Raw genomic sequence first — 115,343 nt, 5'->3', positions numbered from 1 at the left:
AAAGAAATTACATTGTGAAAAATGTCGCAACATGTCATAATATTTAGAATTTAAAGAAAATAAATCGAATGACATATGGTTGTTTGGCAAGAAATAGCAATATATACATAGAAAAGCATCGTACTTTTAAAATTACTAAGCATATCAGGGTGTATATTTAAAAGGACTATATTCCTTTTAAATACTCTCATCATGAAAATTGATTCAAAGGTTCGACTTGAATTTTACTAATTATCTAAAAGATGACTCATTCGCGAAAAAAATAGGTAAAATTCTCCTCATATTAAAACTTTAATTTTATATAAATAATCGGACATTCGTTCTGCTTAATCCTAATTACCCAAATATGAATAGACAAAAAAACAGCTTTCAGTGAAAACTGCTTCATTCATAAAAAAAAGACAAAACCAGTTTGGTTTTGTCTTTTCAATTTAGCCTCTTTTATTTCTGTTCCGTAAAAACGTTGGAATATCAAGAGTATCCTCTGAGGGCTGTGCAGGTCGCTGCTGACCGGTATTTTGCTGTTCCTCACGTTTGGGCTCTCTTTTTTGCGTATTATTTTGTGTAGGTTGTTTTAATCCTTGTGAAAATGGCCTTTGCTGCGGCTTGGTCAAATCTTGCTCTTGTTCGATAAAGCCGGTCGCAATGACCGTCACAACGATTTCATCTTTGAGATTTTCGTTAATGACCGAGCCGAAAATCATATTTACATCCTGATCTGAAGCCGATGCGACGATATCAGCTGCTTCCTGAACCTCGTATAGGCTTAGATTTGTTCCACCTGTAATATTCATGATTACGCCTTGGGCTCCATCAATTGCCGTTTCAAGCAGCGGGCTGGAGATGGCTTTTTTCGCCGCTTCTGCCGCACGACTTTCTCCAGTTGCCACTCCAATTCCCATTAACGCCGATCCTTTATTGGACATAATTGTTTTTACATCGGCAAAATCAAGGTTAATCAGGCCGGGAGTAGCTATAAGGTCAGAAATCCCCTGAACCCCTTGTCGAAGAACCGTATCCGCTTCACGGAATGCCTCAAGCATTGGTGTATTTTTGTCGACGATCTCAAGCAGTCTGTCATTATGAATCACAATCAATGTATCTACCGCTTCTTTCATCGAAGTAATACCGCCTGCTGCCTGCATCTGGCGTTTTCTTCCTTCAAAGGTGAATGGCCTTGTGACTACACCAACTGTCAGTGCGCCAAGATCCTTGGCAACTTGCGCAATGACCGGTGCGGCTCCGGTACCCGTGCCTCCGCCCATACCGGCAGTGACAAACACCATATCTGCACCTCTTAGAGCTTCCTCGATCTGTTCTCTGCTTTCTTCAGCTGCTTTTTTCCCCACGTCTGGATTTGCACCCGCTCCAAGCCCTCTAGTCAGCTTGGCGCCAATTTGCATTTTCGTTTCAGCTTTTGATAGGTTAAGCGCTTGGGCGTCTGTATTGACAGCAATGAAATCGACACCTTGTACTTCATTTTCAATCATTCGATTGACAGCGTTATTGCCGCCTCCCCCTACTCCGATTACTTTAATTGAAGCAAGGCCGTCTATGTTTGTTTCAAACTCCAACATGCTAATCCTCCTAATCCGTCAAAATGAATGGTATCTATTCCCAAAAGAAATTAAATAGTTTTTTCATTTTGCTTTCTTGTTTTTCTTTTTTGGGTTTTTGTTGCCTTTTCTTCGGTGCAGAAAATTCTTCTTGATGGGATGCAGCTACTTCCTGGACAGCCTCTGAAGGCATTTTAAATCCGACTTTTCTCCCTTGAATTTTGGCATTTGAACAAGCAAATTGAATCAAACCAACCGCAGTCATATACTGAGGCTCCCTGACGCCAATATAGTTAGGGCTTGCCAAGCGGACATTGCTGCTGAACATTTCTTTAGCCAGATCCAAGACTCCGGTCAAACCTGCTGTTCCGCCTGTTAATACAAAACCGCCAGGCAAGTCGCGAATCCCCATTCTTACTAATTCCTCTGCCGCAAATTGCAATATTTCTTCTACCCTTGCTTCTATGATAGCTGCGATTTCAGACTGTTTAAAGGTTTGCTTCTGATCCGTTCCGATGACGGAAACTTCAAATTCTTCCTCGGGAGAAGATCCGGCATAATAGGCGTGTCCGTACTGTTTTTTTATTCTTTCGGCTTCCTCCGTTGAGGTCCTAAGTCCGATTGATAGGTCCTTTGTTATATTTTCCCCGCCTAAAGGAACGACTTTGGTAGCTAAGAGATGTCCGTTTTCAAAAACAGCAATCGTACTAGAACCGCCGCCAATATCAATTAATGCGACACCGAGATTTTTTTCATCGGTTGATAAGGCTACAGACCCGGCAGCTAGCGGCTGTAAACAAATATCGGTAATTTCAACTCCAGCCCGTTCGACACAGCGAAGTAAATTATGTAAAATAGTTTTCGATCCAGTAATCAGTGTGCCTTCTACCTCTAGCCTGACACCTAGCATTTTTTTCGGATCAGTAATTTCGTCCCTGCCATCCACTATAAACTGTCTCGGTATGACATCAACGATAATTTGCTCATTTGGTATGGACACTACTTGAGCTGCTTCCATTACCCTGCGGACGTCTTCCGTATGGATTTCTTTGTTCTCACTGGAAACCGCTACGACTCCATTCGTATCCTGTATGTGGATGTAGTTGCCATTCACGCCTACAATCGCTTTTTTTAACGAAAATCCGACCATTCTTTCGGCTTGTTCAAACGCCTTTTTGATTGAACGAACAGTTTGATCTATGTCAACGATTGATCCTTTCTTCAAACCTTCTGAAGGCACGTTTCCAACACCAATTATATTTAAGGAGTCATCTGTCATTTCACCGACAATAACTTTAATGGTGGATGTACCGATGTCAAGACTTACGTAAAGTTCATTGTTGTTCAATCTGGGGCACCTCCTATTCATTCAATCAATTTCTATTCTATTATTTGATGAACAACAATACAATGAATCTGCCGTTACAACTGTGTAACAAACACATCGTTTACTTATGTTTTTTTAAAGGTTATATCAAATATTCGTTATATTCTATCTATTTCCTTTTTTATCACACTATTTTTTCGTTTTTTCTCGGGAGGCTGTCCATTTTGAAAGCAAGATCCTTCGAATGACAGCAATATTTTGAAATAGCCTTACACCAAATGCAAACATTGCAACTATGTATAAGTCTACACCAATATGAACTCCTAGAAAAGCCAAACCTATAGCGAGTATGATGTTAAAAAAGAATCCAGAAACAAAAACCAGCTCATCATAGGAATCTTGTAAATTTGCCCTTATCCCCCCAAGCAAAGTATCCAATGCAGCAAGTATCGCTAAAGAAAGGTAGCTTGAATACTCACTCGGTATCGAAATATTCGTAATAAAACCTATCACAATTCCCAACAGCAACGCTAAAATCGGCAGCCACATTAAGATTTTCCTCCGTCTTCTTCGGTCAATGGTTCAAGGTACCGGACGTTTATGGAATCCTCAAAAGCTTTTATTTCCACCGATTTTTCGGGTTTTTCGACTTGAAGGTCTAGATTTTCACCGGCAAAAAGATCATCAAGATCAGACGCTGTTACTCTGCTATATAATTTATCGGCATTTTTCCCTATTACTTTCATAATTAAGGGATATTCATTGATACTTATTCCATCAATCTTCGTAATGCCGTTAATATCCCGGATGACGGACGTATTGATAATTCTTTGATCATTGATTGAAATTTCTTCCGCCTCATAGGAATTTAGCTCATTGATCAATTTCTTCAACAGGTCTGGCGGCGGACTTGTGACCGCCTCCCCGGTCCATTCGTCTGAAAACAGCGGCGAAATTGTAATGATTATGCCATTTCCAGTAACCTCTGCCATGCCTGACTTCTCTTTCAAATTTTTCAATGTATGCAAAATGGCTTGTTCCTGGCTGGCTTGTTCTTCTTTTTGGTAGGTCGAAAGTAATTCATCATATTTTGATATTTCCGAAAGCATATCAAGCTGGCTTTGCTGCGCCTCATTTAAATCCTGCCGAATTTCCCATTCATCTCTCGTATCACGGACATGTTGTTCTTGCGAGTGATTCAGCCTTAACGAAAGCATAAAGCCAAATACCGCAAAAAGTATACTAAAGCTGATCATCCTGTTTTTGTTTTTCATTTTCCCACCATCTTACCATTCTTCATTCCGCATTTTCCAGCAATGGCTCTATTTTTATGTTGTCTTTTTCCTCTAAGTTAAACGTCACATGATCTTGGTTCAGCTGATCCAGCACTCCTCCGGAAATATTTAATGCAGGAATTAATACATCTGGATCTCCAATTGCAGTGATCGTAAACGGTGCGGGATGCTGGTGCCCGTCCACTGTGACTACAGGGCCATTACAGCGGATGTATGATTGATGTGTGATCCTTTGTCCATTAATAGCAATAGCTTCAGCGCCGGAAATCAGCATTTCATTGATCACATGAAATAAATGGCTTTCGTGTACAATGTAATTGTTCACATTTTCGCCTTCAGGAATATAGGAAGCATCTTCAAGAGTTACTTGGACCCCTTTCCCCTTTACCCCTATTTCTCCAACATACATCCGGTATTTTTCAACATCTTCAAGAAGGTTATAGTATACTTTTTTTTCTGATTTAAGCTTCTCTTCTGCTGCTTGTACCTTTGATTTCTTTTCATTCAGCTCTTTTTCAAGTTCTTTATTTTGTTTTTCCTGGCTGATTAGCTCATTACGCAAAGAGTATTCTTCTCTCCATAATTCAGAGGTTTCGGCCTGTTTGTTTTTCTCTCTAGCAAACTGGTATGAATACGAAATCATTATTCCCAGGATAAGCATTGCCAGTGAAAGAATGACAGTTTTACCTTTCAACGTTCATCGTCCTTTTTCTTTCGTTTCTTCCTTTTTTGGGGGAAATTCCTCAAAGTATGTTGCAACTTCCATATGGATAATCCCTTTGGCTCCGTCATCAATTTCTTTGACAATGTCCGGGTAGCTTTTCATTTTATTTGAGAATGTTTTTAAAGAAGCAGAGACAATAAAACCGTCGTTCATATAAAGCGTCATATGAGATGGATCAGATTCGGACGGTGTATAATAGATTTCTGAAATGGAGCGATTGATTGATTCAGGGAGCTTAATTAGCTGCTCTGCCAGTTGTTTGCGCTTCTCATTATCAGTCCAATCCATTAATATCGGCATTCCTTCTTTCGGAAGCCCTCCCTCAGGTAATACCGTTCCGTTTTCCAGTACCGGGAAATATTGTTCCTCTTTCTCTAAATATGCAATACTCTTATATTCTTCGATCCGAATCTGAATTTTATTAGGTAGAATTTTAGAAACTTCAACTGTTTTTATCAGCTTATTCGTTTCAATATTTTTTTCTGTTTCCGCTTGATTCAGGCTCCAAAATTCAGTGGATCCGTTCTGAATGCTGGATTCAGTCTCAATTGTTTTTGTTGGCACATTTTTATTTCCAGATATCTCAATCGTAGAAACCTTGCTGATTGGGGTTTGGAAATAAACAATAAGCAATACCATCAAAAAAAACAATAGAATAAAAGTAATCAGGCGCCTGTTCGTTTTTTGTTTTCTTTGTTCTTTAATTTTCGGAATTCGTTTATCGATATGAACAACTTTTTCCTGTTCGTTGTCATATTTCATGCCTGTTTCACCTCAAGATTCGTGAGACAATAAAAGAAATAAAACTCGCCTCAAGGCGAGCCTATCATAGGCAAAGCTAAAGGGGTTTTCTCTTAAACCTAATGCCAGTAAAATCGTGCCAAACTGTTTTTCAATTACTTTCAGTATAGCACACGTCTAAGAGATCGAAAGTACTTTTTGTCTTTAAAAGTTTTAAAGGGTCAAGTCCCCCATCTCTAAGCGAAGACGGGAAATTCCAATCAGGTGGAGAAGAGTCTCCACCAGGTTCCCCGAGGTTACAGCTTGCTTAAAAAAGAGTTCAATTATTCGTTCCGATGATTTCTACTTCTGTATGCAGATCGATATTGTACTGATCCTTTATTGTTTTCTTTACGTGATTGATTAAAGAAAGCACGTCTGCGGCAGTTGCTTGACCCGCATTGACGATAAAGTTTCCGTGCATCTCAGAAATTTTGGCACCGCCAATTTGGTAACCTTTCAATCCTGCATTCTCGACCAGCTTGCCGGCATGCTCTGGAAGCGGGTTTCTGAAGATGCTGCCGGCGCAAGGCTGGGACCATGGCTGGGTTTCTTTTCGATACGTTTTGTTATTTTGCATTTGTTGAACGATATCTTCCCGGTTATCTTTTCTCAATTGCAAAACGGCTTCAAGACAGATTCCTGGTCGTTTGTTTTGCAATACGGAAGTTCGGTAGGAAAATTGCATTTCCTCGTTAGAGAGCCACGCATCAGAACCGTCCTCAAATAAGATGTGTGCTTTGCGAAGGATTTTGCTGAAATCTGATCCATGTGCACCAGCATTCATGTAAACCGCACCGCCGACTGAACCCGGAATTCCTGCTGCGAATTCAAGTCCTGACAGACCTTCTTTGCTGATCATTGTCGCCAGCCGAACGACAGAAAAACCTCCGCCAACCGTAATTTGGTCATCATCGATTTCGAGATTATCCATGCCTTCACCCAGTTTAATGACGGCTCCGCGTATTCCTTCATCTCCCACCAAAAGGTTTGAGCCTCTGCCGATCACCGTCCAAGGCACCTGATGTTTCTTTACCATGTCCATCACAGCTTTCAACTGCTTAATCCCGTCAGGTATGATGAGAAGATCAGCAGGACCGCCGATTTTTATCGTCGTATGCTTTGATAATGGCTCCTGTAATAAGAGTTTACCTACTTCAAGTTCATGTAATTCTTTTCTGATGTTTTCCATAGCAGCCTCCCCGTTAATTATTGCTACCTTTTCTTGCCGTGTAATTCATCTAATAGCTGATATAGGCGTAAAGCGGCATCTGGCACCCCAAGTGCTTTCGCTTCATCAGCCATCTTCTTTCTTTTCTGATCATTTTCCATCACCTCATCAAGCGCGCCGATCAAGCTATTCCCATCGAGTTCCGATTCTTTGATCACGATGGCAGCTTGATTGTCAGAGAGCGCTTTGGCATTAACCTCCTGGTGATTTGCCGTCACATAAGGACTCGGTATTAGTATACTCGGGAGCCCAAGCGCAGTTACTTCTGCTATTGTTGTCGCTCCCGCTCTAGAAATGATTAAATCAATTTTCTTTAAGAATTCCGGCATTTTATGTAAGAAAGGGAGAGCAATCATATTGTCTGCTTGTCCTATTTTCTCAAGCTCCGCTTTCACCTTGTCAAAATGAACTTCTCCTGAAACATAAAGCACCTGATAATTTTTCTTTTTTAATTCAGGCTGCATCTCGACAACCGCTTTGTTAATCGCAGCTGCTCCCCTGCTGCCGCCAAAAATAAGCGCCGTTTTTTTTGCGCGCTCAAGCCCCAGGCTTTCAAGAGACTGCCCTTCCTTCACTGAGACGGCTTCAGACCCTCTGGGGTTTCCGGTAAATGCGACTTTTTCTTTTGGAAAGAAGTCCCGTGCTTCCTCAAAGCATATCGCCACTTTGTCAACGTATCTTGATAAAAATTTGTTGGTTAAGCCCGGAAGACTGTTTTGTTCATGGATGATCGTTGGAATACCAAGCTTAGAGGCTGCATAAACAACCGGACCGCATACATAGCCGCCTGTCCCGATCACCGCATCTGGCTTAAACTCCTTCAAATACTTTTTGCTCATTCTTACTCCCTTTAAAAAGCGGATGATCGTTTTCACATTTTCAAAGCTAAGCTTTCTTTTAAAACCGGTAATTTCGATAGATTGGAATGGAATGTTTTCACGCTTTACAATGTTCTTTTCCAAACCGTTTTCTGTTCCTATGTATAAAAACTCAACATCCGGATGCTGTCTTTTTACCTCTTTTATAAAAGCGAGTGCAGGGTAAATGTGCCCCCCTGTTCCTCCTCCGCTGACAACAATTTTCATCATGTTTCCTCCCCACAAAAAATGGCAACCCTGCGAATACAGGGTTGGCTTTTTTCTTAATATCTCGAGTACCTGCTGACGTTTAACAGCACTCCGACAGCCATTAGCATAAGAGTGAGCGATGATCCTCCATAGCTTAAAAAAGGCAGCGTTATTCCTGTTACCGGAATCAAGCCGGTGACAACAGCGATATTAATCATTACTTGAATCGCAACCATGGAGATTATGCCGATGGCGATAAAGCTTCCGTATAAATCCGGAGCGCCTAAAGCGATACGCACACCCCTCCATAAGAGAAGACTGAATAACAGAAGGATAAGCGACCCGCCGATAAAACCCAGTTCTTCTGATAAAATGGCGAAAATAAAATCTGTTTGCGGCTCAGGCAGGTAAAAGAACTTTTGCCTGCTTTGGCCAAGCCCCATACCAAATAATCCACCGGGACCTATTGCATACAATGACTGAATGATTTGAAATCCGCTTTCAAGCGGGTCCTCCCACGGATTGAGGTAGGACGTAATTCGCGCAATACGGTATGGTGCGGATAAAACCAAGGCGGCAAATCCACATAAACCAAGAATGCCAAGATAAACGAAGTGGGCGATGCGCGCACCGGAAACAAAAATCATCACGATGCACGTTCCGACCATAACCGTTCCTGTTCCAAGATCGGGCTGAAGCATGATGAGGGCAAATGCCGAAAAAACAATTCCTAGTGAGGGAAGAAACCCTTTTTTAAAGGAGGTGATCTTCTTTTGATTTTCAGATAAAAACTTAGCTAAAAAGGCAATCATCGCCAGCTTCATAAATTCGGACGGCTGAATGCTGAATGCGCCTACGCCGATCCAGCTTCGCGAACCGTTCCGTTCCATGCCGATCCCCGGAACCAATACAGCCAAAAGCAGAAAAAAACAAATGATCAATAGCAGTTTCGCTCTCGATCTCCATGTCCAATACTCAACATTCATCAGAATAAACATAGCGACAATGCCGATCCCGGCAAACAAGAGCTGCCTCTTGGCAAAAAAGAAGGAATCATCAAATTTGTACGTCGCCCAAACAGCGCTTGCGCTGTATACCATGATTAATCCTATCGTTAATAAGAGCAGAGTAATAATAACCAATAGAAAGTCCGGAGAGGTCTTTTTTGTAGTCAACAACCGAACACCCCAAGCATTTAATTTGGGCTGTCCTAAAGGATAGACAAACCCTTATTTAAGCATATGCACGGCTGATATAAACATGTCTCCCCGATCTTCAAAACTTTTAAACTGGTCCCAGCTTGCACAAGCGGGAGAGAGCAAAATAATATCATTTGCTTCAGAAAGTTTATACGCCTCTAATACTGCTTGTTCAACATTATCGACACGTTTGATCTGATGTATTCCTAATTCTCTCCCAAGCTTTTGAAATTTTCCGGCAGTTTGTCCAAATGTAACAATCGTTTTCACATTGCCCATGTGCTCTTTTAATCCGTCTAGCTCGTTTCCCCGGTCGAGACCGCCTGCTAAAAGGATAACCGGCTGCTTAAAGGCATCAAGTGCTTTGCTTGTCGCCAAAAGATTCGTCGCCTTACTGTCATTGTAAAATTTTCTGCCATTGAATTCTGCCACGTATTGAAGCCGGTGCTTCACTCCGGAAAATGTGGTTAATACCTCTCGGATGGCTTCATTCGAAACGCCAGCTTGTTTTACAGCACAAATGGCGGCAAGAATATTTTCGAGGTTGTGCGCCCCGGGTAGAACGACATCTTTTCGTTCAATAATTGGGTTTTGATTAAAATAGATCGTTTCGTTTTTTATACAAGCTCCGTTTTCGATTTGCTGGGTCAAAGAAAAATAGACTTTTTTGCCCGATGAAGCTTCAGCTAAGCGGCAGACGGTTTCATCGTCTGCATTGATAATAGCAGTATCATCTTTCAGCTGATTTTTATAAACGGCCTGCTTCGCCTGCTCGTAAGACTGACGCGTGTGATGGTAATCAAGGTGCGCATCGACAACATTTAATATAATGCCGATATTTGCCCTGAACGTTTTCGTTCCCATCAGCTGAAAAGATGAAAGCTCAGTCACTATCCAATCGTCTTTCTCCGCATGGGCAGCTACTTCACATGCAACTGTACCGATATTCCCGGCAATTTTCGCTTGTTTATGATCGGCTTTTAACATTTCATATATAAGGGTCGTCGTTGTCGTCTTGCCATTTGACCCGGTAATTCCAATAAACCTGGCCTCGGTTAATAAGTACGCCAGCTCGATTTCCGTCCAAATCGGGATATTTCGTTTTAACGCTTCTTGGACCATTACATTTTCATAAGGAATTCCAGGATTTTTTATTAATAGATCAAAGGAATTCGTGTCAAACAATGAAATTGGATGATCACCGCATATTACTTCAAATCCTGCTTCCTGCAGCTTTTGTGCAGCATAATTCTCCTTAAAAGGCTGCTTATCGTTTACAACGACATTCGCTCCATTCTGATGAAGAAGCTTTGCAGCTGCGAAACCGCTTTTGGCAAGACCAAGAACAAGGATTGTTTTCTTTTCAAACCATTTTTTTGTTTCCACTTATAACCACACCTCAATGTAAATTCCTAAGGCTGCGAAGAGGAGGCCTGTAGCCCAAAAGGTGGTAACGACTCTCCACTCTGACCAGCCGGAAAGCTCATAATGGTGGTGCAGCGGACTCATTTTAAAAACTCTCTTTCCCGTCGTTTTAAAGGAAATGACTTGAATAATAACAGACAGTGTCTCAATCACGAAAATCCCGCCGATGATGACAAGCAGAAATTCTAATTTGGTTAATATGCTGACTGCAACGATTGCTCCTCCTAATGCAAGCGAACCCGTATCTCCCATAAACACTTTCGCCGGATGGGCATTAAATACGAGAAATCCAAGCACCGCTCCCGCTACGGCAACTGAAAAAATGGCAACCTCGAATTGTGACTGATTCCATGCCAAAATAGCAAAGGCTCCAAAAGCGATCGCCGCTGTGCCTGATAACAGCCCGTCGAGTCCGTCAGTCAAATTCACTGCGTTCGACCCTCCGACAAGCATGAATAAAATGAGAAGGATGTAAGCCCACCCTAAATCAAATTCAAAATCTGTTCCAGGAATTCTCAATGCTGTAGAAAGATCCATCTGGAGTAAGAAAATATAGAAAATAACGGCTATAATCACTTGTCCTAAGAGCTTTTGTTTAGATGTTAAGCCAAGATTTCTCTTCATGACAACTTTGATGTAATCATCCAAAAAGCCCAGCAATCCGTAGCCTAATGTCACAAAAAGCAATAAATAGACTTCCAGCCCGATTTCAGAAAACTTCAAGGTCATGGCGATAGTGGTAACCACAATCGAAGCAATGATCATGATACCTCCCATCGTCGGTGTTCCTGTTTTTTTCATATGACTCTGTGGCCCTTCTTCTCTAATGCTTTGGCCAAATTTCAGCCTTCGCAAAAACGGAATAAAAACAGGCGACAATAAAGCACTAATTAAAAAGCCCATTATGATGGTAAACAAAATGACCTGCTCAAGCATAGTTCATTCCACCTCCCATTCGAGAAGCACATTGTTGTATAAGTATTTTTTTTTGCCAAAGTATCGTTCGTACGTTCATTTCCTAACAACTCTTTTCTATCAATCATGTCATATCCTAATGAAGGGAGGTTATTTTTGTTTATTTAACTCCATGATGGCTTTTTCGGCCACCTTTAAATCATCAAATTCATAAACTTTGTCTTGGATCAGCTGATAAGTTTCATGCCCTTTGCCGGCGATAAGGACAGTATCGCCTTTTTTAGCATTCGCAATGGCAAAGAAAATCGCTTTTTCACGATTGCTGATGCTGTGGTAATAAGCGCCGGGAACACCATCCTCCATGTCTTTTAGAATGGCTAACGGATCTTCGCTTCTCGGATTATCCGACGTAAAGATCGCTTCATCAGCAAGTGAAACAGCTATTTGCGCCATTTTTGGGCGCTTCGTTTTATCTCTGTCTCCTCCACAGCCAACGACAACAGAAAGCTTGCTCTCTGTCATACCTTTGCAGGTTTTTAATACATTTTCGAGACTGTCAGGCGTATGGGCGTAATCCACAATGACTGAAAAATCTTGGCCGGCAATGACAGGTTCAAACCTGCCTCTGACTCCCTCAAGCTTTTCAATGCCGCTTACGGTATCATCAAAGGACACACCCGCTGCAAGGCAAGCCGCCGCCGCTGCCAGTACATTGTACACATTAAACCGGCCCAAAAGCGGAATCGTAACGTTTTTTGAGCCTGCATACGTTTTTAAATGAAATGTAGTTCCATTAGGAGAAAATTCAATTTGTTCAGCCATAACGTCTGCCTGCTCATTTAAGCTATACGTCAACAGCCGAGCTGAAGTAATCTTAGAAAAATAGGAAGCTGCCGGATCATCGATGTTTATTACGGCCCACTTCGGCTTATTATAATCAAAAGAATTCCCCAGCTGCGAAAACAGCAGGCCCTTCGCGTGCATGTATTCTGCAATTGTCTTATGGTAGTCAAGATGATCTTGGGTTAAATTTGTAAATACAGCAACGTCATAGTCGCAGCCTCTGACTCTTCCCATATCCAATGCATGAGAGGATACTTCCATAATCGCTGAATCAACTTCAAGATCAACCATTTTTTTAAATGTCTTTTGTAAGGTGATGCTTTCAGGTGTCGTGTTTTTCGTATCGAAGGTTTCATTGTTCATTTTTGTATACATCGTTCCGATTAACCCAGTTTTTTTTCCTGCATTCTCTAAAATTCTCTCAATCATGTGGGTAGTCGATGTCTTCCCGTTTGTACCCGTTACGCCAATCAGCTGCAAATGGTGTGTAGGCTGCCCGTAAAAAGCATCTGAGAGAATCGCCATCGCTCGTTTCGTATCATTAACGACAATTACAGGAACATTAAGTGATAAAGGCTTTTCAGCAAGGATGGCCGCAGCTCCCTTTTCAACTGCGCTTTTTGCAAAGTCATGTCCATCAACTGTAAAACCGTTTATGCAAATAAAAAGACTTCCTTTTTCCACCTCTCTGGAGTCCATCTCCAATGAGGTAATCTCAGGGTTTTCGCTTATGTCTTTTGCTTCATGTTGATTATCCATAAGGAACTTAAGAAGCTCTTTCAATCTCATTCTATCAAACCTCTCAGGCATTTATAAAAAATAAGGAAAAAAGCATTATTTCCAGTGATCCATGATATATTTTAGCGTAAAATGATCGATTCATCCACACCAATAATTATATGTACTAGGGCAGACTGCCTATCACGTTCGCAGACTGCCTGCAAATCCTCGTTTACTCATCACTTAAAAATAAGCGAATCGTAGAACCCTCCTTCACCTTTGTGCCGGGCTTAGGAGATTGCTGTACAACTTTATTTCCGCTTCCGGAAACATCTACTTGAAGATTTACCATAAGCTGTTCAAGCTCTTCTAATGACAACCCTATAACGTTCGGCACTTCTACAAGTTTTGTGTCCAGCCACTTGTATTCTTTTTCAATCTGATTCTTTCTTTGTTTTACTCCCAATTGAGGAAGACTGTCTCTCATGATGTTCCCAACAATCGGAGCTGCAACGGTTCCGCCAAATTGGACTGTGCCCTTAGGATTGTCCACCGCTACATAAACGACAACGGCAGGATCATCCGCGGGAGCAAAGCCTATAAAAGAAACGATATGGTTATTTTTTAAATATTTTCCGTCTTTCACCTTTTGAGCCGTTCCTGTTTTTCCTCCCACCCGGTATCCTTCCACGAATGCGTTTCTTCCAGTTCCTTGGGCAACTACGCTTTCAAGCGCAAAACGGATTTCCTTTGACGTTTCTTCTGAAATTACTTGCTTTTTGGCCATCGGGGCTTGTTTTTTCACCGTTTTTTTCGTTACCGGATCCACCCACTCTTTGGCTATGTACGGCGTATATAAGGTGCCCCCGTTAATTGCTGCGGAAACGGCGGCCACTTGTTGAATTGGGGTGACGGAAACCCCTTGGCCAAAGGCAGTTGTTGCCTGCTCTACAGGTCCGACTCGATCAAGCGGAAAGAGGATCCCTCTTCCTTCCCCCTGCAGATCTATCCCTGTTTTTTTTCCAAATCCAAAACCATTAATATATTTGAACAATTCATTTTTGCCCAGCCGGGTTCCTAGCTCTACAAAGCCTGGGTTACATGAATTTTGCACGACTTCAAGGAACGATTGGTGGCCGTGGCCTCCTTTTTTCCAGCACCTCAGCCTTGCTCCGTCTACCTCAGTATACCCTCTGTCATAAAAATGATCTTTACCTAGATTCACTTTGTTCTCTTCTAATGCTGCTGCAAGAGTAATAATTTTAAACGTAGAACCGGGCTCATATGTGCTCCAAACTGGTAAATTACGATTATAAATTTTCGGATCAACCGTTTTATAGTTAGCAGGATCAAAGTCCGGCCGGCTTGCCATCGCTAAAATTTCACCGTTTTTCGGATTCATGGCCACGGCTACGATCCCATCCGGATTATATTTTGCTTCTGCATTGTCCAATTCTCTTTCAACAATCGTCTGTACCTTCGAATCTATTGTCAGCTTTAGATCAAGTCCGTCTTCTGGAGGAGTAAAATCATCGGCTTCGCCAGGCATTCGCTTTCCTTTAGCATCAGAATAAAATTGCACAGACCCTTTCGTTCCTTTTAAATCATCGTCATAAAAGGCTTCCAGACCAAGCAGTCCCTGGTTGTCGATTCCCGCAAACCCAAGAACGTGGGAAAGGTAACTCCCAAACGGATAGTGACGGATGCTGTCTTCTGCGATATAGACGCCCTTTAACCCTAAATCTCTCACTTCCGTTGCTTTTTCATGGGAAATCTTTCTGCCTTCCGGACTAATTCTTTCTATTGAGATTTTTTTCGTTAGGTGCTTATAGGCCTTTTCTTCGGACATATTTAAAACAGCCGCAAGCTTTTTGCTTGCTTTAACAGGATCCTCAATTTGTCTGGGAACGACTAAAATCGAAGGTGCACTTTGGTTCGTTGCCAATTTTACTCCATTCCGATCCAGGATCTCTCCTCGCTCCGGCTCAAAAGGCAGATTCCGGCTCCAGGAATCCTTCGCTTTATTCGTCAGCTCTTCTCCCATTAGAAATTGGACAAATCCAAGTCTGGCATCAATAATCAAAAACGCTACAAAGCCAAACAGCAAAATCATAAACAAACGCTTTCTGACGGTTACATTAGAGACACGCAAGAGTACGTTCACTCCTTCTTTAGGCTTGTTTCATAGTATGCCTGCAAGAAGTGATATAGAACGCGTTATCCCGCCAGCTCGGTTGTTTAAAAAGAAAGCTTAATGCGAAAGAGCCGCATTAAGCTTTCCCCAGAATCTACTTCGTAAATTCGATTTTCACCGTAGATTTTCCATTAATCTCTTTTCCAGCTTTTACGCTTTGCTTCGTCGCAAATCCCTGCCCGTTCAGCTCAAAATGAATCCCGGACAAACTGGAGTAATTCAACACATCTCTTCGTGACCAGCCTGTCATATCAGGCATTTTAACCGGTCCATCGGATGTCAGAAAAACTTTTTCTTTAGCGATTATGCCGGTTTCCGGACTCGGAGATTGCTTATGAACCGCTGTGCCGTCACCAATTATGACCGGTGTGAATCCTTCATCTTTAACTTGCTTTTCAGCCGTCTGCATTCTCATTCCGGTAAAATCAGTCAAAGCATAGGACTCTTCTTTTTCAACTGGTTTTTCCTGCTCAGCATTTTCTTTCGGTTTAATATTTAAGTAATGGAGGCCGTTCTCCATCACCGGTTTAAAAATGGAAGACACCGGAGCTGATCCTGATTCTGTAGCCTTTAATTTCGGCTGCTGCACTGCCACATAAACGACAAGCTCGGGATCATCCTTTGGCGCCATGCCGAGAAAAGAGAAAATATAGTTTTCATGTCCGGTTAACAGCTTTCCATCATCACCGGCAAGCTGAGCTGTCCCCGTTTTACCCGCGATGTCAAAGCCGTCAATTTTGTATGGTTTTCCAGTTCCGTTTTTAGAAGTGACGACTTTTTCCAATATGTCGCGGACTTGTTTTGCCGTATCAGCAGAGATTGGCTGTCCTGCTGATTTCGGACTGTTTTGCAGGACCGTTTTATCTTTATTGTTGGGATCGGTAATATGATCAATCACATAAGGCTTCATCATCTTACCGTTGTTCGCGATCGCTGTAGCTGCCTGAAGCTGTTGGATAGGGGTGATGGCTGAGCCCTGTCCGAATGAATTTGTCACTTTTTCAATGTCATATTTGAAATTGATCGTGCTCTCAGCCTCACCTGGCATGTCAACCCCTGTTTTATCGTAAAAATGGAACTTGCGCAAATATTGGTTAAAGCGATTGGCACCAAGTTTTTCGTTGGCCAGAATGGCAAATGCCACATTTGACGACCGCTCGACCCCTTCTTGAAAGTTAATTTCGCCCCAGCCTTTACCGTTATTATGGTCACCGATTTCCGACTTTCCTACTTTGTAGGTTCCCGAATGATACTTTTCTGCAGCGTTAAAGACGCCTTCTTCCACTGCAGCGGCCAAGGTGAATATTTTCATCGTGGAACCCGGTTCAAACGGATAAGAAACGATATCATTGTAATAGTTCGTTATATCCCGTTTATTTGGGTCAAAGCTAGGCCTTTGACCGACAGCTAAAATTTCACCTGTTTTCGGATTCATTACGGCTGCCATTATTTTTTTCGGCTCGTATTTTTTTGCAGCCTCTGACATACTGTCTTCAAGAACCGTTTGCAGTTTTTTATCAATCGTTAAATGTACATCTTTTCCATTTTCAGGAGGAGTAATTTTATCCTTGCTGTTCGGAAGCTTCCAGCCGGCTCGATCACTTTCATAAGACACAAATCCATCTTTTTTCACAAGATAATTGTTCAAGTTCTTTTCCAGCCCCATGACGCCTGTCATTTGCTTTAGCTCATTGTTATACGTTGAATAACCGATTAAGCTGCTTGCAAACATTCCATTAGGATAATAGCGTTTAGAATCCCTGGTAAAGGCGATGCCCGGGAGCTCAAGCTTTTCAATTTCTTCTTTTTTTTCAATAGAAATGTCCCGGCCGGCCCTTCCAAACTCCACTTGATCTCTTCCTTCTTTATTCAGGATGTCAAGTATTTCACCCTCATCCATTTCCAAAATAGGGGCGAGCTCCTTAGCGGTCTTTGCTTTATCTTGCACGTGCTTTGGATGATTAATATCCGTCGTCATATCTTTGTCCAAAACCGCTATGATTGTATAGGAAGGGGCGTCTTCAGCGATCGCTTCTCCGTTTCGATCAAGGATTGATCCCCGCTGCCCCGAGATCGTCCGTCCTTTTTCGTATTGTTCGTGAGCTTTTGCAGCCAGTACTTCCCCCTCAACTTTCCCTGTCGCCTGTATATATGCAAATCTAGAAAAAATGACAAAGAAAAAGAGGGCAAAACAAATACTAAGTATTGCAGCTCCTCTGTTCATAAATCGATTTTTAGTTGGCATAAGCATCAATCCCGTACGTTTTTCACTTTTTTATCCTGTAAATTCAATCCGTGCTTTTTGGCGATTTTCATGATCCGTTCAGGCATCATCAAATCCTTTCTTTCCGTTTCTAAATCTTCAATCTCAATGGATTCAGTAGACACCAGTTCTTCAAGCTTTTGAACTTCCAGGTTCGTTTCATATGCCGCAAAGGCTTTGTTAATAATGAAAATAGAGACACTGAGAACGGCCAGCACAAAGAGAACGATTAAGACCTTTTCTCCTAATGTGATGGATGCCCTTCGTTTGATTACAACCGTTTGTTCGTATTGTTGAGAACGTTCTTGCTGTTTCTCTACGTTATAGGCTAAATTACTCATACTCTGTACCTCCTTATTTATAAGCGGCTTGTGAAAGCTGCAACGGTTAACATTTTTCTGCAATTCTGAGCTTGGCAGAACGGGCTCGGTTGTTTTCCTCCAGCTCCTGAATAGATGCAGTAATTGGTTTTCTTGTCACTAGTTTAATTTTCGGCTCGTATCCTTCCGGAATTACGGGAAGCCCATGCGGAAGATCTGGCATAGAGGACAAGTTTTTAAAAGTCGATTTGCATATCCGGTCCTCAAGAGAGTGAAAGGTAATCACTGAGATCCTTCCTCCAGGCTTAAGAACATCGACCGCCTGCTCGAGTGCTTCTTCAAATGCCTTTAACTCATCATTAACGGCAATTCGGATGGCTTGAAAAATCCTCTTAGCCGGATGCCCCCCTTTCCTCCTGGCAGGTGCGGGAATCACATCTTTAATAATCTCAACTAGTTCTCCTGTCGTTTCGATCGTTTTTTGTTCGCGATAGGATTCAATTTTTCTGGCGATTTGCTTGCTGAATTTTTCTTCCCCATATCGAAAGAAAATTTTGGCCAATTGGTCAAAGCTCCACTCATTAACGACATGCTTGGCAGTAAATTCTGCTGATTGATCCATTCTCATATCGAGAGGTGCATCGTAATGATAGCTGAAGCCTCTTTCCGGCGTGTCCAGCTGAGGAGAAGAAACTCCCAGATCAAACAAAATGCCGTCCACGCTATCAATTCCTATTTCGTTTAGTTTTGTTTTTAAATAGCGAAAATTGCTTTTAATCAGCACAACCTCTCCCAACTGATCAGAGAGTACTGCTTTCGCATGCTTAAGTGCCGCGTCATCCTGATCAAAAGCAATCAGTTTCCCCTCTTCCGACAACTGTGACAGGATGTATGTACTATGTCCTGCGCCACCGAGTGTGCAATCTACATATGTGCCGTTTTTCTTTACATTCAAACCGTCTACGGTCTCTTTTAGCAATACTGTTTTATGTTGAAACATGCTGTTTATTACCACCTTTTTCAAATCGATTGGAAACGCGAGTTTTTCACACAAGGATTCATTATATATCAAATCCGATCATATTTTCAGCGATTTCAGCAAATGAATCCTCTTGGTTCTCTATATATTGTTCCCAAACATTTTTACTCCACAATTCAATTCGATTTGAAACGCCGATAACTGTACAATCTTTTTCAAGCTTTGCATAGGACAAAAGCGAGGTTGGTATGTTTATTCTTCCTTGCTTGTCCAATTCACACTCAACGGCACCGGAGAAAAAAAAGCGGGTAAACGCGCGGGCGTCTTTTTTTGTAAGCGGGAGAGCTTTTAATTTTTCTTCAATGACCTTCCATTCATTAAGGGGATAGCCAAATAAGCATTGATCAAGTCCTCTAGTTAAAACGAACTGCTCTCCAAGTCCTTCCCTGAACTTGGCGGGAATGATCATGCGGCCTTTTGTATCAATCGAGTGCTGATATTCCCCCATAAACATGGATGCTCAAACCCCACTTCCTCACCTATACTCCCCACTATCCACCACTTCTCTCCACAACTTTATTTTACACTCTTTTTGCATAAAAAAAAACCCTGAAATAGCAAGGGTTTTTTAAAACTTTATTTCAAAGTTTGACAACGTTATGCTTGTTTTGAAAAGAAAATGGCAGACTTTTGAATCTTTTGATAAAATCTGGCCCGTACTTGTTTAAATAATACATGATGTTCCAAATTCTTTCCTGAAGCGAAGAGTCCGGGCACAAACTCGTTTGGATTCTGTCGAAATCACGCAATACACGATCTTCTCTTCTTTTAACGCTTTTCTTTACGGAATGGTCTAAGAAATCTAGCTGCTGCTGAATGAATGCAGCGTTTTTCTTTACTACTCCTTCCAGGCTGTTGTCAATTTGCAGCGCTTCGTACCGCAGACGCGAATGAATCGATTCTATTTCTGTTTTTGCCTGCAGCAGAGAGGCTTCGAAGTCTTCAGGAATACGATCTGTAAAATAGCGATTCTTCCATCTTTCCACACCATTTTCGATTACATCTGAAAGCTCCAGGTTTCTTTCAAGCAGTTTTGTATCGATATGGCGTTCCAAAATCGATATATTCAACCTAGGAACGAGCGGCGCCATCTTAAAATCCATGATGTGAAATATGCGTTTAAGCTCTGCCCAATAAGACAGTTCACCCGGCCCTGCGATAAATGCGAGTGTAGGCAAAAGAAATTCCTGCATCAACGGGCGAGTTACTACATTATTGCTGAATGCTTCAGGGGTCTCTTTGATTACTTGGATTAATTCATCCTCAGACCATTCTATCCCTAAATCATGAATGGTGTAGTTTCCATTTGATTTTCGAATTAAAAACCTTTCACCATCGAATTCATAAAATAGATTGGCATGCTTCTCTTGATAATCGATGACGTTCGAATATCCCGCTTTAGCAATATCTTCTTGCTGTGCTTCAAGTGCATCTGCAAGGTCATCATTTTTCTCTAGAAGTTCTTGAAAAAATTCTGTCTCTAGCTTTCTAAGCCCGGGATCCCCGGAATTAAGCAGAAGCAAACCATCTTCCTGAAACAAATTTGCGATAATTTGCTCGAAAAATTCAACATACGTATCTGAACAGTCCAAACATCGATATAATTCTTCCATTAGGCTCAATGTATATTCGGTTTCACCATATGTTTTAAATACTTCATCGATCCAGTCTTTGCATTTTCTTTTATCGAGCAATGTCCTCGAAGCACATGATTTCTTTACTTGATTCTGAGAAAGCTTCTTTTTAGATAATCTCCCATTTTCAGCTGTGAACACATGATTTATTTCTTCTATGTCATGATCTTCTCCGGCAACCCAGAATAGAGGAATCACAGGTACTTGCAGTTGTTCTTCCTTCTCTTTTGCCAAAACGATAATGCTTATTACTTTATGTATGGTATAAAGCGGCCCGGTAAGCAATCCTGCCTGCTGGCCACCGACAATCATTACGCTATTTGGATTTCTGATTTTTTCAATGGAGAGGTTCATTTCATCAGATTTGAATTTTTTATGATATTCAAGTAAATAATCAGCCAGTGTATCTCTGGAGAACGTTCGAAAAGAAAGATCATTTAACCTGTCTTCCCATACACGATCATTCGTCATATCATAATCAAAAAAATTCAATACGTCTTTTTTTCCCTCTATGTAGTCTCGTACAAAAGGATTTTTACTTTGTATGGAAAGTGCAGTAAGCTGCATGCGGAACTTCCTTTCTCATAAAAAAATAGTTAGATTTCCGAAATGAGTATAGCACGGAAAATAAAAAATAGAAAAAAGTTTGCTTAAGAAGGTTCAGCTGCTTTTATGCTTGCAAACAGAAATGATAAGTGCGGAACGACTTTCCCCTTCGCATTTGCTTCATTTATCAGGTAACCGAGAATAGCATCGATTTCTGTTTTTCGGCCATTCAGCAAATCCGCCCGCATCGAGGACGTATTTTCTGCTGTTTTTTCACAAACGGCAAGAACCTTCTTCCAAGAGGATTCAACTTCATGCACTTGAAGGACACTCACAGCCTCATTAAATATTTGCTCCATAAACGCTAGATAAGCAGGATTAGCCAAAAGCTCGCAATTCTTTACATTTAGTAATGCTGTCATTGGATTAATGCAAGCATTGATGAGCAATTTCTCAATAAGAATCTGGCGCCAGTTGTCTGAGAAAACAAACGGAAAGCTTTCATGAGTCTTCGCAAGCTCTTTTGCCAGCATGTATTTATCGCAAGCGCTGTAAGCTCCCCACCTCACGCAGCCGTTACCAGTATGTATGATATGGGCTGCATCCATTTTTACCACGCCATGCTCAACGATCCCGACATATACCTCCTTTGATTGTGAAATATTTCCCATAAAGGAGAGATGCCCCATGCCGTTTTGCAAAAATAAAAAACGATCGCAGTTTAAGGTTTCAATCGTATTGCGAACCGAATGCAGCTGATTTTGCTTGACTGTTACCAGACATAAATCAAATGCTTCTTCACTTTTATGAGCAGCATGTACCTTTCTGGTTTCTTCTTTTCCGTCTTTGCTTATAGTAATCCCATGCATGTTTAGGATTTCCGCTTGTTTTTGACTTCTTGTAATAACTGTAATTGTATGTGCCTGCGATAAATAAAATGCAGTAAGAAGACCGACAGCTCCACCGCCCAATACAGCCAGTTTCAATATTTTCACATCCTTATGTTTCGTGTGTATTGGAGTATATTCTACTCATTATACATGATCGGCTTTCATTGAAAAGAAATGAGTCCGCAAGCACGAGGAAAAAGCACATATCTTTTGAACATTTCATAAAAACGCTTACAATAGAAGTAAGTATTACGACAAGGGGGAAATAAAAATGAAGGTTGAACGATTGCTCATCAATTATAAAACGCTGGAGGAATTTAAAAAATTCAGGGAGTACGGAATACAAGAGCTTTCAATGTATGAGGATTTAGAAAACAATATCATTGAAAATGACAGCACGTCTCCTTTTTACGGGATCTATTACGGCAACACATTAGTTGCGCGTATGAGTTTATATCAAGTGGATGGGCGCTATAATGAGTACTTTGAAAACAGACATAATTATTTGGAGCTATGGAAGCTTGAGGTCCTCCCCGGCTATCAAAGTAAAGGATATGGCAGGATGCTAGTGGATTACGCGAAATCATTCGGCCTGCCGATAAAAACCAGCCCTCGCGTCAAATCTGAAGGGTTTTGGGAGAAAATGGACTTCACAAGTGTAAAATACGATCTGTTAAGAGACAAGGGAGAAAACCCTCTCGTCTGGCAGCCAAAGGATGAGACGCAGACTTCAGAATCAGCCTAAATATTGTGATTTTGAGGCACTGCCCAATTAGTCTCCGTACATTACCCCCGCCAAATGCGGGTGAAGCAAGGACACCAGTTCTAACTGACAAAGTGCGGGAATAAATAAAAACCGGTCAATAGTTTGGCCGGTTCTTGCGTTTAAAAGAATGTATTATTTTCTTTCTTCTTGAAAGGAGACAATTTGTCTTGCGCGGTCCATTATTTCTATTAGGGCTTTATAGTCATTTTCCTTCGCCCGCAACTTGTTTTTTAATTCTGAGTTTTCTTCTTTTAATGCGTCCGCCTCTTTTTTTAGTTCTTCCACTCTTTCAGCCAATTGATTTTTTTCTGCCTGAAGATCGCTGTTCAAAGGAGTTTGTTCATATTGCTCCAAAAAACGGATCACATCCTGTATTGAGAGGCTATTCGTTGTTTCCGGCTGATAGGCCGTTAGCTCGTTAGTAAAGTGAGTGGCATGCACACCCAATTTCTTTCTAAGCTCTTTTCGCTGTTTTTTTGCCGCTTCAATCCCTGATTGATATTGTTTTCTAACGTATGAATTCCAGCGAAAGCCGCATGCAGCTGCCGTTCTCGTCAGTTTCCTGCCCACTTCCTCAAATGCCGAAAGCTGTGTGCCGCCTTCTCTGATTGACCTGAGCACGACCTCTGCCAGGAGCAAATCTTCGTCTTGAGTCCACGCATCCTGCCTTGTTATCGTCAAAGAATATCCCTCCATATCGCTTTTTACATCATACATATGCTGATAATAGAGTAGATAGACTAAATGGCTTTTCGAATCAAAAATAAATTCTTTTAAATTAAAAAAAGCATCTGGCTATTTGCCAAATGCTCTTATCATACATTAGTTTGAAGATTTTACTTCTTTGCCTTTATATGAACCACAGTTTTTGCAGACACGATGAGAAATTTTCATCTCTCCGCAGTCCGGGCATTCTACCATACCAGGCACTTGTAATTTAAAATGAGTACGACGCAATCTTTTTCTCGTTTTGGACGTTCTTCTGAAAGGTACAGCCATTATTCCCACCTCCTTATAGAGTTACGATTCGTTATCATTGTTTAACAATTTTTTTAAATCTGCTAACCTCGGATCCACTCGGTTTTCGTGCTCTTCCTCACTGACGACCTGCCAGTCCTGGCCTTTTTGCGGAGCAGCTCCCGGTTTTTCCTTTGAATCAGCAAAAATTTGCATAGGAACTTCAAGAAGAATTTCTTCTTTTATTATCGGAGTCAAGTCAACAATGTCATTTTCAGCAATATGGAAGTCATCGTCATCCAATTCCTCTTCTTCGCCATAGAACGAAAATAGTTCTTTGGTCGTTAGCGTAAATGGATGGATCACGTCAACAAGCGTCCTTGAACACGGTAACGTCATTTCTCCGGATATTGTAAAGTCAAATGCAGCTTGTTTTGAGTCAATGTCAGCTTTGCCCTTCACCCTTATTGGCGAAATCCGGCGTATATCTGTATTCGCTTTCGTCAGTTCATCTAATTCAAGCGTTTCATCAAATTCCAGACCTTTGTGCGCAAGCTGATTTAACTGATAAACTGTCCATTTCATAGGTTATCACCTCGTAAGAGCAACAAACAAGATTATAGCTTTTTTGAACTCGTTTTGTCAATATTTTTTCTTTACACAACATTTACTTACATTGACAAGCTTTCCGCCTGTTATATAAACTAATCGAAAGGCAATAACAAGGGAATCGACCTTTAGGATAGGGTCTTTTGATACTTTAACACAAACATTATTATCAATTCAAGAAGGTGAATCGGATGAAAGCAGCAGGGTTGGTGGTTGAGTACAATCCTTTTCATAATGGGCATGCCTATCATTTGAAGGAAGCGATAGCACAGACTGAAAGCGAAGTGGCAATCGCAACAATGAGCGGATCGTTTTTACAACGGGGGGAACCGGCGATCGTTTCAAAAATTTCCCGTACGCGAATGGCTCTTCAAAACGGAGTAGATATCATCGTCGAACTTCCATATGTGTATGCTGTTCAAAAAGCAGAAACCTTTGCAGAAGGTGCTGTTTCCATCTTATCTTCTCTCGGCTGCGATTCTTTATTTTTCGGCAGCGAAAGCGGTAACATCCGTTCGTTCTTGGAGGCTGCGTCACAATACAACACGAACCGTTCGCACATTGACCAGCTTGCACAATCTTTTCTGAAAGAAGGAAACAGCTATCCGAAGGCAATGTCACTCGCTTTAAAAGGTGCATTCTGTTCCAAACAGCCTCTTGATTTATCAAAGCCAAATAACATTCTGGGCTTTCATTACGTAAAAGCGATAGTTGATAAAAAACTCGGGATGAAACCAGCAACTTCTAAGCGTATATCTGCCGAATTTCATGATCCTTTGCTTCCTTCAAGAAATGCCGGCATCGCCAGTGCAACGAGTATCCGTAAAGAGCTTCTCGGCAGTTTACAAACAAAAAGCAGTGAGCCATATCTCCCGAAAGCGTCTGTCAGCGAGTTGGGTGCCTATTATCATTCCTATCAGATATGGCATACTCTAGAGAGTTATTTTCCATTTTTAAAATATCGCTTGAATTCGATGACAAAGCAGGACCTGCAGAAAATCTATGAAGTTGAGGAAGGGCTTGAAAACAGAATTTTTAAAGCGATCAAGCATGCCCATTCATTTCAAGAGTATATGGAAACCTTGAAGACGAAACGATATACGTGGACCCGTCTGCAGCGAATGACTGTTCATATTTTGACGAATACGACAAAAAAAGACGTGGAGAATGCTCTATTTGAATCAACTGTACCCTGTATCCGTCTGTTAGGTTTTTCATTAAAGGGTAAAGAATATTTATCTGCCATTAAAAAAGATTCGAAATCTACGGTCGTAAGCAAAGCCTCTTCCGTTTCGCATCCTTCGTTGGAACTTGATTTAAAAGCATCAAGAGTTTACGGAGCCGCCATCAACGAGCCGATGCAATCAAGGTTCAGCAAAGAGGAATTTTCCGACCTACCAATTCTTTACGATGAACAGAACAAAACGTTTCTGCGCTAAGAGAAAAGCACCCGAACTCTGGTGCTTTTTGGTTTTAGCTTATTTAAGTAATTTAAAGCGTCATCTAACGTTTTTACAGGGACAATTTTCATTTTTGTTTTAATGTCTTTGGCTGCAACGAGTGCATCATCGTAATTCCCGCCATCGACCGGCGCAAAAAAGATCTCATTACCGGCATCATCTGCCCCGACTACCTTCTGTTTAATGCCGCCGATGGCTCCAACATTGCCTTTAGGATCCATCGTCCCTGTACCAGCAATATGGTAGCCCTTCGTTTCATCTCCTTCTGTCAGCTGATTATAAATCTCGAGCGTCATCATCAGACCTGCGGACGGGCCGCCAATGTGTTCAATCTTCACATTGATTTCCGGGTTTACTTCGACTTTTTGATCAGTCATTAATCCGACACCCATTCCGACTCGCTTCGGATCCTCCTTGAAGGCTTGCAGCTTCATCTCAATCTCTCTCTTTTTATTGTCTCGTTCAACGGTTAGCTTTATCGTGTCACCGTTTTTTTTGTTTCCGACATAGCGGATAAGCTCTTCAGAGGACGTGAATGATTTTCCGTCGATGCTGATTATCTTGTCACCTACTTCAATTTTTCCGGCAGCCGGCATACCTGAAACAATTTGCGAGGCAAATACTCCATTAAACGTTGTCTTTACGTCCTTCCCTGCTTTTTCATAAGCTGCGATAATGGCGCTTTGCTGGGAGCTGTTCATCATTTGCAACTGCCTTTTCATATATTCATCATCAGTTTCGCCTTCTTGCTTAAAATTGGCTTCCGGCATGATTTCGTGATAAGGGCGAATTTTGGCCCACAAAAACGTGAGAGGATTTGCTGGCCCTACCTGGACAGTCATAAGTGAAAATGACCCTGCCTCCTTATCGCCGCCCTCAACTTGAATCAAAGGCTGTAATTCAGTTGCACCTCCGGGCTGTGTGATATAAAAAGGAAGCTTAACAAATGTCAAAGCTATACACAATATAATACCGATTATGACCAGCCTGGCCAGTCTGTTTAAGTTTTTTCTATTCATTATTTGGAACCCCCAAATCTCTTCTTTAAAGCGACAATCGTATGTATGTTCTCTTTCGCTTGCCAGTTTCCTTCTAATCATACCTTTTTGTTTTTTCAATGAAAAGTAATCCGCAAAAAAAGCAGAATAGTCCTCACTACATAAAAGCAATGATCCCTCCACAAAGTTTATGGTCTAAATGGGGCAGCTATGTCCGTATAGTAGTACAAGCAGAAATTTTTTTAGAAATCGGGAGGATAATAATGAAAACAAAAAAATTTACAATTCTTATCTCCTCCATCCTTATTTTTCTCACATTTGCTGTCATTATTAACCCTAAGGAGTCATTTGAAGCTTCCGCAGCGGGGCTCGGCATGTGGTGGGAAATTGTTTTCCCATCGCTCTTGCCTTTTTTCATTTTGTCTGAACTCCTTATCTGCTTTGGCGTTGTGAGCTTTGTCGGGGTATTGCTTGAACCGTTTATGCGGCCTGTTTTTCGGGTTCCCGGCGCCGGTGCCTTTGTACTTGCCATGGGGATGGCTTCAGGTTTTCCATCAGGAGCTAAGCTGACATCCAGGCTGAGAAAAGAAAATCAGCTTACAAAGACGGAGGCGGAGAGGCTCGTTAGTTTTACGAATTCTTCAAACCCTCTTTTTATATTCGGTGCGATTTCAGTTGGATTTTTCCAGCATCCTGCATTGGGTGTAGTTTTAGCTGCCGCCCATTACATCAGCAATCTTGCTGTAGGTTTTACGATGAGGTTTTACGGCAAAAAAGAGTCAAACAGTAAGATGGAGCGTAGAGCAATGTTACCTTCTATCTCATTGGCTTTAGAAAAAATGCACGTGAAACGAATGAAGGAAACGAGGCCATTTGGAAAAATATTAAGTGAAGCGATCGTGTCATCAGTCCAAACGCTGCTCATGATCGGCGGCTTTATCATTATTTTTTCCGTTTTAAACCGAATGCTTTCAGAATTCCACATTCTCCAAGCATTGGCAGTTTTCACTCAATCTATTCTTGCCTTCTTTCATATCTCTACTGAGCTAAGCATTCCGCTATTATCAGGATTCTTTGAAATTACGACGGGAAGCAGATCCGTTAGCGTGACAGAAGCAAATATGCTGCAAAAAGCAATCATCGTCAGTTTTATTCTGGGGTTCGGGGGCTTTTCCGTGCAGGCTCAGGTTGCCGGTATTTTAGCAGAAACGGATATTGCATTTAAACCTTATTTTTTGGCGCGTATTCTACAAGCCTTTTATGCCTCAATCCTTGCTGCACTGCTTTGGAAGCCGCTATATACGTCCTTTTCTTCCCCGAGCGCTCCCGTTTTTTCCAACGATGCACCTACAAATGATTTATTTTTCGTCAGCGTTTGGGAAAAGTTAGTTTCATTTGGGCCAATCATTACAATTGTAATTCTGTTTATCAGCGCTTTTTTGATGTCCTCTCCTTCGAGAGATTCGAAGCGGTAATCTAAAAAAAGACTGCACAAAAATATTTGTGCAGCCTAATTTATTCATCTTCAAATTTTTTCGTTAACGCTTGTACAACTATTTCAGGAACGAGCCCTGAAACAGCCCCTTTGTATTTTGCTACTTCTTTTACAATGCTTGAGCTTAAAAACGAATACTGATTGTTTGTCATCATAAAAAAGGTTTCAATATTTTCTTCTAAAAATCGGTTCATTGACGTAATTTGCATTTCGTATTCAAAATCCGATACTGCCCTCAGCCCTCGCAAAATCACATTCGCTTGTTTGCTTTTCGCATAATCGATTAAAAGACCGTTATTGGATTCAATGCTTATATTTGATAAATCGGAGGTTACTTCCCGCAGCAGCTCGCATCTTTCTTCTACTGAAAAAAGCGGTTTTTTTGTTGAATTATTCAGAACACATATGTAGACATGATCAAAAACCTTTGCCCCTCGTTTGATAATATCCAAATGCCCGTATGTTACAGGATCAAAACTTCCGGGGCATACGGCAACTCTGTTCATTCTGGCTCCCTCTCCTTTTTGTATATGCTGACTCCGGTTACCCCGTAGGCTTCATTTCTTACCTGCTGCAGGTTTCCGATTGTATGAGATAGCGACACTTCCTTCGCATGCTCTGCAACAATAAACCCTTCTGCTGATAAAAGGTTGTGTTTGTCAATGATTAATAAGAGCGCTTCCAATTTTTGTGCTTTATACGGAGGATCAAGAAATATCCCATCAAATACAGATTCTTTCTTTGCAAGTACTTGCAGTGCCCGGGTGGCATCGTTGCGAAAAATCTCGGCTCGGTCTTGAATATTAAATTGTGACACATTCGTTTTAATGGTCTGTATGGCTTTATACTCCCGATCAACAAAAATACAGCGTTCAAATCCCCGTGAAATTGCCTCAATTCCAAGACCTCCGCTTCCAGCAAATAAATCAAGAGCTGTTCCTCCATTGAAAAAAGGTCCAATCATGTTAAAGATGCTCTCTTTTACTTTATCGGTTGTCGGTCTGGTTGACATTCCCGGCACAGCTTTTAACGAACGCCCTTTCAGTGATCCTGCTATAACTCTCATTAAAAAACTCCATCTTTGATTTTTTATGTTATCTTACCATACTCATTCACTTTCGGACAATGAAGCGAATTTTCTGTGTAAGATATGTTTTTATGTATAACCTGATCTATTCCTGGAAATACTTTTTATAACAACATCTGATGTGATGTTGTTGCCAACCGCGGAGAAGACTTACGTTTCCCCATAAGTTCTTCCTCCGGTTTCTCCTCTCCCTTTGCCTTCTCCTTATGTATGTAAGGAATAGAAGGACCCCCGCAAGTTTCTTGCGGGGATTTTTTTGTTTTTCGCTAGACGCTTGTTTTATAATCATACTCTTTAGCTTTATCCTGCTTCGTTTCGAATTCAAGCTTTAGATAAGGTTTATAGGACGGCTCCATTTTTTTCACGAATGAAAAGGATTCCAGCTTTGTCATAATTTTTTGCAGCTCATCTGTATCACAGTACAGAATCGCATATTTTAACCGCTTCGATACATAATGGACATTCCCGAATTTTCTCAAGCTTTTTGCATGCTTTACCGTATGAAGCCAAACGACAAGCCCTTGGCGTTTTTCACGCATTTCCTCACCTGCTTTACACGAATTTACGATTATGTATGAATTTGTTCGTAACAAAACCGAGACAAAAAGCGTCTCGGATTAAGATACTTTACAGCCGCAGCTTCCTCCTGATCCACAACCGCCGCCGCATGAAGATAAGCTGTCGAAATACGGATTGCCAGTCGGCACTTTCACATGCTCTGACACTGCTTGGCCAATTTCGATACTGATTTCATCAAGAACGGCTTGCAGCTCCGTCTCTGCCTTTTTAAATGCAGCAACGGCGTCATTCAGATCCAACTCCCGCTTAACATCCCGCATTTTCTTCGATATTTCTCTATATTCAGGATGGTACTTCCCAAACCTCTGTACATCCTCGTATTGCTCTTTTATTTTTGCAAAATCAGAGATAAGCTTTTGCACTTCTTGATCTTGCCGGAGCCGCGCCTGGCAAATTCTATATTCTTCGGCTATTTCTGACGAAAGAATCATGTTTGACAAATGATTGGCTTCGCTTTGAATTTGCAGTGATTCTAAAGTCGCATACATCTTATGCACCTCCACTGCTTAGTTTACCAGAAAAAAGCCCGCTTGAAAAATATACAAATTTAAGCAGCAAACAGAGCGCATTCTTAGCGCTCTGTTTAATCCTGTTGTCGCATAGAATGAAACATTTGAATCATCATTTGCGCCATCTGAATTCCGTTCGAAAACTGATTTACCCGGTGAGGGATCGTTTTTTCGTAATAATTCATCATGGCCAGCTGAAAAGACGGCAGATCGCCAGGATTGCGCGATAAATACCTGTACCAATAAGGCTGCTCTCGGATAAATCTTCTTCGTTCTTTATCTGACATTATATATTCTTGGACGTCTTTTCTCATAGTAGACTCCTTAATTAATCTTTACGAAAAGAAAAAGGATGTTTGCTTCCGTTGCCTGAACCTTCCTGCTTTGAACCACTCCCAAACTGATTGATCAGACCTTGGAGTGATGAGATGGACTGGCTCATTTTATAAATTTGCTCATTCATTTGATCAGAATCCATATTCTTTATCGCCATCACCATTTTTGACAAAAAGTCATTTTTATCGCTTTCTGCAGACTTTTCTCCTTTAGCTGCATCTGCATCCTTATATTTAACCCACGTATTATCATCTTCACCTAGTAAAACCCAGCTTTCATAAATTTCCTGCCAACCTTTATTCTCCTTGCGAACCTCGGATATCAGCTTAGGATGCCGTTTGACAAATTGTTTAAATTCGCTTAGCTTTGTTTGGATCTTTTCACTCACTGTCTTTTCCCCCTGCTTTCCGATCTTCTGTTATAGTTTACCCAGTGATAAAGCAATGCGTTCGCCCATTTTCCCCAACCAAAACAACGCACTAAGTCTTCCCCTGCTCTTCGATTGATTTCCTTCCATTGCATGTTAAACGCTTTCATAATATGATAATTGGTGAAAGGGAGATTCTAAACATGGGGAGGAAATACGGTGAAATTACAAGAATTCGGGATTGATGGCATGACGATCGAACTGGCGAGGCTGGATGATATCATGGAAACAGAGGGCTTGGTTAAAGCTGAGCACTGGGATTATGAAAGAATAACCTATGATAGAAAATTCTCAATGGTTGAAGGCACATTTTATTTAAGAATTATGGGGTATGCGATCGAAGGTGACGTCGGAGGCAGGCATGCTGTCATAAAGTTAATCACACCCCTCCTTGGTAAGCATTATTATCCTCACGGAGTAGAATATGGCGAAGACGAAGAGTTCCCGATACAGGTAAAGCAAGCGAGCGAAAACATTCTTAAACGTGTGAAGGAAAAGCTGGATCCCCTTCAAGTGTGAAAAAGTACAGCCCTATGCTGTACTTTTTCGTTATGAATGAAGAGTATGTGCAGGATATTCTTGCTCCGCCCGGTCTTTTTCACGTTCTTTCTTCACCCAATCGAAGAAAACAATAGCTAAAAAGGTGCCAAGAATGATTTCTTGAAAAACTTTCATGACAATTGCTCCAAGCCGCTGGTCCTCTAGCGGCGGAAGGGTATTGAACATTTCAGGCCCGCTAAGTGTGATGCCCTGCAGCATATCTGGCGGTACACACAGCTTTAGCGCCTCAGCCCATGCAGCGGAGTCCGTATACGTATGATACAACGGTGCGTCGCTAAACATGATGAGTGCGCATGCCGGAGTCAACAATATTCCATTTGCCATAATATACCCAAGTTTTGTTAACCCGTTAAGCTGTTTCTTGTTTACTGCTTTTGTTACGAGCGGCCACCACATAAAAAATGCCGTGACAAAAATCAAAACCGTTGCCGTAAAATGATAGGCTTCATTCGTTTTAGCCGTATCAAAGAGAAATGGAAGATGATAGAGTGAAAAAAAACCATTAAATAAAAGCAACGGTATGAGCGGCCTTGAAAAGAAACGAAAGAGAGTTCGAATAACAGGCAAACGCATCACTTTTTCCCAGGCCATTGCAGGAATCCCTAAAATAATAAGCGGCGGAATTAGCAGATAAAGAACTGCCATTTGCAGCATATGGGCACTAAAAACGATGTGGCTCAATAAATCCAACGGGCTTCCATTCGTCACATAAAACAAGACCATGGCAGATACAAAAAGAATGTTTTGCAGGCGAGTAGCAGTTTGATTTTCAGGCAAGCGCCTCAGCAAAAGGAAGTATGCAACAATAAATAAAACGATCATGGTCGCTAAATACGGACTCCAAAGAGCGCGGAACCCAAAAATCTCTAAATTACCCACTCAGGCTGCCTCCTCTCATTTTGTAAAAACCGCCCCTTACCACCAAATAATCGTAACAAATGCAAGAATCGTAATAGAGGCGACGAGCACCCCCGCATAGAAAAATAAAGAAGGTGCTTCATGTCCTTTTTGACTCATATGCATGAAATAATATAATTGAAAAACAACTTGGATTACTGCCATCAAAAGCAGAAAGGGTATTGTAAACCACGGACCGACGTCTGATCCAACGGTTAAAAAAGCAACGACCGTCAGTCCGATCATTAATCCGAATGAAATAACCTGATGTTTCATCTCCTCGGCATTTTTCTTTTTCCGGTAAGCAAGATCCGCTTTCGGTATTGTTTTATTATGGTTTGATTCCATCTTATCCCACCATCCCCATTAAGTATACGACAGTAAAGATAAAGACCCAGACGACGTCAATAAAATGCCAGTAAAGGCTCGCAACATAAAACTTCGGGGCATTATAGAGATTCAAGCCGCGCTGCCAATTTCTTGCCATTAAAAGAGCAATCCATGCAAGCCCGAATGTCACGTGGGCCCCATGGGTGCCCACCAGAACATAAAAGGCTGACCCCATGGCAGAGCTTTTGATTGTAAAATGGTATTCATGAGTATAATGAGTAAATTCATAAATTTCCAATGCTAGAAATCCTGCTCCCAACAACACGGTGACAAACAGCCAAAGCTGCATCTTTTTGAATGCAAAATTTTTCATATGATACATCGCGTAAACGCTTGTCAGACTGCTTGTTAAAAGCAGCATCGTTGCGAGAAAAACAAGAGACAGGTCGAACATCTCTGCCATTGTCTTATCCCCCATATTAGAGCCTCTTAATGCAAGAAAGGTAGCAAAAAGCGAGGCAAACAGGACCGTTTCTCCGCCTAAAAATAACCAAAACCCCAAAAACTTATTTTTTCCCTCAAGTGTAGCTTTTTCAGGCGAAGCAGGAAAGGTCTCAGCAGTCATTTTTCCTTCGGCATTCATTAAATCTTCACCCCTTTGTCATCGTCATCAGCCAGGTCTTCTTTGTGAATGTGGTATCCGTGATCGTCAAGAACCGAACGAAGAAGCATACACAAGAAGGTAATTGCAAGGCCGATTAAGATGACCGGCAATCCCCAGCTGACTTCGCTGCGATACATAAACCCAAAGGCAGAAACAAACAGCCCAAACGACATGATGAATGGAAATATGGAACGGTTCGGCATATGAATATCCCCTACTGGCTCTGCCGGAGACAATCCGGGATTGCCCTTCCTTTTTTCAACCCAAAGCGGATCCAGCCCTTTGACCAGCGGCAGCTGTTTAAAATTATATTCCGGAGCCGGTGAAGAAATTGCCCATTCCAGTGTCCTTCCGTCTTCCCAAGGATCATTGCCTGCTTTTGCGCCTCTCATTGTTGTGATGATAATGTTATAGAACAATACAATCGTTCCCGCAGCCATTAAAAAGGCTCCTGTCGTACTAACGAGATTAGCCGTTTCAAACCCTTGCCCAGGAAGAAAGGTAAACACGCGGCGCTGCATTCCCCACAGACCAAGAAAATGCTGAATGAAAAACGTCAAATGAAATCCCGTAAAAAATAATACGAAAGTGATTTTCCCCAAAAAATCATTCAGCATCCTGCCAAACATTTTCGGCCACCAATAATGCAAGCCCGCAAAAAGTCCGAAAATAACGCCGCCGACAATCACGTAATGAAAGTGGGCAACAACAAAATAGGTATCATGATACTGGTAATCGGCTGTTGCCGCAGCAAGCATCACCCCGGTAACTCCACCCATTACGAAGGTGGGGATAAAAGCGATCGACCATAACATCGGGGTAGTGAACCTGATGCTCCCTCCCCAAATAGTCAAGAGCCAGTTGAATACCTTTATGCCTGTCGGTACAGCAATCGCCATCGTGGCAATGGCAAATACGGCGTTTGCAATCGGCCCGAGACCGCTCGTAAACATGTGGTGGGCCCATACCATGAATCCCAAGAAACCGATTAAAACGATAGCAAATACCATCGATGAATAGCCAAACAGCCGTTTCCGGGAGAAAACTGGCAGCACCTCGGAAAAAATTCCAAATGCCGGCAGGATTAAGATATAAACCTCCGGGTGACCGAATATCCAGAAAAGATGCTCCCAAATGACCGTATTCCCTCCTAGTCTCGGAACGAAAAAGGCGGTATCAAAAAGCCTGTCAAACATCATCAACGCAAGTGCCACTGTAAGCGGGGGGAAGGCAAATAAGATGAGAGCGGATGCGACAAACGTCGTCCATGTAAATAGCGGCAGTCTCATATATGTCATTCCAGGCGCTCTCATATTGATGATTGTCACCAAAAAATTTATCCCTGCAATCAGCGTCCCAATCCCGGATATTTGCAGCCCGAGAACATAAAAGTCGATGCCGTGTCCAGGAGACTCAAGACTTACTGATGCATACGATGTCCAACCTGCATCAGGCGCTCCTCCTAAAAACCAGCTCAGATTAAGAAAAATTCCCCCGAAAAAGAATAGCCAAAAGCCAAGCGAATTAAGAAACGGAAACGCTACGTCCCTCGCGCCGATTTGCAGCGGAACCACGGCATTCATAAAAGCGAATAATAGCGGCATCGCTGCTAAAAAAATCATCGTCGTTCCATGCATAGTCATGATCTCGTTATATAGTCCTGCACTGACAAAATCATTTTCAGGCAGCGACAGCTGGATACGTATAAACATGGCTTCCAATCCGCCGATAATGAAGAAAAACCCTCCGCATACTAAGTAAAGCACGGCAATTTTTTTGTGATCGACCGTTGTCAAGTAATCCCACAGCACGGCTCCAAAACCTCGATTTTTAGCAATCGTACTCACATTGCATCCCCCTTTGTTTCCCAAAAAGAACTGGTTACTCCGTCTTTAGCCCCTTTAAATACTCTGCAAGTGCTTGAATTTCGTCGTCTTTTAATTCTCCGTATGATCCAGTCATTTTGTTGCCTGGCTTAATGCTTTCCGGATCCTTAATCCACGCATGCAAATTTTCATCATTAAAATCCTTTACCCCTGCAATCTTTGATCGTTCGCCGAACGTCGCGAGATTTGGCCCTGTACGTGCCTGTTCCGGCCGTTCATCCTTTGGTGTAACCGCATGACAGCTTAAGCAATTTTTTTCTTTAAAGAGCTCCTTCCCCTGCCCGGCTGTTGCTGAGGCTGTGCTTTGTTCATAGTTTTCCATCGACTTAACCCAATCTTGAAATTCTTTCTTTGGCATCGGCTTCACCTTAAAGTCCATTAGAGCATGAGAAGGACCGCAGAGCTCCGCGCATTTTCCATAAAAATATTCACCCGCTTCGGCACTTTTCTTTGAATCAAACATTAGAAAGAAACGATTTTCGTTTTCTGTGTTCGTATCCATTTTCCCTCCAGCAGAAGGAATCCAAAACGAATGCTTCACATCGGAAGCCTTCAACTGAAAATAAACCTTTTCATCAGTTGGCACGATTAGCTCCTGGCTTGTCACTATTCCGTAATCCGGATATTCGAATTCCCACCAATAGAGATTTGCTCTCACATTGACTACCAAAGCATCTTCCGGATTCCGTTTTTCTTTATCCATCACTTTCGTATCGGCCTGGCCAAAAACATGCGTGACAGTAGGCACTCCTAAAATAAGCAGCAAAATAATCGGAATAACGGTCCACAGAATTTCAAGTTTTTTATTTCCTTCTACTTGTTTCGGCAGGGCTTCATCCCCTGATTTTTTCCTACGAAACTTCACTAGCACATAAGTAAAAATAGCCATTACGACAATGACAACAACGACCATGATGAACGTACTGAGAACCATTAGATAAAACTGATCCTCCGCTACTTCCCCGGCCGGGCGCAGGGTGGATACGAACGGTTCCCCGCATCCGCTTAATGTAAGCGTCACCAATAGTAGCAATGACAGCAGACGCCATGTTTTCCACATTTCATCTCATCCCCTTTGTTCAATTCTCCCTTTGAAATGTTTGAATCAAGCCCCTTCTCCTTTCATTTAATCATACCCTTATATTAAAGTGAAGCTTCAATCAGCAGGGTTTATGGGTGGGTAAGCACTTACATTTCTAATTTTTTTAATAATAAGATATCTATGTATGAAGGGAAAGCCGCCAATATTTGGATTAGGCGACTTTCCGCGGCAGCTCTTATTCAGGTTTAAAAAAGGGTGAAAATAACCATAGCGACAAATATGATTGTCAAGTAATTCAGAGAATAGACAAACATTAAAGTTGACCACTTCATAATATCTTTCATTTTGAATCCATATAAGCCTAATATCAGCCAGCCCAAATTTAGCGCAGTTGCCAGAATAACAAAGCCCATTCCCAATTCACTTAAAAAGAATGGAAGAGGCAATAGACAAGCGACCCAGACAATAATTTGCCTTTTTGTCACTTCAAAGCCATAGACCACTGGAAGCATTGGTATATTTGCAGCTCGGTAATCTTCTGTTTTCTTAATGGCAAGTGCTAAAAAATGCGGAATCTGCCAAATAAACATTAATAAGAACAATACCCAGGCTACAGTACCAATTGTACCTTCAACAGCTGTCCAGCCGATTAAAGGCGGTACGGCACCGGAAACGCTGCCGATAATCGTATTGATCGTGTAATTGCGTTTTGACCACATCGTGTAAAGTACAACATACGTAATAACGCCGATCAAACCAATAATCGCAGCAGATATTGTTGTCATAAGCAGCATTATGATTCCGAATGCGACAAGCATAATGCCAAAGCCTAACGCGTGGCCGGGCTGAATTTTCCCTGTAACAGTCGGGCGGACCTTTGTTCTCTCCATCAGTTGATCGATATCCCTGTCATAATAATTGTTAATAACGCACGATCCTGCAATAATCAAGGATGAACCAAGCAATGTAAAGAGTACAATATCTAAATTCCCCAGAAAACTTGTTCCGGAAAAATAAAAAGCAAGCCACATACCGGTAAACGTCGTAATAAGATTGGAATTGACGATCCCGATCTTAATAAGGGAAAGGAAATCCTGCCAAGCAGTCGTTTGAATTTGTCTATCCATAGCTGTATCGTTTGCAACTCTAGTATCAGCCAATTTATTTTAACCTCCCTTACTCTTTCTTTTTCCCATTCATTATAAAGAGCAGGATACGAAAATATCTTCAACTCTATCTTACAGGATTAAAAGTATGAAAAAAACATTCCATTTCATATTACTCAATTAGTTGTGAACTTTTTATGAATTTTGGCTTACTTCGTTCCCCTTACTTAGTTCAGCACTCTCCTCTTATTTTTATCAAACCGTATCTCATTGTGCAAGCTGTAAATATAGTAATTTTGTGAACAAACAAGCTTTTGAATTGTCATCGTTCATATATTTGCTTACACTTGAAAGCGGGAATCGAACAACTACTCTTTATGTATATAGAAATAGGTGATGAAATGAATCGCGCGTTAAAAAGCTTAGGTATATTCACAACCTTTGTTATGCTGCTCGTTTTGATCGGTGGAGCACTGGTTACAAAAACAGGATCAGGAAAGGGCTGCGGAAGCGAGTGGCCATTATGTAATGGAAGGTTTTTGCCTGCTCTAAATCCTGAGTCCATTATTGAATGGAGCCATCGGATGGCAAGCGGGATATCTATAATCGTTGTCCTGTCTCTCGTTATATGGACATGGATAAAGCTACGCCATAAAAGAGAAACGAAGTTTTTAGGAATCACGTCCATTGTGTTTTTATTTCTTCAAGCTGCGCTTGGAGCACTCGCAGTGGTATTTGGATCCCAACCGCTCATTATGGCTCTGCATTTTGGAATCTCTTTGGTTTCGTTTGCGTCTGTCCTCCTATTGACATTTCTCATATTTGAAAATGATCAAACAGGAAGCGAACAGGCATTATCGATCGGAAGATTGATGAAATTCCATATTATCGGTATAACGATTTATTCCTACATTGTCGTTTATACAGGAGCCTATGTCCGGCACACAAAGTCAAGCCTTGCCTGTCCGCAGGTGCCCTTTTGCAGCAGGGCGAACAACGGGCTTCCATCTCAATTCAACGAATGGGTCCAAATGGGTCATCGTACAGTCGCTGTGTTGCTTTTTGTTTGGATTCTGGCTGCAATGATTCATGCGATAAAAAGCTATAAACGCAATTCAATCATGTATTGGGGCTGGATACTCGCGTTCATTCTTGTTTGTCTGCAAGCATTAAGCGGCGCACTAGTTGTCTTAACAGGCATGAGTCTCGTATTTGCGCTGGCACACGGATTTATTATTGCCTGCATCTTTGGAGTACTGTGTTATTTTATTCTCCTTCTCACTAGGCCGTCAAATATTTAAGTATAGAAAAAGGTATGCCTGTCACTTTCAGGCATACCTTTTTTTGAGGAAACGCACTTATTTGTTATTTTTCTACAACTACCAATAAATCTCCCGTCTCAATCGGATCACCATTTTTAATCAGGATTTCTTTGACAACCCCGTCAAATGGAGCTTGAACGGTTGTTTCCATCTTCATTGCTTCGTTAATCATTAGGTGTGCGCCTTTTTCAACTCGTTCTCCTTCTTTCACGAGAAGCTTAATGACCGTACCAGGCATCGATGCGGCGATATGACTCGGATTTGATCTGTCAGCTTTCACTTTTTCCTTGATGGATGATTTAATGCTTTCATCTCTAATCACAATCTCACGCGGCTGTCCGTTGAATTCAAAATAAATGACTCTCGTTCCATCCGCCTGAGGTTCTCCAATACTAACCAGCTTGACAATCAAAGTTTTACCTTTTTCAATCTCGACTTCAATTTCCTCACCAAGTGTCATGCCGTAGAGAAATGTTGGAGTGTCAAGTACTGAAATGTCGCCGAATTTTTCAACGGCTTGTAAATACTCAGAGAATACTTTCGGATAAAGCGAATAAGCAATAACATCCTGCTCTGACGGTTCGATTCCGTGTTTCTCTTGAATTTCTTGTTTTAGTTCATCAAAGGATACATCTTCCATCAATTCGCCTGGACGAACCGTTATTGACTTCTTACCCTTTAGAATAATGGATTGCAGTTTTTCCGGAAAGCCTTGATACGGCTGGCCAAGATATCCTTGAAACAATTCAACGACAGAGTCTGGAAAGTCCAAAGATTCTCCGCGAGTGAATATATCTTCTTCTGTTAATTTATTTTGTACCATGTAGAGGGCCATATCTCCAACTACCTTTGATGATGGCGTCACCTTGACGATGTCACCAAATAGGTCGTTCACTTTTCTGTACATGGCTTTTACTTCATTCCATTTGTCACCTAAGCCGACTCCTTTTGCCTGCTGCTGAAGGTTGCTGTATTGGCCGCCAGGCATTTCATGTTCATAGACCTCAGTGTGCGGGGCATTCATGCCGCTTTCAAACTCATGATAATAGCCTCGTACCGCTTCCCAATATTGAGAAAGAGATTCTACTCCATGTACATTCATTTCCGGCTTGCGATCCGTCCCTTCCAACGCATAATAAAGAGAAGTCGCACTTGGCTGCGAAGTCATACCCGACATTGAGCTGACAGCGACATCGACGATATCAACACCCGCTTCAATCGCTTTAGAATACGTGAAAACTCCATTTCCGCTCGTATCGTGCGTATGTAGATGCACAGGGATATCGACGGTATGTTTTAAGGCAGACACAAGCTCATAGGCAGCCTGTGGCTTTAAGAGACCTGCCATATCTTTGATTCCTAAAATATGAGCACCTGCAGATTCAAGCTCTTTTGCTAATGTCGTGTAATAATCCAAATTGTATTTTGGCCTGGAAGGGTCCATTATGTCTCCGGTGTAGCAGATTGCCGCTTCCGCAATTTTCCCGGTATTGCGCACCGCATCAATTGCAAGCGTCATGCCTTTTACCCAGTTCAAGCTGTCAAAAATTCGGAATACATCGATCCCTGCATGTGCGGATTCAGATACGAAGCGCTCAATCACATTGTCTGGGTAGTTTTTGTACCCAACTGCGTTAGACGACCTGAGAAGCATTTGGAAAAGTGTATTCGGAATTTCTTTGCGTAATTCTCTTAAACGATCCCACGGATTTTCTTTTAAGAACCGATAGGAAACGTCAAATGTGGCTCCTCCCCACATTTCCATACTAAAAAGCTCTGGCCACACAGATGCTGTCGGTGCCGCAATTTTTTTCAGGTCATTCGTTCTTACCCGGGTAGCCAATAGAGATTGATGAGCATCTCTAAAAGTGGTATCAGTTAAAAGCACGGAAGGCTGATCTTTAATCCACTTCACAAGCCCTTCCGCACCTTCGCGATCAAGGATTTGCTTCGTGCCATCAATGATTTGGCCATTTTGCAAAGTTTTTTGCAATTTTGGCTTTTCAAACATCGGTTTTTTGGCTTTGCCTATGCCGGGAAAACCATTGACAGTAACATTACCAATATAGTTCAGCATTTTCGTTCCACGGTCTTTTTGAACAGGGAATTCGAATAATTCTGGAGTCATGTCAATAAATGATGTATCGTATTGTCCGCTCAAAAACATTTCATGTTTTACAACATTTTGAAGAAACGGGATATTTGTTTTGATTCCCCTGATACGAAACTCTTTTAAGTTACGTACCATCTTCTGCGCTGCTTGTTCAAAGGTCAGTGCCCACGTGGATACTTTTACAAGTAGTGAATCATAGTACGGTGTAATAACCGCTCCTTGAAAACTGTTTCCTGTATCAAGCCGGACTCCAAATCCTCCTCCGGATCGATAGGCCATAATTTTGCCTGTATCCGGCATAAACCCATTCAGCGGATCTTCTGTTGTTACCCTTGATTGAATCGCGTATCCATGAGTAAACACTTTACTTTGGTCAGGAATGCCAATTCTCTTACCATGCAACTCTAAACCTTCAGCCACTAGAATTTGAGTTTGCACTATGTCTACACCTGTAATCATTTCTGTAATTGTATGCTCTACTTGAACTCGCGGATTCACTTCAATGAAATAGAAGCTATCGCCTGACACTAAAAACTCTACAGTACCCGCATTGATATAATTTACGTTTTTCGCTAGGTCCACAGCTGCTTGGCAAATTTCATCTCTTAGATTTTCTGAAATCGAAAGACTCGGAGCCACCTCAATTACTTTTTGGTGCCGCCTCTGCACAGAACAGTCACGTTCATACAAATGGACAACGTTACCTTTTTCATCACCGATGACTTGAACCTCAATATGCTTTGGATTTTCGATGAGCTTCTCTACGTAAACCTCATCATTTCCAAAAGCGGCTTTTGCCTCGGATTTAGCTCTGTCATAAGATTCTTCAAGCTCTTCTTTTGTTCTGACGATTCTCATACCTCGTCCGCCGCCTCCGAGGGAAGCTTTGATAATGAATGGATAACCATGTGAATCGGCAAACTGCAACACATCATCAATTGAATCAACAGGACCGTCGCTGCCTGGAATAACAGGAATACCGGCATTCTCAGCTTGTGTCCTGGCCTTTACTTTATCACCGAACATATCCAAATGGCTTGAAGAAGGACCAATAAATTTAATACCCTCTTCCTCACATCGTCTAGCAAATTGGACATTTTCAGATAAAAAACCGTAGCCAGGATGGATCGCATCGACATGATTTCGTTTGGCAATTTCGATAATTCCCTCTATATCAAGATAAGCATCGATCGGTTTTTTTCCTTCACCTACCAGGTACGCCTCATCTGCCTTATAGCGATGATAAGAACCGGAGTCTTCTTTCGAATAAATGGCAACTGTCCGAATATTCAGCTCGGTACAAGCCCGAAATACACGGATGGCAATTTCGCCTCTGTTTGCAACTAATACTTTTTTAATTTTTTGTTGTGACATTTTCATCTCCCCTTGCGAAGCAATTTCGATATGTACTTTATTCTAAATGAAGATCGATTTTCTGTACACAACATATTATGGCAGATTTTCTGATCAAGAAAAGTCCCTTGACATATAAGGGACTTTTGATCGAAAAAAATAATTATTGTGCATTTTCATATCGAAATCGATCTCTTGATTGTTTTTTTTCAATCATTTCCTTATGAATCGGTGCCTTTTTCTTATTCTTCTCAAAGTATTGCGTAAACATACTGATATTAACAAGAATACCAGAACTAATTAAAAGGAGCAAAAGCGAGCTGCCGCCGTAGCTGATAAAGGGAAGCGTGACTCCGGTAACAGGAATCAGGCCGCAGACTCCTCCCAGATTTATAAAAGATTGAATCGCGATCATGCTTGAAATTCCGATCGCGAGCAGGCTGCCAAACGGATCCTGGCATTTTCTAGCGATATAAAACCCTTTTAAAACAACAAAAGCAAGCAGAAAAATGACAAATAGAACGCCAAATATCCCAAGCTCCTCAGCAATGATTGCCATGATAAAGTCTGTATGTGCTTCGGGAAGAAATCCATATTTTTGGACACTTTCTCCAAGACCTAGACCAAACAATCCTCCAGAACCAATCGCTAAATAGGAATTAACGACCTGAAGTCCAGACGAATCAGCATAGCGAAACGGATTTTGAAAGCTTTCAATCCTGCTTAGCCGATACCCGGTTAAAATATTATCCAAGTTAAAAAATATAACCGGACTAATAAGAAGAATGACAAGTCCACTAAGCATGACAAGCTTAAACAGACCTTTACCGCTTAATCCTGAGCAAAGGATCATAGACATTGCGATCGTGCCGATAATTACGGCTGTACCGAAATCGGGTTGAACCGCAACAAGCGTACAAATCACAACTGTTACGATCGCCGGAGGGGCGATGCCTGTACCAAGCTGATCAATGTATGACTGTTTTTTGCTGTACACGTAAGACAAGTAAATAATGAGCGAGAGCTTAACAAATTCTCCCGGCTGCACTTGAAAACCAAACAATTGAAACCAGCTTTTTGCCCCGCCGGCTGTGTGGCCGAAAACGAACAAAAGAAATAAAAACATGATCGATCCAAGCAGCAAAAACTTTTGAAATGCCTTATTAGCAAGCGCTTTGTAAGGAAATATCGCCATAATTGTAAACAGGAAAAAACCGGCGGCAAGAAATATTGCCTGACGTTTAAAGAAAAAATCACTCTCAAAGTTAAAACGCGACACAGCCGATATCATACTGGAGCTATATACCATGATCAGCCCAAAACCGCACAGCAGTATAATCGCAAATATTAACGGATAATCAAACGATTTAAACATTTTTTTCAGCATTGCAATCCTCATCCTTATGAAAAAGTAGAACCTAAACATTTTTTTAATCGTAGCCAATACGTCCTATTGTACTACACTTTCTTCATTTCCTCTAAGAATCCTCTACATTTTTAATGAAATTAAAATGTTCAGAAATAAAAAAAAACCCAAACATGACTTTTGTTTGAGTTTACCCATTATTTTTTACAAATGCTTCGTGCAATGTTGACAGCTCTCGTTCCAGTTTGCCAAGCAGCTCTTTTCCTTCAGCTTCAGCGACAAGACCGAGCCTGACGGCAAAGTCGATTTCTCTTGATAGTCCAAACATTTGTGTATCTAAAACCTCTTCGTAAAGAGGACACTGAGGCATTGTTAAGTTGTCCATTTGTACTTGAATGAGTTTTAATATTTTATCAGCATCAATCTTTAACAGAGCAAGTGCCTTTTCTTGATGATTAACCAATATTTCCGACACCAAATTGATCCCTCCGTTCCCGAACGATTACCTTTATCCTTCTCCTTATGATAAGGGTTATCTCGTAAAATTGCAAGATTTTTTGTGGCTCAGGAAACCTATCAGAGATTGATTTCTATTGAAAAAGAAACGAATTATCCAGGCTGACAATGTGACAATCTTCCGAATCGATATTATAATTTTACGTGAGAAGGGGAGTGTTTACTTGAGTGTTATCAGTATGAAGGGAAATATTAAGTATGCGATTACATTAGATCCAGGGGTTTGGATCTTTGATGATCGCAAGTTTTTATTCAACCAGGATCTCGTCACTAAAAAACCGGCAATAGACTCTGAGATTGAGGCAATTGATCAGGAAAGACAGATTCGCGAAGGAAACATTTTGCCTCCTACACTTCAGAGTGAAAAAAAATATAAAAAACAAAAAATGCTGGAAGGAACATTCGCGATTTATTTTGAACCCTTTTTAAACAATGCGGAGCCAAATCCTACAGCGACCACGTGTATTTTTCATTCAGTGGACGGCAAACATTCGTTTTCGCTTGAAGAGGCGGGAAAGCTTCTCTTTTGCTTTTGCAAAAACGGAAAACCGCTTAGAAAAGGCGGACCGATTCATGTTTATTCTGCAGATGGGATAGAACCAATTACAAACGTTACTGAAATCGTTATCATTTAAAGTCAAAAACCGGCCGCAAAAAATAATGCAGCCGGTTTTCCAATATATCAGAGCAAATCGGCTGCCAATCGGGCAAGGCCAGATCTCTCTCCTTTTATCAATTTCACATTTCCTGATATTTTTTGGTCTTTAAACTTCTCAACCACATAGGTTAACCCATTATTTTGAGCATCGAGGTACGGATGGTCAATTTGGTCAGGATCTCCCATTAAAACAATTTTGCTTCCTTCTCCGACTCTAGTCAAAATCGTTTTCACTTCATGTTTTGTCAGGTTTTGCGCTTCATCAATGATAATCATTTGATCAGGGATGCTTCTGCCCCTGATATAGGTAAGCGCTTCTACCTGTATCGACCCCATTCCGGCCAGAATCGCATCAAGTTCACCTGGTTTCTTAGTGTTAAACAAATATTCAAGATTATCGAATATTGGCTGAATCCAAGGTCTAAGCTTTTCTTCTTTTTCTCCCGGCAAATAACCGATATCCTTGCCGACAGGAACAATCGGCCTGGCAACAAGAAGTTTCTTAAACTGGCCAAGATCCTCTGTTTGAAGCAGTCCTGCAGCTAGAGCAAGCAGGGTTTTCCCGGTTCCTGCCTTCCCTATAAGCGTAACTAACGGCAAATCCTTTCGAAGCAGAAGTTCCAACGCCATTTTTTGCTGCACATTTCTTGGTTTAATCCCCCACACATGCTCACCGTCAAAAACGAGCCGCTTGATTGAATTTACATCCTTATCTACAATGCCCACAGCGGATGCCGAACTTCCAAGCGAGTCCTTCATTATTACAAATTGGTTTGGAAATAATTGCGGGCTGTTTATTTCTTTCAGCGGGAGCTCGTTTTTTTCATAAAATACGTTTAATTGTTCGGGGTTTATGTAAAAATCTGAAAATCCTTTATATAATTCATCATTATCTACCACACGATCATTTAAGAAATCCTCAGCAATTAATCCAATAGCGTCAGCCTTAACTCTCACAAGCACATCCTTGCTGACGAGAATAACGGGGCGCCCTTCTTTCTTTGTCTGTTCTTCCAGGCTTAAATTTTTAGCAACCGCCAGAATTCGATTGTCGTTTGTTTTTTCAACAAATATTGCTTGAAGCTGATGAAATGACCGATGATTTAATTCGATTCTCAATGTTCCCTTGTTATCCAAGGGCACTCCTTCATGAAGTTTGCCATTCAATCTGAGATTGTCGATCATTTTAGATACTTGTCTTGCATTCCTCCCAATTTCGTCCATGTACCGCTTTTTCGAATCTACTTCTTCTAGAACAACAGCTGGAATGACTACTTCATTTTCTTCAAAAGAAAAGATCGAATTTGGATCCTGCAAAAGCACATTTGTATCTAACACATAAATTTTACTCAGGTCTGTTCCCTCCTGCTCCAATAGACTGGTTCATACTGGCACTCATAACTTAAAAAGCGAATTAACCATGCTAAAATATATGTTTTCCTGAATAAAGATAGAAGGTTAACTCAACAATAATATAACGAAAGGAATTTAAGGAGGCAAATAATATCATGCGTTTTTCACTATATTTTTTACTTTCCGCGTTGTTTTGTCTGACATCCTGCGGCTATCAGCCAAATGTTGAAAACGAATCGATCCGCGATGATGATTCAAAACCCATCAAAGTAGAAAATTCTTCTCCGGATCAGCCTGACCGTAAAAACGGGGCGGCAATTGCGCAGCATCTTGTAGAAGTGACAGAAAGCATGCCTGATGTAAAAGACGCAACAGCTGTTGTGCTTGGGCCATATGCTGTAGTCGGAATTGACGTTAAGGATGATTTGGAAAGAAGCGAAGCCGAGTCAGTAAAATATACTGTAGCTCAAGGTTTAAAGGACGATCGCTACGGAGCAAATGCAGTGGTTGTTGCTGATCCAGACACGGTCGCCAGGCTGCGGGAAATGTCAAGAGACATTCAAGCCGGCCGTCCCGTCAGTGGAATTATGGACGAGCTTGCGGCAATTGTCGGCAGGGTCCTTCCTGAAGTGCCGAATGATATGATAGACAATCAAGAAGAGGAACCGACAAAAGATAATAACGATCAGCTGAACAACAAACAAGAACAAGAGCTTGATAAAGAACAAAACGATCAATCTAATAAAGCGAAAAATAATTAATGAAATTTATAAAGCTTATTGGGGAAATAAGCTTTTTTTCATGTGCAGTAGCTTGCCCATCAATGAATTACTTGGCAAAACATGATATAATTTTAAAGAGAAATACCTTCTTCTAAAGAGGTGAGTTAATGAGAGTCAAATGTTCATTGTGTGATAAAAATGAACTGATAAATGATGAATCCCCTGTAGCCAAACGCCTTCGCAACCGGCCCATTCATACATATTTATGTCAGGATTGCCATGACAGAATTACAAATAAAACGAAAGAACGTTTGAGCACCGGCCGCTTCTCACTTTATAAGGACAGAGAAGAAAAAGGGCAGTTATAGCTGAGAAAAGAAAAAGCCGTACGCGTAAAAATACGCATACGGCTTTTTAAGATGCTTGCTCCTTTTGGGCGCGGCGCAAGCGGACTTTATAGATAATTAAAATTCCCGCTGCAACAACTAAGCCTTCACCAACCGGAAGGAAGATGCCGAAAAAAGTAAGGACCGTACAGCCTCCTGCCAAAAAGGTGTAGATTACAACCGATTGTAATAACGGGAGCTTTTTTGCAAAGCCAAGCTTATATACCACGACGGACAATGCAAGTATTGTCACATACAATAACCACATGCCTGTTTCCGGAAATTGATCCACTTGATAAAGCGATGCGAAAAAAGATAATCGGTCACTTACTTCATTCGGCAAAAGATCCCCTCCCCTAATTAGGAACTCTTTTTACTTATTTAACCCGTTGTAAAGCAATAAGACCTTCTTCACAGCTTCCAATTCCAAAAAAGTTGTTAGATGCTGATAACTTAGTTCATTGCAACCTTAGGACTTTTCTGCGAGCTTTTTCTTTTTAGCTGCTTTTTCCCGCTCATTTTTCCCGAGAATTTTTTTCCTTAACCGAATGGATTCCGGAGTGACTTCACAATATTCATCGTCATTTAAATACTCCAAAGACTCTTCAAGCGACATAATTCTCGGTTTTTTCATTCCGGTGGTTTGCTCTTTCGTTGCGGAACGAATATTCGTCTGTTGTTTAACTTTCGTTACGTTTACGACTAAATCATTTTCACGATTGTGTTCACCGACTATCATGCCTTCGTATACTTCTGTTGTGGGCTCCACAAAAATTGTTCCGCGATCTTCAATCCCTTGGATCGCATAGGCAGATGCTTTGCCGTGTTCCATACTGACCAAAACGCCCTGTCTGCGTCCGCCGACTTGGCCTGATTGCATCGGCTGGTAGCTGTCAAACGTATGGTTCAGTATGCCGTACCCTCTTGTGAGCGATAAAAATTCCGTTGAATATCCAATTAAACCACGGGATGGCACGAGGAAAATAAGGCGAACCTGGCCGTTTCCGTTATTAATCATATCACTCATTTCGCCTTTTCTTGCCCCGATTGATTCCATAACAGCACCGGTATAATCTTCAGGAACATCAATTTGTACACGTTCCACCGGTTCCGAGCGAACACCATCAATTTCTTTAACAATAACCTCAGGCTTAGAAACTTGAAGCTCATAACCTTCTCGCCTCATGTTTTCAATAAGGATCGATAAATGCAATTCTCCTCTTCCGGAAACGATCCATGCATCTGGAGAAGATGTCGGATCTACTCTTAAGCTGACATCTGTCTGAAGCTGCTGATTCAGGCGTTCTTCGATTTTTCTTGACGTAACATATTTTCCTTCCCGTCCTGCAAACGGGCTGTTATTCACGAGGAATGTCATTTGAAGCGTAGGCTCGTCAATCCGCAAAATCGGCAATGCCTCCTGATGCTCTATCGGGCAGACCGTTTCACCTACGTTAATATCCTCCATACCGGATACCGCGACTAAATCGCCTGCTTTTGCTTCTTCAATCTCTACTCGCTTTAAGCCTTGGAAGCCAAAAATTTTAGTCACGCGAAATGGCTTGGCTGTTCCGTCAAGCTTCATTAAAGCAACCTGCTGGCCGACTTTCATCGTCCCTCTAAAAACACGTCCGATACCGATTCGGCCGACATAATCGTTGTAATCAAGCAATGCAACTTGAAATTGCAGCGGTTCTTCCTGATTGTCGATCGGACAAGGAATGTTTTCAACAATAGATTCAAATAATGACTCCATGTTTTCATCCTGCTGCTTCGGATCTGTGCTTGCTGTTCCGTTTATAGCAGAAGCATAAACGACAGGAAATTCAAGCTGCTCTTCTGTCGCATCCAGCTCAATAAAGAGATCGATGACTTCATCGACAACTTCTTCGGGCCTTGCAAAGTCACGGTCAATTTTATTGACTACTACGATTGGATTTAATTTTTGTTCAAGAGCTTTTTTAAGAACAAACCTGGTTTGCGGCATACAGCCTTCATAGGCATCCACGACTAAAAGGACGCCATCCACCATTTTCATGATCCGTTCGACTTCTCCTCCAAAGTCCGCGTGACCTGGAGTATCCAAAATATTAATACGGGTATCTTTATAATTAATCGCAGTGTTTTTCGCTAATATAGTGATTCCGCGCTCACGTTCCAAGTCATTGGAATCCATTGCACGTTCGGCAACTTGTTCATTCGCTCTGAACGTACCTGCCTGATGCAAAAGCTGGTCAACCAGAGTCGTTTTCCCATGGTCAACGTGAGCAATAATAGCGATATTGCGAAGATCTTTTCGAAGTTTCACTTTTTCATCTCCTAATTTTTAAATAGCCTTTGATATTATATCATATCTCTACTTTAAAAGATGTACGTTTTTATGTAAACTTATCTTATAAAAGCAAAAGGGATGGTTTTATGAAGCAAATCAAATGGAAATTATTATTGTTAGCGCTCGCAGCTGTCATGAGCATGATGATGTGTGGAGTCGCCGTGGGGCTGAAAAGCTCTCTCGGTATTATCGGAAGCCTGGTTCTGCTCTTTTTCGTCATGGGATTCGGGTTTACGTTAAAACGAAAAATGCGGCAGCGGGGAGAATTAGACTGATTTTAGACCCATTCAGCGGAAGTTTTCGAAAAGAAAATTTCATCACGCCTGAACTTAGCCCTATGCCTACCCCTTGTTGGGGGTCATTACAGCTTGGTAAAAGCTCGGCGTATGCCAAGCTTTTTTATTTTTTCTCCGCCAAGTATTCTTCAAGAATGGTTCGGTGTACTGCCGGGTTTCCGGCAAGAACACTATTCGTACTTAAAAAATTTAACGCCTCGCCATCAACTGTTGTATAAATTCCGCCAACCTCATCGAGCAATATGCACCCTCCGGCAAAATCCCACGGCGAGAGCCTCATTGTCACGTAAGCATCCATTCTGCCTGCAGCCACATACGCGAGCTCAAGAGCAGCGGAGCCATATGACCTTGTCCCCCTTACCCTTTTTACCAACGGAGCAAGCACTTCGGGATCGATTCGCCTGTTTTCAGTAATCCATGTCGCATTGATGCCGAGTATTGTTTCTTCAACCGACACAGGCTTTAGCGGATCCAATGGAGTATCATTCATATATGCTCCCTGTCCGCTCGCAGCATGGTAAAGCTCGTCCGATATCACATCATATACCAAACCAATTTTCCCTTTTCCATTCTCCAGTATACCGATCGAGATAGCAAAATTACGATTTTGATGGACAAAATTCACCGTTCCATCAATCGGATCGATTATCCAGACAATGCCCTCAAGTGATTGCAGCTCATCTCCTTGTCCTTCTTCACCTAAAATGGAGTGGGTTGAAAAATCCTTGCGAATCTTTTCAATAAAAAAAAGTTCGGTCTCTTTGTCAATATTCGTAACTAAATCGTTTGGATTTGATTTTGTTTCAATTTTTAATTCATTATTTAATGCATTTCTTACTCTTTGTCCTGCTTCTTTGATCGCTTGTTGTGCATATTGGTAGATCTCAGGCCAATTTGTCATCAGATTTCCTCTTTTCTATGTTACGTTTTCCTTTACATAAGGATACTGATAAAACCTCCCAGGATGCAAGCGATACACATATTACCCGCTGCAAGGAAAAACGAACCCTTTAAAACCGGTTCGCTTTTTTTCCACTTTATGCGTTAAGCCTGATCCATTCTTTTCTTAAACGTTCAAGTTTTCGTTTGCTGTATTCAATTTGCTCTTCATCCTGCTTCTGTAACGCTTCAAAAAGTGTGGCAAGCTCATAGTCTACCTCTAATCTCCAAACGGCTACACGGTTGCTTTTAATTTCTTTTTGGCCATGCTTGACGATTTGTTTCAATGCCTTTCGCCCCTTCCCGAGATTTGACTCATGCACACTGCTGAATTAACCTTATGTTTATTATCCAATTTCTTTATATATTCTATGAATGCGAATTGCAACTGTAACGCCAATCGTAAAATTGTGTGTTCACCTATCTCTTATATACCACTATTTTTAACAATATAAACTCAACAAGTTTTCTCTCATAAATAATGATTAAAAGTTGTGTTACAATAATGCCTGTAAAAGGAGGTAACCAATGTCTCAGCTAAAATTCACGAAAAAAGACTTTGATACATTTAAGATTGATGGCCTCGATGCCCGGATGGATGTTCTGAAAGAAACGGTCCGGCCAAAGCTCGAAAATCTAGGGGAATACTTTGCGCCTATCCTTCAAGGATTAACAAACGATGAAATGTATGTACATGTGGCAAAACACGCAAGAAGATCAGTCAACCCGCCAGAAGACAGCTGGGTGGCGTTTTCGAATAGCAAAAGAGGATATAAAAAGCTTCCTCATTTCCAAATTGGGCTATGGAAAACCCATGTATTTGTTTGGTTTGCACTGATTTACGAATCTCCTCTTAAAAAAGAGTACGGTGGTTTATTTGAAGATCACCTTCAGGATATATCACAGCACATTCCTGAAAACTTCGTCTGGTCGGCTGACCATACGAAACCGGATACCAGCCCTCACAGAGAATTGTCATCCGAACAGCTCAAAACTTTGATGGAAAGGCTCCAAACGATAAAAAAAGCGGAGCTGCTATGCGGCATTACCATCCCAAAAGAAGATGTCATGAAGATGAATAACCGAGAATTTTTATCGGCGATTGAGGAAGCATTCACGGAAGTCTCTTACCTTTACCGCCTGCTGCAAAAAGAAATTCAAAAAACAAGCTGATGTTGTCAGCTTGTTTTTAATTCATCTGAATTCGATTTTCTCTTTCATCAATGGCCTTTTTTACAACATGGTAAGAAGAATAGCCGCTTGATTGTTCAAATTCCTTATATAGTGTTTTTTCTTCAGATTTGCTTGGGACGATTTTTTTAAATTTTTTGTATGCGTCCATGAATGCTTCCCGAGTTATCCCTTTTTCATAAGCCTGTTCAACGCACTGGAAAAATTGGATTACGTCAAGTGTTTCTTCCGTTTTCCAATCATAATTCATCGGATAGGAATAATCCATTTCAGTTCACTCCTTTTACAGCTGTACATTATAAGGTTTCTTTATTTCTCATTTTTTATCCTGCGCTTTGGATTCTGGAGAAGCCAGTGTTAACAGCCTCCGAAAAACAGCAGGATAAATGAATGAAACTTCACCTTTTTAGCGAATATTACATTGCCCCATTATGCTTTTTCATTTAAATGATACGATCATCTTTACATTCTTACAAGAACATAATATAATTCTTTTGTTTTACCCCGCTTTAAAGGAAAGAACAGATAGAGATATACTTCCCCGTAAAAGCTAGGGGCGGTTCGCCTAACAATCAGATAAATGAACGAAAGCTAAACATAAAGGCTATTCTTAATTTAAATCGCAGCTGATTTGAAGGGATACCATACAATATGTAACGAATTCTCCATAGAAATGAAGGTGGGAAAATAAATTGTCGCAACAAGATACGCCCTTGTATGACGGGCTGCTAAAACACGCAAATTCCAATCCGCACCAATTCCATATACCAGGGCACAAAAAAGGAAAAGGAATGGACCCTGCATTTAGATCCTTTATCGGTGAAAATGCGTTATCGATAGATTTAATTAATATTGAACCCTTGGATGACCTGCATGCGCCAAGAGGAATCATTAAAGAAGCTCAAGACCTTGCTGCAGAAGCCTTTGGGGCTGATTATACTTTTTTCTCAGTCCAAGGTACAAGCGGCGCGATAATGACGATGGTGATGACGGTTTGCGGACCGGGGGATAAAATCATTATTCCGCGGAACGTTCATAAATCTGTCATGTCTTCAATCGTATTCTCAGGAGCAATACCTGTGTTTATTCATCCGGAAATCGATAAGAAACTGGGTATCTCTCACGGAATTACTCCCGAAAGCGTAAAAAAAGCACTACAAGAACATCCTGATGCGAAAGGGCTTCTTGTAATTAATCCGACCTATTTTGGCATCGCAGCGGATTTACGTCAAATCGTAAAGCTTGCACATTCTTATTCGATTCCGGTCCTAGTTGATGAAGCACATGGCGTTCATATTCATTTCCATGACGAGCTCCCTCTTTCTGCGATGCAGGCAGGGGCCGATATGGCGGCAACGAGCGTCCATAAGCTTGGAGGATCGCTGACGCAAAGCTCTATATTAAATGTTAGAGAAGGATTGGTATCAAAAAATCGTATACAGACGATTTTAAGCATGCTGACCACCACCTCTACTTCCTATTTGCTGCTTGCCTCATTGGATACGGCAAGAAAGCAGCTTGCCATTGAAGGTGAAAAAATGATCAGCGAAACGATTAAGCTAGCTGAGAAAACCCGCTGCAGAATAAATGAAATTAGCGGAATCAACTGTATCGGAAAAGAAATTGTGCATTCCGGAGCAACCTTCAGCTATGATCCAACGAAGCTGATCATCTCTGTTAAAGATTTGGGACTTTCAGGCTATGAGGTTGAAAGAGCATTGAGAGAGTACAATATTGAGGTCGAGCTTTCTGATTTATACAATATTTTATGTATTGTTACTCCAGGTGATAGCGAAGAAAATTGCGACGCGCTCGTTCATGCCTTAACAGAGATCTCGCGTCATTCCATATCATCTGAATGCCAGCCGCACACCGACGTTATCCTTCCTGAGATCCCGGTTCTAGCTTTATCTCCGCGTGAAGCTTTTTACGCTAATACGGAAGTTATCCCTTTTAGAGAGGCCGTCGGCAGGATTATCGCAGAATTTGTAATGGTTTATCCGCCGGGAATCCCTATTTTTATTCCAGGAGAAGTCATTTCAGAGGAAAACATTTCGTATATTTACAAAAACCAAGAAGCTGGATTGCCTGTTCAAGGTCCTGAGGACAACACACTTCAGCAAATTCGTGTCATAAAAGAGCAAAAAGCTATTCTTTAAGGAGAAATAACCGCCAGACCACATGTGGTCTGGCGGTTATTCTTCATATTTTGTCGCTGTCTTCCTCTTCTACATGGCAAAAGCAATTCTTGCTGCTGGCATAAAGAACTGTCACTTTTTCGTCATCAAAATACTGAATGGTTTCATTACAATCGCTGCAAATAATCGTTCCCAACTTCAGTCCCCCGATCCGATGTTTTTTTGGAAGCGTTTTATTAATTTATCATTAGATTAATATGTTATACTTATACTGTCAATACCTAATTTCGTATAACACATTTAAAATAAATGTGTTATGAAATAATAACCCATACATAGGATGTATGGTTTTATCAATTCATTTTATTCCATATGACATGAAAGTATTTCTTGCTATTTTCGGTTTTACTTTATTTCATTGGGATTAACTAAACGATAACCATTATCTCTTAGCCCGGCTACGATAGATTCAAGCGCATCTTTTGACCAGATTCGGTCATGCATCAATAGATTAGCCCCATCTTTAAGGTAGGGGCTGTTAGTCATCACATCAGCTAATGCATCAGCTGTTTGATAATCGCTTTCCCAATCGTATCCGTAAGTCCAATTCATGAAGATCATTTTTTCATCCGCAGCCAATTTTTTGCTATTCTGCCCTGAAAAAAGCCGGCTTTTCCCCGATGATGCTTTTGATTCGTTCATTCAACTCAATAATTTCTTCCTTTTGCTTTTTTTCGGAAAGCTATTTTAAATTTTTATGCGTCATCGTATGATTGCCGATTGCAAAACCCATCTCATGGATATTCTTGAGCACTTTTTTGCTTTCGTCACTTGATAAAAAATGGACATTAACAAAAAAGACAGCCGGCGCATTCATTTTTTTTAATATTTTCGCCATTTCAAGAGCGTTTTGATCTGGAGCATCATCAATCGTAAGCAGGACGATTTTCGAATCCGCCTCTGTGCCTTTAATTGGCTGAATCGAGTAATCCTTTGAATCTACCACATATTTTTTTTCATGCTTTTTTTGATTTTTTTTACCTGATTCCTTCTCTTTTTTAGTAGCAGTCGCCTGTTACTCTTTGCTTTTTCCGTTTCATTCGATTCTTTTTTAGTTGATTGAACTTCAATTTTTTCTTTGGGGGTATCGTTGCTCTGAGGTTCGGCTGCATTGCATCCGGTAATGAATAATGACAAGAAGATCAAATAAAAAAACATGCTTCAATTTTGAAACCTCCATTGATATTGAATCGTCATTATAAGGAATGATATCAATAATTTGTCATTATGTCATAGGTAAAATTATTTTTTCAAAATCAGAATGCTCCCCATAGAAAACCGAAAAAGATATTTCCTAAGTTTGTCCATTGTTTTTCATTTATAAAGTATGATTTTCATTTTTGTAACAAATACATAACATCGCTCTAGCATTTCTGTCAGCATGCTAAAATGGTGACATTACAATTGACACATCGTTCTAATTACTTATTTTAAATCTTATAAAGAGGTGAATAGATGCCTGCCCGTATAATTTTCACCATGTTCGCACTCGTATTTATTTTGGGCGGCTGCTCAATTACTCAAGGGATACCCAGACAGAATGACAAGATTGATGAATTAGAAAATGAGCAGCTGATATTTTTTTCCGATGAAAAAAATATAGAAGAAGAAGTCGTTTATTATGATGCAATTTTGGACCTTAAGAAGCACTTTCCAGATCAAATTGGAAATATGGAGGTGTTGAAAGAAACCGACGGATGGCAGAATGAAGTGGATACAATCCCGTGCTTGATCCTCGTTAATAATGAAAAAGTTGTAGAGAAGGTAGAAGGAAGCGCAAATGAAAAAGATGAAATCTATAACCGTTTTTATGATGCTCTTGAAGCAGCGGAGTAAACTTTTTCACGAGCTAAAATGTGCGCCACAAGATATTTGTGTGTGAATGAAAAAAGACCCATGAAAATGGGTCTTTTCGTTATTTTACAATATGGACAGGCATTCCGATTGCAACTTCGGCAGCTTCCATAGTAATCTCTCCCAATGTCGGGTGAGCATGAATCGTCATTGCAATATCTTCAGCAGTCATTCCGGCTTCAATTGCAAGACCAAGCTCAGAAATCATATCTGATGCACTTGCACCAGCAACCTGTGCACCAATGACAAGTCCGTCTTCTTTACGAGTGATCAGTTTTAAGAAGCCGTCAGTGCTGTTAAGTGACAACGCACGGCCGTTAGCAGCAAATGGGAATTTGGAAGCATTCACTTCAATTCCTTCTTCTTTAGCCTGTGCTTCAGTATAACCAACTGTAGCAAGTTCAGGCTCAGAGAAGACAACCGCAGGGATTCCTAAGTAATCAATTTCTGCAGCCTCACCTGCAATCGCTTCTGCAGCAATTTTTCCTTCATAAGATGCTTTATGGGCAAGAGGCGGTCCTTCTACAATATCGCCGATTGCGAAAATATTGGAAACGCTTGTGCGCAGCTGCTTATCTGTTTTGACGATGCCTTTTTCTGTTAATTCAACACCGACTTGCTCTAAACCAAGCTCATCAGTATTCGGGCGGCGTCCCACAGTGACAAGCACATAATCTGCTTCAACCGTTTTTTCTTCGCCATTCACTTCGAAGGATACTTTTACTCCGCTTTCCGTTTCTTCAACGCCTTTTGCGAAAGCCTTCGTATGGATATCGACGTTGCCTTTTTTCTTAAGGTTACGTTTGACAAGTGAGCTCATTTGCTTTTCAAAACCTGGCAGAATCTCATCTGCACCTTCTAAAATCGTAACCTCTGTACCGAAGTTCGCATAAGCAGTACCAAGCTCGGTGCCAACGTAGCCTCCGCCGATAACAACAAGTTTTTTCGGAATTTCTTTTAAAGCCAATGCCCCGGTAGAATTAATTACGCGCTCAGAGTATTTAAAGGTCGGAAGCTCGATCGGGCGAGATCCGGTTGCGATAATGGCATTTTTGAATGTATACGTTTGAGAAGATTTATCATCCATGACCTTTAAATTATTGCTGTCGACGAAATACGCTTCACCGCTGACGATTTCAACCTTATTGCCTTTAAGCAGCCCTTGCACGCCGCTAGTAAGCTTGTTAACAACAGAACCCTTCCACTCTTGAACCTTTGAAAAGTCAACTTTTACATTCTCAGCTGAAATTCCCATGTCATCAGAATGCTGGGCATCGTGATAACGGTGTCCTGCAGAGATTAGAGCTTTTGAAGGGATACAGCCAACGTTTAGACAAACTCCGCCCAAAGTGCCTTTCTCAACAATCGTCACTTTTTGTCCTAGCTGAGCGGCACGGATCGCAGCCACATAGCCGCCAGGACCCGCACCAATAACTATAGTATCTGTCTCGATCGGAAAATCTCCAACTACCATTTAATTACGCCTCCATTAATATTAATTGTGGGTCATTAAGCAAACGCTTGATATGGTTAAGAGCGTTTTGAGCAGTCGCACCGTCAATCATACGGTGGTCAAAGCTTAGAGAGATTGCCAATACTGGTGCTGCGACAATTTCTCCGTCACGGACGATTGCTTTTTCAGCAATACGGCCAATTCCAAGAATCGCAACTTCAGGATGGTTAATGACAGGTGTAAACCATTGGCCGCCTGCAGATCCGATATTTGAAATTGTGCATGAAGCACCTTTCATTTCAGCTGGTGCAAGCTTTCCATCACGTGCTTTTACAGCAAGGCTGTTAATTTCATCTGAGATTTCAAATACAGATTTGCGATCTGCATTTTTAACAACTGGAACCAAAAGACCTTTTTCAGTATCTGCTGCAATTCCGATATTAAAGTAATGCTTCTGTACGATTTCGTCTGTTTTATCATCTAAAGATGTATTTAGTACAGGGAATTTTTTAAGAGCTGATGTAAGAGCTTTTACCACATAAGGCAGATAAGTAAGCTTAATACCTTGATCAGCTGCAACTTGTTTAAACTGTTTGCGATGCGCCACAAGCTTCGTAACATCTACTTCATCCATTAACGTCACGTGAGGAGCTGTATGTTTGGAATTTACCATCGCTTTAGCAATTGCTTTGCGAATTCCACTCATTTTCTCACGGGATTCAGGTAGTTCGCCTTCAGACACAACCGGAGCAGATTTTTGTTCTGGTGCTGCTTCCTTAGTTTCTTCAGCTGGAGCTTCAGCCTGCTGGCTGCCGCCATTTAAGAAGCTTTCAATATCTTCTTTCAATACACGGCCATTTTTTCCGGAACCATTAACCTGCCCGATATTCACATTTTTTTCACGTGCGAATTTCCGAACAGATGGCATTGCGATCACACGTTTATCAGAACCTGTGTCATCTGCCTGCGCTTGGTTTCCTGCTCCTGTAGCACCTTCAGGCTTATCAGCTGGCGCGTCTTTTTTCTCAACGTCCTGACCCGCTTCAGCAGTTGATTGAACCTGCTCTTCTGTTTTTGAGCTATCGTCAGAATCACTGCCTTTAAATTGAAGATCTTCGTAGCCCGGAGCATCGAGGGTAATGATGGTTTGTCCAACAGTTGCTACAGTTCCCTCGTCAACTTTTAATTCTAATACTTTTCCTTTTACAGGTGAAGGGATTTCTACCACTGCTTTGTCATTTTGGACTTCTGCAAGTACGTCATCCTCTTCGATCTCATCGTTTGGTTTTACGAACCATTTTACAATTTCACCTTCGTGAATACCTTCACCGATATCCGGAAGCTTAAATTCAAATGCCACTATTTACGACCTCCTAATAAAATATAGTTGTAAGTGTAAGGACGGTATACGCCTAAGACTTAAGAAAAGAAGAATCAGAAACAAATCGTTTCTGATTTTCTTTTTTTTCTGTCCTAAAGCTGCATTAAAACTCTAATACTTTTTTAGCTGTTTCAATGACATCTTTATGGTTTGGAAGCCATACACTCTCTGCTTGAGAGAAAGCAAATACAGTATCAGGCGCAGTTACGCGCAATACAGGAGCTTCAAGGCTTAAGATTGCCCGATCATTGATCTCTGCTACTACGTTAGACGCGATCCCAGCTTGTTTTTGCGCTTCCTGAACAACGACCGCGCGTCCTGTTTTTTCAACAGAAGCGATAATTGTTTCAATATCAAGCGGGCTGACAGTGCGCAAGTCAACCACTTCTACTGAATGCCCTTCTTTTTCGAGCTCTTCAGCCGCTTTTAATGATTCATGAACCATCGCACCGTAAGTAATAATTGAAAGGTCAGAACCTTCACGTTTTACTTCTGCTTTTCCAATTTCAATTGTATATTCTTCTTCAGGCACCTCTTGGCGGAATGAACGATAAAGCTTCATGTGCTCAAGAAATACAACTGGATCATTGTCGCGAATAGAAGCGATCAAAAGCCCTTTCGCATCGTAAGGAGATGAAGGAATAACAACCTTCACACCCGGCTGCTGTGCCATAAGGCCTTCCAAGCTGTCCGCGTGAAGTTCCGGCGTATGCACCCCTCCTCCGAATGGAGAGCGAATGGTCACAGGAGAATTCCAGCGACCTCCGGAACGATATCGCATTCTTGCCATTTGGCCGGAGATTGAATCCATTACTTCATATACAAATCCAAAGAACTGAATTTCCATTACCGGACGAAAGTCTTGCAAGCCAAGACCTAAAGCAAGGCCGCCGATACCAGATTCAGCAAGCGGCGTGTCAAATACGCGGTCTTCGCCAAATTCTTTTTGCAATCCTTCTGTCGCACGGAAAACGCCGCCGTTTAAACCGACATCTTCTCCAAAAACTAGAACGTTTTCGTCATTTTTCAGTTCTGTGCGTAACGCATCAGTGATTGCCTGAATCATAGTCATTTGCGCCATGGCTTACTTCGACTCCTTCTCTTTATAAATTTCCATTTGTTCTACGAGGTTTACTGGAAGCTCCTCGTACATATTAGAAATCAAATCAGTAACTTTTTGTTTCGGCTCTGCGTCAGCCTTTTTAATCGCTTCTTTGATTTCTTCTTTTGCTGCATCAATTACTTTATTTTCATCTTCCTCAGTCCATAGATCCTTGCTTTCTAAGAACTTGCGGAACCGAACCAATGGATCTTTCGCTTCCCATTCGTTTTCGATTTCCTTCGTGCGGTATTTCGTTGGATCGTCACCCGCCATTGTATGAGGGCCGTAACGGAAGCACAATGTTTCAATTAATGAAGGGCCATCTCCGTTAACTGCACGCTCACGAGCTTCACGAGTTGCGGCATAAACAGCAAGAGGATCCATTCCGTCAACTTGAACGCCTGTAATTCCAGCAGCTGCCGCTTTTTGGGCAATTGTTTCTGCAGCCGATTGTTTTTCAACCGGTGTTGAAATCGCATAGCGGTTATTTTGCACGACAAAAATCGCAGGAGCTTTATATGCGCCGGCAAAGTTAATTCCTTCATAGAAATCGCCTTGAGAGGCTCCGCCGTCTCCTGTATATGTGATAGCGACAGATTTTTTACCGCGCTTTTTAATTCCGAGAGCAACTCCTGCAGTTTGCACAAATTGTGCTCCAATGATGATTTGTGGTGACAGTGCATTCACGTCATCAGGCATTTGGTTTCCTCTGAAATGTCCTCTGGAGAATAAAAATGCTTGATAAAGCGGAAGTCCGTGCCAAATCAATTGAGGTACATCACGATACCCTGGAAGAACGAAATCTTCTTTTTCAAGGGCATAATGAGAAGCGATTTGAGATGCTTCTTGACCAGCCGTAGGGGCATAGAATCCAAGACGTCCTTGGCGGTTTAAAGAGATCGACCTCTGATCCAAAATACGTGTATACACCATACGGCGCATTAATTCTCTTAATTCATCATTTGATAAATCAGGCATTGCAGCTTCGTTAACCACTTCGCCTTTTTCATTTAAAATTTGAAACGTTTCAAACTGCTTTTTGATGGCATCAAATTGCTTCTTGCTGTCAACAACTTGATTTTTCGTTTTTGCAGCCATACTAAAGTCACCTCTTCCTTTCTTTTAGCCAGTTAATTTGACGGGTACCATTTTATATGCGTATATAGAATACCCTGAATACGCATTTACGACTCATAAAATAATATTAGCTGCCTTAAGAGAAGTCATCTAGACATCTTCTATAGGCAGATTCCGTCCGCTTATGTGAATCTGTACTATTCATGATTAAAATTTGAGTAATACAACTCACATCTTCACGCTAAGTTTACACCAAATTAAGAATGTGAGTCAATTCCTTTACATTAAGATTTTTATGCGTTTTCATTCACCGGAAGTGTTTTCATTTTTTTACAATCAGGAAAACTGAATAATCTGTTATAGTATAAAAATAGGTTCTGTATCACTTAAATGAATACAGAAAAAAAGACTGTTTGATCAGCCTTCCTTTTTCTCTTCTTTAAAACCCGCTGTTTGATAAAATTCCTTTTTGGCTTCATTATACTGATCCGTGTATTGATTAAACATTTCGCTCTCTTTAATCACATCTTCATAGGATTTGTTGATTTTATCAATTTGCTTTTCCAAATCTTCAATTGTTGCATTTTTATCTTGGGTAAGGGTATACAGTTGTTTGTCGAGGCTGGCGGCATTTAAGTATTCTTTATACAAATTCTCATACGCTCCGTATCGTTTTTCCATATATGCCCCTGCCAATTCTGCTTTTTCTTTTATTTTTTCGTCTCGAATCTTCGAAGCGGATTCCTTTGCCGAATCAAATTCCTCTTTTGCTTTCAAAATGCTTTCTCTTTCACTTTTCATGCGTTTTTCCCGCTCATCTACATTTTTCAAAGCATCCTGAGATAAAGAAACAATTTTTTCGAAGTCATCCATGCTGAGTCGCATCATTTCTTCAAACAATTTATGCTCATTTGTTTCAAGATCTTTTAGCGGTTTTTGCTCATTTTTAAAGTTCTCTTCGATTTTAACGACGTTTTCCAGGCTTCCTTTGACGTTTTCTTCAGGGCTTTTTCCAAAGCAGCCGGCTAAAAACACCCCGGAAATGCATACAGACAGCAACCCGGCAGAAAGATGTCTTACAGTCAAATTCAAACAAATCTCCCCCTATCCTGACAAATTCAACTATAAAATTTATTTTTACGTTTGACAACCGTTGAATTCTTTCAGCTGCATATCGCAAAAAGTTTATGGGATTGTCGAATTATTTAGAACGGGAAATTTTTCACTACGTGGGCATTAGACCATACATCTTATCCGCTTTTACATAGGTTATAGTAGACGCTATGCCTACTTGCAAATAGGCTGCGTAAAAAAAGGAGGTCTTTTTTATGTATGGAGGATGCTATCCAGGTTATGGGTACGGTTACGGTTACGGCCGCACATTTGCGTTAATCGTTGTTCTATTCATCCTGTTAATTATTGTCGGAGCTGCTTATTTGGGACAGTACTAAACCCATTTCAACCGGCCAGCCTATCAACCTAAAAAGGCTGGCCTCATCAATTTTATTGCATGACATAAAGGACACCCGTATAATTTACATATAAAGAAACAAATGTTTTTTTCATTTTTTTATTGCGGGAATCACAATATAGAGTAAAGCTTAGGAGTGAATTTGTTGATTACTATGGATGATATCGTTCGTGATGGTCACCTTTCTTTGCGTACTGTTGCAAAAGAAGTGGAGCTTCCTATCGGCGAAGAGGATAAAGAAATATTAATTAAAATGGCTCAATTCTTAAAAAACAGCCAAGATAAGGAGACTGCTGAAAAGTACGGACTTCGTGCAGGCGTCGGTCTTGCAGCTCCGCAAATTAATGTAAACAAACGGATGATAGCCGTTTACGCGGAGGACACAGATGGAAAAGTATATGACTATGCCTTAATCAATCCAAAAATCGTCAGCCATTCTGTGGAAAAAAGTTATTTGGCTTCGGGTGAAGGCTGTCTCTCAGTGGACAAGCCAATACCGGGCTACGTACCAAGATATACAAGAATCAGAGTAAAGGGCACATCACTGGAAGGCGAGCAGGTAGATATCAGGCTGAAAGGATTTCCGGCCATCATATTCCAGCACGAAATCGACCATTTAAACGGTGTCATGTTCTATGACCATATCAATCAGGAAAATCCCTTCCATGAGCCTGATGACGCAGTTCAGATTGAAAGATAAGTTCTGAACCCGCTACAGCTTGACACCCTCTAGTTTTTTTGCCTGATCGCAACGACTTGCAGCAAGTAAAAAAAGCAAAATACAAAAAGCAGTTAACAAGCCGGCTTCCTTGAAGCTGGCTTTTCAAATGCAGCGGGACTTGAGACTCATTTTATATTATTTTTGAATCATTTTCACGGAATATCCATTATTAACCATGTAACAATTAGGCGATTCATCATATACTTTAATTAAAGACAAAATTCCATGTCAGAGGTTTCTATAGCTCCTTCTCTCATTTCCATTCATATCCGGCTTTAGGCAAGCAGAACGGACATGCTAGTGAAAGTTAGGGAGAGCTTAAGAAAGGAGGACATTTACATGTTAAAAAAACTGCGAAAAAAATTAAAAAGGCAATGGAACGATATGTTAAGAAGAAAATCAATTGCTTAAAAGGGGCCCTTCTCCGATTCAAAGGGTCCTTTTTTTTCACTCGGCTTTCTTTATCATTTGTTTTCGAATATAATAGAGAGAACCAATTGAACAATCGGCAGTTAGGAGAGATATGAATGATTTATAAGGTGTTTTTTCAAAAAAGAGCTGACGAAGTACCTGTACGTGAAAATACAGATTCTGTGTACATCGAAGCTTCTACTGAACGTGAAGTAAGAAGATTGTTAAAAAGCCGCAACTACAACATTGAATTTATTCAAAAGGTTGAAGGAGCGTTTTTAGAATATGAAAGAAAAAATGAAAATTTTAAAGTATTGGAGTTATGACAGGAATGAAATTTGTAAAAAATGATCAGACAGCTGTATTTGCTCTCGGAGGATTGGGAGAAATCGGCAAAAATACGTATGGAGTTCAGTTTCAGGATGAAATTATCTTGATTGATGCGGGAATTAAGTTTCCTGAAGACGAGCTTCTTGGGATTGACTATGTCATTCCAGATTATACGTATTTAGTTAAGAATGAAGACAAAATTAAGGGTCTCTTTATTACCCACGGACATGAGGATCACATCGGAGGGATACCTTACTTGCTAAGGCAGGTTAATATTCCGATTTACGGCGGCAAGCTTGCAATCGGCCTGCTGCGCAACAAACTCGAAGAGCACGGCTTGCTTCGTCAGACAAAGCTACATATCATTTCCGAGGATGATATTGTAAAGTTCAGAAAAACCTCTGTTTCTTTTTTCCGAACTACCCACAGTATTCCCGATTCTTACGGCATCGTTGTAAAAACGCCGCCGGGGAACGTAGTTCATACAGGAGATTTCAAATTTGATTTTACTCCAGTAGGCGAACCTGCTAACTTGACGAAAATGGCTGAGATCGGAAAAGAAGGCGTCCTTTGTCTATTATCTGACAGTACAAACAGTGAGGTTCCTGATTTTACGATGTCAGAACGCCGAGTGGGAGAAAGCATCCACGACATTTTCCGAAAAGTGGACGGGCGTATTATATTTGCGACATTTGCTTCCAATATCCATCGACTTCAACAGGTCATTGAAGCTGCTGTATCGAAGGGGAGAAAAGTCGCAGTATTTGGACGAAGCATGGAGTCGGCTATCGAAATCGGCCAAACCCTGGGCTATATCAAATGCCCAAAAAATACGTTCATTGAAGCTAATGAAATTAATCGACTTCCGGCAAATCGTGTAACGATCCTATGTACAGGAAGCCAGGGAGAGCCTATGGCTGCCCTTTCAAGAATCGCAAACGGAACTCATAGACAGATTTCAATTATTCCTGGAGATACTGTAGTATTTTCTTCATCGCCTATCCCGGGAAACACAATTAGTGTCAGCCGGACGATAAATCAGTTGTATCGGGCAGGAGCTGAGGTTATTCACGGCTCATTGAATAATATTCATACTTCGGGCCACGGCGGGCAAGAAGAACAAAAGCTCATGCTGCGCTTGATGAAACCGAAATTCTTCGTTCCGATTCATGGTGAATACAGAATGCAGAAAATGCACATGAAGCTCGCAACCGATTGTGGAATTGCTGAAGAAAACACCTTTATTATGGATAATGGCGAGGTTTTGGCGCTTAACAGCGATGAGGCATCTGTCAGCGGAAAAATCCCTTCAGGCTCTGTCTATATTGACGGCAGCGGGATTGGCGATATCGGCAATATCGTTTTAAGAGACCGTAGAATTCTGTCCGAAGAAGGTTTAGTCATCGTTGTCGTCAGCATGAACATGAAGGAATTCAAAATATCTGCCGGCCCCGATTTAATCTCAAGAGGCTTTGTTTACATGAGAGAATCCGGCGATTTAATTAATGATGCCCAAGAGCTAATTTCTTCCCATCTGCAAAAAGTGATGGAACGAAAAACAAGCCAATGGTCCGAAATTAAAAACGAAATTACGGACACACTTGCACCATTCCTTTATGAAAAAACAAAGCGCCGTCCAATGATCCTTCCGATTATTATGGAAGTCTAACTAAAAAAACTTATTTCCTCTTTGGAAATAAGTTTTTTTTCATTTCATTTTACTGAACTGGCACAAATCGAAACTGCCTCACGTCAAATAATCCCTTTGAGGTCATTTTTATTTCCGGAATGACCGGAAGCGCCAAAAATGATAGCGTTAAAAAAGGATTATAATTTCCGTTGAAACCGAGCTTGCGCAATGACACATTCAATAGCTCCAATTGCTTGCTTACTGCATCTGCAGGCTGATCTGACAACAACCCGGAAATAGGCAATGCGAGCGTCTGTACTTCCATCCCATCTAAGCAAACCGTAATTCCCCCGCCGGTGCTTTTCAACACACTGAGCGCATGTAACATATCCTGATTGTTTGTCCCAACAGAAATGAAGTGATGGGAGTCGTGAGAGATGGTCGCCGCTATCGCACCTTTTTTCAAACCAAATCCCTTTACAATTCCGAGACCGACTTCTTTTTCAGAAGAATGCCGCTCAATCGTCGCTATTTTTAAGAGATCACGGCTTGTGTCAGCTTGAAAAAGACCATTTTGAATACTTGGTTCTTCAGTAAGCAATTTTGTTTCTAAATGGTTCGGTATGACTTCAATCACTTTCATCGGTTGATCATTTTTTAAGTGAATCTCAAGGTCTTCAGATAAGAGTGAAGGAGTCTTGACCGTATTAAGCAGCCTTTCGGGAATTTCGACAGGCTCTCTACCACCTGCTGCTGTCTCTGCTTCTATACCCTTTACGAACGTCCGTTCAATAGTAACATTCTCCACATCAGATAAAAAAACAAAATCCGCATCATAGCCCGGAGCAACTGCACCTTTGGCAGATAGTCCGTAGCACTCTGCCGCATTGAGCGACGCCATTTGGTATGCAATCAAAGGGTCTAATCCTTCTTTAATCGAGAGCCTGATTTGATGATCGACGCTCCCTTCGATCATTATTTCATCTAAATGCTTATCGTCGGTGCAGTAAAAGAACCTTCTCGCGTTTTTCGCTGTAACAGCAGGGAGAACCTGCTTCAGGTTTTTTGCAACTGATCCTTCCCTAAGCATGACGTACATCCCTCTTTTGATTCGTTCTAGTGCTTCTTCCGCAGTAGTGACTTCATGATCGGTTGTAACGGAGGCCGTCCGGTAAATATTTACAAGCTCAGGCGGAAGCCCAGCCATATGGCCGTCTATTTTTTTACCCGAGCCTTGCGCGTCTGCCAGCTTCGTGATCATGTCATCATCACATTCCTTAACAGATACATAATCCATGACTTCTGCAAGCCCAAGCACCCGAGCGGATGATGAATAAAACGGGGAAAGTTTATCAGCGGTCAGACGTGCCCCGGAAGCCTCAAATTTTGTCGCCGGCACACTAGATGGCAGCATGAAAAAAATAGAGACGGGAGCTCGTTCTGCTTCTTCCATCATAAACCGAATACCTGCTTCTCCTGAAACATTTGCGATTTCATGCGGATCCGTAATAACAGTCGTGACCCCATGTGGCAAAACTGCTTTACTGTATTCAAGAGGTGTTACCATAGAAGATTCAATATGAACATGCCCGTCAATAAATCCCGGTACCACCTTTTGCCCGCCTGCATCGATGACTTCTCTTCCTTCAAATGTTCCTAAGCCGACAATGATTCCATCTGTGACAGCTATGTCTGTATCCATCCATTCCAAGTTAAAAACATCCAAAATTTTGCCGTTTTTAATAACGAGATCTGCTATTTCAGCGTGTGAAGCAGCTTTTATTCGGTGTTTGAGTGACTCTTTATTCAATTAGGTTCCCCCGTTCTTTATGTAATTTTATCTAGGTTACCCAACTTCAAGTTTTTCGTCAATAAAAAAGGAGAAAAAATATGCCAATTGCCATATTCATGTGATAATAAGAATAATTTATGATAAGATTAAGATAGAATACTATTAAGAATCATAAAAAAAAATAAGAAAACCGCAAGCGCTGGGGCACTTGCGGCGGCATTTGCATCTTGTCCTAATGACGGGATCGGCCATCCAAATCAATAGACCTCTCCCTCATTTTCCGGACAAGGGAGGTCTATTTTTTATCGTGAAATGAAAGAACAGCAATGAGAAGCGTCGCAAAAGAAATTGCAATCGTTAAACTCTCGAATACTGTCACTAGGCATCACCCCCTTTGCAAAGGGTTAGCCGACCACCCATAGAACGAATAATGCAAATGCTTGCTTATAGTATATCATGTCTCTATTCAGAACACTTGTTCGATTAGAAAAAAAGGACTAAAGTCTCATTTTTTCATGTAATTAGTTAAAAATTAAAGTTATCTTATCTGTTGCAGCATCTTTTTTTCAAATCTGTTTAGGTCTTCATCAGAGCCTATGACAATTAAGATGTCTCCATTTTGGATTACTTCAGCCGCCATAGGAGAAACGATTACTTCCTTTTCTCGTTTAATCGCAACAATGTTGATACCATAATTTGCTCTTATATCAAGATCAATCAGCGTATTCCCGTGCAATTTTTCGTTTGCAACAATTTCGACGATGCTATGTTCATCTGATAGCTCTAGATAATCTAATACACTGCTTGAAACAATTTTATGTGCGATCCGTTTTCCCATATCCCTTTCCGGGTGGACGATGAAATCGGCACCGATTTTTGAGAGTACCTTTTCATGGTAATCATTTTGTGCTTTGACTGTAATTTTGTTGACACCCAATTCCTTTAGCATAAGTGTCGTTAATATGCTAGCTTGAATATCCTCACCGATTGCTACAATGACGTGGTCAAAGTTACGGATTCCAAGATTTTTTAATACGGATTCGTTCGTTGCATTTCCGATAACTGCATGGGAGGCAATACTAGCAAATTCATTGACTTTGCTTTCGTCCATATCGATAGCCATTACCTCGACGCCTTCTTCAACGAGTGTTCTGCAGATGCTGCCTCCAAACCGCCCTAATCCAATAACAGCAAATTCTTTCTTCATATAATTTCTCCTTTTCGAAATATGAAGTGATTTAAATGTTGTTGATTTTCAAATTACTCATATGCTCTACTATTTTTAAGAAAAACTCACGAGTTAAATATCGTTCAGCTCCTCTTTCGATTTCTGCCCTGTAGTGATCTGGGGGAGCCAATTCGTTCTTTTTATCTACCACAATAAAAGTAAGACAATCATGGTAGCTTCTTCCATTAACGTTCACATCCACAAAAGCAGGTCTATATAAATTCTCAAAAACACCTTCTCTTTTATATAAATACGTCACAGCGTCTTGGGGAACTTTATAGAGAACCCCTTCTGTTACACCGTCGTCCTCTACAATATCAGCTCTTCCTCCATCTGGCAATCGTACGGTAAATCTTGTCGTATAGCCTTGAAGCATGGCTCCGCCGATTACATTTAGGAACAAATGATCCACTTTAGCCTTTTTAAACCTATCTTCATCCATACATGACCCGTAGGCAAAATAGTATATATCATCAGGCTTTTCTTTGATCATCAGGTATTCTTTCCAATTTCCGTTTTCAATTTTTGTGAATTCCAGGCATTTACTATCGTCCATCGTATACACCCAAGCTTTTTCAACGCCTGTATCAGTATATACTGTGTGCACCGCTCTCTCATAGCCTTCCTCTAACTGATCTATCGCTTCAAACTCATTCTTTCGGATACGATATAATTCTCCGTAAACTTTACTTGAAGTAGGAGTCAATGACATTACAGGATAACCTAAATCCGTGTCGTACATTTGCCCGCCTACAATCCATGCCTCATTTTTTACCAAGGCCGCATGAGATAAAAAGTGGGAATTGCTGCAATTTTTTCGTAATGTACCGTATACAAATAAAAGTTGTTCCAATGTTTCGGCCTCCCCTGCCATTCATTTTTCAGATACTAGTATTTTATCTTATGCCGAAGGATTCGAAAAGCAAATCTCGTCATGTTTTGCAATCATCCTATGATTCACTAATATTACGAAATTATTTCATTAAAACAGATACCCCCATAATTCGACCTATTTCTACTAATTGTTTGTGATGAACACAAATAAAATAAATTATTAAGAGATTGGGTGGAAATATGTTTCAATCTACTGAGATAGGAATTGATTTAGGAACAGCTAATATTCTGGTTTACAGTAAAAATAAAGGAATAATTTTAAATGAACCTTCTGTAGTTGCTGTAGACACAGAAACGAGAAATATTTTGGCCGTAGGAAATGAAGCAAAAAGTATGATCGGAAAAACCCCTGGCAAAATTGTGGCGGTACGTCCAATGAGGGACGGTGTTATAGCTGATTATGAAATGACTACGGATCTTTTAAAGCATATTATGAAAAAAGCTGGAAAAAACATCGGTTTTAATTTTAGAAAACCTAGCGTTGTTGTTTGCACACCATCAGGTTCAACGGCTGTCGAGCGAAGAGCGATCAGTGATGCAGTAAAAAACTGCGGGGCAAAGCATGTTCATTTAATTGAAGAACCGGTCGCTGCAGCTATTGGAGCTGATTTGCCTGTTGATGAACCGGTTGCTAACGTAATCGTCGATATTGGCGGCGGAACGACCGAAGTAGCTATTATTTCATTTGGAGGAATCGTGTCGTGCCACAGCATTCGAATCGGAGGGGACCAGCTCGATGAAGACATCGTCTCCTATATCCGGAAAAAATATAATCTGCTGATCGGAGAAAGAACAGCCGAGCAAGTAAAAATAGAAATCGGCTATGCGCTTATCGATCACGAGACGATGACTCTTGAAGTGAGAGGTAGAGATTTGGTTACCGGCCTGCCAAAAACGATTTCTTTGGAATCGAATGAAATTCAGGAAGCGATGAAAGAATCGCTACTGCACATTATTGAAGCGATCCGGGCAACATTAGAGGATTGTCCTCCAGAACTAAGCGGAGATATCGTTGACCGCGGTGTCATATTGACTGGTGGAGGAGCCCTGCTTAACGGCATTAAAGATTGGCTTTCGAATGAAATTGTCGTTCCAGTGCACTTGGCTCCCAACCCATTGGAATCTGTTGCAATCGGCACAGGACGTTCCCTGCAGGTCATTGACAAACTGCTAAAAGCGATTAAATAATATTGAAAAGAGCGACTCCCTCTATGATTTAGAGGGAGTTTGCTTTTGTAAATCCTATGATAGATATTGTTGTTGGTATTTGAATAAATTTTGGTCTGCAAAATAAGAAAAAGGTATTTTGTATAGGTTCGAATTACATGAATTAAGAAAACTAAGTACAACAGACTAATATCGTATCTTTAGACGATCATGTTTATTAGTTTTTATTTAGTAACCAAATAAAATTGTTGAATAACTAAATAACGAGAAAATAGGGGCAATGAAAAAAACACGAAATTAAGTCAATATGCTTCATTAATTGTGTTTTTTGGTTTTCTAGTTATTTCTTGGAGACTAGTTTTTGAGACACCCGCTTTTCTCGGGCGCTCTTATGTCTTTTTGTCCTTCATAACCTATGTGAAGGACTTTTCTCGGGCGATCTTGCGACTTTTTGTCCTTCATAACCTGTGTGAAGGACTTTTTTTGAGCGCTCATGCGTCTTTATGTCCTTCATAACCTATGTGAAGGACTTTTCTCGGGCGATCTTGCGACTTTTTGTCCTTCATAACCTGTGTGAAGGACTTTTTTTGAGCGCTCATGCGTCTTTATGTCCTTCATAACCTGTGTGAAGGACTTTTCTCGGGTGCTCATGCGTTTTTTTGTCCTTCATAACCTGTGTGAAGGACTTTTCTCGAGCGCTTATTCGTCTTTTAGTCCTCCAGAATGATTAAGCAAGTTTTTCAATAACCGCTTTCGTTACAGCTGCGGTGGACTGTGGATTTTGTCCGGTAATTAAGTTCCCGCCCTCTTCATAATGTGTGTTCCAGTTTGGTGCCGCAACAAAGATGGCGCCAAGTTCACGAAGTTTACTTTCCAGCAAGAAAGGCATGTATTGATCCAATGTTGTTTCTGCTTCCTCAGAGTCGGTAAAGGCGTTGACGCGTTTTCCCGTGACGAGAGGCTGGCCGTTTGATAATGTAGCTCCAATTAACCCAGCTGGTCCGTGACAAACAGCTGCAACAATTTTATCTGCTTCATAGAAGTCACGAAGCAATTCCTGCAATTTCTGGCTTTGTGGCAGGTCGAACATTGTTCCATGACCGCCTGGCAAGAAAATCGCATCGAAACCTTCTGAAGAAACCTCATCAAGTTTCATTGTGTTTTCCAAATATTTTTTCGCCTCTAGAATTTGTTGCGGCGTGCTTTCATCAACGCTGCCCGGATCAACAGGGCCTTTCCCCCCAAGGGGACTTGCAACTGTAACCCCAAATCCTTTACTCGTAAATTCTATATAAGCTTCAGCAAACTCTGATAACCATATTCCAGTTGTTTTTCCTTCGGATATTTCCGTGTGGTTCGTGACAACCATCAATACTTTTTTTCCCCATTTCAAATCCTCCCTAAATAAATTTTTGTCTTACACATGTTAATTTTAAGCAATGGCTTAGTATAAAACAAATTACAAAAAACATGCTAATATATAAATATATTTATACATGAAGAAAGGAATCAACGTATAATGGTCGATTTTGAATGGTATCGCAGCTTTATCAGCATATTTAAACACAATTCTGTATCTGAAGCGGCAAAGGAAAGAATCATGACGCAGCCTGCCATGAGCCAGCACTTATCCTCTCTGGAAGCTGAGGTGGGAGAGCGTCTGTTTACAAGGGCTTCGCGAAAAATGATTCCTACAGAACGGGGGAAAGAGCTCTACTCTGAAATCGCACCTCTCATTGAATCATTGGAAGAAAAAACGATGCGGCTTAAAGGCATTTCTTCTCCAACAGTGCCTGTTATCAGACTCGGGTCAGCTCTTGAATTTTTTAAAGAACAAATTCTCCCGAACCTGAATACGTATACCTTTCGGATCGTGGCACAATTTGGCGTTGCTTCTGTCCTATTTGAACATTTAAAAGAAGATAAGGTCGATCTAATCGTAACTTCGAAAAAGTATCAAACTCCCGGTATTGAGCACGTAAAGCTGATGGAAGAAGAATTCGTGTTGGTGGCACCTGAAGAAACGAATGTCCCCGCCTTTACGAATCTCATTGAAATGGAACAATGGCTGTCTGGACAGAAATGGCTAAGCTACGGCTTAGAGCTTCCTATCATAAGGCGATTTTGGCGAAAACACCTAAATAAACGCCCTCTAATTAAGCCCGTTCATGTATTGCCGGATCTTCATACATTACTAAGAGCGATTGAATATGGAAATGGTATTAGTTTGATTCCGACATTTATACTGAAAGATGCGAATGATTATAAAGGCTTTAAAATCATCCTGGGAAATTTAAAAGTATCCAATGAATTATTTATTGCCTATAAAACGAAAGCGAAATTCTCACCGGAAATAAAAATGGTTATCGATGCACTGAAGAAAAACAACCAAAAACAAAATTCCGGAAAACTTGATTTTTGAAAATGGTAACAACAACGAGTTGTCTGTACCCGCTCATTTATTTTTTTGTCACAAAATCTCATACATTTCACTTCTTTTTTCCGACCGTCACTCATAACGTGAAGAGTGGATCTACTTTAAGGAGGAATAAGATACATATGGTTAAGGATATGGTAAGGCGTATCATGATCACAATTGTGTTAAGTGGAATTATTCTTGGAGGTATGAGCGTCAGTCTCGCCAATATGCAGGAATCTCCTGAAAACCGTCCTGCAAGTGCAACCAGGCCTTGAATCCTTTAAAAAAGAGAAAATCCTGTCCAGTCACCTGTTCTTTTTCTCTTTTTTAGAAATTTTTGTTATGATGGGGAGAAAAGGAGGTTAAATGATGAGTTTATTGAATGAAAATCTAGTGAAATATGCACAGCTTATCGTTGAAACAGGAGTAAATATACAAAAAGGACAGGAAGTTGTCATAAACGCTTCGAATGAAGTAGCCGAATTCGTACGCTTGATCGTCAAAGAGGCTTATAAGGCTGGAGCGAAAAACGTGACCGTCCGCTGGCAAGATGACGCTGTGTCCAGAATAAAATATGAAATGGCCCCATTTGAGGCTTTTGAAGAATATCCGGAATGGGAGGCCAAAGCAGTCGAAGCATTGGCGGAAAAAGGTGCGGCATTTATCTCCATTGTCTCATCAAGCCCTGACTTACTGGCAGGAATTGAATCAAAACGAATTGCTGCCTTTCAAAAATCTGCTGGTACAGCACTGCATAAATTCCGTACATACATCCAATCAGACAAGGTCAGCTGGACTGTTGTCGGCGCTGCTTCTGCAGGCTGGGCAAAAAAGGTTTTTCCTGACAATCCAGAAGACGAAGCAATTGCGCTGCTTTGGAATGAAATATTTAAAACGACCCGAGTTGATCAAGCTGATCCGATAGAAACGTGGAAGCAGCACGATCAAAACCTTCATGAAAAAGTGAATATTCTTAACGAAAATCGCTACCATGCCCTGCATTATAAGGCAAAAGGAACCGACTTAACGATCGAGCTTCCTGAAAAGCATCTGTGGGCTGGAGCCGGAAGCATTAACGAAAAAGGCGATCCTTTTATGGCTAATATGCCGACTGAAGAAGTATTTACATTAGCTAAGAAAGATGGAGTCAACGGAAAAGTTGCAAACACGAAGCCATTAAGCTATGGCGGAAACATTATTGACGACTTCCAGCTTACGTTTGAAAACGGAAGAATTATCGACGTACAGGCCGGTGTTGGGGAAGAGATTCTAAAAGAGCTGATTGAAACGGATGAAGGCTCTCATTACCTTGGTGAAGTTGCCCTTGTACCGCATGATTCGCCGATTTCCCAATCAGAAATCTTATTTTTCAATACCCTTTTTGATGAAAATGCGTCAAATCACCTCGCTATCGGGAGTGCCTATGCTTTCAATATAGAAGGCGGAAAGAGCATGAGCCGTGAAGAATTAGAAAAAGAAGGCGTGAACAACAGCATCACCCATGTTGACTTCATGATCGGATCAAGCGACATGGATATTGACGGAATCACAAAGGATGGAAAAAGAGAACCAATCTTCCGCAGTGGAAATTGGGCATTCTAATATAGTATGAAAAAAACCAGATCCATATAGGATTCTGGTTTTTTTGTGAAGAAAATTATGCATATAATTCTTCAAGCTTGCTTTTGACTGATTGATCTTCTAAAAACTCATCGTAGCTCATTTGTTTGTCGACAATACCTGTAGGCGTCAATTCGATAATTCTGTTGGCAACGGTATGGACAAATTGATGGTCATGAGAAGTAAACAACATAGCTCCTTTGAAGCTGATAAGACCGTTATTTAGCGCCGTAATGGATTCCAAATCAAGATGGTTGGTTGGTTCATCCAAGATAAGGATGTTGGCGCCTTTTAACATCATTTTGGAAAGCATACAGCGAACTTTCTCCCCACCGGAAAGAACATTCGATTTTTTCAATACCTCTTCCCCAGAGAAAAGCATTCTTCCTAAAAATCCTCTTAAAAAGCTTTCGCTCTGGTCATTTGGTGAATATTGGCGCAGCCAGTCAACGAGATTTAAATCGACGTTCTCAAAGTACTCGCTGTTGTCATTCGGGAAATAGGCCTGTGAGGTCGTTACTCCCCATTTATAGCTGCCGCTGTCAGGCTCAAGCTCTCCGGTCAATATTTTGAAAAGAGTGGTCGCAGCGAGTTCATTCCGGCCCGTAAACGCAATTTTATCTTCTTTGTTCATAATAAAATTGACATTATCCAATACCTTTTGTCCATCGATTGTTTTCGAAAGACCTTCTACTCTTAATACATCATTACCAATCTCTCTTTCAGGAGTAAAGTTGACATATGGATAACGGCGTGAGGAAGGCTGTATATCATCAAGCGTTATTTTATCGAGCAATTTTTTCCGTGAAGTTGCTTGTTTTGATTTCGACGCATTGGCGCTAAATCGAGCCACAAATTCTTGCAGCTGCTTAATCTGCTCCTCTTTTTTCTTATTGGCTTCCTGAGATAATTTTAAGGCAAGCTGGCTTGATTCGTACCAAAAATCATAGTTTCCGACGTACACTTTAATTTTTTGAAAATCAAGATCGGCAATATGTGTACATACTTTGTTCAAAAAATAGCGGTCATGGGATACGACAATTACCGTATTTTCAAACTGGATTAAAAATTCTTCAAGCCATTGGATTGCTTGTAAATCAAGGTGGTTGGTAGGCTCATCCAGCAAAAGGACATCCGGCTTGCCGAATAACGCTTGGGCAAGCAGCACCTTTACTTTATCAGATCCGCCAATATCGGCCATTTTCTTAGAATGAAGCTCCTCGTCTATGCCGAGTCCTTTTAATAAAACAGCCGCTTCACTCTCTGCTTCCCATCCGTTTAATTCAGCAAATTCCCCTTCAAGCTCAGCCGCACGAATCCCATCCTCATCGGAAAAATCCGGCTTCATATAGATCGCGTCTTTTTCTTTCATCACATCATAAAGGCGTTTGTGGCCCATGATAACAACGTTAAGAACCTCATGCTCTTCATATTCAAAGTGGTTCTGCTTTAACACGGCTAGGCGCTCTCCAGGACTCATATGGACTTCACCTGTTTGAGGCTCGATTTCACCAGATAGAATTTTTAGGAATGTCGATTTTCCGGCTCCATTTGCACCAATTAACCCGTAGCAATTCCCGGGGGTGAATTTAATATTTACGTCTTCAAACAGCTTGCGATCCGCAAAACGCAGGCTGACATTGTTTACAGCTATCATAATTTATTTCCTCCATTAACTAACAAGCTTCATTTAAAAAAGTATATCACGAATTACAATACATATAAATCATTGGTTATTAGAACATTACGAATAGCCCTATTCCCCAAAGGAAATAAGGCTCTGATTATTTGGTTTGCCTTAATTCATTGAAAGGAAAAAAGACAAACTGGGAGGTTCCGATAATTCGGCTTTTATCAATTAAACCGAGTCCGTTTCTTGAATCCATCGAATTCAAACGGTTATCTCCCATCACAAAATATTTCCCCTCTGGAACTTCGACAGGCCCAAAATCACCGGTTAAATGGACACCAAGCTCGTCCGCCTGGTTTTTATTTTCCGATAAATAAGGTTCCGGAATTTCTTTGCCGTTTATGACGAGACGGTCGTTTTTCATCTCGACGGTGTCACCTGGCTGCCCTATTAATCTTTTGACATAATGAACGCTGCTGTCATCTCCGTCAATAATCACAATATCTCCGCGATTCAGCGTTCCGACATAGCCAATCGTTTTATTGACAAACAGCCGTTCCCCGTCATGCAAGGTAGGATTCATGGAAGTCCCTTCTACTAAATAAGGCTCAAAGAGAAATACCCGAATAATAAGCGCTAATGCAATTGCGATAACTAAAGCCTTCGCCCACTCTATCAGTGAATTCTTTTTTTTCTTTACTTTTTCTTCTGCCAAAACTTTTCCTCCTAAACCAGATGCAAAGCTTCTTACCTATACTTTATCACATGTTTTGAAAAAGGCATAATTTCATCTTGCCTCAGCTTGAAAATTTTTCTTTGTGCTCAGGAAGAAATGAGCATTGCAAAGTAAAAAGTGCTGCAAGACAGTCTCGCAGCACTTTTTTGTTTACTATTCAGTAACTGGTTTTTTTAGAATACCCAATAGTACGGCTGTAACCAATGCGCCAATTAAAATGCAAAGTATATAGATGAATGGACTACCTTCTACAAACGGAGAAACAAAGAGTCCGCCATGCGGAGCACGCAGCCCCAATCCGAAAAACATTGTCAATCCGCCGGCAACTGCAGAACCGGCAACTGCTGCAGGTATCACGCGAAGCGGATCTGCTGCTGCAAATGGAATGGCGCCTTCTGTGATAAATGCTGCGCCCATGAAATAGCAAGTGATTCCCGATTCGCGATCCCTTTTTGTGAATTTTTTCCGGAAGATCGAAGTTGCAAGCGCAATACCTAGTGGAGCTGTCATTCCGCCTGCCATGATAGCAGCATGCGGACCAAAAATGCCAGCGTCAATCATCGCGATTCCAAACGTAAATGCTGCTTTGTTAATAGGTCCGCCCATATCAACCGACATCATTCCGCCAAGAACAATTCCAAGGAGAACAAGATTTCCTGTCCCGAGGCCTTGAAGCCACGAACTTAATCCGAGATTAATTGCTTTTACAGGATCGATAATGACAAAGAACATAATGATTCCAGTAAAGAAAATACCGAATACAGGATAGAGAAGTACAGGTTTTAATCCTTCTAACGACTGCGGCATGACGTTTAATGCCTTTTTCAATAAAACTACGATGTATCCGGCAAGGAAACCGGCAATCAATCCGCCGAGAAAGCCTGCTTGACCCTGTGCAGCCATAAAACCTCCGACCATACCCGGTGCAAGTCCTGGACGGTCGGCAATACTCATCGCAATAAAACCTGCCAGAACCGGAATCATTAATCCGAATGCGTTTCCGCCACCAATCGTGCTTAAAGCTTCAGCAAAACGATTATAGCTTGGATCTTCGGGATCTACCGCGTCAATACCAAACATGAAAGAAATGGCGATCAAAATCCCGCCTCCGACAACAAACGGAAGCATGTTACTGACACCGTTCATAATATGACGGTAAAATGCGTTACGTCCTTTTCCGGAAGACTTTTCGCCTTTTTCGGCCTTCGATCCGTCTCCGCGGTACACCGGAGCATCTTGTTTCAGGGCTCGTTCAATTAATTCCTGAGGTTTTCTTATTCCTTGAACAACCGGAACCTCGATGACGTGCTTACCGTTAAAACGCTGCATTTCGACCTGTTTGTCAGCAGCAACTATAATTGCTGTTGCTTCTTCAATTTCTTCAGCAGTCAGCGCATTTTTAATGCCGCCTGAACCGTTCGTTTCTACTTTAATATCAACGCCGAGCTCTTTTGCTTTTTCCTTCAAAGAATCCGCCGCCATAAAGGTATGGGCAATTCCTGTCGGGCATGCCGTAACGGCAAGGATTTTTCCTTTTGCAGATGGAGCATGCTGAGGAGTTTGCTCCTCTTCTTCATCATCCTTATCATGGGAATTAATGATGTCAAGTACATCTTCCTCAGTTGCGGCTTCAAGAAGCTGCTTCCGTATTTCTTCCCGCATAAGCAAGGTTGATAGTCTGGACAATGCTTCAAGGTGCGTATTGTTTGCACCATCTGTAGCCGCAATCATAAATATCAATTGGCTCGGCTGGCCGTCCAATGACTCATAATCCACTCCTTGAACACTTCTGCCAAATGCGATTGCCGGATCGCTTACGCTTCCTGTTTTCGCATGGGGGATCGCAATCCCTTCACCGATACCTGTAGTGCTTTGCTTTTCTCTATTTAAAACTGCTTCTTTGTATCCTTCACGGTCATTCAGCTTGCCGGCCTGATCAAGTACGTCGACCAGTTCATCGATGACCATGTCTTTTTGCGTGTTTTCAATCGCTAATTTTATTGTATTTTTAGTTAATAGTTCAGTAATCTTCAACGTAAAATCCTCCCTTACAAACGCTCTGCCTGAACTTCAGGCAAAAGCTCCATTATTAACTGACGTTCTGCCAGTTCTTCGGAGAAAGCAGTTGCACTCCCTGAAGCAACTCCTAGGCGAAAACAATCAACGATATCCATTCCTTTTTCGATTCCTGACATAAAACCGGCTACAACTGAATCTCCTGCCCCCACAGAATTGACAAGCTTACCTTTAGGGACATTGGCAAGAAACACGTCATTTTTTGTAAATAACAAGGCGCCTTTTTCAGCCATCGAGACAATCACATGGGTTGCGCCTTCGGTGACGAGCTTTTTCCCATATGGAATCACTTCTTCGATTGTTTCGATTGTTGTTTGGAACATTTCTCCCAATTCGTGATGATTCGGCTTCATTAAGAAAGGCTTCATATGCGCCGCTTTTTTAAGTGCTTCTCCCGATATATCGAGTACAATATTTGCATTTTGACGCTTGCAGATTTCTGCAATTTGTTCATACGTTGACTGCGGCAGCGATGAAGGAATGCTTCCGGCGACCACAACGAAGTCACCTTCCTTAAGCTCTGAAAATTGATTAAGAAATTTAGTGAAATCTTGATCCGAAATAACTGGTCCAACACCATTAATTTCTGTTTCTGCCCCTGTTTTAAGCTTAATATTAATTCTTGAATCACCTTTCACCACTTGGAAAGCAGTTTTCAGTTCTTCATTTTCCAAAAATGAGCGAATATATTCTCCAGTAAATCCGCCAATAAATCCAAGTGCCTTTGATGACACCTGAAGCCTTGTTAAGATCCTCGATACGTTAATTCCTTTTCCGCCAGGGTATTTCACATCATATGACGATCGGTTCAGACCGCCGAGCTCAAAATCTTCAACTTTGACAATATAATCGACAGATGGGTTTAAAGTTACCGTATAAATCATGTATTCACTACCTTTACCTCTGTTTTCTTGTTATACGTTCGATATAAGTCCTGATCCAGATTTGTTGTTACAATTGCTGCTTTAGAAATAGGAGCGAATGAGGAAAAGGATATCTCCCCGAATTTGCTCGGGTCTGCTAAGACATAAGCTTTTTTGGATTGACCTGCAGCTTTTTTCTTAATAATCGCTTCTTCAGGATCCGGCGTCGTAAAACCCGCCTCTAAATGTATGCCATTCGTACCTAAAAAACACTTATCAAACCGGTATTGTTCAAGAGACAGCAATGCATAGCCTCCCATGATCGCACCTGTTCGATGTTTGACAGCCCCTCCCAATATATAAAAAGGAATACCCTTTTTTGATAGCTCTTCAATGTGCATAACTCCGTTGGTTACAACGAGTACATTGTTAGCTTTATCTAAAAATTGGATCATTTGATGGGTTGTTGTGCCGGCATCCAGATAGATGCATTCATCAATACCAACATGCTTTGCAGCTTCCCTGGCTATTTCCTGCTTATCTTGAAGGTTTTTGAATGATTTCTCTTGCATGTCCGGTTCCGTACGAATGTCGGAAAGCTTTGAAGCCCCTCCATGAACACGCTTTATAAACCCACGCTCCTCAAGAGTTGTAAGGTCTCTCCTAATGGTTGATTCAGAAGCATTCGTTAATTGCACGAGCCGCTGCAGAGCGACCACATCATTTAATTGGACCTCGTCAAGAATTACCTGATGACGTTCTTGAGTGAGCATTTTTTTGCACCCCCTGCAATGAAAATGGAAACGCATTCATTACAATTTCATTGTAACCGTTCTATTAAGAAAAAACAATAAAAAAACTTTCAATTTCAACCAAAATCATTAATTTTCGTTCACGATTAATAATATTACCTTTAGTATAATCATTTGTAAACACTTGAATGCAGAGAAAAAACCTTCGGAAGCCCGAAGGTTTTTACTGAGTCTGAAACATCCGGTATTGGGCTTTTACAAGCTCGCAGTACACGCCTTCTTTCGCCATCAGCTCGTCGTGGCTTCCCTCCTCCATTTTCCGTCCGTGGTCGAGCACCATAATTTTATCTGCTCCCCGAATCGTAGAAAGCCTGTGGGCTATGATCACTGCTGTACGTCCTTTCAAAAGGGTGCTCAATGCCTCTTGAATTTTTACCTCTGTTTCTGTATCGATGCTTGCGGTTGCCTCATCGAGAATGAGGATTCTCGGGTTTGCTAGTAAGGCTCTGGCAAACGATATAAGCTGCCTTTCGCCCACAGAAAGTACGCTCCCTCTTTCCTCCACCTCAGTCGAATAGCCGTTTTTCAAGGAGGAAATAAAATCATCTGCACCTACAGCATTTGCTGCTTCAATAACCTCTTCATCCGTGGCATTCGGCCGGCCGAATCGAATGTTTTCCATAATCGTTCCTGAAAAAATGAATGTATCCTGAAGCACAATGCTGATTTGAGAGCGCAGGCTCGCAACCGCTAAGTTTGTGATCGGAATACCATCTATTCTTACTTCTCCTCCAGTTGCATCATAAAATCGGCTGATGAGATTCGCTATCGTCGTTTTGCCTGAACCGGTATGCCCAACCAGCGCAATCGTTGTTCCGGCAGGAATATCAAACGAAATTGGATAAAGGGCTTTTCTTTTTCCGTCATATGAAAATTCCACTTCGTCAAATTCAACATAACCTTTGATTTTGTTCACATGTATCGCATCTTCTTTTTCTGCAACGAGCGGCTTTTCATCAAGAAACTCAAATATTCTTTCTGAAGAAGCCATTCCCATCAGCAGCTGATTATAAACCTGCCCTAACCGGCTGATTGGCTCCCAGAACATGCCTAGATAAAAAGCAAAGGATACAAACACTCCGATTGAGATCGTTTCATTCATGATAAGGGTGACGCCATACCAAAGCAGGATTGCTGTTCCTACTGCATTTGTCATTTCAACGAATGGACGAAACATCGCACTTTTTTTTGTTGCTTCTCTCCATGACTCATAGTTTTCCGTATTGACGCTATTAAAAAACTCCATATTCTCATTTTCTTGTGTAAAGGCTTGAGTCACTCGAATTCCTTGAATCCCTTCGTTTAGATGGGAATTAAGCTTTGACTGCTTCATTCGAACCGACTGCCACGACCGCCGGATATTTTTGCGAAGCGTCGTGGATATGATAAACATGATAGGCAGCGTAATCATGATCGCAATTGTCAGCTCCGGGCTGAGTGTAAACAGGATAACAATGACTCCGAGCAATAAGAGAATATCCATGAGCAAATTAATAACTCCGCTAGTGAAAAGCTCCTGCAGGGAGTTAATATCATTCATGATCCGTACAAGTATGGATCCGGCCGATCTTTGATCAAAAAAACGATGGGAAAGACTCTGTACATGAGTAAATAAATGCTGCCTCAAATCATAGATTACGTTTTGTCCAAGCATATTCATCCAGCGGATCCTGCAAGTGTTTGCTGCATAATTCAGGAGATACAAACCGCTGATGATCGCAACTAACACAATCAGCAAATTTGTATCTTTTTCCAATATTGCTTGGTCGAGTGTATAAACACCGATAAGAATCGGTACTGCCAGCCTTACAAACGTTCCGATAAGAACCGTAATAAAGGAAAGCGGGAGCAAACGTTTTTTATAAGGCTCCAAGTATTTCAAAAGTCGCCACATTTGCGCCCAGTTAAAAGGCTTATCAATAATTTGGTCTGAAGCATAGTAAAACCTGTTGGTCATATTTTGTTTTTTTGATGTTTGCATTTTATGCCCCCTAACCCGCTTGATGGGATGTAACGATCATTTCTTGATCTTTGTATTGCAAATCGAAAATGCGTTTATAATGACCATTTAATTGAATAAGTTCGTGATGAGTTCCGCGTTCGACAACGCTTCCATTGTCCATCACGAGGATTTCATCCGCATGCTTAATTGAAGAAATTCGGTGGGCAATGATAAAGGTAGTTCGATCCTCCATCACTTCTTGCAGAGCGAGCTGAATCCGATGCTCGGTTTCCATATCGACCGCACTTGTCGAATCATCAAACACAAGAATAGCTGGATCCTTACAAATGGCTCTTGCGATCGCCAACCTTTGCTTTTGCCCGCCAGATAAGCCGAGTCCTCTCTCGCCAAGCATCGTATCATATTGATCAGGCAGCTCCATAATAAAGGAATGAGCCTGGGCAAGCTTCGCCGCTTCGATAATTTCTTCCATTGTAGCGTTTGGCTTCCCGTAAGAAATGTTCGAACGAATTGTAGAAGAAAATAAAAATGATTCTTGCAATACGACCCCGATGTTTGCCCGGAGCGTTTTTAAGGAATAATCGGCTATCGGCTTTCCATCAATGGCAATTTCGCCCCCGGTAGGCTCATAAAATCTGCTCATCAATTGAACGATGCTGCTTTTTCCTGATCCTGTCGCCCCGATTAACCCTATCGTTTTTCCCGGAGGTGCTTCAAAGGATACATGTTTAATAGACTCAGTATCTTCTTTTCCGTATTTTAATGACACGTCTTTAAAACTGACATGTCCTCTTAATTTTTCTGTATGGATCGCGTTTTCGCGGGTTGTAATTTTTTCATCTGCTTCGAGAATTTCCAGCAGCCTTTCTCCTGAAGCTTTCGCTTGCGAAAACTGGTTAATAACGAACCCCAAGTTCATGATCGGCCACATAATGTAGTTTACCAAGCTGAAGAAAGCAACTAATGCGCCTGGCTTGAGCTGTCCGGAAATGACAAGATATCCTCCGTAACATAGCAAAGCAACGGTACATATATTCCCTATCAATTCCATCAAAGGAAAGAATTTCGCCCACACATTAGATGTATGAAGAAAATTCTGCTTATAATCTTTATTCGATGTATTAAACTTGCTGATTTCAAAATCTTCTCTTGATAATGATTTAACGGTATTAATTCCGCTGATATTTTCCTGAACATTTGTGTTTAAAACTCCAAAAGATTTTCGAATCCCGCGGAATGCAGGGTGAACCCTTTTGTCAAAGCTGTAAACGGATATCGCCAATAAAGGCATTGCCGCTATTGTGACAAGGGCTAGCGGTACGGAATAATAAAACATGACAGAAAGACTAATTACAATTAATAAAACAAAGCGAATGAGCTCGGATAAACCAAACGATAAAAAGAAGCGAAATCCTTCTACGTCAGCTGTCAGCCTGGACATTAAATCCCCTGTTTTGGCATTATCATAGTAACCAAACGGGAGTCTTTGCAGCTTCGCGTACAGCTCATTTCGTAAACGATAGACCGATTTAATCCCGAATAAATCTCCTAAGTATTGGTGGAAATAAGTTGTGATTCCCTTGATCGTCATAATGCCGATAAAGCCGATGCTGATCCAGAGGATGAGTTCGTATTGTCCTTTATAAATCACTTCGTCAATTGTAATTTGAAGAACAACAGGGTAAACGACTGTGATACCCGTCATGCAAAGCATAAATAAGAGAGACCATAAAAACACCGACTTGTAAGGCCAATAAAATGCTTTTAATTTTTCAAACGTCTTCATCTCTTCAGCACCTTTCCATATCATGTAAGACGTGGCACATCATCTAATATATCGGTAATCGAAATAAATATCCACTTATTTTTCAAAAATCAAACAATTTTATCAGAACCACTACTTCTTTTGAATGAGGGGCGGTAATACTGGAGTTGAAAAATGTGAAATACGCAAAAAATCGGTTATCAATTGATAACCGATTTTGAAAATCGCGCATTATTAATATCGCTAACCACCCTTAAGAAAATTAACCTCCGCTTACAGGCGGAATAAATGCAACCGTATCCCCAGAAACTACTCTTTTGTCACCCTGGGTATATTCCTCATTCACGGCAATCATTGATTGGTGCACTTGTTCTAATTGATAGTTTTCCTTAAGCAGGCGAACAATTTCTCCAGTCGTTGTCTCTTCGTTTTCCAACGTGATCTTTTTGGTGCCGGCTTTCTCAGCAAGACCGGCAAATAACAGAATCGTTATCATTTTTCTTCACCCTTTTTTCCTTGTTTCCCTAAGCCGGGCGCTCCAGACGGATAAGAAATCGTTTCCTGCTGATTTCCGATCCATGAGGTTCCATCTTCCCAATGTTCTTTTTTCCATATAGGTACAATTTGTTTGATTCGTTCGATTGCATATTCATTCGCTTCATAGGCATCTTTTCGATGCGGCGATGATACCGCGATAACAACAGCAGCTTCTGAAATACGAAGGCTGCCGACACGATGGCTGATTGCCGTTTTTGTGAGTGGCCAGCGCTCGCTGATTTCATCGCTGATTTGCTGAAGCATTTTAACAGCCATCGGTTTATAAGCCTCATATTTTAAATAAACAGTTTTTTTCCCATTCGTCCATTCTCTGACGGTTCCAATAAACGTAGTAATTGCTCCTGCTTTATTAGACTCTACTTTTTTGATTACAGACTGGACATCGATTTCCGATTCTGTGATTTCAAATTGGTCATGCAAAATTTTCTTCCTCCATACAGTTTATTAAATAAGGAACAGCCAATGGGTCATCCGCATGAAAAGCCGGCACTCCGAAAGAAACACCGCGAAGCTTTTCATCCCTGTATATAACGGCAATGACTTGCTCTGCATTTTGCAGTAGCTCGACGTCTTCCTCGCTTTTTAAGATGACAACCTTTTTATATTTCGCCTGTTTATATCCTTCGATAAATAGACAATCAACATTTAAATAAACATATAAATCCAGGATCTCTTCAAGCGTCCATTTTACCTTTTTAATAGAAAGCAGCAGTCTTCCTTCTCCTTCAACCCCTGAAACCGCAGCTCCTGCTTTGCTAAAGCGCTCAGAATCATTTTTGGCGGCATCCGGCTCACCGCCATGACCATGATGCTTTAAGCAGCCTACCGACCACCCTTTTTTGTCCGCTGCAGCTGCCAGCTTCTCCATCATCGTCGTTTTCCCGCTGTTCTTATATCCGATTATTTGGAGGATGAAAGGATGATGTCCCACGGCCATTCACATCCTCTTTCTTCCTTAATCATCAGCACAATCACTTGATCGCCCTTTTGGTATCCTTTTGTCCCACCTGGAAGAACGAGCAATGCATTTGTTGATGCAAGTGAAATGACTGAGCTGGATTTATCGAGGCCGACCGGGTCGACAAATAATTTTCCGTTTTCACTTGATACGGACGAACGAACAAATCTGGTAAATGGATTCGCTTTAAGGAAATCCTTGCTCAGTGTCGCTTGATGATAAAGTGAATAGGGCTTGTCGCTTAATAGCCAGTTTTTGATGACCGGTTTGACGAAAAGTTCAAAGCCGACAAAGCATGCGGAAGGATTGCCCGATAAACCAAATAACAGCTTTCCTTTATATTCTGCCACCGTTGTCACACTGCCGGGCCTCATCCCTACTTTATTAAAGAGTACATTGGCCCCGAGTCTTTCATAAATGGCGGGTAAAAAATCAAAATCACCGACAGACACTCCGCCCGTAGTAATAAGAAAATCAACCTTATCGATCGCCTTTTTTACTGCCTCATAACAAGAATCAAAGTGGTCAGCCATTTTCCCAAGATTCAACGGTTCACCGCCGGCTTCTTGAATTTGGGCATAGATCATACTCGCATTGCTGTTCCTGATTTTGCCCGGCTCAAGCGGATCGCTGATATCTAACAGCTCTGTTCCGGTCGCAATGATTCCAATTTTCGGTTTTTTCACGACATTTACTGCTGCATAACCAAATGTCGCCAACAACGCAATAACACCTGAATCGATAACTGTTCCTGCGGGAATGAGCCTTTCTCCTTCAGCAGTATCCTCCCCTTTTTTCGAAATATTGTCACCAGAGTAAAAGGGTCGCTTCAATTCGATTCGCTCATTTCCATTCTCGGATATCACGTTCGCGAGCTCAAGCATGACGATTGTATCTGCACCGTCGGGTATTTTTGCGCCAGTCATAATTCTGACTGCCTCATACCGACCGATTTTCTTTTCTGACACACTACCTGCACCTATATGATCAACGACATGAAATGTGAGGGGATTTTCTTTGGAGGCATGGATAGAATCCTCCGCTCTGATCGCAAATCCATCGTATGGAGAGCGATCAAATGCAGGTATATCATGATCAGCAATTATTGTTTCCGCCAAATGGCGATGTAAACTCTGCTCCAGCGGCACCCATTCCGTTTCTCCTTTTTTGGAAACGTTCATCACTCTTTCTACTGCTTGTCCTACTGGAATCGGTTTTCTCGTTACAACCATTCATTATCCTCCTTCTCTTATAGACCTATCACTCTTGCTAGCACAGAATTTGCTGTTTTCGGATCATTCGTACCATGTACGAACGCCCGACTGTCTTGAAGAAACAGTACGATTCGATAGGATTCAAACGTAATATGAAGCAAATAGTCGTTTGCTTCAACCAGATACAACTTTTGAAGCCTTTCCTTCAGGTCGTGTACAGGTAAATTTTTGAGCATTGGCGTGCGAATTTGGACCGTATCCCTTCCGCATAGCACTTCTGATTTCTTTTTGTTTTCAAACTGAATTTGGGGATACTTCGGATTATCGCCGCAGGTTGGGCAATGCTTTCGATGCATGGCAGCGACCTTCACTTGAATTTGCGTATTTTCCCATAAATCGAAGGTGAAAAAAGCCGAGCGAAGCGCCTGTTTTTGCTTCGTTAAAAGCTTGATCGCCTCTGCCTGCTGAAACGCTGCTACCATTTGGACCGCCGGAGATATGATGCCTGCAGTGTCACACGTTAATCCCCCAGGGGGAAGATGAGTAAATACACAGGAAAAACAAGGGGTTTCCCCCGGTATAAACGCCATGTACATTCCCTGGCTGCTGACACACCCACCGTAGATCCACGGCGTATTTGTTTGATAAGCAAGATCATTTATTATAAGTCGCGTGTCAAAATTATCAGTCGCATCGATCACAACGTCAGCTTTTTGCATTAATGGCAATAACATTTCTGCATCCGCATCCTCATTATGTACTTCTATCGTAATCTCGCTGTTTATTTTGGCTAGGTGAGCTTTAGCGGCAATCGCTTTAGGCAGCCTGTTTTTTGCATCTTCTTCCGTATAGAGCTGCTGCCGCTGCAGATTACTCCATTCCACATAATCTCGATCAACAAGCACGATTTTTCCGATACCTGCTCTCGCCAATCCTTCAGCGTTTGCTGTACCAAGAGCACCCGCGCCAATAATTAAAACACAGCTGTCTGCCAGCTGTTCCTGTCCTTCAATGCCTATATAGCTGCAAATGGTTTGCCTAGAATAGCGCTCATACATTTTATGTTACTCCTCATCGTTTAAGTTAAATCGCTGAACAACGTGTTTGTTCAGCTCTTTTAGGTCTTCTTCGACATTTACATTGATAAATTCCCAGGACTTTGAACCGAAGCATTCTACTTCTAAATAATTTGTGTGAAGAAGTTGAAACAAATCAACAGCTCTCAATTGATTTCCCAGCAATTGTTTGTACACAACATCTTTTGCCTGATGATGAATGACAGAGACGAGCGGATGAATTCTACCGTCTGCGATTGGCACAACTGCATCAAATCCACGCGCTTCCCTTTTTAACAGCTCGATCGTTCTCTGTTCAACAAGAGGTGTGTCACAGGGAAGAAAGGTGTAATAGTCGGATTCAATAAGGTTCATGGCAGTATAAATTCCTGCCAATGGACCTTTTCCGCTAAACGGCTCGAGATCTACTATTATGTTTTCTTCCATCCTTTCTTGAAATCTGGCTACCAGCGAAGGATGAGAAACAATATAAGTCTGTTCTCCTCCCAAGGCTTGTTTGCACCATTCGTAAAGCAGTATTCCATTCCAGTTTTTAAAGGCTTTTGGTTGTCCGAAGCGGCTGGATTTTCCTCCGGCCAATAAAATATGACTATGCTTCACGATTCGTCCCGTCCTTTTTTGCAAGCTTTAAAAAATCATACCATATTGGTAAGACAAAAGTGAACTGAACTGTCATGGCAACTGAAAGTGACGCATAGTTTTTAATTAACGACGATAAGGGGGCTGTTTTCATGAAAAATAATAACTCTTCTCCATTTTTTCACGATCTTGCCCAAGAAAATTTGTATTTAAAATCAGAGATTGCCAGATGCCATAGTTTATTGCATGAATTAGAAGCGAGCTATTTTCACCAGAAGAATGTGCGGCTGAAAGATGAAAATGATACATTGCAGTCTCAGCTGCTCCAACTAACGTCCGAACTAGAAAAGTTAAACAGAAAAGATAAGAATGCTGAAAATTATAAAGAAACAATGGAAAAAGCGAAGCACTCTCTTTTAGAAAAAATTGTAACTTTGCATGACCTTTTGCAAAATGAGACCTTTAACAGAAAAAAAGATATCGACGAAAAACATCAGCTGCACTTAAAAAATATTAAGCTTCTTGAAGAGAAACAATATTTGCAAAGGTTTATAGAGAATAATGAGATATTATATGTTGAGGAAAAAAGCGCCAGAAAAGCCGGCGAGAAGCAAATTAACGAATTAAAACAGCTTAATCATTCGTTAGTCACCCAAATTCGCGAAAAAGCTTTGCACTTAAAATACATTTCAAAAGAGGTAGAACTGCTCGGAATGCAAATGTCCGATACGAAAAAACGAGTGGTAGAGCTAGAAAAATCGAAAGAATCAATCTTTTACGAAACCCTGCTTGCGTATAAAAGGCAGCTTGATGAAAGTGACGCTTGGATTTCCTCCCATTTTGCCGATATCGAATCTCGCCCTGTTCAAGAATCATCAGAAATGAAAAAGGAACAGGAGCAGACCATCGACAGTTCCTCTCAAATTGAGCACCTTCTAAAAGATGTTAGTGAAAAAATCACTGAATTAAAGCTGCGTGTGAACCTTGTTGAAAATGAAAGTGAAAAAATGAACGGAAAAATTGAAGAATGGAAGGAAGAAGCTGATTCAAGACTTAGTAAAAAATTCATCTATAAAATCGAGAAAAAAAAGAACCCTACCGACAAGCATTAATGGCTAACAACTTAATATTACGGCCATCCATGTGCGAAGCATAATAAAAAGCTTGAGGAACTCAAGCTTTTTTATTATGCTTCGCTTTCTTCAGGAATGTCGCCTTCTAAAATGTATTGTCCGCGATAAGGTTTTTTAACCTCAGGATACATTTTTATCAGGCTTTGCATGAAGGTCGTCATATTTGGAATTTCCAAACCGCTTTCTTTTTCGATTTCTTTTTGCAGCTCAGAGCTTTTAATGGCAGCATTGTGTCGTTTAAGCGTTTTAATAGCTGCTTCTCTTAGTTTGGCGGCTTTTGATCCAGGTCTTGCTGTACCTCTTCTTCTTCTCGAGATCCTTTCAGGCAGCTGGGATGAAGCCTCTTGAGTTTGCACCTCTTTTTGCTCTTGCGGCTGATGGTAGCTTTTCATTTCTTGAGCCGCTAGCTCTGCCAAAACTGGAAGCGATTCCGTTTTTCTATTGGATTCGCTTTCTTTCGTGTAGTCCTGCAGCTTTGGAGCTGGAATGCCGTCTAACTCTCTAAGCTTAGCATAAATTTTATCACGCTCAATTTGATATTCGCGAATAACTTTTACTTCAGCTTCATTTAGCTGTTCTAAGCGAAGTCTTAATGCTTCTCTTTCATTAAACAATTATATTACCCCCTCACAAGATAAAATCTTTTATTAATGATATTTTGATTACTTAATGATCACAGGATATTATATCATCAAATAAATTAATTTCCTCTATGCATTTATTACTATTTTATCAATTTAGTTACGGAAATAAATTCATTAATTCTAAAACAGTAATTATGTAATTAGCACATAGGCGGAAATGATACTTTCGTTATGTTGATTTTACCATCCTACTAAAATATATCAAGTAAAAAGGTATAGAATTTCCCAAATGGTTTTTATTGCTAAAATACAACAAACCCCGCCAATTTACGACAGGGTTTTACTAAAGTAGTTTTATTTTATTCGGTTTCACTTAAAACACGATTCACACGTTTTTCCAACATTTTCATTCCGCTTCCCCCGGCTTGAAAATGGCGAAGCTGGCCTGTCTTATCAAATACATAATAGGCTGGCACGTATTCATTTTCAAATGAATCGGTGAGTTTATGGCCGCTGTCAACAAAAATTGGCTGGCTGATGTCATGGTCACCGGCAACCTGTTTAATTTTTTCAATATCAAGATCATCTTCAGAACGAGGCATATGAACCGCAACGACATTCAATTTATCTTTATATTGATCACGAAATTCATTGACTTGAGGCATTGCTTCTTTACATAAGTGACAGCTCACAGACCAAAAGTGGATTAACGTTGGTTTTTCTCCAACTAAATCTTCTTTTTCAACATGACCGTTTAGCCATTCTGTTGCACCGGTTAATTCCGGCATAGGCTGACGCAATTTCATTAAAAATCCCTCCTAAAATACAAAAGATAAACTTTTCATGCGATATAAAAGGCCTAACATGTGTTAGACCTTTCATAGCTTGATCTTCTGAAAGATGTGATTTGAAGAATTAAAGAGTAGCTTGTCCTGGTTTCCAGTTTGCCGGGCAAAGTCCTCCAGTTTGAAGAGCTTGAAGTACACGTAAAGTCTCATCAACATCGCGGCCAATGTTGTTATGGAACACAGTTTGGTATTGAAGCTCACCTTCAGGGTTGATAATATACAATCCGCGCAAGGCAACCCCTTCTTCTTCAATCAATACACCGTAATCTCTTGATACAGCGTGATTTGTATCAGCTGCAAGAGGATACCTTAAGTCTCCCAGGCCGTTTTCTTTGCGGTCTGTATTGATCCAAGCAAGGTGAGTATGAATCGTATCTGTAGAAACACCGATCACTTCTGCATCAAGATCTTCAAACTCATCATAGCGATCAGACATTGCTGTAATTTCAGTTGGACATACGAAAGTAAAGTCCATTGGATAAAAGAATAATACTGTCCATTTATCATTTTTCATGTTTTCTTCTAAACTTACTTTCCCGAATTCCTTGTTCGCAAGCACTGCCTCCATCTCAAAACGAGGAGCTTGTTTACCTACAAAACGCTCAGCCATTTAAATTCCCTCCAATTTTATAATTTAGCTTTTTAAAGTTACACCTGTTCGTATACTCATTTACAAACAAATTATAAACCTGACCTGATTTTTAGTCAATATCAGCTAATAATAAATGTAAATAAGATCGATAGTTCGACCATCTTTTAAAAAAGCATACCATGTTTTTCTCCATGTAAACAAATAATCTGCACTTTAGAATAACAGCCGGCGCAGGATATGCACCAGCTGTTAATTAATGTTGTATTTTTTGTTCTACTATCTGGCAAATCTCATCGGCAGTCAGTCCTGACGCTTCGATAACAGAGCCTTCGATGACCACGTTGGAAACTCCGAGCATATTTGAATCCAAACCTGTCACTACGCAGCAGTCACACCCTTTAGCATCTTCCATGGCCTTCAAAGTAATCACATCGTAACCTTTTTCTTTAAGGGCATTTTCTACATCAGATAGAGACTCTTCAATTCCTATTTTTCCATTCATTGTTACCACCTCCACTACATAAGATGCCTCAATTGAATGGATTTTATTACTGTGTGATTCTCAATTATTCGCAGTCCTTGATAAATATTGTTTGACGATATCCACAGCATTTTCTATCGCTCTTTCGTCAGGCTTCAGCTTGGAATGGTGAAGTCCATAGGATGAATCAACTCCCAGCCAGAACATAAACCCAGGAATCTGCTCCACCATATAACCAAAATCCTCACCTGTCATTGCGGGAGCACAAACCCGTACGTCAGCCAGTCCTTCATCTGAAACAAAAGACATAAAGTCGCGAACGTATTGGTCATCATTGAATACCTGCCGATATGCGGCTGGATAACTTACGTTCACATCGCATTGATACGATATTCCAGTCCCTTTTGCCATTGTCTCTATCCTTTTTTTCACTTCTGCCATTGCTGGAACGGACAGGGTACGGATTGTCCCTTCAAGCCTGGCTTTTTCGGCGATAATGTTTTGAGCTGATCCTCCTCTGATTGTACCAATGGTAATTACCGCACTGTCCAAAGGGTCAACATTTCTTGAAATGATGGATTGCAGTTGGGTCACAAAAGAGCTCGCTGCCACTACCATATCTTGCGAAAGATGCGGAAAGGCTGCATGCCCTCCCTTTCCATTAAAATCTATGACAAGCTCGGATGTGTTTGCGAACAATAATCCGCTTCTTGTCGCTATCGTCCCTACAGGAAGCTCGGGAGCAATGTGAAGAGCCATAATCATATCCGGCTTCCACTCCTCCATCACCTTGCTGTCAAGCATAGGCTTAGCTCCGCCAGGTCCCTCTTCAGCAGGCTGAAACAAAAAGAGAAGATCATCTTTCACAGGGTTTCCCACAAACCAATCAACCAAGCCTAACGCAATGGTCATATGTAAGTCATGTCCGCATGCATGCATTTTTCCTTCGTGAATTGAGGAGAAATCATAGCTGGTTTCTTCCGTAATTGAAAGTCCGTCCATATCTGCACGATAACCAATTACTTTCTTTGGACTTGTCCCGGCTATTTTCACGAAAATGCCCGTTTTCCATGTTTTTATTTCTACCCTTTCAGATGGATAGCGAGACAAAATATTAAGAATATATTTTTGGGTCTCAAACTCCTGAAAGCCAATTTCAGGGATTTTATGCAGATCCCTGCGAATCGCGATTAATTGCTCAGTGTCCATATCTTCAACTCCATATCTTTCCATAAAGATAAAACGTTTGATTTTCTCGTGATAGTAAATAAGACGTGAATGAAGCATTCACGTCTTGGAAATATACAGTTACAGCTGGCGAAGCTCTTGTTTGATTTCTGTTTTGCCTTTTGTCTGTTCGTCTATATCCTTAATCTTTTTAGCAGGCGTTCCCGCTACAACAGTATAAGGTTCTACATCGTTAACGACAATCGCTCCGGCGGCAACTACAGCACCCTTGCCGACAGTAACCCCTTCAAGAACAACTGCATTTGCGCCAATTACGACATCATCTTCAACCACGACAGGCTTTGCTGATGGCGGTTCAATGACACCTGCAAGAACTGAACCGGCGCCAATGTGACAGTTTTTCCCTACTGTCGCTCTTCCTCCAAGCACGACGTTCATATCAATCATTGTTCCTTCACCGATGACTGAGCCGATATTGATCGAAGCTCCCATCATAATGACCGCATTGTCGCCAATTTCTACCTGATCACGAATGATTGCGCCAGGCTCGATCCGTGCTTTTACATCCTTCAGATCCAGCAGCGGTATCGCAGAGTTGCGGCGATCATTTTCTACTTCATAATCTTCAATTTTCTCTTTATTGGCTTCAATCGCAGCTGCAATCTCCTGCCATTCCCCAAAAACCACTCCTGTATTATCTGTCAAAAATGTTTTTGAGTTTTTTCCAAAATCGATTCCCTCAAGGCTGCCTTTTACGTAAACCTTAACTGGAGTTGATTTTGTACTATTTTGAATAAATGAAATAATTTCATTTGCATCCATCATTTTCATTATGTATGTACCTCCTGCCACTAATTTTCTACTTCATTACTGTATCAAAGGCTTTCCTTAAAAACAAGCATAAGAAAAAACAGCAGATCGTTACGAACCAGAGTCTTTCATCTTTTCCTCTACGACAGAAACAAAAGCCTCCACCTGCTTTAATTGAAATGTCGACTCATAGCCAAGCAGCCAAGTGTCTCTTCCGATCGGATTCCCTTTCAAATCTAATAGGGGTATTTTATTTATTTCTGTTTCATCTTTTTCATTCAACGTAACAGATGGCAATATGGCATACCCTATTCCGTGATAAGCCATTTGCTTGCACGTTTCAATTTGATCAACGATAATCGTTTGCTTTGGCGAGGTTTTAAATTTTTGATACCACCAATGCTGGATTTCTTGATAGTAGGTGCTGTCGCTTTTAAATTGAATAAACGGACGTTCTGTTTTGGCAAGGTCTTCAATACAATCGATTTCCGTGTCAGCCAAATACAAATAATCCGTCATCAAATACCTTTTTTCCCCTTTCCATTCAGGATTGCCCCTAATGATGCCGATATGAACCTGGTCATCGTACAACGCACGTACCATTTCACTGCTCCATCCAGTTAAAAGGGAAACCTTAGCTTTCGGAAATCTTTTGATATAGGATTTTAAAATTCCTGGCAGCCAGTGCTGCCCAATAATCGAAGCAGCAGCAAGCTTTAGAGTTCCATATATCTCTCCTTCAAGCTCTTCAATGCTCTCTTTCACCTTTTCTTTTTCTTTAGTCACGTCATTTGCGAATTGGATGATTTTTTCTCCAGCAGAAGTTACGGTCAATCCCTTTTGTGAGCGCAGAAAGATCTGAACGCCCCACGATTTCTCTATCGATTGAAGCCGCTGGGATAAAGCAGGCTGGGAGACAAACAATCTTTCAGACGCTTTTCTCATATTTCGTTCTTCCGCTAATACGACAAGCATTTGAAGTTCATAGAGCTGCACATTCATCCCTCATCATAAGTTTTTCTTATCCTATATTCTAATCAATCCATTATTTCATAATCAAGAGTTTTTACTAAATGGAAGAAGGCAAAAAAACAGACTGGGAATTCCAGCCTATTTGTTAAAATTACGAATGACTTTATTTAATTGTTTCAAAATCGTTCTTCTAGTAAAAATTCCTGCAAAAAGCTGTTCTTCATTTTCTACGCATACAAACCCATGATCAACGACCATTCCTAGGCCTTTAAGCAGAGGATCATTGATTTTTAATCTCGGAATATCGGTCTTCATCGCCTGTTCAACAGGTATTTGATCAAGTTTTTCGTATTCAATTCTTTTGAGGCCGATAATCTTATCCATAATCATGTTTGTGCCAATAAGGCCATGCAGCCGGTACATCGGATCCAGCACCGGTATAGCCGTATACCCCGTTTTAGTTAATACAAGAAGGGCATGCTCCAAATTATTGCCGATTTGAACATGGGCTACTTTGTCAGATTCAATCATAAAGTTTTCTATCGTCTTATGTAAAAGCTCTTCTGACTGTAAATGAATCATGTTTGCTCCGTCCCCTTTAATTCATCATAATCTAAAGCTCTTTTCCCTATTCTAATATAATTTAAACCATAGGTGAATTTGTCGAATTCTTTCCCCAAGATCCTCCGGCTTAATTTAAAAAAGATACTCTATAATTGAGTATCTCCTCCTACCTTATACTCTCTAGTTGTTAAAACGTACCCTGTCATATAAAGTAACCAGTTTCTTATAGGTTGTTTCATCTACGTCTTTCGTACCCGTTTCAATGTCGTAAAGTTCGCTGCTTAACAGCTCAAGTGCGTATTCGTTTGCAAAAAGGACATCAATTAGAAGTTTTTGTTCGTCTGCGGTTAATCCTTTGACAGAATTATTCATCGAATAAAGCCTCCCAGATGGTATTCATTTATAACAAGTTAAAGATATAAAATACTTATACCTTCGTCAAACGCACGATTCGACATCAACGGCTAATTATTCAAACTAAGTACTATTTCGTATAACGATTTGCATAGCTAAACGCAGTATATGAGTCTGGCTTAATCTTTGCTTCTATTCCCATGGCAGTTATCCTGCCTGTCATCTCTTGAATAAGTTCTTTCGTCTGGCCTTTTTTTCCTACATCCAAATGGACTTCTAGAGTGAGATCCGCTCCTTCCCCCGTAAAAGGGAGAAGGAGGTCCGTGATCTCTTCAAAATATTTCTCGAGAAAAATAGCCGTTATCTCTTGGCTGTAGGCAGTTTCCAATGAAATTTTTTCCCTGAGGCTATGTATTGGCCTTTTAATAACAGTATGTTTCAAGCATCCCCATGCACCTCTTCCTATTCGATGGAGATGTACCGCTGTAATAAATTTTGTATACTCCTGATGGACTTGTGAATCCGTTCCTATGGACAGTACATACGCCGACCGTGGATCCCTCAAGATGAATGATTTCAGCCTGTGAATGACATCCTGCATCGACATTTGATCTTCGGATAGGTTATAAAATCTCAAGGAATTTCTCATAAGCCACTCCTTTTAGAACTCATTCAGAAGAATCTAAGAGATCGGATCGTCCGTTTATCAGTAGTTCATGCGGTAGTTTTTCAGACGCTATTGCTGAAGCAGTTCAAATATTTCAATCGAAATCATATCAATATTATCAAAAGGGAACGTATTTGGTTTTTCTCCTTTAACGTATACCGTAAGCTCAAATGTTTGATTTTTTTCGAAATATTTTACACTGCAAACTTTTTCGCCTTCGACTTCAAAGTATCTTTGCGTCGGTTCATTTGCCGCCTCCGCTGATTCTTGTAAGCTTTGCAGCCTTGTAATAATACCCATTAACTGTGACATTTTTTATAATGACTCCTTTCAAAAGACAGCTTTTTGACAAACAAATTTTTGTTGGTCATCAAGCTCTACACGCATCATACCATAAAGTGAGCTCTGATTACATTTTTCACGTAATTGTTGATTGAAAAAAAAGAAGGATTTTGTGTCTTGAAAGGTAAGCATTTTATTGCCATCTTAGAAAAAATGAATAACATTTCCTTTAATAGGATGACCATCCGTTCGATATTTAAACCTATACTAAGGTTTATTTAATGAATGGCTGTCCTATTCCTTTTGTTCTCTCGCAAGAAGAAAAAGCGGACGAGTGCCGCTTAATATCAATAATTATATAAGTCCTTCTTGTTCATACAAATGCGAATAAGGCAGATCGATAAACAGATACACATTTTCATCAACAGGATAAGAGTATGTTCGTATCATTTCTCCTGTTTCAATATCGCTGTATAAATCGCTAAGAACGCCTTTTTTCAAGTGATTCATTTTTAAGATATTTTCAAGAAAATAAGGTCTCCAGCTCCAATTTTTCATTTTATATTCGGATTGCAAAATCCATTCTTCTCCTTTTTTCAGAACATTTGCGGTGAGTTGAAAGCCATTTTCATTACACATATAAATTCTAAAAGTGCAATCTGTCAGAGATTCGGCAAGCTTTACAATAAGATCATCATTTGATTGGCTTGTTTTTTTAAAGGCAGTAACGTTCTGATGGACTCGTTTATAGAACTGCTCAGAATAATCATGTACGGTTTCAAGCTTTCTCTTTTCGTGGGTGATAAATTGATTAAATTCATTTTGCAGCCGTTCCTTGAGCATGCTTCGATCAATAAATTCTTCGCCGGGACGCTGTAAGTAATATCCTTGAAAGTAGCGACCTCCATTTCTCCAGGCATATTGCAGCTGGAAATTGGCTTCGATATCCTCAAACAGCAAAGTGGCTCCTATTTTCCTGGCCAACAAGGCAATAGTATACAGGACGTATTCATAGGTCGGCGAAGGGGATGACAGTTTCAACGCCTGGAGATCGATTTTTAATAAATCGGGAGAGAGCAAGGCAATTCTGTCAAGGTTGCTGTTTTCCTTGCCAATGTTATCCACTGCTATTTTTATTCCGCAAGTTTTATAATACATGAGCATGTGGTACAGCTGTTCAATATCTCCCGTAAAATTATGCTCTGTAATTTCAATGACAATCCTTTCAAGAGAAAGACCTCTTTCTTCAAATTCCTTAAGAATGGCCAAAAACGCTTCTCCATGGTCAAGCATTAATATATTTGCATCCTGATTAATAAAAACCAGCAGATCAGGATCAGCTGTAAGAAAGTTTTCTAAAGCATTTTTTAGAATTTTTTCATCGACTTCCATTTTATATTCTTCAGGAATCGTAGGATCTAAGAAAAACGGTCCCAAACTTTTAATTTCGGAATCGATCACAATCCTCCCAAAGATTTCATAGCCTATTATTTTTTGTTCATCCGCGCTGAAGATTGGTTGATAATGAGGGCGGACAGCATCCATATTCGTCAAAATATCCAAAGGATCCAACATATTTGATCACCTGCTTTTGTTTCTTGCTCTGATTATATCATATTCAGCAGGGCATCAAAGATTATCACACCAGCAAAAAGGGTTTGCAACTTACTAAATGAAAACTAACATTTTACATCGACTAAACATATCGTAAATGAGAGCTTTTTTAAGACCAAGAGACTAAAAAAAGCCCGTTAATTCGGGATAAAAATTTGAAACGAATGTCATACACCGACCGTCCAATTCTAGGGTGACAGTGAGTAAAGGAGTGATCTGGTGCTGTATTATCAAGTGAAGCCGAACGAAACGATCGGAAGTATTGCGATGGATTTCAGGATGTCCGTTCCGTCACTAATGGCAGCAAACCCAGGGCTGAAACCAAATCAGATCATAGCAGGTACAACGATTGTGATTCCAGGAATAAGAAACCCTGCAACGATTCCCTATCACGTCATCATTCATTTAGATCAAAAAATATTGCAGCTTTATCACTCCGGAAGATTAATGAAAACCTATCCGATTGCCGTCGGAAAAATCCTCACGGCAACACCGAGCGGTGATTTTGTTGTCGTTAACAGAGAGCCGAATCCAGGCGGTCCTTTTGGCGCGTATTGGCTCAGTTTATCCAAGCTGCATTACGGAATTCATGGAACGAATAATCCTTCGTCAATTGGAAAAGCTGTTTCAAAAGGGTGTGTTAGGATGTATAATCAAGATGTTGTAGAGCTTGCTTCGATTATTCCGAACGGAACCCGTGTCTCGATAAGGAGTTAAGGTTTACGAGACGTTCGACTTGAACCGAGTAGATTTTATGCGGAATAAAAAAATTCCTTTGATTACCACCAAAGATATCATATGATGTAATAGGAAATTTTTTAAAGGAGCGTGTTCATGGATATATTTAAAAACCGCAATTTTGTCCGGCTGTTCTTTGCTGCTTTTGCCTCACAAATGGGCACAACAGTTGGGAACATGGCTTTTGCCTTTTATTTGCTGGACCGTTTCAGCAACCAGCCGGGCTATGCTACTACTGCGGAGCTAATGTATTCTTTGCCCACTATTTTTGTTTTTTTAATTGTGGGTGTTGTAGCAGATCGTTTTGACCGCAAAAAAATAGCTGAAAATTGCGATTGGATCAGAGCAGGGTTAACAGTTTTATTATTCCTATCTATTCTAACCGAATCAATTCCGCTTACGTTTTTTATTCTTTTTACGAGGAGCGCAGTCACAAAGTTTTTCTATCCTGCAGAAGCGAGCCTTGTACAAGCCATTTTAAAAAAGGAGCAATATGCGAAAGCTGCTGGTTTAAACCAAATGCTTTTTAGTATGTTTATGGTTTTTGGCGTTGGTCTCGGAGCTTTGATGTATAAAACGATAGGACTTGAAGGCGCGATTGCCATCGATTTTATCAGCTTTATTTCGTCCGGCCTTTTAATCAGAGCATGCAAAATCCCCGTTGAGGCCAGACTGCCGAACGGGAAAGCAAATTGGAAAAGCATTAGCTTAAAATCCTCTATGCGGGATTTTAAAGAAGGGCTTACCTATATTTTAAAAAATAAACTGCTTGCCTCGCTGGTTTTTGGATTCTTTGTCTTTGGATTCGTGAACGGCGGATTCGCAGTGCTTCCAATGTTTACAATGAAATATGAGCTGTCACCAGACAATTACGAAACGCATGCTTCGTTTTTTGCAATTTTTCTCGGAATAGGCTTGCTTGCGGGAAGCCTGCTCGGATCAATTCTTAGCAAAAAAGTAAAGCCTTATCATTTAATGTCAGTCCCTATTTTTATAGCTTCTGTCTTAATCTATTTGCTTGGCTATACCAACGAACTGACGATTTATTATGCAGCCGTATTTACAATCGGAATGTGCATCGGACCGATCAACATCGCTATCGGAGGATGGATGCCTAAAATTGTTCACCCTCGATTAATGGGCCGTGTAAGTGGATGGGTGGATCCTTTGACGATGTTTGCCCAATCTTTGACCCTCGGATTAATCGCTATATTATTTCCGCATGTGATTCAAAACATCGATTATATCTATTACGGTATGGCAACTGTCATACTTTGTGTATTCGTCTTCTATTTTTTCAAGCTGCCGAAATTCAGCGCGGAAGCCAAGGAAATCGATATAAACAGCGCACTTCATTCGGCCAAAGGGAAGAAAAAGGTTTTATAAAGGGAAATTCTAAGGTTTAACCATGAAAATGCGTTTTTCTTTATTGAAAAACGCATTTTCACTAAATTTACATTCTTTTTATCTGCTTGTATAATGGAGATCAAATCATATTTAATAGAACAAGGAGAGGTACTATGGACGACCATTCCAGAGCTAATAAAATGCAGCCGACAGTTGAAAATCTTTCAAAAGCAATTTATATTGTCAATCGGCATGCGAAAACTGCTCCAAACCCCAAATTTTTATATTTTTTAAAAAAGCGAGCGCTTCAAAAGCTTGTCAAAGAAGGAAAATGCAAAAAATTAGGACTTCATTTTTCCAGAAACCCAAAATACAGCCAGCAGCAATCTGATGTATTGATTGCACTCGGTGACTACTATTTTCACATGCCTCCCACTAAAGAAGACTTCGAAAAACTTCCGCATTTAGGGACATTGAATGAATCTTACCGAAATCCCAAAGCACATATGCCTTTAATTCAAGCGAAAAATCTTCTGCAGGATTATGTAGGAATTAAGGACAAGCCTGTTTCTACAACTAGGAAACAGACAAAACCGGTATTTAAAAAGCTCGGTGAAAGCTATTTTTAATTTTATCCATCTTAAAAGAGGCCGCAACGTGTGCGGCCTCTTTTTATGCCCATTACATAAGTAGGGTATCCACTTTATCAATTAACAAATTGATCTCAGGCTTCGAAATTTGCTCATCCGCTCCTACCTTCTGCCCTCGATATTTCATTTCTTCTGTAATCAAGGATGAAAAGATAACGACAGGAACATTTGCGCATCTAGGGTCTTCTTTTAACTGGTTCGTTAGATGAAAGCCGTCCAGTTTGGGCATTTCTATATCAGTGATCACTAAATCAACATACTCATGCAGCATCGATCCTTCAGAAATAAATGACATCATATGCCGATATGCTTCTTCTCCGTCTTTAAAGCATTGAATCGTATGATATCCGGCATTCGTCAATTCAGTTTCCAGCATGTTTCGAAGAAAAGGAGAGTCTTCCACTACAATTAAACGTTTGTCTACTCTGATTTTTCTGTTGCCTCTTTCATGGACTTGATAGGCATTATATCCATTATCAGCTTCAATATCACACACGATTTTTTCAAAATCCGGGAGAAAAACAAGCTTGTCGTCTAATTCAAACATGCCTGTTATATAACTCTCAAAGCCATGGTTAATTGCCTCAGGCCCATCAATCTGTTTCCAGGAAACCCTGTGAATTTGGTAAACTGCATCGCAGCGGAACACAAGCTTTTTTTGATTCATTTCGGCAATCATAAATTTTTCATCCAATTGGTTAGCTGGTTCCAGACCATAAACGGAAAAAAGGCTGATAACTGGCAATACCTCTCCCCTTACAGTGACCATTCCTTCAACATACGGATGAGAATGCGGGATATTGGTTATCGGAACCGGTTCGATAACCTCTCTTACTTTCATCACATTGATCCCAAAGAGGTTCGAACCAACCTCAAATTTCACAAGCTCAAGAAGATTTTCCCCTTTGACAATTGGCCCTTTCTTAGCTATCACCCTAATCCCTCACTATCTTAACTAGTCTTACTTATATATCGGCTTTAATCGATATCATGTTGAGACTCAGGAGGTGATTTTACTCCTCTATGTATGAATAGCCCGACAATTGCAAGCAACATCAAGGAACCAAGAGCCATTCTGCTTGCAGTATTTCCCCAATCGGCAAAAATCCAGGTAATGGATCCGTACAGCAAGGGACCGATAACCGAAGAAACTTTTCCGGAAAATGCGAATAATCCAAAGAATTGCCCCCTTTTATGTGGAGGTGTCAGTTCAATAATTAAGGTTCTTGACGTTACCCAGCATGCTCCAAGAGCCACACCGAATAAGGCTCCCGTAATCCAAAAGATCCAAGAAGCCACAGCAAAAACAGCAAGAGCCAGTGCAATGATTAATAAAATCCCTACATAAGTGACCGCTTTTTTTGCCCCAACGGTTTTCGTAACATATCCGAAAATAAAAGATCCTATAATACAGGCAAAAGTAGATACTAAGTAGAGCAAGATGAATTCCCCTGAAGAAAAACCGATAACCGCCTTTGCATAGACTGCCATCATCGCGATGGCTGTGGAAATGGAATCATTGAGAAAAAAATACGTGAGCATAAATAAAAAAGCAGGCCGGTACAAGCGAATTTCTTTAACCGTTTCGATAATCTCTTTGTATCCGCTAAAAAAAGATTTTTTCTCAGCTTCATTTCCTCTGCCTGCAAATGGGGCCTCTTTATATCCAATCATAAGTGGCAGGGAAAATAGCAAAAACAGCAGCGCAGTTGGGATAAAAGCTCTGTGAAAGTCTTCTCCAACGAATGGGTAAACAGACAGCCCGACAATCGTGCCTACATATCCAACAGCAATACCAAACCCTGATATAACCGGGATCGTTTCTTTCGTCCCTAAATCAGCAAGTATAGTATCATAAAAAACGAGACCTGAGCTATAAAAAAAACTGGCGATTACAAACAATAAAATCACTAGAAGCAGCGATAAAGAGAGCCCGTTTACAGTACCGGAAATGCCAGCTCCTGCAATCAACCCCATTAACAAAGTGCAAAAGACACAAATCAAGGTAAACCAGGTTATGTACCTTTTTTTCTTTCCTGTTCGATCTATTAGTACGCCAAAAAGCGGGGTGAAAATAACAAGCAAAAGGCTTGAAGCCGCATTTGCGTAAGAAATAAATGTACTGGCAATCTGATTCATTCTCTCGCTGTCACCTACAGCTTCCTGCAAATAAAACGGAAAAAAAATTGTCACCATATTGGATGAAAAAATCGTATTTGCAAGATCATATAGAGCCCATGATAGAATGGGAAGTGTAAGAAAAAGCTGAAACCCGCGTTTTTTTGTAAATTGAGATGAAGCTTTCCGGTCGATGTGTGATTCTGGCATATTGTTTCTCCTTTCATTCCTTCACCATTCAATTCTTTTTTAGGTACGGAATTTCCTTTAATGAATGAAAAAATTTACAAGAAATACATAATAAACGAATTTACAGACTGATCTATCGATAAAAACGGGAAAATTACTATCCAAAAGTTCTTGATCATTTATCTTTTGCATAGGTTTATTGATGACAAGTTGTTTAAAGATGGTAAAATAAGATAGACTTATTCTATTTATAAGGTGATGAAGACATGGAACATTTGCTTAATCAAAACGTAAAGACTATTGAAATATCAGGAATACGAAAATTTTCTAATCTCGTCGCCCAATATGACAATGTTGTGTCTCTTACCATTGGACAGCCTGATTTTTTTACTCCTCATCATGTGAAATCTGCAGCTAAAGCAGCCATTGATGAAAATTTCACTTCTTACACTCCGAATGCTGGATATATTGAACTGCGTGAAGCGATCCAGCGTTATATAAAAGAAAAGATGGAGCTTACTTACGATGCTGAATCAGAAATTATCGTTACAGCCGGGGCAAGTCAGGCGCTCGATACCTCGCTCCGAACCATATTAAATCCTGGAGACGAAGTTATTTTGCCGGGGCCGGTCTATCCGGCTTACGAATCGATCATCAAGCTGTGCGGTGCAACCCCTGTCTTTGTCGATACGACGGGACACGGCTTCAAATTGACAGCAAGGCTGTTGGAGCAGGCGATCTCACCGCAAACAAAATGTGTAGTCCTGAATTACCCGTCAAACCCGACCGGTGTTACGTTGTCTGAAGAGGAGCTTAAGGAAATCGCTGCTCTGCTGAAAGGAAGAAATATTTTCGTCTTGTCTGATGAAATTTACAGCGAGCTTATTTTTGACCGCGCTCACTCTTCCATTGCCACCTATTTGAGAGATCAGACCATTGTCGTTAACGGACTTTCAAAATCACACAGCATGACCGGCTGGAGGATCGGATTTCTGCTCGCGCCAAAGGAGATTAGCAAGCATCTATTAAAAGTGCATCAATATAATGTCTCCTGTGTTTCTTCGATTTCACAAAAAGCAGCATTCGAGGCAGTAACGAATGGTTTTGATGATGCATCGATCATGAGGGAACAGTACAAAAAAAGATTGGATTACGTGTATGACCGTTTAATCACGATGGGGCTTGACGTGATAAAGCCTTCCGGCGCTTTTTATATTTTTCCTTCCATTAAAAGGTTCGGATTAAGTTCTTTGGATTTTTCAATGGGATTGCTTGAAGAAGGAGTAGCAGTTGTGCCGGGGAACTCATTCTCTGAGTACGGAGAGGGCTATGTCAGACTCTCATATGCTTATTCTTTCAGCACTCTTAAAGAAGGCTTGGACCGCCTTGAAGAATTTATCATGACGAAGCTGGCAAGTCATACGCAAGCTTAAAAAAGTTTTTTAAGGACGATAACAACGGCTTAAATAAGGCCGTTGTTATTTTATAAATCGGATCGTAAAAGTGGTTCCCTCCCCGATTTTGCTTTTTACTTTGACAGTACCTTGATGATCCTCGATAATTTTATAGCTGATCATAAGCCCCAGACCGGTTCCCTTTTCTTTCGTTGTTAAAAATGGCTCACCGATCCGTTTGAGAATATCTTCGGGTATGCCTTCGCCTTCATCTTTAATCACAATTTCGATGTAATCTTTCTCTGCCTGAATGGCAATGTCAATCTTTCCGCCGGCCGGCATCGATTCGATTGAATTTTTTATAAAGTTGATAAACACTTGCTTCAAATGATTTCCATCACCTTTTATTGTCGAATCCTCATCATTGCAGTAGGAAGGATTGATAATAATTCCATTTAAATTAGCTTGTGTGTCGAGCAAAGCTGTTACCTCTCTAATCAGCTTATTCATATTTAAGGAATTGTTTATGGCATGCTGCTGCGGTTTTGCCAGCATCAAAAGTTCACTTAAAATGAGCTCAATTCGATTAAGTTCGGAAAAAACAATATCAAAATATTGGCCATTTTTATGAATAGCCGGCTTCATCAGTTGAAGAAAGCCCTTAATCGCTGTTAAAGGATTTCTAATCTCATGGGCGATACCAGCCGCAAGCTGTCCTGCTAACGATAGCTTTTCAGATCGAAGCATCAGCTCTTCTGTCTGCTTTCTTTCCGAGATATCTCGTAAAATGATTTGAACGGCATTATGACCAAAAAAGGTTGTCGGGATACATACCATTTCCGTGTAAATCAACCTCTCCTTAAACGTATACCACGTCTGTTTCATAATTTCTGAATCCGTTTTATTTTCAATGAAGCGTTCAAGTCTATTCTTTACATCCTGATGGTCGTTTGGATGCAGGAGGGAATAAATGTCTTTTCCGATTAACTGGTCATAATCCTCAGCATCGAATAACTGAATCCCCGAGTTGTTAATAAATACCCATTTTTCATTATGGATGACAGCAATGGTATCGATTGAATTTTGTATAAGCAGCTGATACCTTTCTCTGCTTTTTTGCAAAATATCCTGAAATTTTTTCCTGAAAGAAACATCTATCAGCTGAATGACCTCCGCGTTTTGCTTTTCAAATACCGTTGCTGCGGAATTAACCTCCAAGTGGATCAAAGAACCGTCAAGCTTTCTCCAAGTTTGCTCGACAATCCCGACATCCAAGCCTTTTTGCATGCGAATAATTCTATTTTTTACAATTTCATGGTAATCCTCTTCAATAAATTCGTAGGCATATTTCCCGATAATTTGATAAAAATGGGAAGCTCCCAAAAGCTGAAGCATCGACTTATTAGCATAAACAATTTTGCCGCGGATACTAATATACAATGCTCCAGGAAGGTTGTTGAATAATTTGGATGCTTCTTCAGAGCTCCAAGAAGCATTTTGGATATCAGGCTCATTTTGACTCTCGATATCTACGGGCTGATTTATTGTCCTCATCTTCAGAATGATTTCTCTTTCATTCATACTGATCTCGTTTGTGATAAAATCAATCGCCGCTTCGATATGTACATGAGAGTAATCATTCATTATGAATCGAAAGGTACAAGGCATTAAGCGATGTTCATTATAAAAAAAACGATCAATTAAGAATTGGTCTTCCTTATGTAAATAATTTTTCATTAATGTCCCAATTAGTTCCTCTTGCCTGTAGCCAAGCAAAGCTGAGCAATTGGAGGATATGTATTTAATTTGTCCCGTTGCTGATAATACTGCATATAAATCCTTGTGAGGCAACGATTTATCTTCTCTCTCCATATAAGATCAATAACCCCCTTCCAATCATCTTATATGAACATTCGATAAAAATCGGTATATCTCCTTCTAATATTATTAGATTCGTCAAAATTCGCTTAAAAGAAAAGCACGAAAACATTCGTGCTTTTCTCCCATATTAGCGGGCAGGTAATATTCATGTGTTGATTGGCCGCCCGTAAATACTGGGGGGTGATTAGCTAACTATCAGCGGCAAGAAAAATCTACTATTTAAGGTTTCGCCTATTCTTTACTATATTCTTTTTGCTGATCAACATATGCATCGATCACCCGTTTAGAAATGTTTTTACTAATTCTGTCCTTGTCGCTTTGTACCCATGGCACGATAACGCTAAATGCCACTTGCGGATTTTCCGACGGATAATAGCCGGCAAAGGTTAAATTATACGTTTCACGGCCAAACCATTCACGATTCACATCATAATAGTGTGCTTGCGCCGTCCCGGTTTTGCCGGAAACATCGTTTGATCCGAACAGTCCGAAAGCCGTTCCTCCAGGTGAGCTGGTCACCATTTTGAACCCTTGCTGTACGCGTTCAATATCCTCATCACTGTTGTTAATTCTATTTAAGATATTCGGCTTGTTGTCCTTTAAGACAGGACCAATCGTTTCACCGTTGTCAGGCTGATGAACACTTGAAACTACCCGGGGCTGCACCCGATACCCGCCATTAGCAATGACTGAAACATATTGGGCAAGCTGCAATGGAGTATACGTATCATACTGGCCAATCGCCTCATCCAAAAGCAATCCACCGACCATCCTTGAATCTGACTTTCCTCCGGCCGCTTCATTCGGAAGATCGATACCAGTTGGAACTCCCAGTCCAAACTGGCTGTAATAGTTTCTCATCGTTTCTAGATCTTCGAAATCAGCTGGCAATGGGCCGTATGGGGTGTAGTTTACGCCGGCAATATTCATGGCGATTTCGAACATATAAACGTTCGAGCTTTGTTTTAGTGCCGTCAAATCATTAATCGTTCCCATTGTCTTCCACGACGACTTTGTTAATGTTCCTAAATGAAGCGGACGGTCTGTAAAAAATTGACGATGAGGTATACCAAATTGGTAACCCGCCAGGACTGTGGCACCTTTAATGGTAGAACCAATCTGATATTGCGTCGTAAACGCTCCGTACGAAAAATCATTCATCTTGCCAGTTTGATAATCGACTTTCTTTCCAGCCATAGATAAAACATCACCGTTATTCGGATCCATCATAACTACAAATGCGCGGTCAAGCATGTAGTTGCCTCGTCCGCGTGAAGCTCTTAATTCTTCTTCGATGATTTTTTCCACTTTCTTTTGAAGCTCCATATCAAAGGAAAGTTGCAGGTCATAGCCTCTTCTTCCCTTTTCAACCTCGGTTCTGCTGAGGATATTTCCATTATTGTCTTCCTCGAATTTGATCTTTGGTTTAACAGGGTTTAAATCTTCTTCGTACTGGTATTCAATGTAGCTTTTTCCGACCCTGTCGTTCCCGGCATATCCTCTCGTCTTATAGTAATCTTCCCGTTCCTTTAAAATTCCTTGCTCGGGTGACGTAATGTTGCCGAAAATAGACGAGAGTACGCCGCCAAACGGATATGACCTGGTCCAATCGGTAATAATATCTACCCCCGGCAGCTCATCCAAGTGTTCCGACACCTTTGAAACTTCCTCATACGTGAGCTTTCCGCCCGGATTATCTTTATCCGATTGTTTTTTGTCAGGGTCCATAGACGATACGATTTGCGGCTCATAATACGATCCACCTGCAAAACGCCTGAAGATTGCTACAATTTCGTATTCCTTTGGATCATTCTTTATTCTTTTCAGTTCACTTTCAGGAACCCTTTCCACCTGCAATGGATACGATTTCTTTGCTTCCAGCGTTTTTTCGCTTTCGCTTAATAATTTTTTGGCTTTCTCTGGATAAGCAACAAGCCAATAATCCCGCAAGTCCCGTTCTCTCAAAAAGCTGGGATCAATATTAATATACTCTGCAAGCTTTCTTGCAGTAGCCAGCATTTCATCCGGCTTCACATGCTTCTCCAATGTATAGCTAATAGCAGGAATGCTTTTATTGTCGACAACCACTTTATGGTTTCTATCATACATTTTCCCACGCGGAGCAGGATACGTTGCATAAGACGACTCTACCTTCGTTACTTCCTGGGTGTATTCCTCACCATGAACAATTTGAACAACACCAAGCCGAATAATAAGTGCAGAAAACAATGCGAATACGGCAAAGAAATAAAGGTTTATCCTAATGATTCTTGACCGTCTTTTCTTTTTGGCTTGATCAGGAGATTGACTTGAACCAGTCACTAATTTCGCTTCCCCTTTCCTAATCTTGTTATTTACGAGACCTGATAATATTGTAACATTATTGTAATGGATGTTACAGAAAGAAAGATGAAAATATCGTGTCAATCATAATTTTGAAGTAAAATTATCATTTCAACGTAAAACTTGGAAATATAAGATAAGACGTTTCACTAGATAGATAGGTTTCATTCTTGTTATAACAAAGTTTTTAAAGATTAATAGAAATAAATAACAATCAATAATTGTAATGGGGAATTATGGAGATATTATTACGAAAATCTCATGTTATGATTCTTGTGTAGAAAAAAACAGAGGAGGATTTATTACATGAAGAAAAGCATTTTACTTTCAGTTGCAACAGCAGCAGCTTTAGCTACATTCAGCGGGGTTAATCATGCAGATGCGCAAAACATATGCGGAGGCACTGCTAATCTTCAAACCTCTAAAGATATTAAGAACGTACAGAATGTTCAATCTGTAGATCAAGATAAATTACAGGCTCTATTAGATTCCTATATTAAAGAGGGAAAAATTCAGGGCCAAGCACCAAATGCTCAAGCGCCTAAGAAGGAAGCAGCTCAGCCTGCCCAACCACAAAAACCGGCAGAGCAAGCAGCTCCAAAAGCACCACAAAAGGAAACAGCTCAACCTAAGCAGCCTGCTCAAGCACCACAAAAGGAAGCAGCTCAGCCTAAACAGCCTGCTCAAAATGAACAAAAGCAAGCGCCAAGCAATTCATCTGTAAGTGCATTCGAAAAAGAAGTTGTTGAGCTAACAAATGCCGAAAGACAAAAGCAAGGGCTAAAACCTCTTGAACTAGACGAAGAATTGAGCAATGTTGCTCGTACAAAATCTCAAGATATGAAAGACAAAGGATACTTTGACCACAACAGCCCAACTTATGGTTCACCATTTGATATGATGAAGCAATTTGGCATCAGCTACAAAACTGCCGGTGAAAATATTGCCATGGGTCAACAAACTCCACAAGAAGTCGTTAATGCTTGGATGAACAGCCAAGGTCATAGAGAAAACATTATGAACCCTAGCTTTACCCACATTGGCGTAGGTTATGTAAAAGACGGCAACTACTGGACTCAGCAATTTATTGGAAAATAAGAATCAAGAACCTTAAAAAAACAGCCTTCATCGAAGGCTGTTTTTTATTATCTGGCAAGTATGTCGCAAACCAGCTGCATATTATTTTTGACGATGCCCTCTTAGCGGGTTGAAGGTTCACTTATTTCCAAAGCTTATAAATAGCTTGTGTACCGCTGTTTTCCTCTCCTAGCTCCACTAGCTTTTGATAAAGTGATTCAGCCAGCTCCAGCCCCGGCATTTTTTCTCCCATGAGCTCCGCTTCCTCTAATGCGATTCCGATATCCTTTAAAAAATGCTTAATGTAAAAGCCTGGTTCAAAGTCACCATTTAGCATGCGCGGCGCGAGATTGGACAATGACCAGCTGCCTGCTGCACCTGTCGTTATGCTTTTTAATACGTTCTCAGGATCAAGTCCGGATTTTTCCGCATACACCATGGCTTCAGCAACACCGATCATGCCGGCAGCAATCGCAATTTGGTTGCACATTTTCGTATGCTGGCCGCTGCCTGCAGGACCTTGATATTGAATATTTTCACCCATCGTTTGGAAAAGGGGAAGAAGTTCATCAAATGCCGATTTGTCTCCTCCCGCCATAATCGCAAGCTTACCATTTTTCGCACCGATATCTCCCCCGGAAACAGGCGCATCTATAGCGATCAGAGCTTTACTTTTCGCTTCCTCATAAATTTTTTTAGCAAGAGACGGCTTTGATGTGGTCATATCGATCAAGAAGCTGCCGCTTTTGGCGTGATTAATAATTCCATCTTCAGAAAAATAGACCTCTTCAATGTCTCGTGGGTATCCAACCATCGTGATAATGATATCAGACTCACTTGCAAGCCCACGAACGGACGATTTCCAACTCGCTCCTTTTTCAATAAGCTCATCTGCTTTCGATTTCGTTCTTGTAAACACATGAAGCGGATATCCATTATTCATGATATGTCCTGCCATACTGTTACCCATTACACCTAGACCAATAAAACCAACTGATTTTCCCATGAGAAGCCTCCTCTAAAATTTTTTTCTATTATACAGATTTCACAAATCCGCCGTCGATCAGAAGGGTTTGCCCAGTCATATATGTATTTTTTTCAGATAGCAAAAACGCCGCATATGCAGCAAAATCGTTTGGATCACCGTAGGAACCAAGAGGGATTTGCAATTCCGATTCCTTTTTTATCTGCTCTACGCTTTTTCCGAGCGTGTCCGCTTTATTTTGGTCCAAATAAGCAACGCGGTCGGTAGCGATTTTGCCGGGTGCAAGGGTGTTAATCAAAATATTGAATTCAGCAAGCTCTGTTGCCAACGTTTTTGTTAACCCGACGATTCCAAGTCGGAAGGTGTTTGATAAGAGAAGACCAGGGATTGGTTCTTTAACAGAAGAAGATGCTATATTTATTATTTTCCCGCCGTTTTTCTTTAAATACGGCAAAGCTTCCCGGATTAAGCGGACATAGCTGAGCAAATGAAGCTCAAATGAATCCTTCCAATCGTCATCTGTTAAATCAGCTATGCTTCCTCCTTTTGGGCCGCCCACATTGTTTACTAGGATATCAATCCTTTCGTGACGCTCCAAGGCAGCATGAATGAGCTGCTTTATGTCCTCGCTGTTTGAAAGGTCACAAACCCGGTAGTCGATCAGGCCGCTCCCTAAATACGAAAGCTCCTCTTTCACCTGCTTTAATGCTTGTTCATTTCGTCCGGATAAAATAACATGGGCTTGTTCTTTTGCAAGCTCTTCTGCGATCGCCTTCCCGAGTCCTTTACTGCTTGCAGCGACAATTGCAACCTTGTCCTTTAAATTTAAATCCATCTAAAAGCCCCCCTTTTTTCTTTATCTTATCATGAAAAAAGGGCTATGTCTGAATCAAGCGATTTTAAACTGCTTATAAATGAAAGAACTGATTTGTTCTTTTTGAACAGGCGGCGAATAAAAATACCCTTGAATTTTAAAACAATCGATGCTCGTCAGGAAAGTGAGCTGCTCTTCCTTTTCCACTCCTTCAGCAATAACATCCAGTTCTAAATAATCAGCCATCGTAACAATGGTTTTAATAATTGATCTGAACTTTTGATCGGTAACGATCTCATCAATAAAGCTTTTGTCGATTTTAATCCGGTCGATTGGAAGCTTATTGATGTAATTTAATGAACTATAACCGGTTCCGAAATCATCCATGCTGATTTCAATCCCAAGCTGTTTTATCCTGGAAAACTGATCGATTACATACTTGTCATCCATGATCATGACAGACTCAGTGATTTCCAGTTCAAGATAGCGGGCATCGATGTCAAATTCAGTTAATGTGTCTTTTATAAATTGATAAAGGTTTTTATGGGCAAAATGAAGCTGTGAAATATTAACTGAAACTCTGAAAGGAAATTCCAGCCTGTCAGACCATTCTTTAATGTGTTCACAAATTTTTTTGAACACACGCTCTTCCAATTCATTAATAAGCCCGTATTTTTCAGCGATTGGAATAAACACGCTCGGCGGAATAACTCCTTTTTGCGGATGAATCCACCTGGCCAATGCTTCAACGCCGATCATTTTTTTAGTTACGCTATGAATTTTCGGTTGGTAATCGACATAAAAACAGTCCTGTTGCAGGGATGACCTCAGTTCCTTTTCCAACCGGAGCTCATCTAACCTCTTCTCGTCAAGCTCAGGAATATACAAAATACACTTACCTTGGATTCCTTAGCGCTTTGCATAGCCGTCTCACCAAGACGAGTCAATTGGTCGAATTGTTTTGGCGTTTTTGCGTCAGAAAATGCAACTCCAATAGATGCAGTGAGATCACATTTTGTGTTGTTAATGCAAAATCCTGTTTTTAATTGTTCTGCTATTTCTTCAGCAAACGCGGCTGCTCCGTCAGCAGTTAACCTTGTTGATAAAATGACAAATTCATCACTTTCATTTCGAGCCACCGTATCTTTTCCTTTTACAATTATTTGTTTTAACCTTTTTCCTATTTCGATGAGCAGATCATTACCAAAGGACATGCTATATAAATCATTCCATTTTTTGAAATTATCGATATCGATATGAAAGTACGAATGCTGCACTCCTTCTGTTGTAGATTGCAGAAGAAATTGCTGTAAAAGATAATTTTTGTTATATAAACCCGTTAATTGATCGTAAAATGCTGCAAAAGCGATCTCTTCATCTTTTTTCCGGATTTGAGAAATATCTTCTGCAATTACAATAACACCTGGTGTATCATTTTTCACGTTACTCGGAATCATGTTTGCACGAAGCAGAATTGATCTTCCCGATTTATTCTGCAGCGAAAAATGAAAGCTTGACGAAACGCCATTTAAAGCTTGGAGAAAATTCTTTTGAAAGAGCATGCGATCCTTTTGATCAATCAGTTTTAAGAGATTAATATTTTTTAACAAATCCGGTTCAATATTCAAAATCAATTAGCGCCATGCGATAATCACCAGCTTACTGTAGAAATGATACTTTACTATCGTTATCGGCTAAATTTTTTATAAATAAAGGGATGCACCTGAACTTTTTAAGGTATTTCAATATTAGCCCGTTAACCTTAACTGAGGTTAATGATGGGGCTGATTTGACCAGCAAATATTTTCTATGCCCGCATTAAAAGATTTTTTATAATAAAAAGAAAGGCGGGGTGACTAAGAATGATAAAAGAATTATTTGTAAAAAGCGAAAACGGTTATGAAAAAATGATAATCCGCAATTATGACTATTCGGCAGCTTTACAATCCCTGCAGCAAACATGCTTTCCTCCCCCATTCCCCGAAGAGCTTTTATGGAGCAAGGAGCAGCTGGATTCCCATGTCCGTCACTTTAATGAGGGAGCGATGTGTGCTGAAATAAATGGCCGGCTAGTCGGAAGCATGACAAGCTTAATTGTTGCATTTGATCCATCGAAACCTGGACATACGTGGGAGGAAGTAACGGATAATGGTTTTATTCGAACTCATAATGAAAATGGGAACACTTTGTATATCGCAGATATTTCAGTTGATCCTGAATACCGAAAGCTTGGTATCGGAAAATGGCTGATGCAAACGATGTATGAGCTCGTTGTACATAGAAGGCTTGAACGTCTTCTTGGCGGAGGGTGAATACCATTGTATCATCAGGTGAAAGACACGATGACGCCGGAGGAATATGTCGAATCGGTACTGCAAGGCTTACGGAAAGATCCGGTGCTATCGTTTCTTATTCAATGCGGCAGGGTTCCTACTGGGGTTGTGAGAAACTATTTAGACGATGAGGAATCGGTGAATTACGGGGTTCTTATGGAGTGGAAAAATCCTTTTTTATAT

The 115,343-nt window shown here is 40.8% G+C and carries 116 protein-coding genes and 1 pseudogene (1 of these 117 only partly in view); 27 read left to right on the top strand and 90 right to left on the bottom strand.

Annotated features, from left to right (window positions below):
- Nucleotides 1-431: 431 nt before the first annotated feature.
- From ftsZ to JOC74_RS01915, 19 genes are all read right to left on the bottom strand, one after another.
- On the bottom strand, nt 432-1,577 hold the full coding sequence (gene ftsZ, locus JOC74_RS02005) for a cell division protein FtsZ (protein ID WP_053602725.1): 1,146 nt from the start codon (nt 1,575-1,577) through the stop codon (nt 432-434).
- A gap of 34 nt (nt 1,578-1,611) precedes the next feature.
- On the bottom strand, nt 1,612-2,904 hold the full coding sequence (gene ftsA / locus JOC74_RS02000) for a cell division protein FtsA (protein WP_053602724.1): 1,293 nt from the start codon (nt 2,902-2,904) through the stop codon (nt 1,612-1,614).
- 168 nt (nt 2,905-3,072) lie between these two features.
- Nucleotides 3,073-3,432: a small basic family protein gene (locus tag JOC74_RS01995; protein WP_053602723.1), complete on the bottom strand. Its 360-nt coding sequence runs from the start codon at nt 3,430-3,432 to the stop codon at nt 3,073-3,075.
- A complete protein-coding gene (locus JOC74_RS01990; RefSeq protein ID WP_053602722.1) occupies nt 3,432-4,157 on the bottom strand; it encodes a DUF881 domain-containing protein in 726 nt (241 codons plus the stop codon). Before JOC74_RS01990 ends, JOC74_RS01995 begins: the two co-directional genes overlap by 1 nt.
- 22 nt (nt 4,158-4,179) lie before the next feature.
- Nucleotides 4,180-4,872 (bottom strand): DUF881 domain-containing protein, encoded by a 693-nt coding sequence (locus JOC74_RS01985; protein WP_053602721.1) that lies wholly within the window; start codon nt 4,870-4,872, stop codon nt 4,180-4,182.
- A gap of 3 nt (nt 4,873-4,875) precedes the next feature.
- Nucleotides 4,876-5,664 (bottom strand): cell division protein FtsQ/DivIB, encoded by a 789-nt coding sequence (locus JOC74_RS01980; RefSeq protein ID WP_053602720.1) that lies wholly within the window; start codon nt 5,662-5,664, stop codon nt 4,876-4,878.
- A 298-nt stretch (nt 5,665-5,962) separates the two neighbouring features.
- Nucleotides 5,963-6,874 (bottom strand): UDP-N-acetylmuramate dehydrogenase, encoded by a 912-nt coding sequence (gene murB, locus JOC74_RS01975; RefSeq protein ID WP_053602719.1) that lies wholly within the window; start codon nt 6,872-6,874, stop codon nt 5,963-5,965.
- Between the two features lie 23 nt (nt 6,875-6,897).
- Nucleotides 6,898-7,998: an undecaprenyldiphospho-muramoylpentapeptide beta-N-acetylglucosaminyltransferase gene (gene murG, locus JOC74_RS01970; protein ID WP_053602718.1), complete on the bottom strand. Its 1,101-nt coding sequence runs from the start codon at nt 7,996-7,998 to the stop codon at nt 6,898-6,900.
- A 56-nt stretch (nt 7,999-8,054) separates the two neighbouring features.
- Entirely contained in the window at nt 8,055-9,155 is a 1,101-nt protein-coding gene (gene spoVE, locus JOC74_RS01965) for a stage V sporulation protein E (protein WP_053602717.1), read from the bottom strand.
- Nucleotides 9,156-9,209: 54 nt separating this feature from the next.
- A complete protein-coding gene (murD, locus tag JOC74_RS01960; RefSeq protein WP_053602716.1) occupies nt 9,210-10,565 on the bottom strand; it encodes a UDP-N-acetylmuramoyl-L-alanine--D-glutamate ligase in 1,356 nt (451 codons plus the stop codon).
- Nucleotides 10,566-11,540 carry a phospho-N-acetylmuramoyl-pentapeptide-transferase gene (mraY, locus tag JOC74_RS01955; RefSeq protein WP_053602715.1) on the bottom strand — a complete coding sequence of 325 codons (975 nt, stop codon included), beginning with the start codon at nt 11,538-11,540 and terminating at the stop codon, nt 10,566-10,568.
- 129 nt (nt 11,541-11,669) lie between these two features.
- Nucleotides 11,670-13,151 carry a UDP-N-acetylmuramoyl-L-alanyl-D-glutamate--2,6-diaminopimelate ligase gene (locus JOC74_RS01950; protein ID WP_053602714.1) on the bottom strand — a complete coding sequence of 494 codons (1,482 nt, stop codon included), beginning with the start codon at nt 13,149-13,151 and terminating at the stop codon, nt 11,670-11,672.
- 163 nt (nt 13,152-13,314) lie between these two features.
- Nucleotides 13,315-15,234, bottom strand: coding sequence for a stage V sporulation protein D (locus JOC74_RS01945; protein ID WP_053602713.1), 1,920 nt, complete (start codon nt 15,232-15,234; stop codon nt 13,315-13,317).
- A gap of 136 nt (nt 15,235-15,370) precedes the next feature.
- A complete protein-coding gene (locus JOC74_RS01940; protein WP_053605984.1) occupies nt 15,371-17,521 on the bottom strand; it encodes a penicillin-binding protein in 2,151 nt (716 codons plus the stop codon).
- A 5-nt stretch (nt 17,522-17,526) separates the two neighbouring features.
- A complete protein-coding gene (ftsL, locus tag JOC74_RS01935) occupies nt 17,527-17,880 on the bottom strand; it encodes a cell division protein FtsL (protein WP_053602712.1) in 354 nt (117 codons plus the stop codon).
- A 46-nt stretch (nt 17,881-17,926) separates the two neighbouring features.
- Nucleotides 17,927-18,859, bottom strand: coding sequence for a 16S rRNA (cytosine(1402)-N(4))-methyltransferase RsmH (rsmH, locus tag JOC74_RS01930; RefSeq protein ID WP_053602711.1), 933 nt, complete (start codon nt 18,857-18,859; stop codon nt 17,927-17,929).
- Nucleotides 18,860-18,920: 61 nt separating this feature from the next.
- Nucleotides 18,921-19,352, bottom strand: coding sequence for a division/cell wall cluster transcriptional repressor MraZ (gene mraZ / locus JOC74_RS01925; RefSeq protein ID WP_211086029.1), 432 nt, complete (start codon nt 19,350-19,352; stop codon nt 18,921-18,923).
- A 127-nt stretch (nt 19,353-19,479) separates the two neighbouring features.
- Nucleotides 19,480-21,099, bottom strand: coding sequence for a bacillithiol biosynthesis cysteine-adding enzyme BshC (gene bshC / locus JOC74_RS01920; protein WP_053602710.1), 1,620 nt, complete (start codon nt 21,097-21,099; stop codon nt 19,480-19,482).
- 83 nt (nt 21,100-21,182) lie between these two features.
- A complete protein-coding gene (locus JOC74_RS01915; RefSeq protein WP_053602709.1) occupies nt 21,183-22,064 on the bottom strand; it encodes a 2-dehydropantoate 2-reductase in 882 nt (293 codons plus the stop codon).
- A 175-nt stretch (nt 22,065-22,239) separates the two neighbouring features.
- Between JOC74_RS01915 and JOC74_RS01910 the strand changes: the two genes are divergently transcribed.
- On the top strand, nt 22,240-22,713 hold the full coding sequence (locus tag JOC74_RS01910; RefSeq protein WP_053602708.1) for an N-acetyltransferase: 474 nt from the start codon (nt 22,240-22,242) through the stop codon (nt 22,711-22,713).
- Nucleotides 22,714-22,866: 153 nt separating this feature from the next.
- Here the strand turns inward: JOC74_RS01910 and gerR are convergent, their stop codons facing one another.
- The 3 genes from gerR to JOC74_RS01895 all read right to left on the bottom strand — a co-directional run bounded on the left by gerR (nt 22,867) and on the right by JOC74_RS01895 (nt 24,276).
- Complete coding sequence (gene gerR, locus JOC74_RS01905) at nt 22,867-23,415, bottom strand: sporulation-specific transcriptional regulator GerR (RefSeq protein ID WP_053602707.1); 549 nt, start codon at nt 23,413-23,415, stop codon at nt 22,867-22,869.
- 141 nt (nt 23,416-23,556) lie between these two features.
- Complete coding sequence (rpmF, locus tag JOC74_RS01900) at nt 23,557-23,733, bottom strand: 50S ribosomal protein L32 (RefSeq protein WP_053602706.1); 177 nt, start codon at nt 23,731-23,733, stop codon at nt 23,557-23,559.
- Nucleotides 23,734-23,754: 21 nt separating this feature from the next.
- Nucleotides 23,755-24,276, bottom strand: coding sequence for a YceD family protein (locus JOC74_RS01895; protein WP_053602705.1), 522 nt, complete (start codon nt 24,274-24,276; stop codon nt 23,755-23,757).
- Nucleotides 24,277-24,491: 215 nt separating this feature from the next.
- On the opposite strand from JOC74_RS01895, the gene JOC74_RS01890 reads away from it, so the two are divergent.
- Entirely contained in the window at nt 24,492-25,739 is a 1,248-nt protein-coding gene (locus JOC74_RS01890; protein ID WP_211086028.1) for a nucleotidyltransferase, read from the top strand.
- Here JOC74_RS01890 and JOC74_RS01885 read toward each other — a convergent pair.
- Nucleotides 25,736-26,779, bottom strand: a complete 1,044-nt coding sequence (locus JOC74_RS01885) for a SepM family pheromone-processing serine protease (protein WP_211086027.1) — start codon at nt 26,777-26,779, stop codon at nt 25,736-25,738. The two genes, JOC74_RS01890 and JOC74_RS01885, sit on opposite strands and share 4 nt — an antisense overlap.
- A gap of 242 nt (nt 26,780-27,021) precedes the next feature.
- Between JOC74_RS01885 and spoVV the strand changes: the two genes are divergently transcribed.
- On the top strand, nt 27,022-28,233 hold the full coding sequence (gene spoVV / locus JOC74_RS01880; protein ID WP_053602703.1) for a dipicolinic acid transporter SpoVV: 1,212 nt from the start codon (nt 27,022-27,024) through the stop codon (nt 28,231-28,233).
- 40 nt (nt 28,234-28,273) lie between these two features.
- Here spoVV and coaD read toward each other — a convergent pair whose 3' ends face one another.
- The 6 genes from coaD to JOC74_RS01850 all read right to left on the bottom strand — a co-directional run bounded on the left by coaD (nt 28,274) and on the right by JOC74_RS01850 (nt 31,152).
- Nucleotides 28,274-28,759, bottom strand: a complete 486-nt coding sequence (gene coaD, locus JOC74_RS01875) for a pantetheine-phosphate adenylyltransferase (protein ID WP_053602702.1) — start codon at nt 28,757-28,759, stop codon at nt 28,274-28,276.
- On the bottom strand, nt 28,756-29,319 hold the full coding sequence (gene rsmD / locus JOC74_RS01870; protein WP_053602701.1) for a 16S rRNA (guanine(966)-N(2))-methyltransferase RsmD: 564 nt from the start codon (nt 29,317-29,319) through the stop codon (nt 28,756-28,758). The genes coaD and rsmD overlap by 4 nt, the downstream gene beginning before the upstream one ends.
- Nucleotides 29,320-29,606: 287 nt before the next feature.
- Nucleotides 29,607-29,879, bottom strand: coding sequence for a YlbG family protein (locus JOC74_RS01865; RefSeq protein WP_053602700.1), 273 nt, complete (start codon nt 29,877-29,879; stop codon nt 29,607-29,609).
- A gap of 78 nt (nt 29,880-29,957) precedes the next feature.
- Complete coding sequence (gene ricF, locus JOC74_RS01860; protein ID WP_053602699.1) at nt 29,958-30,407, bottom strand: regulatory iron-sulfur-containing complex subunit RicF; 450 nt, start codon at nt 30,405-30,407, stop codon at nt 29,958-29,960.
- A gap of 95 nt (nt 30,408-30,502) precedes the next feature.
- On the bottom strand, nt 30,503-30,742 hold the full coding sequence (locus JOC74_RS01855; RefSeq protein WP_053602698.1) for a YlbE-like family protein: 240 nt from the start codon (nt 30,740-30,742) through the stop codon (nt 30,503-30,505).
- A 14-nt stretch (nt 30,743-30,756) separates the two neighbouring features.
- Nucleotides 30,757-31,152 (bottom strand): YlbD family protein, encoded by a 396-nt coding sequence (locus tag JOC74_RS01850; RefSeq protein WP_053602697.1) that lies wholly within the window; start codon nt 31,150-31,152, stop codon nt 30,757-30,759.
- Nucleotides 31,153-31,350: 198 nt separating this feature from the next.
- Here JOC74_RS01850 and JOC74_RS01845 point away from each other — a divergent pair, with 198 nt between their 5' ends.
- On the top strand, nt 31,351-31,710 hold the full coding sequence (locus JOC74_RS01845; RefSeq protein WP_053602696.1) for a YugN family protein: 360 nt from the start codon (nt 31,351-31,353) through the stop codon (nt 31,708-31,710).
- A 30-nt stretch (nt 31,711-31,740) separates the two neighbouring features.
- Here JOC74_RS01845 and ctaG read toward each other — a convergent pair whose 3' ends face one another.
- The 6 genes from ctaG to cyoE form a co-directional block, all read right to left on the bottom strand.
- Nucleotides 31,741-32,631, bottom strand: a complete 891-nt coding sequence (ctaG, locus tag JOC74_RS01840; protein ID WP_053602695.1) for a cytochrome c oxidase assembly factor CtaG — start codon at nt 32,629-32,631, stop codon at nt 31,741-31,743.
- 36 nt (nt 32,632-32,667) lie between these two features.
- The gene (ctaF, locus tag JOC74_RS01835; RefSeq protein ID WP_053602694.1) at nt 32,668-32,997 is read right to left on the bottom strand and encodes a cytochrome c oxidase subunit IVB; all 330 of its coding nucleotides are present in this window, start codon (nt 32,995-32,997) and stop codon (nt 32,668-32,670) included.
- Nucleotide 32,998: 1 nt separating this feature from the next.
- The gene (ctaE, locus tag JOC74_RS01830) at nt 32,999-33,622 is read right to left on the bottom strand and encodes a cytochrome c oxidase subunit III (protein WP_053602693.1); all 624 of its coding nucleotides are present in this window, start codon (nt 33,620-33,622) and stop codon (nt 32,999-33,001) included.
- A complete protein-coding gene (gene ctaD, locus JOC74_RS01825; protein ID WP_053602692.1) occupies nt 33,622-35,490 on the bottom strand; it encodes a cytochrome c oxidase subunit I in 1,869 nt (622 codons plus the stop codon). Before ctaD ends, ctaE begins: the two co-directional genes overlap by 1 nt.
- Before the next feature lie 34 nt (nt 35,491-35,524).
- Nucleotides 35,525-36,589 carry a cytochrome c oxidase subunit II gene (gene coxB, locus JOC74_RS01820; protein WP_053602691.1) on the bottom strand — a complete coding sequence of 355 codons (1,065 nt, stop codon included), beginning with the start codon at nt 36,587-36,589 and terminating at the stop codon, nt 35,525-35,527.
- Nucleotides 36,590-36,816: 227 nt separating this feature from the next.
- On the bottom strand, nt 36,817-37,698 hold the full coding sequence (gene cyoE / locus JOC74_RS01815; protein ID WP_376773346.1) for a heme o synthase: 882 nt from the start codon (nt 37,696-37,698) through the stop codon (nt 36,817-36,819).
- A 380-nt stretch (nt 37,699-38,078) separates the two neighbouring features.
- On the opposite strand from cyoE, the gene JOC74_RS01810 reads away from it, so the two are divergent.
- The gene (locus tag JOC74_RS01810; protein WP_053602689.1) at nt 38,079-38,978 is read left to right on the top strand and encodes a COX15/CtaA family protein; all 900 of its coding nucleotides are present in this window, start codon (nt 38,079-38,081) and stop codon (nt 38,976-38,978) included.
- Nucleotides 38,979-39,042: 64 nt separating this feature from the next.
- On the opposite strand, the gene pyc is transcribed toward JOC74_RS01810, so the two are convergent.
- The 3 genes from pyc to JOC74_RS01795 form a co-directional block, all read right to left on the bottom strand.
- A complete protein-coding gene (gene pyc, locus JOC74_RS01805) occupies nt 39,043-42,486 on the bottom strand; it encodes a pyruvate carboxylase (protein ID WP_053602688.1) in 3,444 nt (1,147 codons plus the stop codon).
- Between the two features lie 142 nt (nt 42,487-42,628).
- Nucleotides 42,629-43,852 carry a putative lipid II flippase FtsW gene (ftsW, locus tag JOC74_RS01800; RefSeq protein ID WP_053602687.1) on the bottom strand — a complete coding sequence of 408 codons (1,224 nt, stop codon included), beginning with the start codon at nt 43,850-43,852 and terminating at the stop codon, nt 42,629-42,631.
- Between the two features lie 169 nt (nt 43,853-44,021).
- Nucleotides 44,022-44,309 carry an Fpa/YlaN family protein gene (locus tag JOC74_RS01795; RefSeq protein ID WP_053602686.1) on the bottom strand — a complete coding sequence of 96 codons (288 nt, stop codon included), beginning with the start codon at nt 44,307-44,309 and terminating at the stop codon, nt 44,022-44,024.
- Nucleotides 44,310-44,511: 202 nt separating this feature from the next.
- Between JOC74_RS01795 and JOC74_RS01790 the strand changes: the two genes are divergently transcribed.
- A complete protein-coding gene (locus JOC74_RS01790; RefSeq protein ID WP_053602685.1) occupies nt 44,512-44,982 on the top strand; it encodes a hypothetical protein in 471 nt (156 codons plus the stop codon).
- A 47-nt stretch (nt 44,983-45,029) separates the two neighbouring features.
- Here JOC74_RS01790 and JOC74_RS01785 read toward each other — a convergent pair whose 3' ends face one another.
- A complete protein-coding gene (locus JOC74_RS01785) occupies nt 45,030-46,358 on the bottom strand; it encodes a PhoH family protein (RefSeq protein ID WP_053605981.1) in 1,329 nt (442 codons plus the stop codon).
- 155 nt (nt 46,359-46,513) lie between these two features.
- Between JOC74_RS01785 and JOC74_RS01780 the strand changes: the two genes are divergently transcribed.
- Nucleotides 46,514-47,119 (top strand): YhcN/YlaJ family sporulation lipoprotein, encoded by a 606-nt coding sequence (locus JOC74_RS01780; RefSeq protein ID WP_053602684.1) that lies wholly within the window; start codon nt 46,514-46,516, stop codon nt 47,117-47,119.
- A gap of 128 nt (nt 47,120-47,247) precedes the next feature.
- Nucleotides 47,248-47,448: a YlaI family protein gene (locus tag JOC74_RS01775; protein WP_053602683.1), complete on the top strand. Its 201-nt coding sequence runs from the start codon at nt 47,248-47,250 to the stop codon at nt 47,446-47,448.
- Between the two features lie 46 nt (nt 47,449-47,494).
- Here JOC74_RS01775 and JOC74_RS01770 read toward each other — a convergent pair whose 3' ends face one another.
- Both JOC74_RS01770 and typA read right to left on the bottom strand, forming a co-directional pair.
- Nucleotides 47,495-47,809, bottom strand: a complete 315-nt coding sequence (locus JOC74_RS01770) for a YlaH-like family protein (RefSeq protein ID WP_053602682.1) — start codon at nt 47,807-47,809, stop codon at nt 47,495-47,497.
- Nucleotides 47,810-47,935: 126 nt separating this feature from the next.
- Complete coding sequence (gene typA, locus JOC74_RS01765; protein WP_053602681.1) at nt 47,936-49,774, bottom strand: translational GTPase TypA; 1,839 nt, start codon at nt 49,772-49,774, stop codon at nt 47,936-47,938.
- 110 nt (nt 49,775-49,884) lie between these two features.
- On the opposite strand from typA, the gene JOC74_RS01760 reads away from it, so the two are divergent.
- The gene (locus JOC74_RS01760; protein ID WP_053602680.1) at nt 49,885-50,073 is read left to right on the top strand and encodes a YlaF family protein; all 189 of its coding nucleotides are present in this window, start codon (nt 49,885-49,887) and stop codon (nt 50,071-50,073) included.
- 124 nt (nt 50,074-50,197) lie between these two features.
- On the opposite strand, the gene JOC74_RS01755 is transcribed toward JOC74_RS01760, so the two are convergent.
- Both JOC74_RS01755 and JOC74_RS01750 read right to left on the bottom strand, forming a co-directional pair.
- On the bottom strand, nt 50,198-50,995 hold the full coding sequence (locus tag JOC74_RS01755) for an inositol monophosphatase family protein (RefSeq protein WP_053602679.1): 798 nt from the start codon (nt 50,993-50,995) through the stop codon (nt 50,198-50,200).
- Between the two features lie 136 nt (nt 50,996-51,131).
- Nucleotides 51,132-51,320: a YkzI domain-containing protein gene (locus JOC74_RS01750; RefSeq protein ID WP_053602678.1), complete on the bottom strand. Its 189-nt coding sequence runs from the start codon at nt 51,318-51,320 to the stop codon at nt 51,132-51,134.
- A gap of 241 nt (nt 51,321-51,561) precedes the next feature.
- On the opposite strand from JOC74_RS01750, the gene JOC74_RS01745 reads away from it, so the two are divergent.
- Nucleotides 51,562-52,206: a YktB family protein gene (locus JOC74_RS01745; RefSeq protein ID WP_053602677.1), complete on the top strand. Its 645-nt coding sequence runs from the start codon at nt 51,562-51,564 to the stop codon at nt 52,204-52,206.
- Between the two features lie 16 nt (nt 52,207-52,222).
- Here JOC74_RS01745 and JOC74_RS01740 read toward each other — a convergent pair whose 3' ends face one another.
- Nucleotides 52,223-52,492, bottom strand: coding sequence for a UPF0223 family protein (locus JOC74_RS01740; protein ID WP_053602676.1), 270 nt, complete (start codon nt 52,490-52,492; stop codon nt 52,223-52,225).
- A 424-nt stretch (nt 52,493-52,916) separates the two neighbouring features.
- Here JOC74_RS01740 and JOC74_RS01735 point away from each other — a divergent pair, with 424 nt between their 5' ends.
- Entirely contained in the window at nt 52,917-54,383 is a 1,467-nt protein-coding gene (locus tag JOC74_RS01735; RefSeq protein WP_053602675.1) for an aminotransferase class I/II-fold pyridoxal phosphate-dependent enzyme, read from the top strand.
- 43 nt (nt 54,384-54,426) lie between these two features.
- Here JOC74_RS01735 and JOC74_RS01730 read toward each other — a convergent pair whose 3' ends face one another.
- From JOC74_RS01730 to JOC74_RS24050, 3 genes are all read right to left on the bottom strand, one after another.
- On the bottom strand, nt 54,427-54,558 hold the full coding sequence (locus tag JOC74_RS01730; RefSeq protein WP_082363730.1) for a GapA-binding peptide SR1P: 132 nt from the start codon (nt 54,556-54,558) through the stop codon (nt 54,427-54,429).
- Nucleotides 54,559-54,767: 209 nt separating this feature from the next.
- The gene (locus tag JOC74_RS24055; RefSeq protein ID WP_053602674.1) at nt 54,768-55,064 is read right to left on the bottom strand and encodes a polysaccharide deacetylase family protein; all 297 of its coding nucleotides are present in this window, start codon (nt 55,062-55,064) and stop codon (nt 54,768-54,770) included.
- A gap of 40 nt (nt 55,065-55,104) precedes the next feature.
- The gene (locus JOC74_RS24050; protein ID WP_053602673.1) at nt 55,105-55,368 is read right to left on the bottom strand and encodes a polysaccharide deacetylase family protein; all 264 of its coding nucleotides are present in this window, start codon (nt 55,366-55,368) and stop codon (nt 55,105-55,107) included.
- Between the two features lie 509 nt (nt 55,369-55,877).
- Here JOC74_RS24050 and JOC74_RS01720 point away from each other — a divergent pair.
- Nucleotides 55,878-56,258 (top strand): hypothetical protein, encoded by a 381-nt coding sequence (locus JOC74_RS01720; RefSeq protein WP_053602671.1) that lies wholly within the window; start codon nt 55,878-55,880, stop codon nt 56,256-56,258.
- 79 nt (nt 56,259-56,337) lie between these two features.
- Here the strand turns inward: JOC74_RS01720 and lpdA are convergent, their stop codons facing one another.
- From lpdA to JOC74_RS01695, 5 genes are all read right to left on the bottom strand, one after another.
- Nucleotides 56,338-57,750 (bottom strand): dihydrolipoyl dehydrogenase, encoded by a 1,413-nt coding sequence (lpdA, locus tag JOC74_RS01715; protein WP_053602670.1) that lies wholly within the window; start codon nt 57,748-57,750, stop codon nt 56,338-56,340.
- Between the two features lie 4 nt (nt 57,751-57,754).
- Nucleotides 57,755-59,089: a dihydrolipoamide acetyltransferase family protein gene (locus JOC74_RS01710; RefSeq protein ID WP_053602669.1), complete on the bottom strand. Its 1,335-nt coding sequence runs from the start codon at nt 59,087-59,089 to the stop codon at nt 57,755-57,757.
- Nucleotides 59,090-59,213: 124 nt separating this feature from the next.
- Nucleotides 59,214-60,191, bottom strand: coding sequence for an alpha-ketoacid dehydrogenase subunit beta (locus tag JOC74_RS01705; RefSeq protein WP_053602668.1), 978 nt, complete (start codon nt 60,189-60,191; stop codon nt 59,214-59,216).
- Between the two features lie 3 nt (nt 60,192-60,194).
- Nucleotides 60,195-61,310 (bottom strand): pyruvate dehydrogenase (acetyl-transferring) E1 component subunit alpha, encoded by a 1,116-nt coding sequence (gene pdhA, locus JOC74_RS01700; protein WP_053602667.1) that lies wholly within the window; start codon nt 61,308-61,310, stop codon nt 60,195-60,197.
- Between the two features lie 396 nt (nt 61,311-61,706).
- Nucleotides 61,707-62,381 carry a YkyA family protein gene (locus JOC74_RS01695; protein WP_053602666.1) on the bottom strand — a complete coding sequence of 225 codons (675 nt, stop codon included), beginning with the start codon at nt 62,379-62,381 and terminating at the stop codon, nt 61,707-61,709.
- A gap of 236 nt (nt 62,382-62,617) precedes the next feature.
- On the opposite strand from JOC74_RS01695, the gene JOC74_RS01690 reads away from it, so the two are divergent.
- From JOC74_RS01690 to rnjA, 4 genes are all read left to right on the top strand, one after another.
- Nucleotides 62,618-62,740 carry a YjcZ family sporulation protein gene (locus JOC74_RS01690; RefSeq protein WP_082363727.1) on the top strand — a complete coding sequence of 41 codons (123 nt, stop codon included), beginning with the start codon at nt 62,618-62,620 and terminating at the stop codon, nt 62,738-62,740.
- Nucleotides 62,741-62,905: 165 nt separating this feature from the next.
- Nucleotides 62,906-63,460, top strand: a complete 555-nt coding sequence (def, locus tag JOC74_RS01685) for a peptide deformylase (RefSeq protein WP_053602665.1) — start codon at nt 62,906-62,908, stop codon at nt 63,458-63,460.
- A 548-nt stretch (nt 63,461-64,008) separates the two neighbouring features.
- The gene (locus JOC74_RS01680; RefSeq protein ID WP_053602664.1) at nt 64,009-64,218 is read left to right on the top strand and encodes a DNA-dependent RNA polymerase subunit epsilon; all 210 of its coding nucleotides are present in this window, start codon (nt 64,009-64,011) and stop codon (nt 64,216-64,218) included.
- 5 nt (nt 64,219-64,223) lie between these two features.
- Complete coding sequence (gene rnjA / locus JOC74_RS01675; RefSeq protein WP_053605980.1) at nt 64,224-65,891, top strand: ribonuclease J1; 1,668 nt, start codon at nt 64,224-64,226, stop codon at nt 65,889-65,891.
- 49 nt (nt 65,892-65,940) lie between these two features.
- On the opposite strand, the gene ade is transcribed toward rnjA, so the two are convergent.
- The 4 genes from ade to JOC74_RS01660 form a co-directional block, all read right to left on the bottom strand.
- Complete coding sequence (gene ade / locus JOC74_RS01670) at nt 65,941-67,662, bottom strand: adenine deaminase (RefSeq protein WP_053602663.1); 1,722 nt, start codon at nt 67,660-67,662, stop codon at nt 65,941-65,943.
- Nucleotides 67,663-67,939: 277 nt separating this feature from the next.
- The gene (locus tag JOC74_RS24235) at nt 67,940-68,023 is read right to left on the bottom strand and encodes a putative holin-like toxin (RefSeq protein ID WP_225970374.1); all 84 of its coding nucleotides are present in this window, start codon (nt 68,021-68,023) and stop codon (nt 67,940-67,942) included.
- Nucleotides 68,024-68,182: 159 nt separating this feature from the next.
- Entirely contained in the window at nt 68,183-68,851 is a 669-nt protein-coding gene (locus tag JOC74_RS01665; protein WP_053602662.1) for a potassium channel family protein, read from the bottom strand.
- A gap of 31 nt (nt 68,852-68,882) precedes the next feature.
- Nucleotides 68,883-69,725 (bottom strand): gamma-glutamylcyclotransferase family protein, encoded by an 843-nt coding sequence (locus JOC74_RS01660; RefSeq protein ID WP_098945196.1) that lies wholly within the window; start codon nt 69,723-69,725, stop codon nt 68,883-68,885.
- Between the two features lie 221 nt (nt 69,726-69,946).
- Here JOC74_RS01660 and mreBH point away from each other — a divergent pair, with 221 nt between their 5' ends.
- Nucleotides 69,947-70,954: a rod-share determining protein MreBH gene (gene mreBH, locus JOC74_RS01655; protein WP_053602660.1), complete on the top strand. Its 1,008-nt coding sequence runs from the start codon at nt 69,947-69,949 to the stop codon at nt 70,952-70,954.
- Nucleotides 70,955-71,660: 706 nt separating this feature from the next.
- Here mreBH and JOC74_RS01650 read toward each other — a convergent pair.
- Nucleotides 71,661-72,302: a type 1 glutamine amidotransferase domain-containing protein gene (locus tag JOC74_RS01650; protein ID WP_053605979.1), complete on the bottom strand. Its 642-nt coding sequence runs from the start codon at nt 72,300-72,302 to the stop codon at nt 71,661-71,663.
- 150 nt (nt 72,303-72,452) lie between these two features.
- Here JOC74_RS01650 and JOC74_RS01645 point away from each other — a divergent pair, with 150 nt between their 5' ends.
- The 3 genes from JOC74_RS01645 to JOC74_RS01640 all read left to right on the top strand — a co-directional run bounded on the left by JOC74_RS01645 (nt 72,453) and on the right by JOC74_RS01640 (nt 74,954).
- A complete protein-coding gene (locus JOC74_RS01645; protein ID WP_053602659.1) occupies nt 72,453-73,355 on the top strand; it encodes a LysR family transcriptional regulator in 903 nt (300 codons plus the stop codon).
- A 137-nt stretch (nt 73,356-73,492) separates the two neighbouring features.
- Complete coding sequence (locus JOC74_RS23295; RefSeq protein WP_098945195.1) at nt 73,493-73,627, top strand: protein YkpC; 135 nt, start codon at nt 73,493-73,495, stop codon at nt 73,625-73,627.
- Nucleotides 73,628-73,721: 94 nt separating this feature from the next.
- Nucleotides 73,722-74,954 (top strand): aminopeptidase, encoded by a 1,233-nt coding sequence (locus JOC74_RS01640; protein WP_053602658.1) that lies wholly within the window; start codon nt 73,722-73,724, stop codon nt 74,952-74,954.
- A 55-nt stretch (nt 74,955-75,009) separates the two neighbouring features.
- Here JOC74_RS01640 and JOC74_RS01635 read toward each other — a convergent pair whose 3' ends face one another.
- The 13 genes from JOC74_RS01635 to JOC74_RS01575 form a co-directional block, all read right to left on the bottom strand.
- A complete protein-coding gene (locus JOC74_RS01635) occupies nt 75,010-76,629 on the bottom strand; it encodes an ABC-F family ATP-binding cassette domain-containing protein (protein WP_053602657.1) in 1,620 nt (539 codons plus the stop codon).
- Between the two features lie 127 nt (nt 76,630-76,756).
- Nucleotides 76,757-77,317, bottom strand: coding sequence for a signal peptidase I (gene lepB / locus JOC74_RS01630; RefSeq protein ID WP_053602656.1), 561 nt, complete (start codon nt 77,315-77,317; stop codon nt 76,757-76,759).
- A gap of 174 nt (nt 77,318-77,491) precedes the next feature.
- Nucleotides 77,492-79,372: a PTS fructose transporter subunit IIABC gene (locus tag JOC74_RS01625; protein WP_053602655.1), complete on the bottom strand. Its 1,881-nt coding sequence runs from the start codon at nt 79,370-79,372 to the stop codon at nt 77,492-77,494.
- Nucleotides 79,373-79,386: 14 nt separating this feature from the next.
- Nucleotides 79,387-80,298, bottom strand: coding sequence for a 1-phosphofructokinase (gene pfkB, locus JOC74_RS01620; protein ID WP_053602654.1), 912 nt, complete (start codon nt 80,296-80,298; stop codon nt 79,387-79,389).
- The gene (locus JOC74_RS01615) at nt 80,295-81,050 is read right to left on the bottom strand and encodes a DeoR/GlpR family DNA-binding transcription regulator (RefSeq protein WP_053602653.1); all 756 of its coding nucleotides are present in this window, start codon (nt 81,048-81,050) and stop codon (nt 80,295-80,297) included. Before JOC74_RS01615 ends, pfkB begins: the two co-directional genes overlap by 4 nt.
- 202 nt (nt 81,051-81,252) lie before the next feature.
- Nucleotides 81,253-83,070 (bottom strand): ABC transporter ATP-binding protein, encoded by a 1,818-nt coding sequence (locus JOC74_RS01610; protein ID WP_053602652.1) that lies wholly within the window; start codon nt 83,068-83,070, stop codon nt 81,253-81,255.
- A 10-nt stretch (nt 83,071-83,080) separates the two neighbouring features.
- Entirely contained in the window at nt 83,081-84,838 is a 1,758-nt protein-coding gene (locus JOC74_RS01605) for an ABC transporter ATP-binding protein (RefSeq protein ID WP_053602651.1), read from the bottom strand.
- Between the two features lie 241 nt (nt 84,839-85,079).
- Nucleotides 85,080-85,313, bottom strand: a complete 234-nt coding sequence (moaD, locus tag JOC74_RS01600; protein ID WP_053602650.1) for a molybdopterin converting factor subunit 1 — start codon at nt 85,311-85,313, stop codon at nt 85,080-85,082.
- Complete coding sequence (locus JOC74_RS01595) at nt 85,310-85,795, bottom strand: molybdenum cofactor biosynthesis protein MoaE (RefSeq protein ID WP_053602649.1); 486 nt, start codon at nt 85,793-85,795, stop codon at nt 85,310-85,312. The genes moaD and JOC74_RS01595 overlap by 4 nt, the downstream gene beginning before the upstream one ends.
- Nucleotides 85,788-86,312: a molybdopterin-guanine dinucleotide biosynthesis protein B gene (mobB, locus tag JOC74_RS01590; RefSeq protein WP_053602648.1), complete on the bottom strand. Its 525-nt coding sequence runs from the start codon at nt 86,310-86,312 to the stop codon at nt 85,788-85,790. The genes JOC74_RS01595 and mobB overlap by 8 nt, the downstream gene beginning before the upstream one ends.
- On the bottom strand, nt 86,276-87,565 hold the full coding sequence (locus tag JOC74_RS01585) for a molybdopterin molybdotransferase MoeA (RefSeq protein WP_053602647.1): 1,290 nt from the start codon (nt 87,563-87,565) through the stop codon (nt 86,276-86,278). Before JOC74_RS01585 ends, mobB begins: the two co-directional genes overlap by 37 nt.
- Nucleotides 87,566-87,582: 17 nt before the next feature.
- Nucleotides 87,583-88,605 carry a MoeB/ThiF family adenylyltransferase gene (locus tag JOC74_RS01580; RefSeq protein ID WP_053602646.1) on the bottom strand — a complete coding sequence of 341 codons (1,023 nt, stop codon included), beginning with the start codon at nt 88,603-88,605 and terminating at the stop codon, nt 87,583-87,585.
- Between the two features lie 6 nt (nt 88,606-88,611).
- On the bottom strand, nt 88,612-89,223 hold the full coding sequence (locus JOC74_RS01575; RefSeq protein WP_053602645.1) for a molybdenum cofactor guanylyltransferase: 612 nt from the start codon (nt 89,221-89,223) through the stop codon (nt 88,612-88,614).
- 131 nt (nt 89,224-89,354) lie between these two features.
- On the opposite strand from JOC74_RS01575, the gene JOC74_RS01570 reads away from it, so the two are divergent.
- On the top strand, nt 89,355-90,314 hold the full coding sequence (locus tag JOC74_RS01570; protein ID WP_053602644.1) for a hypothetical protein: 960 nt from the start codon (nt 89,355-89,357) through the stop codon (nt 90,312-90,314).
- 74 nt (nt 90,315-90,388) lie between these two features.
- Here JOC74_RS01570 and JOC74_RS01565 read toward each other — a convergent pair whose 3' ends face one another.
- From JOC74_RS01565 to JOC74_RS01510, 12 genes are all read right to left on the bottom strand, one after another.
- Nucleotides 90,389-90,949, bottom strand: a complete 561-nt coding sequence (locus tag JOC74_RS01565; RefSeq protein WP_053602643.1) for a Rok-like winged helix domain-containing protein — start codon at nt 90,947-90,949, stop codon at nt 90,389-90,391.
- 329 nt (nt 90,950-91,278) lie between these two features.
- Nucleotides 91,279-91,725, bottom strand: a complete 447-nt coding sequence (locus JOC74_RS01560) for a TlpA family protein disulfide reductase (RefSeq protein WP_053602642.1) — start codon at nt 91,723-91,725, stop codon at nt 91,279-91,281.
- Nucleotides 91,726-91,834: 109 nt separating this feature from the next.
- Nucleotides 91,835-92,377 carry a biofilm-specific peroxidase AhpA gene (ahpA, locus tag JOC74_RS01555; protein ID WP_053602641.1) on the bottom strand — a complete coding sequence of 181 codons (543 nt, stop codon included), beginning with the start codon at nt 92,375-92,377 and terminating at the stop codon, nt 91,835-91,837.
- Nucleotides 92,378-92,612: 235 nt separating this feature from the next.
- On the bottom strand, nt 92,613-92,861 hold the full coding sequence (locus JOC74_RS01550) for a YkuS family protein (RefSeq protein WP_053602640.1): 249 nt from the start codon (nt 92,859-92,861) through the stop codon (nt 92,613-92,615).
- A gap of 60 nt (nt 92,862-92,921) precedes the next feature.
- A complete protein-coding gene (locus tag JOC74_RS01545; protein ID WP_053602639.1) occupies nt 92,922-94,049 on the bottom strand; it encodes an N-acetyldiaminopimelate deacetylase in 1,128 nt (375 codons plus the stop codon).
- A 99-nt stretch (nt 94,050-94,148) separates the two neighbouring features.
- Nucleotides 94,149-94,859, bottom strand: coding sequence for a 2,3,4,5-tetrahydropyridine-2,6-dicarboxylate N-acetyltransferase (gene dapD, locus JOC74_RS01540; protein WP_053602638.1), 711 nt, complete (start codon nt 94,857-94,859; stop codon nt 94,149-94,151).
- A gap of 90 nt (nt 94,860-94,949) precedes the next feature.
- Entirely contained in the window at nt 94,950-95,834 is an 885-nt protein-coding gene (gene ccpC / locus JOC74_RS01535; RefSeq protein ID WP_053602637.1) for a transcriptional regulator CcpC, read from the bottom strand.
- 114 nt (nt 95,835-95,948) lie between these two features.
- Complete coding sequence (gene cbpB, locus JOC74_RS01530; RefSeq protein ID WP_053602636.1) at nt 95,949-96,392, bottom strand: cyclic-di-AMP-binding protein CbpB; 444 nt, start codon at nt 96,390-96,392, stop codon at nt 95,949-95,951.
- A 162-nt stretch (nt 96,393-96,554) separates the two neighbouring features.
- A complete protein-coding gene (gene abbA, locus JOC74_RS01525; protein WP_053602635.1) occupies nt 96,555-96,746 on the bottom strand; it encodes an antirepressor AbbA in 192 nt (63 codons plus the stop codon).
- A gap of 112 nt (nt 96,747-96,858) precedes the next feature.
- A complete protein-coding gene (locus tag JOC74_RS01520; protein ID WP_053602634.1) occupies nt 96,859-97,377 on the bottom strand; it encodes a ribonuclease H-like YkuK family protein in 519 nt (172 codons plus the stop codon).
- Nucleotides 97,378-97,464: 87 nt separating this feature from the next.
- The gene (locus JOC74_RS01515; RefSeq protein WP_053602633.1) at nt 97,465-97,707 is read right to left on the bottom strand and encodes a YkuJ family protein; all 243 of its coding nucleotides are present in this window, start codon (nt 97,705-97,707) and stop codon (nt 97,465-97,467) included.
- Nucleotides 97,708-98,031: 324 nt separating this feature from the next.
- A complete protein-coding gene (locus tag JOC74_RS01510) occupies nt 98,032-99,252 on the bottom strand; it encodes an EAL-associated domain-containing protein (protein WP_053602632.1) in 1,221 nt (406 codons plus the stop codon).
- 258 nt (nt 99,253-99,510) lie between these two features.
- On the opposite strand from JOC74_RS01510, the gene JOC74_RS01505 reads away from it, so the two are divergent.
- From JOC74_RS01505 to JOC74_RS01495, 3 genes are all read left to right on the top strand, one after another.
- Nucleotides 99,511-100,008: a L,D-transpeptidase family protein gene (locus JOC74_RS01505; protein ID WP_211086026.1), complete on the top strand. Its 498-nt coding sequence runs from the start codon at nt 99,511-99,513 to the stop codon at nt 100,006-100,008.
- A gap of 117 nt (nt 100,009-100,125) precedes the next feature.
- Entirely contained in the window at nt 100,126-101,415 is a 1,290-nt protein-coding gene (locus JOC74_RS01500; protein WP_053602631.1) for a Mef(A)/Tet(V) family efflux MFS transporter, read from the top strand.
- Between the two features lie 134 nt (nt 101,416-101,549).
- Nucleotides 101,550-102,005, top strand: a complete 456-nt coding sequence (locus tag JOC74_RS01495) for a YkyB family protein (protein ID WP_053602630.1) — start codon at nt 101,550-101,552, stop codon at nt 102,003-102,005.
- 52 nt (nt 102,006-102,057) lie between these two features.
- Here JOC74_RS01495 and JOC74_RS01490 read toward each other — a convergent pair whose 3' ends face one another.
- Nucleotides 102,058-102,957, bottom strand: a complete 900-nt coding sequence (locus JOC74_RS01490) for a chemotaxis protein (protein WP_312883781.1) — start codon at nt 102,955-102,957, stop codon at nt 102,058-102,060.
- A 47-nt stretch (nt 102,958-103,004) separates the two neighbouring features.
- Nucleotides 103,005-104,354, bottom strand: a complete 1,350-nt coding sequence (locus JOC74_RS01485; RefSeq protein WP_053602628.1) for an MFS transporter — start codon at nt 104,352-104,354, stop codon at nt 103,005-103,007.
- A gap of 245 nt (nt 104,355-104,599) precedes the next feature.
- Here JOC74_RS01485 and JOC74_RS01480 point away from each other — a divergent pair, with 245 nt between their 5' ends.
- Nucleotides 104,600-105,766, top strand: coding sequence for an aminotransferase A (locus JOC74_RS01480; protein ID WP_053602627.1), 1,167 nt, complete (start codon nt 104,600-104,602; stop codon nt 105,764-105,766).
- A 45-nt stretch (nt 105,767-105,811) separates the two neighbouring features.
- Here the strand turns inward: JOC74_RS01480 and JOC74_RS01475 are convergent, their stop codons facing one another.
- Both JOC74_RS01475 and JOC74_RS01470 read right to left on the bottom strand, forming a co-directional pair.
- Complete coding sequence (locus JOC74_RS01475) at nt 105,812-107,599, bottom strand: PAS domain-containing protein (protein ID WP_053602626.1); 1,788 nt, start codon at nt 107,597-107,599, stop codon at nt 105,812-105,814.
- A 240-nt stretch (nt 107,600-107,839) separates the two neighbouring features.
- Nucleotides 107,840-109,930, bottom strand: coding sequence for a peptidoglycan D,D-transpeptidase FtsI family protein (locus JOC74_RS01470; RefSeq protein WP_053602625.1), 2,091 nt, complete (start codon nt 109,928-109,930; stop codon nt 107,840-107,842).
- A gap of 327 nt (nt 109,931-110,257) precedes the next feature.
- Here JOC74_RS01470 and JOC74_RS01465 point away from each other — a divergent pair, with 327 nt between their 5' ends.
- Nucleotides 110,258-111,049, top strand: a complete 792-nt coding sequence (locus JOC74_RS01465; RefSeq protein WP_053602624.1) for a CAP domain-containing protein — start codon at nt 110,258-110,260, stop codon at nt 111,047-111,049.
- A gap of 121 nt (nt 111,050-111,170) precedes the next feature.
- Here the strand turns inward: JOC74_RS01465 and JOC74_RS01460 are convergent, their stop codons facing one another.
- From JOC74_RS01460 to JOC74_RS01445, 4 genes are read right to left on the bottom strand one after another with little or no spacing between them, the layout of a single operon-like run.
- On the bottom strand, nt 111,171-112,034 hold the full coding sequence (locus tag JOC74_RS01460) for an NAD(P)-dependent oxidoreductase (protein ID WP_053602623.1): 864 nt from the start codon (nt 112,032-112,034) through the stop codon (nt 111,171-111,173).
- 28 nt (nt 112,035-112,062) lie between these two features.
- Nucleotides 112,063-112,848 (bottom strand): SDR family oxidoreductase, encoded by a 786-nt coding sequence (locus JOC74_RS01455; protein ID WP_053602622.1) that lies wholly within the window; start codon nt 112,846-112,848, stop codon nt 112,063-112,065.
- 54 nt (nt 112,849-112,902) lie between these two features.
- Nucleotides 112,903-113,670 carry a putative bifunctional diguanylate cyclase/phosphodiesterase gene (locus JOC74_RS01450; RefSeq protein ID WP_158320291.1) on the bottom strand — a complete coding sequence of 256 codons (768 nt, stop codon included), beginning with the start codon at nt 113,668-113,670 and terminating at the stop codon, nt 112,903-112,905.
- 11 nt (nt 113,671-113,681) lie between these two features.
- Nucleotides 113,682-114,455 (bottom strand): GGDEF domain-containing protein, encoded by a 774-nt coding sequence (locus tag JOC74_RS01445; RefSeq protein WP_211086025.1) that lies wholly within the window; start codon nt 114,453-114,455, stop codon nt 113,682-113,684.
- Nucleotides 114,456-114,689: 234 nt separating this feature from the next.
- On the opposite strand from JOC74_RS01445, the pseudogene JOC74_RS01440 reads away from it, so the two are divergent.
- Nucleotides 114,690-115,343: pseudogene (locus JOC74_RS01440) on the top strand (GNAT family N-acetyltransferase) (it continues 6 nt past the right edge of the window).

The sequence above is a fragment of the Bacillus capparidis genome (assembly GCF_017832095.1).
Taxonomy (GTDB): Bacteria; Bacillota; Bacilli; order Bacillales; family Bacillaceae; genus Bacillus; species Bacillus gobiensis.
The sequence above is the reverse complement of the archived record's forward strand: the minus strand, read 5'-3'. Positions and strand labels throughout refer to the sequence as shown.

Excerpts from the sequence above, each read along its gene's own strand:
- JOC74_RS01520 (WP_053602634.1), bottom strand. The coding sequence starts at position 97,377 with ATGAGAAATTCCTTGAGATTTTATAACCTATCCGAAGATCAAATGTCG.
- JOC74_RS01560 (WP_053602642.1), bottom strand. The coding sequence starts at position 91,725 with ATGAAATTGCGTCAGCCTATGCCGGAATTAACCGGTGCAACAGAATGG.
- mreBH (WP_053602660.1), top strand. The coding sequence starts at position 69,947 with ATGTTTCAATCTACTGAGATAGGAATTGATTTAGGAACAGCTAATATT.
- pyc (WP_053602688.1), bottom strand. The coding sequence starts at position 42,486 with ATGTCACAACAAAAAATTAAAAAAGTATTAGTTGCAAACAGAGGCGAA.
- abbA (WP_053602635.1), bottom strand. The coding sequence starts at position 96,746 with ATGAATAATTCTGTCAAAGGATTAACCGCAGACGAACAAAAACTTCTA.
- JOC74_RS01665 (WP_053602662.1), bottom strand. The coding sequence starts at position 68,851 with ATGAAGAAAGAATTTGCTGTTATTGGATTAGGGCGGTTTGGAGGCAGC.
- mraZ (WP_211086029.1), bottom strand. The coding sequence starts at position 19,352 with ATGTTTATGGGGGAATATCAGCACTCGATTGATACAAAAGGCCGCATG.
- dapD (WP_053602638.1), bottom strand. The coding sequence starts at position 94,859 with ATGAAAATGATGGATGCAAATGAAATTATTTCATTTATTCAAAATAGT.
- JOC74_RS01690 (WP_082363727.1), top strand. The coding sequence starts at position 62,618 with ATGTATGGAGGATGCTATCCAGGTTATGGGTACGGTTACGGTTACGGC.
- rsmD (WP_053602701.1), bottom strand. The coding sequence starts at position 29,319 with ATGAGAGTTATAGCAGGATCACTGAAAGGGCGTTCGTTAAAAGCTGTG.
- coxB (WP_053602691.1), bottom strand. The coding sequence starts at position 36,589 with ATGTGGAAAACATGGCGTCTGCTGTCATTGCTACTATTGGTGACGCTT.
- JOC74_RS01480 (WP_053602627.1), top strand. The coding sequence starts at position 104,600 with ATGGAACATTTGCTTAATCAAAACGTAAAGACTATTGAAATATCAGGA.
- rnjA (WP_053605980.1), top strand. The coding sequence starts at position 64,224 with ATGAAATTTGTAAAAAATGATCAGACAGCTGTATTTGCTCTCGGAGGA.
- JOC74_RS01495 (WP_053602630.1), top strand. The coding sequence starts at position 101,550 with ATGGACGACCATTCCAGAGCTAATAAAATGCAGCCGACAGTTGAAAAT.
- rsmH (WP_053602711.1), bottom strand. The coding sequence starts at position 18,859 with ATGTTTCAACATAAAACAGTATTGCTAAAAGAGACCGTAGACGGTTTG.
- JOC74_RS01940 (WP_053605984.1), bottom strand. The coding sequence starts at position 17,521 with ATGCCAACTAAAAATCGATTTATGAACAGAGGAGCTGCAATACTTAGT.
- JOC74_RS23295 (WP_098945195.1), top strand. The coding sequence starts at position 73,493 with ATGGTTAAGGATATGGTAAGGCGTATCATGATCACAATTGTGTTAAGT.
- JOC74_RS01745 (WP_053602677.1), top strand. The coding sequence starts at position 51,562 with ATGTCTCAGCTAAAATTCACGAAAAAAGACTTTGATACATTTAAGATT.
- mobB (WP_053602648.1), bottom strand. The coding sequence starts at position 86,312 with ATGGCCGTGGGACATCATCCTTTCATCCTCCAAATAATCGGATATAAG.
- bshC (WP_053602710.1), bottom strand. The coding sequence starts at position 21,099 with ATGCAGCTTACTGCACTTTCCATACAAAGTAAAAATCCTTTTGTACGA.
- JOC74_RS01545 (WP_053602639.1), bottom strand. The coding sequence starts at position 94,049 with ATGGACACTGAGCAATTAATCGCGATTCGCAGGGATCTGCATAAAATC.
- JOC74_RS01755 (WP_053602679.1), bottom strand. The coding sequence starts at position 50,995 with ATGACAAATTGGCCTGAGATCTACCAATATGCACAACAAGCGATCAAA.
- pdhA (WP_053602667.1), bottom strand. The coding sequence starts at position 61,310 with ATGGCTGCAAAAACGAAAAATCAAGTTGTTGACAGCAAGAAGCAATTT.
- JOC74_RS01580 (WP_053602646.1), bottom strand. The coding sequence starts at position 88,605 with ATGTATGAGCGCTATTCTAGGCAAACCATTTGCAGCTATATAGGCATT.
- ctaE (WP_053602693.1), bottom strand. The coding sequence starts at position 33,622 with ATGAATGCCGAAGGAAAAATGACTGCTGAGACCTTTCCTGCTTCGCCT.
- JOC74_RS01855 (WP_053602698.1), bottom strand. The coding sequence starts at position 30,742 with ATGAGAAAAGACGTCCAAGAATATATAATGTCAGATAAAGAACGAAGA.
- JOC74_RS01810 (WP_053602689.1), top strand. The coding sequence starts at position 38,079 with ATGAATCGCGCGTTAAAAAGCTTAGGTATATTCACAACCTTTGTTATG.
- JOC74_RS01740 (WP_053602676.1), bottom strand. The coding sequence starts at position 52,492 with ATGGATTATTCCTATCCGATGAATTATGATTGGAAAACGGAAGAAACA.
- murB (WP_053602719.1), bottom strand. The coding sequence starts at position 6,874 with ATGGAAAACATCAGAAAAGAATTACATGAACTTGAAGTAGGTAAACTC.
- JOC74_RS01500 (WP_053602631.1), top strand. The coding sequence starts at position 100,126 with ATGGATATATTTAAAAACCGCAATTTTGTCCGGCTGTTCTTTGCTGCT.
- JOC74_RS01460 (WP_053602623.1), bottom strand. The coding sequence starts at position 112,034 with ATGGGAAAATCAGTTGGTTTTATTGGTCTAGGTGTAATGGGTAACAGT.
- lpdA (WP_053602670.1), bottom strand. The coding sequence starts at position 57,750 with ATGGTAGTTGGAGATTTTCCGATCGAGACAGATACTATAGTTATTGGT.
- JOC74_RS01895 (WP_053602705.1), bottom strand. The coding sequence starts at position 24,276 with ATGAAATGGACAGTTTATCAGTTAAATCAGCTTGCGCACAAAGGTCTG.
- mraY (WP_053602715.1), bottom strand. The coding sequence starts at position 11,540 with ATGCTTGAGCAGGTCATTTTGTTTACCATCATAATGGGCTTTTTAATT.
- ftsL (WP_053602712.1), bottom strand. The coding sequence starts at position 17,880 with ATGAGTAATTTAGCCTATAACGTAGAGAAACAGCAAGAACGTTCTCAA.
- cbpB (WP_053602636.1), bottom strand. The coding sequence starts at position 96,392 with ATGATTCATTTACAGTCAGAAGAGCTTTTACATAAGACGATAGAAAAC.
- JOC74_RS01455 (WP_053602622.1), bottom strand. The coding sequence starts at position 112,848 with ATGGATTTAAATTTAAAGGACAAGGTTGCAATTGTCGCTGCAAGCAGT.
- JOC74_RS01990 (WP_053602722.1), bottom strand. The coding sequence starts at position 4,157 with ATGAAAAACAAAAACAGGATGATCAGCTTTAGTATACTTTTTGCGGTA.
- JOC74_RS24055 (WP_053602674.1), bottom strand. The coding sequence starts at position 55,064 with ATGAACGAATCAAAAGCATCATCGGGGAAAAGCCGGCTTTTTTCAGGG.
- JOC74_RS01515 (WP_053602633.1), bottom strand. The coding sequence starts at position 97,707 with ATGTCACAGTTAATGGGTATTATTACAAGGCTGCAAAGCTTACAAGAA.
- JOC74_RS01865 (WP_053602700.1), bottom strand. The coding sequence starts at position 29,879 with ATGCGTGAAAAACGCCAAGGGCTTGTCGTTTGGCTTCATACGGTAAAG.
- JOC74_RS01995 (WP_053602723.1), bottom strand. The coding sequence starts at position 3,432 with ATGTGGCTGCCGATTTTAGCGTTGCTGTTGGGAATTGTGATAGGTTTT.
- JOC74_RS01605 (WP_053602651.1), bottom strand. The coding sequence starts at position 84,838 with ATGAAGACGTTTGAAAAATTAAAAGCATTTTATTGGCCTTACAAGTCG.
- JOC74_RS01615 (WP_053602653.1), bottom strand. The coding sequence starts at position 81,050 with ATGCTCACTCAAGAACGTCATCAGGTAATTCTTGACGAGGTCCAATTA.
- JOC74_RS01585 (WP_053602647.1), bottom strand. The coding sequence starts at position 87,565 with ATGGTTGTAACGAGAAAACCGATTCCAGTAGGACAAGCAGTAGAAAGA.
- JOC74_RS01610 (WP_053602652.1), bottom strand. The coding sequence starts at position 83,070 with ATGCAAACATCAAAAAAACAAAATATGACCAACAGGTTTTACTATGCT.
- JOC74_RS01885 (WP_211086027.1), bottom strand. The coding sequence starts at position 26,779 with ATGAATAGAAAAAACTTAAACAGACTGGCCAGGCTGGTCATAATCGGT.
- pfkB (WP_053602654.1), bottom strand. The coding sequence starts at position 80,298 with ATGATTTATACGGTAACTTTAAACCCATCTGTCGATTATATTGTCAAA.
- JOC74_RS01570 (WP_053602644.1), top strand. The coding sequence starts at position 89,355 with ATGAAAAATAATAACTCTTCTCCATTTTTTCACGATCTTGCCCAAGAA.
- JOC74_RS01705 (WP_053602668.1), bottom strand. The coding sequence starts at position 60,191 with ATGGCGCAAATGACTATGATTCAGGCAATCACTGATGCGTTACGCACA.
- JOC74_RS01910 (WP_053602708.1), top strand. The coding sequence starts at position 22,240 with ATGAAGGTTGAACGATTGCTCATCAATTATAAAACGCTGGAGGAATTT.
- coaD (WP_053602702.1), bottom strand. The coding sequence starts at position 28,759 with ATGAACAGAGTTGCCGTATGCCCCGGAAGTTTTGATCCTGTAACATAC.
- JOC74_RS01635 (WP_053602657.1), bottom strand. The coding sequence starts at position 76,629 with ATGATAGCTGTAAACAATGTCAGCCTGCGTTTTGCGGATCGCAAGCTG.
- JOC74_RS01510 (WP_053602632.1), bottom strand. The coding sequence starts at position 99,252 with ATGTTGGATCCTTTGGATATTTTGACGAATATGGATGCTGTCCGCCCT.
- JOC74_RS01890 (WP_211086028.1), top strand. The coding sequence starts at position 24,492 with ATGAAAGCAGCAGGGTTGGTGGTTGAGTACAATCCTTTTCATAATGGG.
- spoVV (WP_053602703.1), top strand. The coding sequence starts at position 27,022 with ATGAAAACAAAAAAATTTACAATTCTTATCTCCTCCATCCTTATTTTT.
- JOC74_RS01650 (WP_053605979.1), bottom strand. The coding sequence starts at position 72,302 with ATGGTTGTCACGAACCACACGGAAATATCCGAAGGAAAAACAACTGGA.
- JOC74_RS01720 (WP_053602671.1), top strand. The coding sequence starts at position 55,878 with ATGCCTGCCCGTATAATTTTCACCATGTTCGCACTCGTATTTATTTTG.
- rpmF (WP_053602706.1), bottom strand. The coding sequence starts at position 23,733 with ATGGCTGTACCTTTCAGAAGAACGTCCAAAACGAGAAAAAGATTGCGT.
- ftsW (WP_053602687.1), bottom strand. The coding sequence starts at position 43,852 with ATGCTGAAAAAAATGTTTAAATCGTTTGATTATCCGTTAATATTTGCG.
- ctaF (WP_053602694.1), bottom strand. The coding sequence starts at position 32,997 with ATGGAATCAAACCATAATAAAACAATACCGAAAGCGGATCTTGCTTAC.
- ricF (WP_053602699.1), bottom strand. The coding sequence starts at position 30,407 with ATGTATGCGACTTTAGAATCACTGCAAATTCAAAGCGAAGCCAATCAT.
- JOC74_RS01775 (WP_053602683.1), top strand. The coding sequence starts at position 47,248 with ATGAGAGTCAAATGTTCATTGTGTGATAAAAATGAACTGATAAATGAT.
- JOC74_RS01475 (WP_053602626.1), bottom strand. The coding sequence starts at position 107,599 with ATGGAGAGAGAAGATAAATCGTTGCCTCACAAGGATTTATATGCAGTA.
- cyoE (WP_376773346.1), bottom strand. The coding sequence starts at position 37,698 with ATGGATAGACAAATTCAAACGACTGCTTGGCAGGATTTCCTTTCCCTT.
- JOC74_RS01780 (WP_053602684.1), top strand. The coding sequence starts at position 46,514 with ATGCGTTTTTCACTATATTTTTTACTTTCCGCGTTGTTTTGTCTGACA.
- JOC74_RS01680 (WP_053602664.1), top strand. The coding sequence starts at position 64,009 with ATGATTTATAAGGTGTTTTTTCAAAAAAGAGCTGACGAAGTACCTGTA.
- JOC74_RS01980 (WP_053602720.1), bottom strand. The coding sequence starts at position 5,664 with ATGAAATATGACAACGAACAGGAAAAAGTTGTTCATATCGATAAACGA.
- JOC74_RS01950 (WP_053602714.1), bottom strand. The coding sequence starts at position 13,151 with ATGAGATTGAAAGAGCTTCTTAAGTTCCTTATGGATAATCAACATGAA.
- JOC74_RS01465 (WP_053602624.1), top strand. The coding sequence starts at position 110,258 with ATGAAGAAAAGCATTTTACTTTCAGTTGCAACAGCAGCAGCTTTAGCT.
- JOC74_RS01485 (WP_053602628.1), bottom strand. The coding sequence starts at position 104,354 with ATGCCAGAATCACACATCGACCGGAAAGCTTCATCTCAATTTACAAAA.
- moaD (WP_053602650.1), bottom strand. The coding sequence starts at position 85,313 with ATGATAACGATTCTGTTATTTGCCGGTCTTGCTGAGAAAGCCGGCACC.
- ahpA (WP_053602641.1), bottom strand. The coding sequence starts at position 92,377 with ATGGCTGAGCGTTTTGTAGGTAAACAAGCTCCTCGTTTTGAGATGGAG.
- murG (WP_053602718.1), bottom strand. The coding sequence starts at position 7,998 with ATGAAAATTGTTGTCAGCGGAGGAGGAACAGGGGGGCACATTTACCCT.
- JOC74_RS01645 (WP_053602659.1), top strand. The coding sequence starts at position 72,453 with ATGGTCGATTTTGAATGGTATCGCAGCTTTATCAGCATATTTAAACAC.
- JOC74_RS01550 (WP_053602640.1), bottom strand. The coding sequence starts at position 92,861 with ATGAATGGAAAAATAGGAATTGAAGAGTCTCTATCTGATGTAGAAAAT.
- JOC74_RS01640 (WP_053602658.1), top strand. The coding sequence starts at position 73,722 with ATGAGTTTATTGAATGAAAATCTAGTGAAATATGCACAGCTTATCGTT.
- ftsZ (WP_053602725.1), bottom strand. The coding sequence starts at position 1,577 with ATGTTGGAGTTTGAAACAAACATAGACGGCCTTGCTTCAATTAAAGTA.
- JOC74_RS01760 (WP_053602680.1), top strand. The coding sequence starts at position 49,885 with ATGAAGCAAATCAAATGGAAATTATTATTGTTAGCGCTCGCAGCTGTC.